Source organism: Pseudomonas sp. B21-053 (assembly GCF_026016365.1).
Classification (GTDB): Bacteria; Pseudomonadota; Gammaproteobacteria; order Pseudomonadales; family Pseudomonadaceae; genus Aquipseudomonas; species Aquipseudomonas nunensis.
Genome location: NZ_CP087205.1, coordinates 4,132,350 through 4,244,916, shown reverse-complemented (window position 1 = coordinate 4,244,916; position 112,567 = coordinate 4,132,350). Strand labels below are relative to the sequence as shown.

General features: G+C 60.2%; 112 protein-coding genes and 1 pseudogene (2 of these 113 only partly in view). 55 read left to right on the top strand and 58 right to left on the bottom strand.

What is annotated here, in order from left to right:
* Both LOY68_RS18920 and LOY68_RS18915 read right to left on the bottom strand, forming a co-directional pair.
* Nucleotides 1–256, bottom strand: partial view of a response regulator gene (locus LOY68_RS18920; RefSeq protein WP_265039075.1) — the 5' portion only. It extends 398 nt beyond the left edge of the window; only the first 256 of its 654 coding nucleotides appear in the window; it begins with the start codon at nt 254–256; the stop codon falls past the left edge of the window.
* Nucleotides 253–1,437 carry a sensor histidine kinase gene (locus LOY68_RS18915; protein WP_265039074.1) on the bottom strand — a complete coding sequence of 395 codons (1,185 nt, stop codon included), beginning with the start codon at nt 1,435–1,437 and terminating at the stop codon, nt 253–255. Before LOY68_RS18915 ends, LOY68_RS18920 begins: the two co-directional genes overlap by 4 nt.
* Nucleotides 1,438–1,610: 173 nt before the next feature.
* Here LOY68_RS18915 and LOY68_RS18910 point away from each other — a divergent pair, with 173 nt between their 5' ends.
* The gene (locus LOY68_RS18910) at nt 1,611–2,129 is read left to right on the top strand and encodes an SgcJ/EcaC family oxidoreductase (RefSeq protein ID WP_265039073.1); all 519 of its coding nucleotides are present in this window, start codon (nt 1,611–1,613) and stop codon (nt 2,127–2,129) included.
* A 52-nt stretch (nt 2,130–2,181) separates the two neighbouring features.
* Here the strand turns inward: LOY68_RS18910 and chrA are convergent, their stop codons facing one another.
* A complete protein-coding gene (chrA, locus tag LOY68_RS18905) occupies nt 2,182–3,516 on the bottom strand; it encodes a chromate efflux transporter (protein WP_265039071.1) in 1,335 nt (444 codons plus the stop codon).
* Nucleotides 3,517–3,737: 221 nt separating this feature from the next.
* On the bottom strand, nt 3,738–4,631 hold the full coding sequence (locus tag LOY68_RS18900) for a LysR family transcriptional regulator (RefSeq protein WP_265039069.1): 894 nt from the start codon (nt 4,629–4,631) through the stop codon (nt 3,738–3,740).
* A gap of 100 nt (nt 4,632–4,731) precedes the next feature.
* Between LOY68_RS18900 and LOY68_RS18895 the strand changes: the two genes are divergently transcribed.
* The gene (locus LOY68_RS18895; protein ID WP_265039067.1) at nt 4,732–5,136 is read left to right on the top strand and encodes a cupin domain-containing protein; all 405 of its coding nucleotides are present in this window, start codon (nt 4,732–4,734) and stop codon (nt 5,134–5,136) included.
* Nucleotides 5,137–5,141: 5 nt separating this feature from the next.
* Here LOY68_RS18895 and paoC read toward each other — a convergent pair whose 3' ends face one another.
* The 4 genes from paoC to LOY68_RS18875 form a co-directional block, all read right to left on the bottom strand.
* Nucleotides 5,142–7,337: an aldehyde oxidoreductase molybdenum-binding subunit PaoC gene (gene paoC, locus LOY68_RS18890; RefSeq protein WP_265039065.1), complete on the bottom strand. Its 2,196-nt coding sequence runs from the start codon at nt 7,335–7,337 to the stop codon at nt 5,142–5,144.
* Nucleotides 7,334–8,290: an FAD binding domain-containing protein gene (locus LOY68_RS18885; RefSeq protein ID WP_265039063.1), complete on the bottom strand. Its 957-nt coding sequence runs from the start codon at nt 8,288–8,290 to the stop codon at nt 7,334–7,336. The genes paoC and LOY68_RS18885 overlap by 4 nt, the downstream gene beginning before the upstream one ends.
* Entirely contained in the window at nt 8,287–8,928 is a 642-nt protein-coding gene (gene paoA / locus LOY68_RS18880; RefSeq protein ID WP_265039062.1) for an aldehyde dehydrogenase iron-sulfur subunit PaoA, read from the bottom strand. The genes LOY68_RS18885 and paoA overlap by 4 nt, the downstream gene beginning before the upstream one ends.
* 312 nt (nt 8,929–9,240) lie before the next feature.
* A complete protein-coding gene (locus LOY68_RS18875; RefSeq protein ID WP_054050399.1) occupies nt 9,241–10,092 on the bottom strand; it encodes a CAP domain-containing protein in 852 nt (283 codons plus the stop codon).
* A gap of 153 nt (nt 10,093–10,245) precedes the next feature.
* Here LOY68_RS18875 and LOY68_RS18870 point away from each other — a divergent pair, with 153 nt between their 5' ends.
* Complete coding sequence (locus tag LOY68_RS18870) at nt 10,246–10,869, top strand: cell wall hydrolase (RefSeq protein WP_265039061.1); 624 nt, start codon at nt 10,246–10,248, stop codon at nt 10,867–10,869.
* A gap of 313 nt (nt 10,870–11,182) precedes the next feature.
* Here the strand turns inward: LOY68_RS18870 and LOY68_RS32320 are convergent, their stop codons facing one another.
* The 4 genes from LOY68_RS32320 to LOY68_RS18855 form a co-directional block, all read right to left on the bottom strand.
* Nucleotides 11,183–11,251: a hypothetical protein gene (locus LOY68_RS32320; RefSeq protein WP_413787200.1), complete on the bottom strand. Its 69-nt coding sequence runs from the start codon at nt 11,249–11,251 to the stop codon at nt 11,183–11,185.
* 96 nt (nt 11,252–11,347) lie between these two features.
* Nucleotides 11,348–12,631, bottom strand: a complete 1,284-nt coding sequence (locus tag LOY68_RS18865) for a hypothetical protein (protein WP_265039059.1) — start codon at nt 12,629–12,631, stop codon at nt 11,348–11,350.
* 336 nt (nt 12,632–12,967) lie between these two features.
* Nucleotides 12,968–13,180, bottom strand: coding sequence for a YXWGXW repeat-containing protein (locus tag LOY68_RS18860; protein WP_163914307.1), 213 nt, complete (start codon nt 13,178–13,180; stop codon nt 12,968–12,970).
* A gap of 67 nt (nt 13,181–13,247) precedes the next feature.
* Nucleotides 13,248–13,568 carry a YXWGXW repeat-containing protein gene (locus tag LOY68_RS18855; protein ID WP_265039056.1) on the bottom strand — a complete coding sequence of 107 codons (321 nt, stop codon included), beginning with the start codon at nt 13,566–13,568 and terminating at the stop codon, nt 13,248–13,250.
* Nucleotides 13,569–13,740: 172 nt separating this feature from the next.
* On the opposite strand from LOY68_RS18855, the gene LOY68_RS18850 reads away from it, so the two are divergent.
* Nucleotides 13,741–14,673, top strand: a complete 933-nt coding sequence (locus LOY68_RS18850; protein WP_265039055.1) for a GlxA family transcriptional regulator — start codon at nt 13,741–13,743, stop codon at nt 14,671–14,673.
* 95 nt (nt 14,674–14,768) lie between these two features.
* Nucleotides 14,769–15,722: a nitrilase-related carbon-nitrogen hydrolase gene (locus tag LOY68_RS18845; protein ID WP_265039053.1), complete on the top strand. Its 954-nt coding sequence runs from the start codon at nt 14,769–14,771 to the stop codon at nt 15,720–15,722.
* A 137-nt stretch (nt 15,723–15,859) separates the two neighbouring features.
* On the opposite strand, the gene LOY68_RS18840 is transcribed toward LOY68_RS18845, so the two are convergent.
* The 4 genes from LOY68_RS18840 to LOY68_RS18825 form a co-directional block, all read right to left on the bottom strand.
* Complete coding sequence (locus tag LOY68_RS18840) at nt 15,860–16,558, bottom strand: dienelactone hydrolase family protein (protein ID WP_265039051.1); 699 nt, start codon at nt 16,556–16,558, stop codon at nt 15,860–15,862.
* Between the two features lie 33 nt (nt 16,559–16,591).
* Nucleotides 16,592–17,212: a glutathione S-transferase family protein gene (locus LOY68_RS18835; RefSeq protein ID WP_054050387.1), complete on the bottom strand. Its 621-nt coding sequence runs from the start codon at nt 17,210–17,212 to the stop codon at nt 16,592–16,594.
* 51 nt (nt 17,213–17,263) lie between these two features.
* Nucleotides 17,264–17,779 (bottom strand): DoxX family protein, encoded by a 516-nt coding sequence (locus LOY68_RS18830; RefSeq protein WP_265039049.1) that lies wholly within the window; start codon nt 17,777–17,779, stop codon nt 17,264–17,266.
* A gap of 286 nt (nt 17,780–18,065) precedes the next feature.
* Nucleotides 18,066–18,689 (bottom strand): ferric reductase-like transmembrane domain-containing protein, encoded by a 624-nt coding sequence (locus LOY68_RS18825; RefSeq protein WP_265039047.1) that lies wholly within the window; start codon nt 18,687–18,689, stop codon nt 18,066–18,068.
* A 208-nt stretch (nt 18,690–18,897) separates the two neighbouring features.
* Here LOY68_RS18825 and glsB point away from each other — a divergent pair, with 208 nt between their 5' ends.
* From glsB to LOY68_RS18810, 3 genes are all read left to right on the top strand, one after another.
* On the top strand, nt 18,898–19,806 hold the full coding sequence (gene glsB / locus LOY68_RS18820) for a glutaminase B (RefSeq protein WP_265039046.1): 909 nt from the start codon (nt 18,898–18,900) through the stop codon (nt 19,804–19,806).
* A gap of 88 nt (nt 19,807–19,894) precedes the next feature.
* A complete protein-coding gene (locus tag LOY68_RS18815) occupies nt 19,895–21,397 on the top strand; it encodes an aldehyde dehydrogenase family protein (protein WP_265039044.1) in 1,503 nt (500 codons plus the stop codon).
* Nucleotides 21,398–21,457: 60 nt separating this feature from the next.
* Nucleotides 21,458–21,748, top strand: coding sequence for a BON domain-containing protein (locus tag LOY68_RS18810; protein WP_265039042.1), 291 nt, complete (start codon nt 21,458–21,460; stop codon nt 21,746–21,748).
* An 8-nt stretch (nt 21,749–21,756) separates the two neighbouring features.
* Here the strand turns inward: LOY68_RS18810 and LOY68_RS18805 are convergent, their stop codons facing one another.
* A complete protein-coding gene (locus tag LOY68_RS18805) occupies nt 21,757–22,653 on the bottom strand; it encodes a DMT family transporter (protein WP_265039040.1) in 897 nt (298 codons plus the stop codon).
* Between the two features lie 87 nt (nt 22,654–22,740).
* On the opposite strand from LOY68_RS18805, the gene LOY68_RS18800 reads away from it, so the two are divergent.
* Complete coding sequence (locus LOY68_RS18800; protein ID WP_265039038.1) at nt 22,741–24,072, top strand: PLP-dependent aminotransferase family protein; 1,332 nt, start codon at nt 22,741–22,743, stop codon at nt 24,070–24,072.
* Between the two features lie 3 nt (nt 24,073–24,075).
* On the opposite strand, the gene LOY68_RS18795 is transcribed toward LOY68_RS18800, so the two are convergent.
* The 3 genes from LOY68_RS18795 to cynS all read right to left on the bottom strand — a co-directional run bounded on the left by LOY68_RS18795 (nt 24,076) and on the right by cynS (nt 25,549).
* Nucleotides 24,076–24,735 (bottom strand): carbonic anhydrase, encoded by a 660-nt coding sequence (locus tag LOY68_RS18795; RefSeq protein WP_054614365.1) that lies wholly within the window; start codon nt 24,733–24,735, stop codon nt 24,076–24,078.
* A gap of 34 nt (nt 24,736–24,769) precedes the next feature.
* Nucleotides 24,770–25,006, bottom strand: a complete 237-nt coding sequence (locus LOY68_RS18790) for a DUF2790 domain-containing protein (protein WP_054050368.1) — start codon at nt 25,004–25,006, stop codon at nt 24,770–24,772.
* Nucleotides 25,007–25,081: 75 nt separating this feature from the next.
* Nucleotides 25,082–25,549, bottom strand: a complete 468-nt coding sequence (gene cynS / locus LOY68_RS18785) for a cyanase (protein WP_054050366.1) — start codon at nt 25,547–25,549, stop codon at nt 25,082–25,084.
* A 124-nt stretch (nt 25,550–25,673) separates the two neighbouring features.
* Between cynS and cynR the strand changes: the two genes are divergently transcribed.
* Nucleotides 25,674–26,555 (top strand): transcriptional regulator CynR, encoded by an 882-nt coding sequence (gene cynR, locus LOY68_RS18780; RefSeq protein ID WP_265039035.1) that lies wholly within the window; start codon nt 25,674–25,676, stop codon nt 26,553–26,555.
* 197 nt (nt 26,556–26,752) lie between these two features.
* Here cynR and LOY68_RS18775 read toward each other — a convergent pair whose 3' ends face one another.
* From LOY68_RS18775 to LOY68_RS18755, 5 genes are all read right to left on the bottom strand, one after another.
* Nucleotides 26,753–27,082 (bottom strand): hypothetical protein, encoded by a 330-nt coding sequence (locus tag LOY68_RS18775; protein WP_054050362.1) that lies wholly within the window; start codon nt 27,080–27,082, stop codon nt 26,753–26,755.
* Nucleotides 27,083–27,576: 494 nt separating this feature from the next.
* Nucleotides 27,577–28,095, bottom strand: a complete 519-nt coding sequence (locus tag LOY68_RS18770; protein ID WP_265039034.1) for a GNAT family N-acetyltransferase — start codon at nt 28,093–28,095, stop codon at nt 27,577–27,579.
* Between the two features lie 201 nt (nt 28,096–28,296).
* Nucleotides 28,297–28,926 carry a glutathione S-transferase family protein gene (locus tag LOY68_RS18765; protein ID WP_163914337.1) on the bottom strand — a complete coding sequence of 210 codons (630 nt, stop codon included), beginning with the start codon at nt 28,924–28,926 and terminating at the stop codon, nt 28,297–28,299.
* A 78-nt stretch (nt 28,927–29,004) separates the two neighbouring features.
* Nucleotides 29,005–30,954: a DNA topoisomerase III gene (locus tag LOY68_RS18760; RefSeq protein WP_265039032.1), complete on the bottom strand. Its 1,950-nt coding sequence runs from the start codon at nt 30,952–30,954 to the stop codon at nt 29,005–29,007.
* Between the two features lie 418 nt (nt 30,955–31,372).
* Nucleotides 31,373–32,272: an AraC family transcriptional regulator gene (locus LOY68_RS18755; RefSeq protein WP_265045807.1), complete on the bottom strand. Its 900-nt coding sequence runs from the start codon at nt 32,270–32,272 to the stop codon at nt 31,373–31,375.
* Nucleotides 32,273–32,478: 206 nt separating this feature from the next.
* On the opposite strand from LOY68_RS18755, the gene LOY68_RS18750 reads away from it, so the two are divergent.
* The 3 genes from LOY68_RS18750 (at nt 32,479) to LOY68_RS18740 (ending at nt 35,506) form a co-directional block, all read left to right on the top strand.
* Complete coding sequence (locus tag LOY68_RS18750; protein WP_265039031.1) at nt 32,479–33,312, top strand: oxidoreductase; 834 nt, start codon at nt 32,479–32,481, stop codon at nt 33,310–33,312.
* A gap of 149 nt (nt 33,313–33,461) precedes the next feature.
* Nucleotides 33,462–34,871, top strand: coding sequence for a serralysin family metalloprotease (locus tag LOY68_RS18745; RefSeq protein WP_265039029.1), 1,410 nt, complete (start codon nt 33,462–33,464; stop codon nt 34,869–34,871).
* Nucleotides 34,872–35,137: 266 nt separating this feature from the next.
* Complete coding sequence (locus LOY68_RS18740; RefSeq protein WP_054052884.1) at nt 35,138–35,506, top strand: DUF427 domain-containing protein; 369 nt, start codon at nt 35,138–35,140, stop codon at nt 35,504–35,506.
* A 55-nt stretch (nt 35,507–35,561) separates the two neighbouring features.
* Here LOY68_RS18740 and lldD read toward each other — a convergent pair whose 3' ends face one another.
* The 3 genes from lldD to LOY68_RS18725 form a co-directional block, all read right to left on the bottom strand.
* The gene (gene lldD, locus LOY68_RS18735) at nt 35,562–36,704 is read right to left on the bottom strand and encodes an FMN-dependent L-lactate dehydrogenase LldD (protein ID WP_265039027.1); all 1,143 of its coding nucleotides are present in this window, start codon (nt 36,702–36,704) and stop codon (nt 35,562–35,564) included.
* A 228-nt stretch (nt 36,705–36,932) separates the two neighbouring features.
* The gene (locus LOY68_RS18730; protein ID WP_163914347.1) at nt 36,933–38,555 is read right to left on the bottom strand and encodes an MFS transporter; all 1,623 of its coding nucleotides are present in this window, start codon (nt 38,553–38,555) and stop codon (nt 36,933–36,935) included.
* Nucleotides 38,556–38,712: 157 nt separating this feature from the next.
* The gene (locus LOY68_RS18725) at nt 38,713–40,362 is read right to left on the bottom strand and encodes a GMC family oxidoreductase (RefSeq protein ID WP_265039025.1); all 1,650 of its coding nucleotides are present in this window, start codon (nt 40,360–40,362) and stop codon (nt 38,713–38,715) included.
* 121 nt (nt 40,363–40,483) lie between these two features.
* On the opposite strand from LOY68_RS18725, the gene LOY68_RS18720 reads away from it, so the two are divergent.
* The 3 genes from LOY68_RS18720 (at nt 40,484) to LOY68_RS18710 (ending at nt 42,848) form a co-directional block, all read left to right on the top strand.
* Nucleotides 40,484–41,374, top strand: coding sequence for a LysR family transcriptional regulator (locus tag LOY68_RS18720; RefSeq protein WP_265039024.1), 891 nt, complete (start codon nt 40,484–40,486; stop codon nt 41,372–41,374).
* A 249-nt stretch (nt 41,375–41,623) separates the two neighbouring features.
* Complete coding sequence (locus LOY68_RS18715) at nt 41,624–41,839, top strand: DUF4287 domain-containing protein (RefSeq protein WP_163914353.1); 216 nt, start codon at nt 41,624–41,626, stop codon at nt 41,837–41,839.
* 640 nt (nt 41,840–42,479) lie between these two features.
* Nucleotides 42,480–42,848, top strand: coding sequence for a DUF6124 family protein (locus tag LOY68_RS18710; protein WP_265039022.1), 369 nt, complete (start codon nt 42,480–42,482; stop codon nt 42,846–42,848).
* Between the two features lie 193 nt (nt 42,849–43,041).
* Here the strand turns inward: LOY68_RS18710 and LOY68_RS18705 are convergent, their stop codons facing one another.
* The 3 genes from LOY68_RS18705 to LOY68_RS18695 all read right to left on the bottom strand — a co-directional run bounded on the left by LOY68_RS18705 (nt 43,042) and on the right by LOY68_RS18695 (nt 45,778).
* The gene (locus LOY68_RS18705) at nt 43,042–44,145 is read right to left on the bottom strand and encodes a DNA alkylation repair protein (RefSeq protein WP_265039020.1); all 1,104 of its coding nucleotides are present in this window, start codon (nt 44,143–44,145) and stop codon (nt 43,042–43,044) included.
* 25 nt (nt 44,146–44,170) lie between these two features.
* Entirely contained in the window at nt 44,171–44,782 is a 612-nt protein-coding gene (locus LOY68_RS18700; protein WP_265039018.1) for a glutathione S-transferase, read from the bottom strand.
* Between the two features lie 75 nt (nt 44,783–44,857).
* Nucleotides 44,858–45,778, bottom strand: a complete 921-nt coding sequence (locus tag LOY68_RS18695) for a MurR/RpiR family transcriptional regulator (RefSeq protein ID WP_054052853.1) — start codon at nt 45,776–45,778, stop codon at nt 44,858–44,860.
* Nucleotides 45,779–46,088: 310 nt separating this feature from the next.
* On the opposite strand from LOY68_RS18695, the gene LOY68_RS18690 reads away from it, so the two are divergent.
* The 14 genes from LOY68_RS18690 (at nt 46,089) to LOY68_RS18625 (ending at nt 64,174) form a co-directional block, all read left to right on the top strand.
* Nucleotides 46,089–48,026 (top strand): bifunctional 5-dehydro-2-deoxygluconokinase/5-dehydro-2-deoxyphosphogluconate aldolase, encoded by a 1,938-nt coding sequence (locus tag LOY68_RS18690; RefSeq protein ID WP_054614391.1) that lies wholly within the window; start codon nt 46,089–46,091, stop codon nt 48,024–48,026.
* A 161-nt stretch (nt 48,027–48,187) separates the two neighbouring features.
* Nucleotides 48,188–49,078 (top strand): myo-inosose-2 dehydratase, encoded by an 891-nt coding sequence (iolE, locus tag LOY68_RS18685; protein WP_054614392.1) that lies wholly within the window; start codon nt 48,188–48,190, stop codon nt 49,076–49,078.
* Nucleotides 49,078–49,887, top strand: coding sequence for a 5-deoxy-glucuronate isomerase (gene iolB / locus LOY68_RS18680; RefSeq protein WP_054052847.1), 810 nt, complete (start codon nt 49,078–49,080; stop codon nt 49,885–49,887). Before iolE ends, iolB begins: the two co-directional genes overlap by 1 nt.
* A gap of 44 nt (nt 49,888–49,931) precedes the next feature.
* Nucleotides 49,932–51,434 (top strand): CoA-acylating methylmalonate-semialdehyde dehydrogenase, encoded by a 1,503-nt coding sequence (locus LOY68_RS18675; protein WP_265039015.1) that lies wholly within the window; start codon nt 49,932–49,934, stop codon nt 51,432–51,434.
* A 23-nt stretch (nt 51,435–51,457) separates the two neighbouring features.
* A complete protein-coding gene (locus tag LOY68_RS18670; protein ID WP_265039014.1) occupies nt 51,458–52,279 on the top strand; it encodes a TIM barrel protein in 822 nt (273 codons plus the stop codon).
* Nucleotides 52,280–52,410: 131 nt separating this feature from the next.
* The gene (gene iolD / locus LOY68_RS18665; protein WP_265039012.1) at nt 52,411–54,342 is read left to right on the top strand and encodes a 3D-(3,5/4)-trihydroxycyclohexane-1,2-dione acylhydrolase (decyclizing); all 1,932 of its coding nucleotides are present in this window, start codon (nt 52,411–52,413) and stop codon (nt 54,340–54,342) included.
* Between the two features lie 42 nt (nt 54,343–54,384).
* Entirely contained in the window at nt 54,385–55,395 is a 1,011-nt protein-coding gene (locus LOY68_RS18660) for a Gfo/Idh/MocA family protein (protein WP_054052840.1), read from the top strand.
* 141 nt (nt 55,396–55,536) lie between these two features.
* Nucleotides 55,537–56,397 carry a sugar phosphate isomerase/epimerase family protein gene (locus LOY68_RS18655; RefSeq protein ID WP_163914373.1) on the top strand — a complete coding sequence of 287 codons (861 nt, stop codon included), beginning with the start codon at nt 55,537–55,539 and terminating at the stop codon, nt 56,395–56,397.
* A gap of 171 nt (nt 56,398–56,568) precedes the next feature.
* A complete protein-coding gene (locus LOY68_RS18650) occupies nt 56,569–57,639 on the top strand; it encodes a Gfo/Idh/MocA family protein (RefSeq protein WP_265039009.1) in 1,071 nt (356 codons plus the stop codon).
* A gap of 349 nt (nt 57,640–57,988) precedes the next feature.
* The gene (locus tag LOY68_RS18645) at nt 57,989–58,915 is read left to right on the top strand and encodes a sugar ABC transporter substrate-binding protein (protein ID WP_054614400.1); all 927 of its coding nucleotides are present in this window, start codon (nt 57,989–57,991) and stop codon (nt 58,913–58,915) included.
* Between the two features lie 70 nt (nt 58,916–58,985).
* Nucleotides 58,986–60,551, top strand: a complete 1,566-nt coding sequence (locus LOY68_RS18640; protein ID WP_265039007.1) for a sugar ABC transporter ATP-binding protein — start codon at nt 58,986–58,988, stop codon at nt 60,549–60,551.
* 57 nt (nt 60,552–60,608) lie between these two features.
* Nucleotides 60,609–61,631 carry an ABC transporter permease gene (locus LOY68_RS18635; RefSeq protein WP_054052830.1) on the top strand — a complete coding sequence of 341 codons (1,023 nt, stop codon included), beginning with the start codon at nt 60,609–60,611 and terminating at the stop codon, nt 61,629–61,631.
* Between the two features lie 326 nt (nt 61,632–61,957).
* A complete protein-coding gene (locus LOY68_RS18630) occupies nt 61,958–62,362 on the top strand; it encodes a TraR/DksA family transcriptional regulator (protein WP_010459637.1) in 405 nt (134 codons plus the stop codon).
* A gap of 207 nt (nt 62,363–62,569) precedes the next feature.
* Entirely contained in the window at nt 62,570–64,174 is a 1,605-nt protein-coding gene (locus LOY68_RS18625; protein WP_265038999.1) for a methyl-accepting chemotaxis protein, read from the top strand.
* 242 nt (nt 64,175–64,416) lie between these two features.
* Here LOY68_RS18625 and LOY68_RS18620 read toward each other — a convergent pair whose 3' ends face one another.
* The 3 genes from LOY68_RS18620 to LOY68_RS18610 form a co-directional block, all read right to left on the bottom strand.
* Nucleotides 64,417–64,656 (bottom strand): DUF2789 domain-containing protein, encoded by a 240-nt coding sequence (locus LOY68_RS18620; RefSeq protein WP_054052826.1) that lies wholly within the window; start codon nt 64,654–64,656, stop codon nt 64,417–64,419.
* A 130-nt stretch (nt 64,657–64,786) separates the two neighbouring features.
* Nucleotides 64,787–65,017 (bottom strand): hypothetical protein, encoded by a 231-nt coding sequence (locus LOY68_RS18615; protein ID WP_054052825.1) that lies wholly within the window; start codon nt 65,015–65,017, stop codon nt 64,787–64,789.
* A gap of 160 nt (nt 65,018–65,177) precedes the next feature.
* Nucleotides 65,178–65,426, bottom strand: coding sequence for a hypothetical protein (locus LOY68_RS18610; protein ID WP_265038996.1), 249 nt, complete (start codon nt 65,424–65,426; stop codon nt 65,178–65,180).
* Nucleotides 65,427–65,834: 408 nt separating this feature from the next.
* Here LOY68_RS18610 and LOY68_RS18605 point away from each other — a divergent pair, with 408 nt between their 5' ends.
* The 3 genes from LOY68_RS18605 (at nt 65,835) to LOY68_RS18595 (ending at nt 67,654) form a co-directional block, all read left to right on the top strand.
* Entirely contained in the window at nt 65,835–66,305 is a 471-nt protein-coding gene (locus tag LOY68_RS18605) for a hypothetical protein (RefSeq protein ID WP_054052821.1), read from the top strand.
* Complete coding sequence (locus LOY68_RS18600) at nt 66,305–66,508, top strand: hypothetical protein (protein WP_265038994.1); 204 nt, start codon at nt 66,305–66,307, stop codon at nt 66,506–66,508. Before LOY68_RS18605 ends, LOY68_RS18600 begins: the two co-directional genes overlap by 1 nt.
* A gap of 129 nt (nt 66,509–66,637) precedes the next feature.
* Nucleotides 66,638–67,654, top strand: a complete 1,017-nt coding sequence (locus LOY68_RS18595) for an ABC transporter substrate-binding protein (RefSeq protein WP_163914387.1) — start codon at nt 66,638–66,640, stop codon at nt 67,652–67,654.
* A 146-nt stretch (nt 67,655–67,800) separates the two neighbouring features.
* Here LOY68_RS18595 and LOY68_RS18590 read toward each other — a convergent pair whose 3' ends face one another.
* Entirely contained in the window at nt 67,801–69,933 is a 2,133-nt protein-coding gene (locus tag LOY68_RS18590; protein WP_265038993.1) for a TonB-dependent receptor, read from the bottom strand.
* Nucleotides 69,934–70,021: 88 nt separating this feature from the next.
* The gene (locus tag LOY68_RS18585; protein ID WP_163914391.1) at nt 70,022–70,408 is read right to left on the bottom strand and encodes a DUF2946 domain-containing protein; all 387 of its coding nucleotides are present in this window, start codon (nt 70,406–70,408) and stop codon (nt 70,022–70,024) included.
* 95 nt (nt 70,409–70,503) lie between these two features.
* Here LOY68_RS18585 and LOY68_RS18580 point away from each other — a divergent pair, with 95 nt between their 5' ends.
* Nucleotides 70,504–70,941 carry a DUF3995 domain-containing protein gene (locus tag LOY68_RS18580; protein ID WP_265038991.1) on the top strand — a complete coding sequence of 146 codons (438 nt, stop codon included), beginning with the start codon at nt 70,504–70,506 and terminating at the stop codon, nt 70,939–70,941.
* A 100-nt stretch (nt 70,942–71,041) separates the two neighbouring features.
* Here LOY68_RS18580 and LOY68_RS18575 read toward each other — a convergent pair whose 3' ends face one another.
* The 7 genes and pseudogenes from LOY68_RS18575 to LOY68_RS18545 all read right to left on the bottom strand — a co-directional run bounded on the left by LOY68_RS18575 (nt 71,042) and on the right by LOY68_RS18545 (nt 78,397).
* On the bottom strand, nt 71,042–71,404 hold the full coding sequence (locus LOY68_RS18575) for a Na+/H+ antiporter subunit G (protein WP_163914393.1): 363 nt from the start codon (nt 71,402–71,404) through the stop codon (nt 71,042–71,044).
* Nucleotides 71,401–71,679, bottom strand: coding sequence for a K+/H+ antiporter subunit F (locus LOY68_RS18570; protein ID WP_054052807.1), 279 nt, complete (start codon nt 71,677–71,679; stop codon nt 71,401–71,403). The genes LOY68_RS18575 and LOY68_RS18570 overlap by 4 nt, the downstream gene beginning before the upstream one ends.
* Entirely contained in the window at nt 71,676–72,164 is a 489-nt protein-coding gene (locus LOY68_RS18565; protein ID WP_265038989.1) for a Na+/H+ antiporter subunit E, read from the bottom strand. The genes LOY68_RS18570 and LOY68_RS18565 overlap by 4 nt, the downstream gene beginning before the upstream one ends.
* Nucleotides 72,161–73,846, bottom strand: a complete 1,686-nt coding sequence (locus tag LOY68_RS18560) for a monovalent cation/H+ antiporter subunit D (protein ID WP_265038987.1) — start codon at nt 73,844–73,846, stop codon at nt 72,161–72,163. The genes LOY68_RS18565 and LOY68_RS18560 overlap by 4 nt, the downstream gene beginning before the upstream one ends.
* The gene (locus LOY68_RS18555) at nt 73,843–74,187 is read right to left on the bottom strand and encodes a Na+/H+ antiporter subunit C (RefSeq protein ID WP_054052801.1); all 345 of its coding nucleotides are present in this window, start codon (nt 74,185–74,187) and stop codon (nt 73,843–73,845) included. Before LOY68_RS18555 ends, LOY68_RS18560 begins: the two co-directional genes overlap by 4 nt.
* Nucleotides 74,187–77,123, bottom strand: coding sequence for a monovalent cation/H+ antiporter subunit A (locus LOY68_RS18550; protein WP_265038985.1), 2,937 nt, complete (start codon nt 77,121–77,123; stop codon nt 74,187–74,189). The genes LOY68_RS18555 and LOY68_RS18550 overlap by 1 nt, the downstream gene beginning before the upstream one ends.
* A gap of 244 nt (nt 77,124–77,367) precedes the next feature.
* Nucleotides 77,368–78,397, bottom strand: a pseudogene (locus LOY68_RS18545) (DMT family transporter).
* On the opposite strand from LOY68_RS18545, the gene LOY68_RS18540 reads away from it, so the two are divergent.
* The 11 genes from LOY68_RS18540 (at nt 78,392) to LOY68_RS18490 (ending at nt 89,762) form a co-directional block, all read left to right on the top strand.
* Nucleotides 78,392–78,955: a helix-turn-helix domain-containing protein gene (locus tag LOY68_RS18540; RefSeq protein ID WP_163914401.1), complete on the top strand. Its 564-nt coding sequence runs from the start codon at nt 78,392–78,394 to the stop codon at nt 78,953–78,955. The pseudogene LOY68_RS18545 and the gene LOY68_RS18540 sit on opposite strands and share 6 nt — an antisense overlap.
* Before the next feature lie 156 nt (nt 78,956–79,111).
* On the top strand, nt 79,112–80,305 hold the full coding sequence (locus tag LOY68_RS18535; RefSeq protein WP_265038983.1) for an SfnB family sulfur acquisition oxidoreductase: 1,194 nt from the start codon (nt 79,112–79,114) through the stop codon (nt 80,303–80,305).
* Between the two features lie 10 nt (nt 80,306–80,315).
* Complete coding sequence (locus LOY68_RS18530; protein ID WP_265038981.1) at nt 80,316–80,753, top strand: acyl-CoA dehydrogenase; 438 nt, start codon at nt 80,316–80,318, stop codon at nt 80,751–80,753.
* On the top strand, nt 80,753–82,156 hold the full coding sequence (locus LOY68_RS18525) for an LLM class flavin-dependent oxidoreductase (RefSeq protein WP_054614411.1): 1,404 nt from the start codon (nt 80,753–80,755) through the stop codon (nt 82,154–82,156). The genes LOY68_RS18530 and LOY68_RS18525 overlap by 1 nt, the downstream gene beginning before the upstream one ends.
* Before the next feature lie 369 nt (nt 82,157–82,525).
* Nucleotides 82,526–83,431, top strand: a complete 906-nt coding sequence (locus tag LOY68_RS18520; protein ID WP_265038979.1) for an acyl-CoA synthetase — start codon at nt 82,526–82,528, stop codon at nt 83,429–83,431.
* Entirely contained in the window at nt 83,428–84,204 is a 777-nt protein-coding gene (locus LOY68_RS18515) for an ABC transporter ATP-binding protein (RefSeq protein WP_163914411.1), read from the top strand. Before LOY68_RS18520 ends, LOY68_RS18515 begins: the two co-directional genes overlap by 4 nt.
* Complete coding sequence (locus tag LOY68_RS18510) at nt 84,204–85,085, top strand: branched-chain amino acid ABC transporter permease (protein WP_054052782.1); 882 nt, start codon at nt 84,204–84,206, stop codon at nt 85,083–85,085. Before LOY68_RS18515 ends, LOY68_RS18510 begins: the two co-directional genes overlap by 1 nt.
* 4 nt (nt 85,086–85,089) lie before the next feature.
* Nucleotides 85,090–86,139 carry a branched-chain amino acid ABC transporter permease gene (locus tag LOY68_RS18505; protein ID WP_265038976.1) on the top strand — a complete coding sequence of 350 codons (1,050 nt, stop codon included), beginning with the start codon at nt 85,090–85,092 and terminating at the stop codon, nt 86,137–86,139.
* A 25-nt stretch (nt 86,140–86,164) separates the two neighbouring features.
* On the top strand, nt 86,165–87,505 hold the full coding sequence (locus LOY68_RS18500; RefSeq protein ID WP_265038974.1) for an ABC transporter substrate-binding protein: 1,341 nt from the start codon (nt 86,165–86,167) through the stop codon (nt 87,503–87,505).
* 3 nt (nt 87,506–87,508) lie between these two features.
* On the top strand, nt 87,509–88,276 hold the full coding sequence (locus LOY68_RS18495) for an ABC transporter ATP-binding protein (protein WP_265038973.1): 768 nt from the start codon (nt 87,509–87,511) through the stop codon (nt 88,274–88,276).
* A gap of 13 nt (nt 88,277–88,289) precedes the next feature.
* The gene (locus tag LOY68_RS18490; protein ID WP_265038971.1) at nt 88,290–89,762 is read left to right on the top strand and encodes an FAD/NAD(P)-binding protein; all 1,473 of its coding nucleotides are present in this window, start codon (nt 88,290–88,292) and stop codon (nt 89,760–89,762) included.
* Nucleotides 89,763–89,940: 178 nt separating this feature from the next.
* Here LOY68_RS18490 and LOY68_RS18485 read toward each other — a convergent pair whose 3' ends face one another.
* From LOY68_RS18485 to LOY68_RS18475, 3 genes are all read right to left on the bottom strand, one after another.
* Nucleotides 89,941–90,186, bottom strand: coding sequence for a hypothetical protein (locus LOY68_RS18485; RefSeq protein ID WP_054053488.1), 246 nt, complete (start codon nt 90,184–90,186; stop codon nt 89,941–89,943).
* A 249-nt stretch (nt 90,187–90,435) separates the two neighbouring features.
* Complete coding sequence (locus LOY68_RS18480) at nt 90,436–90,816, bottom strand: hypothetical protein (protein WP_265038970.1); 381 nt, start codon at nt 90,814–90,816, stop codon at nt 90,436–90,438.
* A gap of 173 nt (nt 90,817–90,989) precedes the next feature.
* Nucleotides 90,990–91,730: a response regulator gene (locus LOY68_RS18475; protein WP_163914421.1), complete on the bottom strand. Its 741-nt coding sequence runs from the start codon at nt 91,728–91,730 to the stop codon at nt 90,990–90,992.
* Nucleotides 91,731–91,934: 204 nt separating this feature from the next.
* Here LOY68_RS18475 and LOY68_RS18470 point away from each other — a divergent pair, with 204 nt between their 5' ends.
* Complete coding sequence (locus LOY68_RS18470; protein WP_163914423.1) at nt 91,935–92,957, top strand: alpha/beta fold hydrolase; 1,023 nt, start codon at nt 91,935–91,937, stop codon at nt 92,955–92,957.
* A gap of 167 nt (nt 92,958–93,124) precedes the next feature.
* Here the strand turns inward: LOY68_RS18470 and LOY68_RS18465 are convergent, their stop codons facing one another.
* Entirely contained in the window at nt 93,125–94,666 is a 1,542-nt protein-coding gene (locus tag LOY68_RS18465) for an MFS transporter (RefSeq protein ID WP_265038969.1), read from the bottom strand.
* Nucleotides 94,667–94,784: 118 nt separating this feature from the next.
* Between LOY68_RS18465 and LOY68_RS18460 the strand changes: the two genes are divergently transcribed.
* Nucleotides 94,785–95,687 (top strand): LysR family transcriptional regulator, encoded by a 903-nt coding sequence (locus LOY68_RS18460; protein WP_265038967.1) that lies wholly within the window; start codon nt 94,785–94,787, stop codon nt 95,685–95,687.
* Between the two features lie 130 nt (nt 95,688–95,817).
* On the opposite strand, the gene ppnN is transcribed toward LOY68_RS18460, so the two are convergent.
* Entirely contained in the window at nt 95,818–97,191 is a 1,374-nt protein-coding gene (gene ppnN, locus LOY68_RS18455; protein ID WP_054053494.1) for a nucleotide 5'-monophosphate nucleosidase PpnN, read from the bottom strand.
* 229 nt (nt 97,192–97,420) lie between these two features.
* Between ppnN and LOY68_RS18450 the strand changes: the two genes are divergently transcribed.
* Nucleotides 97,421–97,948, top strand: coding sequence for a DUF3087 domain-containing protein (locus LOY68_RS18450; RefSeq protein WP_265038966.1), 528 nt, complete (start codon nt 97,421–97,423; stop codon nt 97,946–97,948).
* Between the two features lie 199 nt (nt 97,949–98,147).
* Nucleotides 98,148–99,725: a sensor domain-containing diguanylate cyclase gene (locus LOY68_RS18445; RefSeq protein ID WP_265038964.1), complete on the top strand. Its 1,578-nt coding sequence runs from the start codon at nt 98,148–98,150 to the stop codon at nt 99,723–99,725.
* Nucleotides 99,726–99,727: 2 nt separating this feature from the next.
* Here LOY68_RS18445 and LOY68_RS18440 read toward each other — a convergent pair whose 3' ends face one another.
* The 3 genes from LOY68_RS18440 to LOY68_RS18430 all read right to left on the bottom strand — a co-directional run bounded on the left by LOY68_RS18440 (nt 99,728) and on the right by LOY68_RS18430 (nt 102,132).
* Complete coding sequence (locus LOY68_RS18440) at nt 99,728–100,645, bottom strand: LysR family transcriptional regulator (RefSeq protein WP_265038963.1); 918 nt, start codon at nt 100,643–100,645, stop codon at nt 99,728–99,730.
* 104 nt (nt 100,646–100,749) lie between these two features.
* Nucleotides 100,750–101,124, bottom strand: coding sequence for a DUF2784 domain-containing protein (locus tag LOY68_RS18435; protein ID WP_265038961.1), 375 nt, complete (start codon nt 101,122–101,124; stop codon nt 100,750–100,752).
* Nucleotides 101,125–101,196: 72 nt separating this feature from the next.
* A complete protein-coding gene (locus tag LOY68_RS18430) occupies nt 101,197–102,132 on the bottom strand; it encodes a GGDEF domain-containing protein (protein WP_265038960.1) in 936 nt (311 codons plus the stop codon).
* A gap of 179 nt (nt 102,133–102,311) precedes the next feature.
* On the opposite strand from LOY68_RS18430, the gene LOY68_RS18425 reads away from it, so the two are divergent.
* From LOY68_RS18425 to LOY68_RS18415, 3 genes are all read left to right on the top strand, one after another.
* Nucleotides 102,312–103,010 carry an AzlC family ABC transporter permease gene (locus tag LOY68_RS18425; RefSeq protein ID WP_054053503.1) on the top strand — a complete coding sequence of 233 codons (699 nt, stop codon included), beginning with the start codon at nt 102,312–102,314 and terminating at the stop codon, nt 103,008–103,010.
* Nucleotides 103,010–103,321, top strand: coding sequence for an AzlD domain-containing protein (locus LOY68_RS18420; protein ID WP_162830874.1), 312 nt, complete (start codon nt 103,010–103,012; stop codon nt 103,319–103,321). The genes LOY68_RS18425 and LOY68_RS18420 overlap by 1 nt, the downstream gene beginning before the upstream one ends.
* Nucleotides 103,322–103,387: 66 nt before the next feature.
* Nucleotides 103,388–103,546, top strand: a complete 159-nt coding sequence (locus LOY68_RS18415) for a hypothetical protein (protein ID WP_177332744.1) — start codon at nt 103,388–103,390, stop codon at nt 103,544–103,546.
* Nucleotides 103,547–103,628: 82 nt separating this feature from the next.
* Here LOY68_RS18415 and LOY68_RS18410 read toward each other — a convergent pair whose 3' ends face one another.
* From LOY68_RS18410 to LOY68_RS18385, 6 genes are all read right to left on the bottom strand, one after another.
* Nucleotides 103,629–103,856, bottom strand: coding sequence for a hypothetical protein (locus LOY68_RS18410; protein ID WP_265038956.1), 228 nt, complete (start codon nt 103,854–103,856; stop codon nt 103,629–103,631).
* A 194-nt stretch (nt 103,857–104,050) separates the two neighbouring features.
* Nucleotides 104,051–104,323: a hypothetical protein gene (locus LOY68_RS18405; RefSeq protein ID WP_054053511.1), complete on the bottom strand. Its 273-nt coding sequence runs from the start codon at nt 104,321–104,323 to the stop codon at nt 104,051–104,053.
* Nucleotides 104,324–104,599: 276 nt separating this feature from the next.
* Nucleotides 104,600–105,280 (bottom strand): SOS response-associated peptidase family protein, encoded by a 681-nt coding sequence (locus LOY68_RS18400; protein WP_265038953.1) that lies wholly within the window; start codon nt 105,278–105,280, stop codon nt 104,600–104,602.
* A 29-nt stretch (nt 105,281–105,309) separates the two neighbouring features.
* On the bottom strand, nt 105,310–106,023 hold the full coding sequence (locus LOY68_RS18395) for an ABC transporter ATP-binding protein (protein ID WP_265038951.1): 714 nt from the start codon (nt 106,021–106,023) through the stop codon (nt 105,310–105,312).
* Between the two features lie 3 nt (nt 106,024–106,026).
* On the bottom strand, nt 106,027–106,863 hold the full coding sequence (locus tag LOY68_RS18390; RefSeq protein ID WP_265038950.1) for an ABC transporter permease: 837 nt from the start codon (nt 106,861–106,863) through the stop codon (nt 106,027–106,029).
* Between the two features lie 126 nt (nt 106,864–106,989).
* Nucleotides 106,990–107,976, bottom strand: coding sequence for an aliphatic sulfonate ABC transporter substrate-binding protein (locus LOY68_RS18385; RefSeq protein ID WP_265038949.1), 987 nt, complete (start codon nt 107,974–107,976; stop codon nt 106,990–106,992).
* A gap of 299 nt (nt 107,977–108,275) precedes the next feature.
* Between LOY68_RS18385 and LOY68_RS18380 the strand changes: the two genes are divergently transcribed.
* Entirely contained in the window at nt 108,276–109,223 is a 948-nt protein-coding gene (locus tag LOY68_RS18380; RefSeq protein ID WP_163914452.1) for an ABC transporter substrate-binding protein, read from the top strand.
* On the opposite strand, the gene LOY68_RS18375 is transcribed toward LOY68_RS18380, so the two are convergent.
* Nucleotides 109,197–110,099 (bottom strand): LysR family transcriptional regulator, encoded by a 903-nt coding sequence (locus tag LOY68_RS18375; protein ID WP_265038947.1) that lies wholly within the window; start codon nt 110,097–110,099, stop codon nt 109,197–109,199. The genes LOY68_RS18380 and LOY68_RS18375 overlap by 27 nt on opposite strands.
* A gap of 131 nt (nt 110,100–110,230) precedes the next feature.
* Here LOY68_RS18375 and LOY68_RS18370 point away from each other — a divergent pair, with 131 nt between their 5' ends.
* Both LOY68_RS18370 and LOY68_RS18365 read left to right on the top strand, forming a co-directional pair.
* Complete coding sequence (locus LOY68_RS18370) at nt 110,231–111,523, top strand: CitMHS family transporter (protein WP_123409572.1); 1,293 nt, start codon at nt 110,231–110,233, stop codon at nt 111,521–111,523.
* A protein-coding gene (locus LOY68_RS18365) for an acyclic terpene utilization AtuA family protein (RefSeq protein WP_265038944.1) crosses the window boundary here: on the top strand, nt 111,523–112,567 show its 5' portion. 320 nt of this gene lie beyond the right edge of the window; only the first 1,045 of its 1,365 coding nucleotides appear in the window; its start codon is at nt 111,523–111,525; the stop codon falls past the right edge of the window. Before LOY68_RS18370 ends, LOY68_RS18365 begins: the two co-directional genes overlap by 1 nt.

Genomic DNA, 112,567 nt, shown 5'->3' with positions numbered 1-112,567 from the left:
TGGTGAAGATCACGACTTTCAAGGCCGGCAGACGTTGTTGAAGCAGGCGTGCCGCGCCCAGACCGTTGAGCACCGGCATGCGAATGTCGAGGATCACAATGTCCGGCAGCAGCCGTTCGCACAGCTCGACGGCCTCCTGGCCATCGCGGGCCTGGCCGACCACTTCGAATTGCGGATGACCGGCCAGCAGCGCAACGAAACCGGTGCGCGTGACTTCATGATCGTCCGCCAGCACCAGACGTAAAACGTGGGTCATTGTGGTGTTCCATTCAAGTGGGCCGGCACGCGGGCGTGCAGTTGGGTACCGCAGTTGAGCGCGCTGACGCAGGTGAGACTGCCCCCCAGCAGGCTGGCGCGTTCTCGCATGGTCGCGAGGCCCAGGTGCCGAGCGTCTGCGTTGTCGAGCTTCTGCTCGAGGGCAAAACCTCTGCCGTTATCGTCAACTCGCAGCGAGGCGTGGTCTTCGTGCACGTCCAGCGTCAGTTGGACCCGGCTGGCCTGCGCATGCTTGAGGATATTGTTGATCGCTTCCTGGGCAATCCTGAACAACGCGATCTCCACCTGGCTGGGCAAACGTGCGTCGCAACGTGCGATCCAGTGCACACCGATTCCGGCGTCGCGCAGGCGATCGGCCTCTTTATCGACGGCTTTGAGCAAACCGAAATCGTCGAGCACCGTCGGACGCAGGCCTGCGATCAGTTGTCGGCCTTCACCCACGCAATGCTGGGCCAGCGAAAGAATGGCCTGCAAGTCGGCATCGAGTGTGTCTGGCAGAGTCGGGCAGCGGCCGGCAAAACCTTGCAGGCGCTGATGCAAACCAGCGAGGGTTTGCGCCAGGCCATCGTGCAGGTCGTAGGCCACGCGTTTGCGTTCGTCCTCTTGCGCGCGGAGCAGCCGATTGACCAGGTCAGACAAGGTGCGATCCCGGGACTTGAGCGTTGTCAGCAGGCGATCATTTTCAAGGTGCGCGGCCAGCAGGGTAGCGAGCAGTTGCAGGGATTCCGTGTCTTCATTATCCGGCGCCCGCAGGCCGACGCTGTTGGCCAGCACCAGGACGCCAAAGGCATCGCCGTCGCCGCCGCGCAGTGGCACCCGCAACACACTCGGCAGGGCTTCCCCCGGACGGTCTTGCCAGAATGGCGTGCGCATGCTGCGGTCGACGACGGCGTCGAGGCTGTCCAGTCGATCACGGCTGCCATGTCGGGCGCTAGCGTTCACGCGCCCGTCGGCGTCCCACTCCAGCAGCAAGCCATGGTCCATTGCGAGGAAGGCGCACGCCCGCGCCAACACACGTTCGCGCATGGCGTGCGGGGCCAGTCGGGTCAACTCTTGGCCGGTATCCACCAACAACCGCAGGCGCGCCGCGCGACTTTCGGATTGTCGATAGTGAGTGCGGATGGCCAAGGCACTACCGGGATCGTGAGGCGGGTTTTGCATGTTTCGCTCCGGCGTTGAGACGGACCCGCGGGCGCAGGGGGAGCTCATTAAACCTTGTTAACAGGGCCGGGCGCTATCTGCCAAATGGCATAGGCAAATGACTCCGAGTGGCCGATGTCGGGCGGCTGGCGGATTGGCAAAGTGGACTCAACGACCACCCCAGGAGTATCGCAATGAAAATGAAGATTCCGGCCATCGCTCTGTTTTTTGCTTTGAGCGCTCCGTTTGCCCAAGCCGCTGAGACGGCCCCGTACGTTTATCGCACCGTGGCCAAGGCGCCAACCAATGTGAAGGATCGGGAAATTGCCGGCTTGTTTGACCGCTGGAACAGCGCCTTGCAGACCGGCAACGCGCAAATGGTAGTTGACCTTTATGCACCGGGCGCGGTGTTGCAGCCGACGGTGTCCAACCAGGTGCGGACCACGCCGGATCAGATCAAGGACTACTTCGATCACTTCCTGGCGCTCAAGCCGGTAGGCCAGATCAACTACCGCGAAATCCGCCAACTGGGCAGCAACGTGGCCATGGACAGCGGCGTCTACACCTTCACCCTGACCGAGGCGACCGGCAAGACCCGTCAGGTGCAGGCGCGCTACACCTTCGTCTACGAACAGGTCGGCGGTCAGTGGAAGATCCTCAACCACCACTCTTCGGCGATGCCTGAAGCGCAGGTGCAACACGCGACCAAATGACCGTGCCCCACCGGCGTCCACATCCTTGAGGTGTGGGCGCTTTTGGCCGTTGTTAACGCAACAGATGCACCGCCAGCCCAACCAACGCACAGCCAATCAACACTTGGATCACCCCGCGTTTGAAACGAAACAAGGCTATCGCCGCTGCAATGGCAATCAGCGCCGAAGGCCAGTCGAGGTGAGCACTGAAGCCGTTGGGCCAGAGCACGTGGTAGCCGAAGAAACACGCGAGGTTGAGGATCACTCCGACCACTGCAGCGGTAATCACGGTCAGCGGTGCGGTGAATTTCAGTTCGTTGTGCGTCGATTCCACCAGCGGCCCGCCGGCGAGGATGAACAGAAACGAGGGGAGGAAGGTGAACCAGGTCACCAGCATGGCGGCGACGGCTCCGGCGAGGAACACGTGATCGGCGCCGAACACCTGCTGGACATAACCGCCGACAAACGCGACGAAGGCCACCACCATGATCAGCGGTCCGGGCGTGGTTTCGCCCAGTGCCAGGCCATCGATCATCTGCGTCGGCGTCAGCCAGCCATAGTGGCCGACCGCGCCTTGATACACATAGGGCAGCACGGCGTAGGCGCCACCGAAGGTCAGCAACGCGGCTTTGGTGAAGAACCAACTCATCTGCGTCAGCGTGCCGTTCCAGCCGAACAGCAGCGTGAGCAGTCCCATCGGCAACGCCCACAACACGGCGCCGATCAGCGCCAGACGCAGCAGCTTCACGGCACTGAAACGCGCATGCTCAGGCGTCGGGGTGTCGTCGTCGATCAGCGCCGGGCCGTAGGTTTTTTTCGTCGCGCTGTGGCCGCCATTGCTAAATTTCTCCGGCGCCCAACGTCCGCCGACATAACCGATCACCGCTGCACCCAACACAATCAGCGGAAACGGCACATTGAACGCGAAAATGGCGGTGAACGATGCCGCCGCGATCCCCCACAGCCAATTGTTCTTCAGCGCTCGTGAGCCGATGCGATGGGCGGCCTGCAGCACAATCGCGGTGACTGCCGGCTTGATCCCATAAAACAACCCGGCCACCACCGGCACGTCGCCAAACGCGATGTACATCCACGACAACCCGATCAGGATGAACAGCGACGGCAACACAAACAGCCCGCCGGCAATCACGCCGCCCCAGGTCCGGTGCATCAGCCAGCCGATGTACGTCGCCAGTTGCTGCGCCTCGGGGCCGGGCAGCAACATGCAATAGTTGAGCGCGTGCAGAAAACGCCGCTCCGAAATCCAGCGCCGGCGCTCAACCAATTCCTGGTGCATGATCGAAATCTGTCCGGCCGGACCACCGAAACTGATGAAGCCGAGCTTGAGCCAGAACAGGAAAGCTTCGCGCAGGGAAATGGCTTGGGGTTTGGCGAGTGCGTCACTCAAGAGTTGAGCCTTTTTCAGAGACCGGCGGGTTGCTTACAGTAGCGGGGAAGGGCGGGGTTCGGATAGATGGCAAGGGACAAACCCTGCTCCCGCTGGGGCGCGAAGCGGCCCCCGGCTTACTTCAGTCATATCGTGCAAGTAGGTTCTGCGACTGCTTCGCAGCCGAGCGGGAGCAAGCGCCCTCGCCACAGGAGATGTGTTGCGGGCGCAGATCGGGGGATTCAGCCCTTGTAGCGCAACGCATCCAATAACAGCGCAAACGCTGGCGAAGCCTGGCGACGGCTCGGGTAATAGAGGTGAAAACCGGCAAACGGCGCGCACCAATCCTCAAGCACTTGCACCAACCGCCCGGCCGCGAGGTGCGGTGCGACCAGGTCTTCGGGGATGTAGCTCAAGCCGAATCCATCCAGTGCCGCGTTCAGCAGTTGATAAACACCATTGAACGTCACCTGCCCGGACACTCGCACATTCAGGCGTTCCTCAGCCTTCTTAAACTCCCAGACGTACAGGCCGCCATTGGTGGGCAGGCGCAGGTTATTGCATTGCTGCTCCGTCAGGTCGCGCGGAGTCCTGGGTATCGAGCGTTCGGCAAAGTAGGCCGGTGAACCCACCACCGCCATGCGCATGTCCGGCCCGATGCGGGTGGCGATCATGCCTTGGGCCACATCTTCACCCAGACGCACGCCGGCATCGAAACCCTGGGCGGCGATGTCGACAAAACTGTAATCGCAGCACACCTCGACCGAGATGTCCGGGTACTTCGCCAGGAACGGTTTCAACACCGGCCACAGGATATGTTCCAGCGCGTGGTCCATCGCGTTGATGCGGATATTGCCGGCCGGTGTGTCGCGCAGGTCGCTCAACGCCGCCAACTCGATCTCGATTTCTTCGAAATGCGGGCCGATGGTTTCCATCAGGCGCTGGCCGGCTTCGGTCGGCGAAACGCTGCGGGTGGTGCGGGTCAGCAGACGCAAGCCCAATCGCGCTTCCAGGCCACGAATCGTATGGCTCAGCGCCGATTGGGAAACCCCCAGTTTGGCCGCAGCCTTGGTGAAACTGCGTTCTCTGGCAACCGCCAGAAAGGCGAGCAGGTCATTGGCGTTTTCCCGCAGCATCCATGAGTCTCCCTCATAAGTCTTTTCGAATTGTAGCGGCTAATCCGGGGAATACGCAGCTGATAAATTGGACGCACTTTTCAAGGCTCAGGAGAATCCGATGCTGACTGTCACCCCGAACGGCTCCCAACCCTCCGCCAAAGGCCCGGCTGATTATTTCACGGGCACCGTGCGAGTCGATGCCCCGTTCAAAGGCACCGAGGCGGCGCGGGTCAGTGGCGCCACGGTCACGTTCGAACCCGGCGCGCGCACAGCCTGGCATACGCATCCACTGGGGCAGACATTGATCGTCACCGCGGGCATGGGCTGGGTGCAGGAGCAGGACAAACCCGTGCAACAGATCAAACCCGGCGACACCGTGTGGATTCCACCGCACGTCAAACATTGGCATGGCGCCACGGCGACCACCGCCATGACCCACATCGCGATTGCCGAAGTACAGGATGGCAACGTGGTGGAGTGGATGGAGCAGGTCAGCGACGGGCAATATCCCGCCGCTCAGTAATCGGCTCAGATCATCGCTGGCAATTTATCCAGAATCTTGTCCAGCGTGATCGGGTACTCCCGAACCCGCGCGCCGGTGGCGTTGTAGACCGCGTTGGCGATGGCTGCACTGACGCCGCACAAGCCCAATTCCCCGACCCCTTTGGCCTTCATCGGCGATGAATAGGGGTCGGTTTCCTCCAGGAAAATCACCTCTTGATGCGGGATGTCGGCGTGCACCGGCACCTCGTACCCGGCGAGGTCATGATTGACGAAAAAGCCCTGGCGCTTGTCCACCGCCAGTTCTTCCATCAACGCCGCGCCCACGCCCATGGTCATCGCACCGATCACCTGGCTGCGTGCCGAGGTCGGGTTGAGGATCCGTCCGGCCGCGCACACGGCCAACATGCGGCGCACGCGGATTTCCCCGGTGGCGCTGTCCACCGCGACTTCGACAAAGTGCGCGCCGAAGGTCGATTGCTGGAACTGCTTGGCCAGGTCGCCAAACTCGATCGAGTCCTCGGCGACCAGTTCTCCAGCCTTGGCCGCATCGCGCAGTGGCAAGCTTTTATCGCCGGCGCGCACTTGGCCGTCGGTGAACACAGCTTGTTCGGCACTCACGCCCAACTTTTGCGCGACCGCTTCGCGCAGTTTGACGCAGGCCGCGTACACGCCCGCCGTCGAGCAGTTGGCACCGAACTGGCCGCCAGAACCGGACGACACCGGAAAGCTCGAATCCCCCAGGCGTACCACCACGCTATCCAGCGTCACGCCCATCATTTCCGCTGCGGTCTGGGCGATGATTGTGTAGCTGCCGGTGCCGATATCGGTCATGTCGGTTTCCACGGTCACGATGCCTTTGTCATCGAGCCGAACCCGCGCCCCGGACTTCACCAGGTTGTTATTGCGAAACGCCACGCCGATGCCCATGCCGATCAGCCAGCGGCCGTCCCGTTGCGTGCCGGGCTGCGGGTGACGCTGGTTCCAGCCAAAGCGCTCGGCCCCGGTGCGCAGGCATTCGGACAGCTGCCGTTGCGAGTAACGGCGCTCGGGATTGGTCGGGTCGACTTGGGTGTCGTTGAGGATGCGGAATTCGATGGGGTCGAGGTTGAGCTTCTCGGCCATCTCGTCCATGGCGATTTCCAGCGCCATCAACCCCGGGGTTTCACCCGGCGCGCGCATCGCATTGCCCTCCGGCAAATCAAGGGTGGCGAGGCGCATCGAGATCAAGCGGTTGGCCCCGGCGTACAACAGTTTGCTCGGTTGCGCGGCCCGTTCGACTTTGCCGCCGGGCAAGTCGCCGGAGCAGCCTTCGTGAGCGATGGCGCTGATCTTGCCGTCGCTGCTGGTGCCGATGCGAATCCGTTGAATGGTCGCCGGACGATGCGTGGAGTTGTTGAACATCATCGGCCGGGTCAACGCGACTTTCACCGGCCTGCCGGCCATGCGCGAGCCGAGGGCGGCCAGCACCGCGTCGGCCCTGACAAACAGTTTGCCGCCGAAGCCGCCGCCAATGTAAGGCGAGATCAGCCGCAGGTTTTTCTTCGGGATGCCCAGGGTGGTGGCCACGTCGCTGGCGGCCCAGTCGATCATTTGATTGGAGGTCCACACCGTCAGTTGATCGCCGCTCCAGGTGGCCATCGAGGCGAAGGGCTCCATCATCGCGTGAGCCTGGTCGGGGGTGGTGTAGGTCGCGTCCAGTTGCACCGGCGCGGCGGCGAATGCACTGGCGAAATCGCCGTGGCTGACGTCCGGCATCTCTTTGGGCACGACGCCGGAATCCCGCAGACTGGCGAGATCAAACGCTCCGTCGACGCGAGCATAGGTGATGTCGAGCAACTGACCAGCAGACCGCGCCTGTTCGAAGGTTTCAGCCACCACCAGCGCGACGGCCTGGTGATAGTGCTCGATCTCGGGTCCGGCGAGCAGCTTCGCGGTGTTGTATTTGCCTTTGCCGAGCTTGCCCGCGTTGGCGGCGGTGACAATCGCGATCACCCCCGGCGCTGACTTCGCCGCTTCAAGGTTCATCGAGGTAATGCGGCCCTTGGCGATGGCCGCGCCGACCACAAATCCATAGGCCGGGTTCGTCACTGCGTCGTGGTGTTCGTAGGCGTACGGGGCGCGCCCGGTGGTTTTCAGATGGCCCTCGATACGACTCGTGGGCTTGCCGACCACTTTCATCTGATCGATTGGGTTGGTGCCGGCCGGGGTCTCGAATTTCATGCGTGGTCCCTCGCTTGCGTCATTACCGAGGCGAGCGTGCGCTCGGCCAGCGTCAGCTTGAATGCGTTTTGATCGGTGGGCGTCGCGTCGGCGAGCAACTGTGCGGTGACGGCTTTCGCTCCTTGGGACATCGCCGATTCGGCGGCCTCGACACGCCACGGCTTGTGCGCCACGCCGCCCAGGGCAACGCGCCCGGAGCCGTCGTTTTGAATTACCGCCGCCACCGAGATCAGGGCGAAGGCATAGGACGCGCGGTCGCGGACCTTCTGGTAAATGTGCGTGCCGCCGAGGGGCGCCGGCAGCGTGACGGCGGTGATCAACTCGTGCGCGCCCAGGGTGGTTTCGATGTTGGGCGTATTACCCGGCAGTCGATGCAAGTCGGCGATTGGAATCAGGCGGGTGGTGCCGTCGGGGCGCACCGTCTCGACCTGCGCATCGAGGACGCGCATGGCCACCGCCATGTCGCTGGGATGCGTGGCGATGCAGGCATCGCTTACGCCGATGATCCCGAGCGAGCGATTGATCCCGCCAATGGCCGCGCAGCCACTGCCCGGCTGGCGTTTATTGCAGGCCTGGTTGGTGTCGTAGAAATAAGGACAACGTGTGCGTTGCAGCAGGTTGCCGGCGGTGGTCGCGACATTGCGCAACTGGCCGGATGCGCCGGCAAGGAGGGCGCGGGACAGCACGGCGTAATCCTTTCTGATCCGTGGGTCGGCGGCGAGGTCGGTATTACGGACCAGCGCGCCGATTCTCAGGCCGCCCTGATCCGTGGCCTGGATCTGGTCCAGGGCCAAACCGTTGACATCGATCAGGTGGGCCGGCGTCTCGATGTCCAGCTTCATCAGGTCCAGCAGGTTGGTACCGCCGGCGATAAACCGTGAGCCATCGATTTGCGCCGCCAACGCAGCAGCCTCGGCCGGGGATTTGGCGCGGGAGTAGGTGAAAGGTCTCATGCGCTGGCCTCCGCGACGTCGGTGATCGCCTCGATGATGTTGGAGTACGCACCGCAGCGGCAGATATTGCCGCTCATGCGTTCTTGCAATTCACGGGCGATCAACCGGGGTGGTTCAGTCAGGCTGGCGCTGACGTGACTGGGAATACCTTGGCGGATTTCCTCGAGCACGGCCACGGCGGAGCAGATCTGCCCCGGTGTGCAATACCCGCATTGATAGCCGTCGTGCTTGATGAACGCGGCTTGCATGGGGTGCAGTTTTTCAGGATTGCCGAGACCCTCGATGGTGGTGATCGAGGAGCCTTCGTGCATTACCGCCAACGTCAGGCAGGAGTTGATCCGTCGGCCATCGGCAATCACCGTGCACGCACCGCACTGGCCATGGTCGCAGCCTTTCTTGGTGCCGCTCAGGTGCAAGTGTTCGCGCAAGGCATCGAGCAGAGTGGTGCGGGTGTCGAGGTCCATGGTGTGGGCTTCGCCGTTGACCTGGATGGACACCTTGGCTTGCACCGGTCGGGCGAGGTTGGCAGCGGATGCCTGGGCGCAGATGAAGGGCGGCAGCGCGATGGCGGTCGCGGTCACCGCGCCGACAATCAGAAAGGTGCGTCGGGAAATCGTCTTCCGGTGAAGGTCATCCATTGGTTCGATTCCTGTGCAGTGTTTTCTTTCGCGCAGCAGAAGCCCTGCGCCCTGGCGATACTCATCAAAGAGTGACATGCGCGGGGGCGAAACGTTTTTGCGTTATTTGGGTATAGAGTTATGCGTGGGGTTCATGAATCAAGGCATCGGTAGTGACAAGCTGCACATGCCTTGTCCTATGCGGATGTACTCGACCCCTGTAGGAGCTGCCGAAGGCTGCGATCTTTTGACGTTGATCCTGTCGATCCAGAAGCGGCCGAAGAGCAAGATCAAAAGATCGCAGCCTTCGGCAGCTCCTACGGGGGAGAGTGTTTACTGGGTGCCGAACATCGCCGTCCAGTAAATCCCTGCGTCGCTCTTCGGGTCCACCGCGTACGCCGCGCCGAGTTCGCGGAACTGTGGGTTCATCAAGTTGGCGCAGTGCCCCGGACTGTTGAGCCAGCCATCCACGACTTTGCGCGTGGTGTCTTGCCCGGCGGCGATATTTTCGCCGATCTGCTGGGCGATGTAGCCGCCCAGTTCCGCGCGGTCACCCGGCGTGCCGCCCGAGCGGTCCTTGTGGTCGAAGTAATTGTTGTTGGCCATGTCCCGGCTGTGGGCTTCGGCGGCGGCGCCCAACGTGGCATTCCAGGCCAGCGGCGTGGTGGCGGCAAACGGTTGGCCGCCGCACTGGCGCGGTTGGGTGCGGGCGGCGTTGAGCAGTTCCAGAAGTTTTTGCCCTTCGGCCTGCGCGTCGCCCAAACGCCCGCTCAACAGCGGACGCGCGAGCACGATGCGCCACTCGCGGCCCTCACGGCTGACACCGACATCAATGAATTGCGGGTTCAGCACCACCTGACAAAAGCTTTCCTGCACGGCCTGCATCGCCGACTGAGCATCACGCGGGCCGGACAGGGTGATCGCCTGCACATTGACCATCGGATAACCCGCCCGCGCCATCGCCTGTTGCAGGTCGACATTCTGAGTGGCGGACAGCACCAGGCGTGGATCGGTCGCCAGCGGCGGCAACTCCGGTGATGCCTGACCACCGCAACGTTGCACCTGGCTGCGGTAGGTGTTGATCGACTGAACCAGTTGCGTCTCGTCGGTGGCCAGGGCCGTGGTGGCGAACACCAGGCCCGACGACAACGCCGCAACACGCAAAACGGATGATAGGACGCGCATGAAAATCCCCCTTGAACGGACTGCGCCCATGATGCGCGATTTCGTCCCGTTCAGGGCAATGGCTTTTTGCTGTTTGTTCGCGGTTTTATCCAGTGATTTGCGGACTACAATGAAGCGAAGTCGCCTGCCGACGCCCTAAAGAGCCTGCTCATCATGCGCTTCCCGTTGATTGCAACCTGCCTCGCACTCACCCTGTTCGCCGGCCAGGGCATGGCAGACGACCAGGAACAAAAAAAGGAAGTGGCAGTGGACAAGGCTCAAGTCCTGGAAGAAAAAGCCGCCGATAAAGGCAGCACTGCCCCGACGCCGAAAAAGGCCGAGACCATCACCCAATCCGAAGTCCAGGCGGTCGACCCGGCTGGCACTGCGCCGCTGGACGAAGCCATCACCTGCATGGCCCGCAGCATTTATTGGGAAGCCAAAGGCAAGGACTCTGCCGACATGGAAGCCGTCGCCAACGTGGTGATGAATCGCCTCGGCCACGAGGGCTTTCCGGACACGGTGTGCGGGATCGTCAAGCAGGGCTCGGAGAGGCATGCCTGCCAGTTTTCGTGGTGGTGTGACGGCAAGCCGGACACGGCTCAGGAGGAAGCGCCTTACGCGATCGCCAAGGAAATCGCGCGCAAGGCGTTGAACAAACAACTACCGGATCGCACCCACGGCGCGATGTATTTCCATGACCGGACGGTGAAACCGGACTGGGCGCATGAGTACATCAAGACTGCCCAGATTGGCCTGTTCACGTTCTACAAACCCCATGACGGCGACGCGAAATAGCGCGGTCAGGCGTGACCCAGTGCAATGGCAAAGGACACTACGATGACGCAGGCAATCGCCAGATTGAAATTCATGAGGAGTTCGTCCGATCTGTTTTAGGTGGTGCCATGGTGAACAGGTCGGAGGGAAATGAAAAATTCGCTTTTGTGATTTGTATGATCGAGAGAAATGATGGGTCGGCAGTTTGAGGATTTGCGCTGACTGTCAGGCCGCCTTCGCGAGCAAGCCCGCTCCCACATTGGATCTGTGTCGTTCACAAATCTCCTGTGGGAGCGGGCTTGCTCGCGAAGGGGCTATCAGCCTCCACTCAAACTCAATATCCTTTCCAATGCCCCGGCACCCACACCCACTCGTTATGAGACCAACGATACTGCCCGGCCACCCTTTACGATCCGGCATCAGTAACCCCTCCAATGCCACTGAACCCACATCCAATGGTTTTCCCCTGAATGGAAGAGAGGCATATTCATTTAATTATTTAAAGATCTTCCTGTTGGTCCGGGCGGTGTTTATTGCTTCTGGCGAGTCTGGCGTTGCTGGCAATCTCCACAAGAATTTTTTCCTGAATGCAAAGTATACGTTCCAGTTCATCGGCTGAAAGGTTATAGGCTCTTCTGGCTTCCGACTTCGATATGGTCATTTCATTTGCTACTTGCGGGGATATACAGGAATTGAGTTTTATTTGAAATGCCTGTTCTCCAGTTCCTGCACTGTGCATTCTCTTCAGTCTGTCGTCCATTAGCAGGATTTGAATTTGATTTTGTTTTAGTATTTCTGAAAACTTATCATCGAACGATACAAAAAAAGGAATGAAGAAGGATCCGTGGTTTGATGCTGTGGACATTGTCTCCAGTGTTCGCATATGGCTTATGTCCCATGCCATTCCTCGAAGGGCTTTGGGAAGATCTTTGGCTATACCGTTCAGTGGTCCAAAGAAACGTATTTTGTTAGGGTTGCTAAGAAATGACCATGCAAACATAAGTTCGTACTTTGGCATTTTTTTTAGTTGTAGTACGCAAAAATCGATTAGTGTTCTGAATGTTGCTTCAGGGCTAGCGGAGCCTTTCAGCCAGATGATTGCCAGTTCAAAAAGAATTACTTGCGTAAATAACGCTTTGTATTCCCGATTTCGGAGTTCCTTCTCATTTATCAAGTCGTCATGGGTCTTTCTGGCTTCTTCAATTAGACGGTCTTCATCGCACTGGAAGATTGGTTTCAGCGGATCTTTCTCAAAAGCGTTCCAGTCCAGATAATCCAGCTTTTTAAAGGCGACTATCGTGTTTAGAGGGCGTTCATTATTCTTGTTGGTTCTCGCAAGCCTAAGGTTTTCAAATAGGAAGGGGATAAGATCTGTTTGAAGTGCATACTCTTTCTTGAGTTTTAGTAGTGTTATTACGCAATTGCGATCTGTTTCGTTAATGTTTTCATGGTTTACATATGCTCTGACTTTTTCCGCTACATTGGAGTCGAAAGAAAATGACCAGTCGATTAGTACGTTGGATTTTCCACCTGTCATTGAATTTTGTACTGTTGTGGAGGCGGAGTTTAAATAAAGTCGAGGGCCGAGGAAGAGAGGTGTTATCCATGGTGCCCGATCTGTAATATCTTTCAGGTTGATTGCAAGTCCAGCTCCTCCGATATTATTAGTTGAAATTACAGATCTAATGTGGATCGCATCCTCTGGTCTTGAGATATTCTCTAGTTTGTCATATTCACCTCTGATTATTAAATCAAACATCTCGTCAATAACTGGTTTTTTCATAGCTGGCGAGTATCCTTGTTATATTTGCGAATTGGCTACTGTTTTGTGCGCAGCGTACAATGATGTTTAGAGTATCGCGACTCGATGCCCCAAACAACCAACAGAATAAGCGTGACAGGCTTGAGACGAGTGTAGAAAAAGCGAACGGACTTATTTAGTTGACGATTGTGATTTTGACGATCGAAGTGATGACTGAGCAGTCGGTATGCAATTTCGGCGTTGATTGTCAGGTCGCCTTCGCGAGCAGGCTCGCTCCCACAAGGGGATTTGTGATCGACACAGATTCCCTGTGGGAGCGGGCTTGCTCGCGAAGGGGCCATCAGCCTCTACTCAAACTCAATATCCTTTCCAATGCCCCGGCACCCAAACCCACTCGTTATGAGCCCAACGATACTGCCCGGCCACCCAGTGATAACCCGGCGCGGGCATCACCGGGACCATTTCAACCCTCGGTGGCGGTCGGTGTGGACGTGCAGGCTCGATGACGCAGCCTGACAGGGTGATCGCCATGAGGCCGGCAATCACTGTGGTCTTGAATAGTCGGGACATTATTTGATTCCTTGATTGATACGAACCGGCGCCCGGATGGCGAGCCGGTAGATCCAGCGTTCAGGACTCAACGCACCCAGCGCCCTTCGATCCAGTACCAGTTCGGCCCGCGCGCCTCCCAGTGCCCTGGCATCCAGCGCCCGCCGTGGTGCATCCGCTGCCAGTGACCGGGCGCCCACACATAACCGCGACCGTCCCAGCGCCAGTGGCCGTTGTCCCAGGCATAACCGGGACGTGCTATGGGCTCTTGCTCCATGCGCACGGGCGGTGGCGCCTCGCGGATGATGATCTCGGGCTGAGCAAACACCGGCGTGCTCGCCAGCGCGGCCAGCGCCAGAGGGACGAGCAAGACATGCCGCAACTTGATCAGGGGGCGCACAACGTTCATGACAACTCCTCGAGGCCGGCATCCTGAAAGTGGATGCTGCTGATGAATTGGACGCTGTATCGGGAAAAGATTGGTCCCGGAGAAAATGAAATTTTCTTCAGGTTGGCGGTGGGCGTACAGTGCAAACAGGTTGGCCTGAAAATCCATCAGGCCACTTTTAAGGTCATGACAGATGCACACCCTCGGACTCATCGTTTACCCCGGTTTCCAGGTGTTGGGCCTGGCCATGTGCGCCACCTTCGAGATGGCCAACAGCGTCGCGGATGAGCCGGTCTACAGCATTGCATTGCTTTCGGAGCAGGGCGGCACGGTGCAGACATCGGCCGGGTTCGGCGTGGAAACCACGGCGTTCGACCAGCGCACCTTCGACACTTTGCTGGTGATGGGTGACAACCTCGTCCGACCCGTATCGCCGGGTATGGTCGCGTTCTTGCGCCATGCCAGCCAGACCACCCGGCGTCTGGGCTCGATCTGTACCGGCGCCATCGCCTTGGCCGAAGCCGGTTTGCTCGATGGTCGGCGCGCGACCACGCACTGGTGCCACGCTCGCGCCTTGCAGCAGGCTTATCCAAAGGTGATCGTCGAAGAGGACCGCATCTTCATCAACGATGGCAACGTCTGGACCGCGGCGGGCATGAGCGCGTGTGTCGATCTGGCGCTGGCCCTGGTGGAAAAGGATCTCGGTGCCGAAGTCGCGCGGCGGGTCGCCCGGCAACTGGTGGTGTATCACCGGCGTGCGGGTGGCCAATCGCAGTTTTCCGTGATGCTCGAACTTGAGCCCCGCACCGACCGCATCCAGGCCGCGCTGACCTACGCCAAGCACAACCTCAAGTCCGCGCTGTCGGTCGAAGAACTGGCCAGCGCGGCCAATCTCAGCCCGCGTCAGTTCAGTCGCGTGTTCCATGCCGAAACCGGTCAATCACCGGCCAAAGCCGTGGAAAACCTGCGGGTGGAAGCGGCGCGGCTGATGATGGAAACCGGGCGGCATTCCATCGACGTGGTGGCCACCGACACTGGTTTCGGTGATCGCGAACGCATGCGCCGGGCGTTTATTCGCGCGTTCGGGCAACCGCCCCAAGTGATCCAGCGAGCCAATCGCGGCTGATGTCCTAAAAGGTGGTGTATTCGGCATTTGAGACAAAATATGATTGCCGTAATCTGGATCTCGTTGAAGCCCACTCCCTCAATGAGATCGCCGCCATGTCCATCGTCAAAGCCGCCGCCGTGCAGATCAGTCCGGTCCTTTACAGCCGTGAAGGCACCGTCAATAAAGTCGTGCAGAAGATTCTCGAACTCGGTGAACAGGGCGTGCAGTTCGCCGTGTTCCCGGAAACCATCGTGCCGTACTACCCGTACTTTTCCTTCGTGCAGTCACCGTTTGAAATGGGCGCCGAGCATTACAAATTGCTCGACCAGGCCGTAACGGTGCCTTCCGCTGCAACCGAGGCCATCGGTGCCGCAGCGAAGCAGGCCAATATGGTCGTGTCCATCGGCGTCAACGAACGTGACGGCGGCACGCTGTACAACGCGCAGTTGTTGTTCGACGCCGACGGCACGCTGATCCAGCACCGCCGCAAGATTTCCCCGACTTATCACGAACGCATGGTCTGGGGCATGGGCGACGGCTCCGGCCTGCGGGCCACCGACAGTGCCGTGGGGCGCATCGGCCAACTGGCGTGCTGGGAACATTACAACCCGCTGGCCCGCTATGCGTTGATGGCCGACGGCGAACAGATCCACGCCTCGATGTACCCCGGCTCGTTTGCCGGCCCGTTGTTCACCTCGCAAATGGAAGTCAACATTCGCCAGCACGCCCTCGAATCGGCCTGCTTCGTGGTCAACTCCACGGCGTGGCTGGACCCGGAACAGCAGGCACAAATCATGGCCGACACCGGTTGCCCGATCGGCCCTATCTCGGGTGGTTGCTTCACCGCGATCATCAGCCCGGATGGCGTGGTACTGGGTTCGTTGCAGGAAGGCGAGGGGGAAGTGATCGTCGATCTGGATATGTTCCTGATCGACAAGCGCAAACGCATGATGGATTCACGCGGTCACTACAGCCGTCCGGAACTGCTGAGCCTGCTGATCGACCGCACGCCGACCGCGCATGTGCATGAGCGCGGTGTGCAACCTCAACAAGTGGAAGAAGTGTGATTCCGATGATCAACTAAGGACTACAACCTGTGGGAGCGAGCCTGCTCGCGAAGACGGTGTGTCAGGCGACATAGATATCAACTGATACATCGCCTTCGCGGGCAAGCCTCGCTCCTACAAGGGTTTTGCGTTGGGCTTTAGAGTTCCATGCCCAGGAAAATCAGGGTATTGCCATGGGCTTCAACCGAGGCGCGCTGGTTGTAGCTGTCGCGGTGGGAGCAGTTGAAACCATGCTCGGCTTCCGGGTACACCACGATTTCCACGTTGTCGTTGTTGTCGAAACGCTCGGCGATTTTCTCCACGGCTTCCAGTGGAATGTGGCTGTCCGCTTCACCGAAGTGCATCAGCAACGGCACTTCGATTTCATCGGCGCGGTCGAGTTGGTTCTGGATACCGCCGCCGTAATAGGCGATGGCCACGTCCACGAAACCGTTGGCGGCGGTGTGATACGACAGCAAGCCGCCGAAGCAGTAACCGATCGATGCGATGCCGCCATCCAGGCCCGGTTGGGCTTGCAGGGCATCGATGGCCAGTTTGATGTCGGCCTGGGCCTTCGTCACGTCGGTGGCGTTCATCAACTCGACGGCTTTTTTCCAGCCGGCCTCGTCGTAGGTCAATTCGATGCGCGGACCGCTGCGCCAGAACAGGTCCGGTGCGATCACCAGGTAACCGTCGGCGGCGTATTGCTCGGCGACCGAGCGGATGTGTTCGTTGACGCCGAAGATCTCCTGGATCAACACAATCCCCGGACCCTTCTGGGTATGGGGAATCGCCAGGTAAGCGCCGAATTTACCTTCGGGGCTGTCGATCTCGATCCATTGGGTGGTCACGCTCATGGTGGCTCCTGTCTTCAGTGAGGGTTGAGTTTATTACGGTGCGGTGGCCTGGAAACTGGGCAAGGCCTGCAGACGTTTCCACCACTCGGCGAAACCGTCAACGGCAAATACTTGCCCTGCATCCGGCGTCATGGCGATGTAGGCGCAGCCCGGAGCCAGGTAGAAGTCACCGAAGCTGGGGGCGAGGCCGGCGATATACGGATCATCGCCTTTTATTTTCATCAGTTCACGCAAAACGCGCTTGGAGTTTTCAATGCCTTTGCGTCGTGAGTCTTCATTCTTGCCGCCAATAAAGTCTGGAAACAGGTGATAACCGAACACCGAGACCAGCGAACCATAGCCATAGGAATCATAAATCCCCATGGCCATGTGCGTGCGCGCACGGTCGTGGGCGTTGTCCGGGGTCAGCGACGGGCCGGGCAGGACTTCATCCAGATAGGCCATGATCGCCGCGGTTTCGATGATTCGGAAACCGTCGTGATCGATCACCGGCACCTTGCCGAATGGGTGGCGTGCCAGGTGTTCCGGCAGGTGCGGCTCGCCCTTGATGACGTTGACCTGCACCTGATCGAAATCCGCGCCTTTTTCCTCCAGTAGCATCTTCACCGTGCGTACATAACTGCTGCCGTCAAAACCATAGAGTGTGAGGCTCATGACGATCGCTCCGTTTTAGAGAGTGTGGGACGTTTTCGAGACACTGACGTTTCAGTGGTTGTGACGACGCCAGAAGAATCGAGCCAGCAAGGCATCCAGACTGAGCTTGCCTGCGCCGGAGAGCAACAGCGGCATCAGGGCGGCGAGGTAGATCAGCGGCAGTTTGAAGTTGCCGTGTCCTTTGTTACTGATGGCGTAGCCTTGCGCGAGTTCACTCAATGTAGACCAATCGGCCGGCCAGTGAACAGCCGCGGTAGCGACCACGGTGACCACGATCAGAACGACTGTCGAGATCCGTGTGCCGAGGCCGACCAGCAAGGCGAGGGCGCAGATCAGCTCGGCCCACATCGACAGTTCCCAGTTCAGCGTGGCGGGTACGTGGTTGAACGGAAACGGAAAGGCATCCTGGATATCGGCGAACCAGTTCTCGCCGTTCCATTTCTCCAGGCCCGACTCGAAAAACTCCCAGGCCAGGAAAATGCGCAGGGTCAACGGCGCGATCCAGCTGCCAGCACGGTCGAGGTTCAGGTGCAGGCCTTTGACGGCCGAAGAAAGTGAAGTGTTCATGGGCTTGATCTCCGTTGAGGACTTTGATCGGCTGGGCCAATCGACCGGGTCATTTGATCAAGCAGGTGTATCTGCGGTGTGTCGCGGGGGTAGGGTTTTGAAGCGTTGGTGTGTCTGGGGCAGGGCTGTACACACTCCGATACATAGCCGAACTCACATATTTCAGGCACCACAAAACAACTGTGGGAGCGAGCCTGCTCGCGAAGGGGACCTGTCAGTCGAAGTTGATGTAACTGACAGTCCGCTTTCGCGAGCAGGCTCGCTCCCACAGGGGATTTGGGTGGATTCAGGAATACGCAACCCGCTGACTACGCTTGTTCTTCACCGCCCACTTACCCACCAACCGCACCGCAATCGCCGCGCACATCATCCCGAACGGCAGCACATACCACGCACTCATCGGGATCCGCTTGAAGTTGGAATAGGTAAACACCGCCGCAATCACCCACATGCCGGTCACGTGCAGGGCTTTCCAGGCTTTGGCGCCGATCAGCCGCGTGGTGGTTTTGAACGAAGTCAGCGCCATCAGCAAAATGAACAGATATCCCACCGAGCCGGGGATGTTCCCCACCGTAGTACGCCCCGGCCAGAACTCGGGATTCAACTGCCCATAGCTATAGATCAGCACCGCATGCACCAGATGCGAAAAGGCAAACGCCAAACCGATAAACCGGCGCTCACGCACCAGGGATTTAGTGAACGGCGAGGGCACCAGCACCGCGAAGGCCGACGCCAGGAACGCCGCGAGAAACAGTGCAAACGAAGTCCGGGCCGTGGCGCGGATGGCGCTGCGGGTGGCTTCCACCAGATAGGGGTTGAGCACCAGGATCAGGCCGGTCATCAGCAGCACCAGCAAGGACAACAGGCCGAACAGCGACCAGCCGTGATAACGAGGAATTGAAGTATTCATGACAACGCTCCGGAACAAGGGCCGACCAGGGTCAGCAGACAACCCAAGTGTTTCAGCGCGGTGTGTTGGCGATATGTCCTGAAAGCCTCTTCATGTATCAGGGCGGGCGCCAGATACATTCCTCTACAAAACTGTGATCCGTCCCGGACCAGCGGCGTCTAGCGACTGTGTCCCCGCAAACCCATGGGGCGAGACTTCGGAACCCGGCATGCAAGCGCTGTTGAACGAGATCCTTGACGCAGTTCGTCCCCTGATCGGCCAGGGCAAGGTGGCTGACTACATTCCCGCACTCGGCACCGTGCCGGCCAACCAGTTGGGCATCGCCGTGTATGGCAATGACGGCGAGTTGTATTGCGCCGGCGACGCGGAGACGCTGTTCTCGGTACAGAGTATTTCCAAGGTGTTCAGCCTGGTGCAGGCCATCGACCACTCCGGCGAAGCGATCTGGGAACGCCTGGGCCACGAGCCGTCCGGCCAGCCGTTCAACTCGTTGGTGCAGCTGGAATTCGAACGCGGCCGCCCGCGCAATCCGTTCATCAACGCCGGGGCGCTGGTGATCTGCGACATCAACCAGTCGCGCTTTGCCGCGCCGGCTCTGTCGATGCGCGATTTTGTCCGGCGCCTGTCCGGCAACCCGAAAGTAATGGTGGACGGCAAAGTCGCCGAATCCGAATACCAGCACCGCGCACGCAACGCCGCCATGGCGTATCTGATGCAATCCTTCGGCAACTTCCATAACGACGTCGAAGCGGTGCTGCGCAGCTATTTCAGCCACTGCGCCCTGCGCATGAGTTGCATCGATCTGGCGCGCGCCTTCTGCTTCCTGGCCAACGACGGCTTCTGCAAACACAGCGGTGAACAAATCCTCACCGCCCGCCAGACCCAGCAAGTCAACTCGATCATGGCCACCAGCGGGCTCTACGACGAGGCCGGCAACTTCGCTTACCGCGTCGGCCTGCCGGGCAAGAGCGGCGTCGGCGGCGGGATTGTCGCGGTGGTTCCGGGGCAGTTTACGGTGTGCGTGTGGTCGCCTGAATTGAATGCGGCCGGCAACTCGCTGGCAGGCATGGCGGCACTGGAGTTGTTGAGTCAGCGGATTGGTTGGTCGGTGTTCTAAAGGTGTACAGGCGGGGCGTTGGTAATGACGGTTCGGGAAAATTGCTATACATTTTTCCGCCCGCCCCTCTGCATGGTGAAACCGCTTCATGTCCCTGATGCTCGAACGTCTCGTCGCTGGCACTCCGATCCCTTTCGCTGGTAACCGCGTCACTGTGGTCAGCCCCGAACTGGCGGCGCGCTTCCAGCCCGGTGACCACCTGCTGGTGGAGCAGGTCAGCGGCGAGTTGTTGTTGATTCCGGTGGTGGATCAGCAAGCGGCAGCCGTGGCGATCGAGCGCGCGCAAGCGGCATTCACTGCGATGTCGGCGGTGTCCGATGCGGCCATCAGCGAGTTTTTCGACGTGTTCGCCCAGCGTCTGGAAACCGCCGAAACCTGGGCCTTGATCGAGGCCGCCAACCTGGCCGACATCGAGCGCGCCAAGGCCCGTGGGCGTTCCACCACGCGGTTGCTGGCCGATGAGCGCATGCGCCGCGACATGATCGCCGGCCTGCGAGCCTGGCGTGATGCGCCGGCCACTCGCGGCAAAGTGATCAGCTGCGTCGAGCATGACGGCTGGAAAGTCGAGCAAGTGGTGTCGCCGCTGGGCATCGTCGCTTTCGTCTTCGAAGGTCGGCCGAATGTGTTTGCCGACGCCGCAGGTGTATTGCGCACCGGCAACACCGCCGTGTTGCGGATTGGCAGCGATGCGTTGGGCACCGCGCAAGCCATCGTCAAACATGCCTTGAATCCGGCGCTGGCCGATGCCGGGTTGCCGACTGGCGCGGTGTCGCTGGTAGAGAGCGTCAATCACGCCGCCGGTTGGGCGATGTTCGCTGATCGGCGTCTGTCGCTGGCCGTGGCGCGGGGTTCGGGTCGCGCGGTCAGTCAATTGGGCAGCATCGCCCAACAGGCCGGCACCGCCGTCAGCCTGCACGGCACCGGCGGTGCCTGGTTGATCGCTGATAAAGACGCCGACGCCACGCGATTTGCCGCCGTGGTGCGCAATTCCCTGGACCGCAAAGTCTGCAACACCCTGAACGTCTGCCTGATCCAGCGCGACCGCGCCGCTGAACTGGTGCCGCTGTTTCTCGAGGCCTTGCAACAGGCCGGCACCGCACGCGGCCAGGGCTGCAAATTGCACATTGTCGAAGGCAGCGAATCGTACTTGCCGAGCGAGTGTCAGGGCGCCACGGTCGAGGTCTATCGCGCCGAAGGCTATGTCACCGAAGCCTTGGCAGAACCACTGGCGGAAGCTCAATTGGGCCGCGAGTGGGAATGGGAAGAAACCCCGGAAGTCAGCCTGAAAATCGTCGACGACCTGGATCAGGCGATTGCCCTGTTCAATCGCTACAGCCCGCAGTTCACCGTGTCGCTGATCAGCGAAGAAGCGCTAGCGCATGAACGTTTCTACAACGCGGTGAATGCGCCCTTTGTCGGCAACGGCATCACCCGTTGGGTCGATGGCCAGTACGCGCTGAACAAGCCGGAACTGGGACTTTCGAACTGGGAAAGCGGTCGCCTGTTCGCCCGCAGCGCGATTCTCTCGGGCGACGGCGTATTCACCGTTCGCAGCCGCATGACCCAGGTCGATTTGTCGGTCAAACGCTGAGCCCCCGCGACCGCACTATACTTATCGGGTGTCTGTGTTTGCGTAATGGAGGTTTGCACCATGAAACTTCATTCCTTTGAGCATTACTCCCATGACCTGGCCCTGGCCGCTCGCGACTCGTGGACGACCGCGAGGGTGAAGTCGGCCCTGACCCGGGCCGACCCCAACTTTGGCCTGCACATCCATGTCAAAACCCATGGCGGCGCGGTGGCACTGAGCGGCATGGTCGATACCCATCGCCAATGTGACCAGGCGATTGAAGTGACCCGGTCGGTCCAGGGTGTCGTCGATGTCGAGGCGAGTGCCTTGCGCACTCATGTGTTCAAGCCCGGTAACTTTGACGATCAATGATCTGGCGATCAGCGAGAAAACTTTCGCGCCCCGGCCACACACAGGATCACCGCAACGGTGACCCCCAGCATCCGCAAGCTGACCTGCTCGTGCAGCAGGGTGGCCGCCAGCGCCAGGCCAAAGAACGGTTGCAGCAACTGAAGCTGGCCCACGGCGGCAATCCCGCCTTGGGCCAGTCCGCGATACCAGAACACAAAACCGATCAGCATGCTGAACAGCGACACATACGCCAGGCTCAGCCAGGCCGGGGTGGTGACCGTCGAAAATGAGTTGGGCAACCGATACCAGGTCAGCGCCGCCATTACCGGCAGCGACACCAGCAGTGCCCAGCAAATCACCTGCCAGCCGCCCAGCGTCCGGGACAGTTTCGCCCCTTCGGCATAACCGAGCCCGCAGACCACCACCGCCAGCAGCATCAGCAGATCACCGGTGGGCGAAGCGGTCAGTCCCTGTGAAATGGCAAATCCAATCACCAGCAAACTGCCGAGAATCGAGAACAACCAGAACGCCGGTTTAGGCCGCTCGCCACCGCGTAGCACGCCGAACACGGCGGTCGCCAACGGCAGCAGACCGATGAAGACAATCGAGTGCGCGGACGTCACGTATTGCAGGGCCAGTGCGGTCAGCAGCGGGAACCCGACAACCACGCCCAACGCGACAACGATCAGCGGTACCAGCTGATGCCGGGCAGGGCGTTTTTCCTTGAACAGCCATAGCAGGCACAGCGCGAGAATCCCGGCGATGGTCGCGCGGGCCACGGTCAGGAAAACCGGTTCGAATTCGAGCACCGCTACTCGTGTGGCGGGCAACGAGCCGCTGAAGATCACCACGCCGATCAGTCCATTGATCCAGCCACGGGTGCTGGTTTCCAGCGGCGGGTTATTCAGCTTCGAGGTACGTTCCATGGCGGGTCTCGTCGGGTCGGGTTGCTTTAATCGCATGCTATGACCGAAGATCAAGACAATCAAAAAATTGTCATGGATACATTTCCGATGCCGCGCTCCCGGTACAAGTCGTTGGTCGACACGTTTGCCGCCGATATCCGTTCAGGGCGCTTGCCGCCCGGCACGCGTTTGCCGACGCATCGGCAGTTGGCAACCACGGAAGGTCTGGCGCTGGTCACGGCCAGTCGGGTCTATGCCGAGCTGGAAGCCATGGGCCTGGTCAGTGGCGAAACCGGGCGCGGCACTTTTGTCCGCGAGACTTCACTGCCGCCCAGCCTGGGCGTGCACCAGCCCAGTGTGGTCGCGGGGATGCGCGATCTGAATTTCAACTATCCGGCGTTGCCGGGGCAGGCCGATCTGTTGCGCATGGCCTTGCGTCAGTTGGCGTTGTCCGGGGATCTGGAATCCCATTTGCGCTACCAACCCCACGCCGGGCGTCTGCACGAGCGGGCTTCGGTGGCGCGGCATCTGCTGACACGCGGGCTGAGCGTGACGGCGGAACAAGTGGTGATTGTCAGCGGCGCCCAGCATGGTTTGGCGGTGACGATGATGGCGCTGCTGCAACCCGGCGACGTGATCGCCGCTGATGCGTTGACCTATCCGGGGTTCAAGGTGTTGGCCGAGACGCTACACCTTGAAGTGGTGCCGATTCCCGTGACGGAGACCGGGCCTGATCTCGCAGCGCTGGAAAAACTCTGCCGAAGCCGATCCGTGCGCGCCGTCTACAGCATGCCGACCCTGCATAACCCGTTGGGCTGGGTAATGGCCGCCGATCAGCGCGAGCAACTGGTATCGATTGCGCGAAAACATGATTTGCTGATCATCGAGGACGCGGCCTACGCCTTCCTGGCAGAAGCGCCGCCACCACCGCTGGCGGAATGGGCGCCCGAAAGAACGGTCTACGTTTCCGGATTATCCAAGAGCATCGCCACTGGATTGCGCGTCGGCTTTGTTGCCGCGCCCTTGTCGATGGTGCCGGCGCTGGAGCGCACGATCAGGGCCACCACCTGGAACACTCCTGGCGTGATGACGGCGATTGCCACCGCCTGGCTCGACGATGGCATCGTCACTCTGCTGGAAGCGCAAAAACGCGCGGATGCCCAGGCCCGGCAGGCAGTGGTCGACGAGGTGTTGGCGGGCTTGCACTACGTGCGTCATCCAGCCTCCTACTTTGTCTGGCTGCCGTTGTCGGAAGAAGCCCGGGCGGATCAGATTGCCGTGGCGTTGCTGCATGAGCAGGTGTCGGTGTCGACCGCCGAGCCGTTTGCCACCTCGGTCCATGTCCCCCATGCGATCCGGTTGGCGCTGGGCTCGGTGGACATGGACGCGCTTCGCCAGGCGTTGCGGACAGTGAAGCAGGTGGTCGGGGCTTACTTTTAGCTGTCAGGCGACTTGCGCAGCCTTGGCGTACACCGCGCAGGTGGTCGGGTGCTCGACCAAGGACACGAAGCTGCGGCTGTCCGCATCCAGCGCGTCGATCGAACCGGTCTCGATGTCGTACACCCAGCCGTGCAGGTTTAACTGACCTTTTTCCTGGGCCAGGCGCACGCTTGGGTGAGTCTGGATATTCGCCAGTTGCGCGATCACGTTCTCGCGCACCATCGAACTGACCTTGGCCGCTTCACTGGCGTGAGGCCGCGATTCGTTGATCACTTTGGCCGACTCGGCGTGTTGCAACCAGCCGCTGACGGCGGGCAGGTGATCCATGCATTTACACTTGGCCACGGCGGTCATCGCGCCGCAATCCGAGTGGCCGCAGATCACGATGTCGGTGACGCCCAACACGGCGACCGCATATTCGACCGTGGCCGAGACACCGCCCGGGTGCGGGCTGTAGGAAGGCACGATATTGCCGGCGTTACGGATCACAAACAGTTCACCGGGCTCTTGTTGGGTCAGCAATTCCGGCACGACGCGGCTGTCGGAACAGGTGATGAACAACGTGCCGGGGTGCTGGGTGGTGGCCAAGTGTTTGAACAGGTCGGTGCGTTGTGGAAAGGCTTCTTTCTGGAACTTCAAAAAACCGTCGATGAGCGCTTTCATGGTTGCTTCCTCATAAGTGATGAACGGTGGCGACTCAGTTCGAGCAGCCGGTGCCGAATTCGCTGTACTGCAAAATGTGCGTTACGCCTTTGGAGTCGAGGTAGGTCATCTCCACCGGCGCCGGACCGCAGACATCGGCGACCGGGGTGATATTCACGACCTGAGCGATGTCCAGATCCATGCCGTATTGGTAGGCGACGGCGCTGTCCTGGGCTTGTGCCTGGGTCGCCAGGCCGGCAATCAACGACAGTGCGAACAGAATTTTTTGCATGGGACGTCCTCCAGTCGAAAGTGGTGACCTGTGGAATTTGGGGGAGGCCCGCCGGTTAAGCGGGCCTGTCCTGGTTTAGAAAGGACGCAGTGGCAGGAACTTGCCGTCCAGGGTGATCACGGCGCGGGAGCCGCCTTCCGGGTCTTCGACTTTCTTCATGTCCAGCTTGAAGTTGATCGCGCTGATGATGCCGTCGCCAAATTGCTCATGAACCAGGGCTTTGAGCGTGGTGCCGTAGATCTGGATCATTTCGTGGAAGCGGTAGATGGTCGGGTCGGTCGGCACACCGGCCAGGCTGCCGCGCAGCGGGATGATTTGCAGACGGGCGATGCTGTCGGCGTCCAGCTCCAGCTTGTCGCCGACCACTTTGGCGGCGGCTTCCGGCAGCGGATGCTGGCCGAGCAGGGCGGCGGTGACGTAGGCCAGGCTCAGGCCGGTGCCATCGCTCAGGTCCTGCCAGGACAGGTTTTTGCGCGCCTTGGCATCGAGAATCGAAGTGGTCAGGGCCAGACTCTGATCGTTGTAAGCGTGGGACTGTTGCATGGTGTGACTCCTTTATCGGATTGGGTTGTTGCTGTGTGTGGAGCAATCTTCTGCCGATTGATCCATAGCGTCCAAGACCGATATACAATGCCGAGCATAAGCACAGCCTATAGATGGTGTTCCGATGCTGCTCCGACATCTGCGTTACCTGATCGCCGTCGCCGACCACGGCGGCTTCACCCGCGCCGCCGAAGCGCTGCACGTCTCCCAGCCGACCCTGTCCCAGCAGATCCGCCAACTGGAGGAAACCCTCGGCGTGAGCCTGTTCGACCGCACCTCACGCACGGTCAAACCCACCGATGCCGGCGAGGCCTACATCGAGTGCGCCCGTCGGGTATTGGTGGAACTGGAAGCGGGCAAGCGTGCGTTGCATGACGTGAAGGACTTGTCCCGCGGCACCTTGCGCCTGGCTATGACGCCGACGTTCATGGCGTACCTGGTGGGGCCGCTGGTGCGCGACTATGTGGCGCGCTTTCCGAATATCCACCTGGAGATTTTCGAGTTGTCCATGGACGACATCGAGGCCGGGTTGGCGGACGACTCATTGGACATCGCCATCGCTTTTACGCCGGTGCGAAACCCCGAGATCGAGTGCATCCCGGCGTTCGTCGAGACGCTGGGGGTGATGGTCGGGCGTGATCATCCGTTGTATGAAAGCCAGGGCGCGCTGGCGCCGAGCGAGGTGGCGCAATTGGAGTTCGCGTTGCTGGCGCCGGAGTTCATTACCCGGTCGTCCATTGACGAATATTTCCGCCAGCAAGGCATCACGCCCAAAGTGGTGATCGAAGTGAACTCGGTGAGCACGCTGCTGGAGGTTATTCGGCACACGGCGGTCGCGACCATTTTGCCGGAGGCGATTGCGACGCAAGATCGCGCGTTGCGCAAGATTGCGGTGACGGGGGAGGCGCCGCAGCGCGGGGCGGCGTTGTTGCGTCGGCGGAATAACTACCACAGCGCGGCGGCGTTGGCGTTTGTGGAGTTGGTGTTGGGCAGCGATTTGTCTTAGTCACCACAAGTCCCATGTGGGAGCGGGCTTGCTCGCGAAGGCGGTGTGTCAGTCGACATAAATGCTGACTGGCACGACGCCTTCGCGAGCAAGCCCGCTCCCACAGGGATCTGGAGTGTTTATTCGTCTTGTGTGAAAACCCAGGCATAAAAAAGGGCCTGCTTCTTGATGGAAGCAGGCCCTTTTTTCAATGTTGCTTAGTAGAACCGATCAATCACCCGAACTTCGTTCTGGTTCTGCATCGATGCCCACGCCTGTTTCAGAGTTTGCAGAACATTACCGATGAAGTCCTTGTCGGCGGCGGCTTTCTTGCCGACATAACCCTGGCCGCGACGGTACATCTTCAGGCGGGCCAGCAGGTTCTGGTTGTTCTTGTCGAACTCTTCTTCGTGAGCATGCGGCGACAGGCAGTCCATGTGCACCTGGCCCGACTTGCTGATCCAGAGGATATGGCTGTCGTGGCTGTCTTTTTGCGCAGCGAACATACGAGCCAGTTCATCGATAGTGGTTTGATTGTTCAGATTCATATTAAGCCCCTTGACCATTTGGTGATCTTTCAAAGTTGATTCGCTAATACAGGTAGCCCATCGGTTAGTTGATCCCTGGCACCGAAACCAGGACGTCAGCGGTCAGCCGTCAAATTGACGGGGTCTCGCGTCTGCTGCATGTAGTCGTGTTGAATAACTGCTACGCAATAGCGTCACAACGAAGAGAAGCGGCGAAAACCTGGAGGCCACTGCCGACGTTTTCAGGGTCGGCCACAAGCTTCATGAGAACATTTCGCCAGCGCTTCTCGTCTTTGTACTGGACGTTCGGGCCAGGTCAGCTTCTTCAATCTGCCTTGTGGGCAGCGTGTATCCGGGAAAAACAGCTCGGCGGTCAGACGAGCTTGCTCAAACATGTTGCCTGTACTCCCGATCGGGGAGACGTCTGCATCATGCAAGGGCAAATCGACGGCGTCAACGGTTATGTAGTGATTAATTTTAGTCACTACATATTGTCGGACAAAGTGCTTTTGGAATTAGGAAGGGTCGCCCGGAGGGCTGTGGCGGGGGCTTGTGAAGCAGTAGGACGTGCACGGATAGCCGTCCACCTCGAGTTGATGCGTTGTGAATTCTCCCAGGGTAAGAACCGGGATCACATGCGCCCAGAACCGCTGTGCAGGCTGGTTCGCATCGATGTGGAAAATTTGCCACTGACCGGGCAATCGGCTCAAGAGGGCAGAGACGACAAACTTCGCGACACCTTGGCCACGAAAGCGTCGGCTGACAAAAAAGTAGCCGATGTTGTGCTCGGCGCCGGCAACGTGGATGTCACCGTCGACGGTCACAAACCCGGCCAGTTCGCCATCGACCTTGATCAAGAACGGTCGCGTGGCCGGTTGCTGCCAGTAGTCCGGTTTAGGCTGGATGTTGAATAAACCCTGCTCGCCCAGTTTCAACGGCAACCATTCGCTGAAGTCGTACACGTAGAACTGCATCAGGTTTTCAATGGTTTCCAGCTCATCGCGATGGGCGGCATGCAATTCGATTCGAGACATGGCGGGAGCGCTCTGGTAGGCCTGATAGTTGTAGCAGCTGCCGAGGCACGAGGCTGCGTTCGGCTGCGAAGCAGTCGTAAAACCTGAGCTCGTGGTCTTCCTCAAGCTCCGCGTCGGCTGATTACACGACTGCTGCGCAGCCGAACGCAGCCTCGTGCCTCGGCAGCTGCTACAGAGCCGGGCGCAGGCGGCTACAGATTCTCAGTGGGGCGCGAAGTCGTACTTGCCGCCTGTTTTCAAAGCGGCGGCGTAGGCTGGGCGCGCCTGGAAGCGTTCAACCCAGGCGGCGATATGAGGATAGTCACGCAACTTGCCCTGAGCCCTGGCGATCTCGCCGATAAAGCTCATCTGGATATCAGCGGCGCTGAATTCATCGCCCAGCAGGTAATCGGACTGGCTGAGTGCGGTGTCGAGGTAGCTCAGGTAATTGGCCACTTCCGAGTTGATTCGCGGATGCAGCGGCGCACCGGCTTCACCGAGCTTGCCCACATACAGATTCAACATCAGCGGCAGCATCGCCGAGCCTTCGGCGAAGTGCAGCCACTGCACGTATTGATCGTAGGCGGCGGTGGATGGATCAGGTTGCAGGCGACCCTGGCCGTGACGACGAATCAGGTAGTCGATGATCGCGGCGGACTCGATCAGCTTCTGCGCACCATCCTCGATCACCGGCGACTTGCCCAAGGCGTCGATGGCTTTCAATTCCGGTGGCGCGAGGTTGGTTTTCGGGTCGCGCTGATAGAGCTTCAGTTCGTAGGGGATGGCCAGTTCTTCCAGCAGCCAGAGAATGCGCTGGGAGCGGGAGTTGTTCAGGTGATGGACGATGATCATGGTCGGGGCCTTTTCAGAAAGTGGGGCGATCGCCGGGCTTGAGCAACACTAGACCATTCGGGACTTCATGAAGTGCCATCAAGCTTTACTCGCCGGTTTGGCGGCGCGTTTAGTGCCGGTCGCGGGCTTGCGCGGGGCGGACTTGCGTTTTTTCTTCCACGGTGTGGCGCCGCGACCGGCCGGGCTCGCCGGTCCACTGATGGTCATGCTCAGGCCCGCACAACGGGCGACTTGCTTGCTCATCCACGCGGCTTGTTTGGTGACGAATTCTTCCAGGCTCATTTCGCCGCTTTGCACCATGTCCAACGCCTGTTCCCAGATTGCGGTGGTGCCGGGGTCGGCGATGGCTCGCGGCACGGCATCGATAAGGCTGAACGCGGCCGGCGTCGCGGCGAGGGCCTTGCCATTCTTCACCAGATAACCCCGGTCGAGCAGGCCCTGGATGATCGAGGCGCGGGTCGCTTCGGTGCCGATCCCGGTGGTGTCCTTGAGCTTTTGCTTGAGCAGCGGGTCTTCCACCAGTTTGGCGACGTTCTTCATTGCCTTGATCAGATCGCCTTCGGTGAACGGCTTGGGCGGTTGGGTCCAGAGGTCCTTGAGCTTGACGTCGGCCACCGCGCAATCGCGTCCTTCGGCCAGCGCCGGCAAGGTTTGTGGCGCTGGCGCTTCACGTCCCTTGGCCGGTGCCAACGCTTCGGGCAGGGCACGCTTCCAGCCGGGTTCGACAATCTGCTTGCCCACCGCGCGCAAGGCTTCACCGGCGCAGTCGAAGTCGGCCTGGGTACGGTCGTATTCATGGTTGGGCAGGAACTGCGCCAGATAACGCGCACGAATCAGGGTATAGACCGCCCGTTGTTTGCCCACCAGCCGCTCGAGGTTTTTTGCTGCTGCGGTGGGGATGATGCCGTGGTGAGCGCTGACCTTGGCATCGTTCCAGGCCCGTGAGCGCCGCTGCGGCTCCAGGTGCTCGTTCAAGGCGTTCAGACTTAGGTCGGCCTGACGTAGCGCTGCGAGAATGCCCGGGGCTTCGCTGTGCTGGCTCAGGGGCAGGTAGCCGCAATCGCTGCGCGGGTAGGTGATGACTTTGTGGGTTTCGTAGAGGGCCTGGGCGATATCGAGGGTTTCCTGGGCGCCGAGCCCGAGTTTCTTCGAACAGACTTCCTGCAAGGTACCCAGGTCGAACGGCAGCGGCGCGATTTCACGCATGCGTTCGGTGCGCAGCTTGATCACCCGGGCGCTCGTCGCACTGCTCATTGCCGCCGCCGCTTGTTGCGCCAGGGCCTGATTCAAACAGCGATCCTGATCATCACAAACATCGGACGCGGCGCGCCACTGGGCGGTGAACGCCGTGCCATCGTGCAGCAGTTGCACATCGATAGCCCAATAGGCGACCGGGACGAAATCGGCAATGCTGCGATCCCGATCCACCACCAGTCGCAAGGTCGGTGTTTGCACGCGCCCCACCGGCAACACCCCTTGGTAACCGGACTGGCGCCCAAGCAAGGTGAACAACCGGCTCATGTTCATCCCGATCAGCCAGTCGGCTCGCGAGCGGCCCAGCGCCGAATGGTAGAGGCTGAACGTCTCGGCTCCCGGCTTGAGCGCCGCCAGAGCCTTGCGGATCGAGGCATCGTCCAGCGCCGACAACCACAACCGCCGGATCGGTCCGCGATAACGGCAATGCTCCACCAGTTCCCGGGCGATCATCTCGCCTTCGCGGTCGGCATCGGTGGCGATCACCAGTTCAGTGGCCTCGCCGAGCAAGCGCTTCACCGCTTTGTATTGGCTGGCGGTGCGCGGCTTGACGGTCATCTTCCATTTGTCGGGAATGATCGGAAGATCTGCCAGCACCCAGCGCTTGTAACGCGCGTCGTAGGCATCCGGCGGAGCGGTTTCCAGCAGATGGCCGATGCACCAGGTCACCGTGACGTTCGTTCCCAACCAGCAACCGTCGCCCCGGCGCTTGGCGCCGAGCACTGCCGCGATGTCTTTGGCCTGGGAAGGTTTTTCACAGAGGTACAGCTGCATAACCACCATCGTTCAAGTCGGTTTGAAGAAGGTGAACAGAATGCGCAGGGATTTTGATTGGAGCAACCTTTATCTGTATGGATATACAGATAAAAGGTTGCGGATGATGACTGACGATCAGGCCCGGTCCGCTGCTTTTCCTTCTTCCAGTAGCGTCAGCAGCCTAAACAGACTGCTTGCTCATTTTAGATAGCCACATGGTTTGAGGCTGTTGGAGTTCGGCTGTCTTCTGATCGGTCTTCAAAATGCAAGACATCAAGACAGTTGCTCCCACAAGGGAATTGTGGCGGTTCACAAATCCCTGATTCACCCCAGGACAACTGTGGGAGCGGGCTTGCTCGCGAAAGCGGTATGCATGGCGAATCTGATGTTGAATGTGCCGGCCTCTCCGCGAGCAGGCTCGCTCCCACAATGAATCTCAATGCGACGACACAAACACCGAATCCTGCACCGGCGGCGGCAGCGCAAACGCGCCTTTCATCCGCGCCACTTCGTCGGTCGGCGTCCGGCCAAATAACCTTTTGAACTCGCGACTGAACTGCGAGCCGCTTTCATAACCGACTTCGGAGGCCGCCAGCGCCACGCTGTAACCGTTGCGCGCCATCAACAGCCGGGCCTGGTGCAGGCGGGTGGATTTCAGATACTGCATCGGCGAGGTGTGGGTGATGGCTTTGAAGTGCGCGTGAAAGGTCGGCACGCTCATGTTCGCCTCCGAGGCCAGTTGTTCGACGTCGAGTCGTTCGCCAAGGCTGCCGTGGATTTTTCGCAAGGCCAGGGAGATCCGGCCGAAGCGGCCTCGGGCGGTGAGGGCGGCGCGCATCGAGCCGCCTTGGGCGCCGGTGAGGATTCGGTAATAGATTTCCCGCACCAGCGACGGCCCGAGAATGCGGCCATCCAGCGGCGAGTCGAGGGCTTCCAGCAGACGCAACACCGATTGGCTCAAACACGCTTCCATCGGCGAGGCGTACATGCCCTTGGGCTTGGCAGTGGGCTGGTCGTCGAGTTGCAGCATCAGGTCGGCGGCGAGGTTGAAGTCCAGATGGAAATAGATCGCCAGCAATGGCTCCTCGGCGCTGGCGTCGGTTTCCATGGTGAACGGCACGGGCACGGCAACCGCCAGATAATGCTGGGCATCGTAGAGGTAAGTCGCATCGCCCCAATACCCGCGTTTGCTGCCCTGACAGACGATGACGATGCCCGGATCGTAGAGCACCGGCGTACGTGCCAGCGGACGGTTGCAGCGCAACAAGCGGACATCCGGCAGTGCCGTCAGGTTGTAACCCTCGTCCGGGGCGAGCTTCGTCAGCAACGTGATCATTCGTTGCTGGTCATCGTTTTGATCAACCTTTGCCGCGCTCACATTTATTCCTCGTGCGATATCACTGGCTCGAATGTGAACCGCCGTACGCGGTAAATCAATCAGATCATAGGATTAGGCAAAACACCCACAGTAATCGGCGTTCAGCCATCAAGGCGGCCTCCCTATCATGGCTACAACTTCACAATCCACGGCGGAACACGACCATGACGACAACCAAAACGCTTTTCATCACCGGCGTCAGCAGTGGCTTTGGCCAGGCCCTGGCCAACGAAGCCCTGGCCGCAGGACACCGGGTAATCGGCACCGTGCGCAGCGAAACGTCCCGTGTCGAGTTTGAACAGCACCTCTCGAAAAACGCCTTCGGCCGCTGCCTGGACGTCACCGACTTCAGCGCCATCGACGCCGTCGTCGCCGAGGTCGAAAGCACCCTCGGGCCGGTGGATGTATTGGTCAACAACGCCGGTTACGGCCATGAAGGAATTTTCGAGGAATCGTCGCTGGAAGAGATGCGCCAGCAGTTCGACGTCAACGTGTTCGGCGCGGTGGCCGTGACCAAGGCGTTCGTGCCGTTCTTCCGCCAGCGCCGGGCCGGGCACATCATCAACATCACCTCCATGGGCGGCTTTATCACCATGCCCGGCATCGCCTATTACTGCGGCAGCAAATTTGCCCTGGAAGGCATTTCCGACACCTTGAGCAAGGAACTCAAACCGTTCGGCATCGCGGTCACGGCGGTGGCGCCGGGCTCGTTTCGCACTGACTGGGCCGGGCGCTCAATGCGCCGCTCCGAACGCAGCATCGCCGACTATGACGCCACCTTCGACCCGATCCGCAGCGCACGCCAGAACAAGAGCGGCAAGCAATTGGGCGACCCGGTGAAAGCTGCACGCGCCATGCTGACCTTGATCGCCAGCGACGCACCGCCCGCACATTTGTTGCTGGGCAGCGATGCGCTGCAACTGGTGCGCGAACGGTTGGCGGCCATGACGCAAGAGATCGAGGCGTGGGAGGCAGTGTCGCGATCCACCGATGGTTGAACCGCAGCGCTATCGAGAAATTGATTAGCGCCACGTTTCAAGCTGTGTCAGTTTCCCCTCGCCTTTATTGGGGCGAGTGACAGGACGATCTCGCCAAGGGATCGTCGTGGTCTGTCGGAAACTGACTACTTTGAACAAGGACGTAAGCAATGTCTCAAGCAAAATCCCGGGCCAGTGACGCCTACTCGACAGTCGACACCTTCAGCCACTTGTACGACCGTGGCGGCAGCGTTTTGGTGAACGGCAAGCCATCCTTCACCGCTGATCAGGCGGCGGATCAGATCCTGCGCAAGGGCGCGTCCTGGCACGACCAGAATGCCGACGGCAAGATCGACCTCAGCTACACCTTCCTCACCTCGAAACCGGCGAACTACGACCGCGCCCTCGGCACGTTCAGCGAATTCAGCGCCCAGCAAAAATCCCAGGCCGTATTGTCGATGCAATCCTGGTCGGACGTGGCCAACGTCACCTTCCGCGAAGGTGCTGGCGGCGACGGTCACATGACCTTCGGCAACTACAGCAACAACACCGGCGGCGCGGCGTTCGCCTACCTGCCTCAGGGCAGTCAGTACGACGGCCAGTCCTGGTACATGATCAACGATCAATACCAGGTCAATAAAACCCCGGACACCAACAACTACGGGCGCCAGACCCTGACCCACGAGATCGGCCACACTCTGGGTCTGTCGCACCCTGGCGTGTACAACGCCGGCAACGGCAACCCGACCTACAACGACGTGACCTACGCCCAGGACACCCGTGGCTACAGCCTCATGAGCTACTGGAGCGAAAGCAACACGCACCAGAATTTCAGCAAGGACGGCAGCGGTGCCTATGCTTCGGCCCCGTTGCTGGACGACATCGTTGCGGTGCAGAAACTCTACGGCGCCAACCTGGACACCCGCGCCAGTGACACGGTCTACGGCTTCAACGCCAACGCCGAACGCGACTTCTACAGCGCTACTTCGGCGGCGTCGAAAGTGGTGTTTTCGGTGTGGGACGGCGGTGGCAACGACACCCTGGACTTCTCCGGTTTCAGCCAGAACCAGAAGATCAACCTCAACGCAGGTTCGTTCTCCGACGTTGGCGGTCTTGTGGGCAACGTCTCCATCGCGCACGGCGTGACCGTGGAAAACGCGGTTGGCGGTTCGGGCAATGACCTGCTGATCGGCAACGCGGTGGCGAACAGTCTGGAAGGCGGGGCCGGTAACGACATCCTCTACGGCGCCGGTGGCGGTGATTCGTTGTGGGGCGGGGCGGGTGCGGACACTTTTGTGTTTGGCGCGGCCAGCGATTCGACCATGACTGCGCCGGACTGGATCATGGATTTCACCAGCGGCCAGGACAAGATTGACCTGTCGGGGATTGCTGAGTTTGCTTCGGGCGCGGCGACGTTGAATTTCGTGGGCGATTTTACCGGGCATGCGGGCGATGCGATCCTGACGTACTTCGCGCAGACCAATCAGACCAGTTTGATGGTGGATTTGACCGGGCATGGCGCGGTGGATTTTGCGGTGGGGACGGTGGGGCAGGCGGCGGTGACGGATATCGTGGCTTGATGTAAGCAAGATCAAAGAAAGATCAAAAGATCGCAGCCTTCGGCAGCTCCTACAGGGTCACGCGTACACCTGTAGGAGCTGGCGAAGCCTGCGATCTTTTGATTTTGTAGTTCCGTTCGGCTGCGAAGCAGTCGCGTCAGCCAAACATGCGTTATACCTGACAGTCGTGGTCACAGATTTTTGAGGGCTGCCGCGCACCGCGTTTTCGTTCATCGCGAGCAAGCTTTGCTCCTACTGGTCCATCACCGTCATGAGGAACGTATTCCATGAAAAGCTCCGGTCCCAGTCCTGTCATCACCATCGCCGAGCAACCCGGTTGCCTGCTGGTGAAGTTCCACGGTATCCAGGTGGCCGCCTCCGCCCGGTCGCTGGTGCTGCTTGAGGCCAACTACCCTCCGGTGTATTACGTCCCGCGCGAAGACATCGACGAAAAGTATTTCGCCCGCACCGATCACACCAGCTATTGCCCCTACAAGGGCGATGCCAGTTATTTCAGTTTGCAGATTCCGGGGCATGAAGGCGCCAACGCGGTATGGAGTTATGAAAACCCCAAGGTGTCTGTGGAGCAGATTCGTAACTATGTAGCGTTCTATCCCGATCAGGTGAAGTTCGAGATCATCGAAAACTTTGAGTGATTGCGGTGCTGAGCTGTGGCGAGGGAGCTCGCCACAGGGTCAGTGTCGAAGCTCGTTACCGGGTAGCAGCCACCAACGTCGACTCATCAATCTGCCCAATCGACGTCACCCCGGTCAACGTCATGGCCACGCGCATTTCCTTGGCGAAAATATCCAGCATGTTTTCCACCCCACGCTGACCATCGGCCGCCAGCGCATAAGCCATGGACCGCCCCAACAGCACGCCTTTCGCCCCCAGCGCCAGCATCCGCACCACATCCAGCCCCGAGCGAATCCCCGAGTCCACCAGCACCGTCAGGTCATTGCCCACGGCCTGCATGATCGGCGGCAACGCCTTGGTCGTCGACAGCACGCCATCCAGCTGCCGCCCACCGTGGTTCGACACCACGATGCCATCCGCACCGAAGCTCACCGCATCCTTGGCATCCTGCGGATCAAGAATGCCTTTGATGATCATCGGGCCTTTCCAGAACTCACGAATCCACTCCAGATCGCTCCAGCTGATCGACGGGTCGAAGTTATTGGCCAGCCAGCCCATGTAGTCTTCGAGGGTGACGGCTTTGCCCAGGTACTTCGAGATATTGCCCAGATCGTGCGGGCGTCCCATTAAGCCGACGTTGAACGCCCAATCGGGTTTGGTCATGGCCTGGAGCATGCGCCGCGACGAAGCGAACGGGCCGGACATGCCCGAATGCGCGTCCCGGTAACGCGCGCCAGGGGTGGGCATGTCCACGGTAAACACCAGGTTTTTCACCCCGGCAGCTTTGGCCCGCTCCAGGGCGTTTTTCATGAAGCCCCGGTCTTTCAACACGTACAGCTGAAACCAGATCGATTGCTGGCTGTGGGCCGTGACTTCCTCGATCGAGCATACCGACACCGTGGACAGGCACAGCGGAATGCCTTTGTTCTCCGCTGCTTTCACTGCCTGCACTTCACCACGCCGGGCGAACATGCCCGTCAGGCCGACCGGCGCCAGAATGATCGGCATGGAAAGCGGTTGATCGAAGAGGGTGGTTTCGAGGCTCAGGGTTTCGACGTTTTTCAGAATGCGCTGACGCAGGCTGATGCCGGTCAGGTCGGCACTGTTGGCCCGCAACGTATGCTCGGCGTAAGCGCCGCCATCAATGTAATCGAACAGAAATCGGGGAAGTTTGCGACGTGCCGCCTCGCGATAGTCGGATGCAGATGAAATGATCATGGTGCCTCGGTCTGTGGAGTGGCGGGGCTGAAGTGTTCATCGAGCTTAACGAAATACCAGGGGTTACGGGAAATGCCGATCAGGCACAAAACTTGTGGGAGCGAGCTTGCTCGCGATAGCGGACTGGCAGGCGCCACACCTGCTGAGTGTTGAACCGCTATCGCGAGCAAGCTCGCTCCCACAGGATTGTGGAAACCCGCATTACCGGGTAATTTTTGCCACGGATATTCAGTTTTTATCGAGATCCACGTTCTTCGTTTCGCGCAAGCAGATCAACCCCACAATCAGACTCACCCCGGTAATCACCACCGGGTACCACAGCCCATAAAAAATGTCCCCGGTGTACACCACCAACGCAAACGACACCGTCGGCAGGAACCCGCCGAACCAGCCGTTGCCGATGTGGTAGGGCAGGGACATCGAGGTGTAGCGGATGCGCGTCGGGAACAGTTCGACCATCAGCGCGGCCAGCGGGCCGTAGCACATGGCGGAAATGATGATCAGCGCCACGATCAGCGCAACGATCATTGGTTTGTTGATCAACTGGGTATCGGCCTGGGACGGATAACCCGCCAAAGTGATCGCGCCGCGCAGGGCGGATTCGTCGTAGCCATCGATTTTCACGTCACCGACGCTGACCTGCACAGCCGCGCCTGCCGGGGCTGCGGCGCTGGTGTAAGGCAGGCCTTGTTTGACCAGGAAGGTCTTGACCTTGTCGCACGGGCTATCAAATTTCGCCTTGCCCACCGGGTCGAACTGGAAGGTGCAGGTGGCCGGGTCGGCCAGGACGGTGATCGGCGCCTGTTGGCTGGCCTGGTCCACGGCCGGGTTGGCGTAGTGAGCCAGGCTCTTGAAGATCGGGAAGTACAGCGCGGTGGCCAGCAGCAGGCCGATCATCAACACCGGTTTGCGCCCGACCTTGTCCGACAGCCAGCCGAAAAAGATGAAGAACGGCGCACCAATAATCACGCTGACAATCAGCAAACTATTCGCCAGGGCCGGGTCCATTTTCAGGAACTGTGTGAGGAAGAACAGCACGTAGAACTGCGCGGCGTAGAACGTCACCGCTTGCCCGGCGTTGATGCTGAACAGGGCGATCAACACGACTTTGAGGTTTTCCCATTTGCCGAAGGAATCGCGCAGCGGTTGCTTGCACAGCTTGCCTTCCTCTTTCATTTTCACGAAGGCCGGCGACTCGTGCAGGCTCAAGCGAATCCAGGTCGAAATGCCCAGCAGCACGATGGAAAACAGAAACGGAATGCGCCAGCCCCAGACTTCAAACTGGTCGCCGGTGAAGTAGCGGCAACCGAGCACCACCAGCAACGACAGCAGCAACCCGAGGGTCGCGGTGGATTGAATCCAGCTGGTGTGGAAACCGCGTTTGCCCATCGGCGCGTGCTCTGCCACGTAGGTTGCGGCGCCGCCGTACTCGCCACCGAGGGCCAGGCCCTGGAGCATGCGCAACACCACGAGAATGATCGGCGCGGCGATGCCGATGGTGGCGTAGGTCGGCAGCAACCCGACACAGAACGTCGCGAGACCCATCAGGACAATGGTCGCGAGGAACGTGTATTTACGCCCGATCATGTCCCCCAACCGACCGAACACCAGCGCACCGAACGGCCGCACGATGAAGCCTGCGGCAAATGCCATGAGCGCGAAGATAAACGCGGTCGTGTCGTTGACCCCGGCGAAGAACTGCTTGCTGATCACCGCCGCGAGGGCGCCGTAGAGGAAAAAGTCATACCACTCGAACACCGTCCCCAGGGACGAAGCGAAGATGACTTTCTTGGTGCCGCTGCTGACGCCCGCGCTGCGCGTGGCTTCCAGGGGCTGAACGTGTTCTGACATATCGGTATCCCTCACAGTGATTGTTTTTGTTGTTCCACTGTCGGCACCGGCCTTGTGGGCGGATGCCGCGTTTATCCATAAAGCGGGGTGTACTTCGATCTTGTGGGAGCGAGCTTGCTCGCGATAGCGGTGGGTCAGCCAACATTGATTTTGTATGTCACACCGTCATCGCGAGCAAGCTCGCTCCCACAGGGTTAGTGGCAACAGTCGGGTTGAGCATCAACTGCGCAGCCTTCTCGGCAATCATCAGCGTAGGCGAACACGTGTTGCCCGAGGTAATACGCGGCATGATCGACGCATCGGCAATGCGCAGCCCCGGAATGCCATGCACGTTAAGCTGCGCATCCACCACCGCGTCCGCATCATTGCCCATCCGGCAAGTACCCACCGGATGGAAAATCGTCGTGCCAATCCGCGCAGCCGCTTCGTGCAATTCTTCTTCACTCTGCAAACTGTCACCCGGCAAATACTCGACCGGTTTAAACGCTGCCAGTGCCGGCGCAGCAACAATGCGCCGGGTCAGGCGAATGGCGTCCGCCGCCACCCGCAAATCCTCGGGATGGCTCAAATAGTTAGGCTGAATAAACGGCGCTTCCTGCGGATCGGCACTGCGAATTTCAATGCGCCCACGGCTCTGCGGCCGCAGATCACACACCGACGCCGTGAACGCAGGGAAGGGGTGCAACGGCTCGCCAAAACGCTCCAGCGACAGCGGCTGCACATGGTATTCAAGATTCGCCGAAGCCTGCTCCGGCCCCGACCGCGCAAACGCGCCCAACTGACTCGGCGCCATGGACAGCGGGCCGCTGCGGTCATACAGATAGCGCAGGCCCATGCCCATCTTGCCCCACACCGTGCCGGCGATTTGATTGAGTGTGCGGGCGTTTTCCAGTTTGTAGATCAGCCGCAATTGCAGGTGATCCTGCAGATTGCCGCCCACCCCCAGCAGCTCATGCACCACGCCAATCCCCAAGCGTTGCAGCAGTGGACGCGGGCCGATTCCGGAGCGTTGCAGGATGCTCGGCGAACCCACCGAGCCGGCGCACAGTACGATTTCCTTGCGGGCCTTGAAGGTTTTCGCCTGGCCTTGCCAACGGGTGAGGACCGCAGAGGCGCGGCCGTTTTCCAGCAACACACGGTCCACTTCAACTTCAGTCAACACCGTGAGATTGGCGCGATGACGGATTGGTTTGAGAAACGCCTTGGCTGCATTCCAGCGAATCCCGGCCTTCTGATTCACCTGAAAGTAGCCGCAACCTTCGTTGTCGCCCTGGTTGAAGTCGTCAATGCTGGCGATACCGCTTTGTTCGGCGGCGCTGCGAAACGCATCCAGAATCGGCCAAGACAACCGCTGACGCTCGACCCGCCATTCTCCAGCGGCGCCGTGAAATTCCGAGTCGCCGGCAAAATGGTTTTCGCTTTGTTTGAATAACGGAAACACGTCTTTCCAGGACCAGCCCGGATTGCCGTCCGCCGCCCAGCCGTCGTAGTCGCCGGCCTGGCCGCGCATGTAGATCATGCCGTTGATCGAGGAACAGCCGCCGAGCACTTTGCCCCGTGGGTAGCTCAGCGTTCGGCCTTGCAGACCGGTTTGCGCTTCGGTCTTGAAGCACCAGTCGGTGCGCGGGTTACCGATGCAGAACAGGTAACCCACGGGAATATGAATCCAGGGGTAATTATCGCGGCCGCCGGCTTCGAGCAGCAGCACCCGGTGTTGCGGGTTGGCCGACAATCGATTGGCCAGCAAACACCCGGCTGGCCCGGCGCCGACCACGATGTAATCGAATTCATCCAGGGAGGTCTGCATCCCTTACCTCGTATTGTTTTTGTTGTTGGGCTTCATCCTAGTTGTTAGCTTTCGTATAAAGAATGTTAGTTTTTGCGCAGCCGCTGTGCGTTTTCAGACAGCTTAGCCCTAAGGAAGCCTGATGTTCGATTGGAATGACCTGCGGTTTTTTCTCGAATTGCAACGCAGCGGCCGCTTGCTCACCGCCGCCCGGCGCTTGAACACCACCCACGCCACGGTGGCCCGGCACATCGAGGCCATCGAAAAGAGCCTCGGCACCGCGTTGTTCGTCCAGCACGCCCAAGGCTACCAACTGACCCCGGCCGGCGAGGCGCTGCTCAAACACGCTGAAGCCATGGAAAACGTCGCGCTGCTGGCCCAGGAAGAAATCACCCAATCCACCGCGCCTCTGGGCAAAATCCGCGTCGGCGTCACCGAAGGCCTGGGCATCATGTTCCTCGCCAGCCGCATGAACGGCCTCTTCGAACGCTACCCCGGCCTCGAAGTGGAACTGGTCGCCGTGCCGCGCTTCGTCAGCATCCTCAACCGCGAAGCCGAAATCAGCATCCACCTCGAACGCCCGGCCGCCGACATGCTGGTCACGCGCAAACTCACCGACTATCGCCTGGCGCTCTACGCCAGCCAGGCTTACCTCGACAAGGCACCACCGCTCAACAGCCGCGAAGACCTCGGCCGCCACGCCTGGATCGGCTACGTCGACGACTTGCTGTTCAGCCAGGAACTGATGTTCCTCAACAGCTTCTGCCGCAACCCCCAAGTCGTGTTCCACAGCACCAGCGTCATCGCCCAGCAACAGGCCGCGCGCTCGGGGCTGGGGATCGCGGTGCTGCCGTGTTACATGGCTGCTGATGATCCGCAACTAGTGCCGTTGTTGCCGGAGGAGAGCATTCAGCGCAGCTACTGGATCAGCACGCGGCGGGAGTTGCACAAGTCGGTGCGGCTGCGGGTGTTGTGGGATTACGTGGTGGAGTTGTGTGAGCGCGAGCAGGATTTGCTGCTGGGCCCAACCTGACCGGCGCACCAATCCCCTGTAGGAGCTGTCGAGTGAAACGAGGCTGCGATCTTTTGATCCTGATCCCGCGGCATCATCACAGACACCAAAAGATCGCAGCCTTCGGCAGCTCCTACAGGGGATCGCGTTTCAATCCGGGAGCGTGAGGACATAGCAGGGATTTGCCGGAACCACACTTGGCGTCCACTCTATTTCATGCCGACAAGGAGCGTTATCCGACACTCCGTCGCGATAAAGGGAGCTTGCAGCATGACCGAAGATACAAAAGTGAAAGGCCCGGCGTCGTACTTCCCCTCCATTGAAAAAAAGTACGGCCAGCCCATCTCTCACTGGCTGGGGTTGCTCGAAACAGTGAGCGGGAAGAAGCATATGGAAATGGTGGCGTGGCTGAAAGATGAGCATGGGATGGGGCATGGCCATGCGAATGCGTTGGTGGCGCATTATTTGGCGAGTGCTAAAAAGTGAGGCTACTTTAGGCGGTATACCGTTACATGGATGTTGTCTCTGCCGACGTCTTCGCGAGCAGGCTCGCTCCCACATTTTTGTCTGGTGTTGTTCGCAGGATTTGTGGCCGACACAGACCCCTGTAGGAGCAAAGCTTGCTCGCGAAGGTGCCGGTACAGCCGACGCATCTTCGGTAGCTGAAATACCGCTTTCGCGAGCAAGCTCGCTCCCACATTGGTTCGGTGTTGTTTGCAGGATTTGTGGCCGCCACATATCCCCTGTGGGAGCGGGCTTGCTCGCGAAGGCGTCAGCTCTGGCACCGCTTAAACATGTTTAATGGCGAGTGTTTAAAGACACCCGGTGTTACGTCATAAACGGCTACAACGCCTTGCGCCGTTGCCTACGCGTACGCCAGAATCGGCCGGCTTGTGCGGCTATGGGGTGGGCTATATCGTTTCCGGGTCACTGCAAAACGGTGATCGGGTTTGGTAGCCCGCCTCGTTATCAGCCGCATGGCGACACCTTATGGTGGTCATGCGTGGGGCTCCTTTGTGAGCGCCGGGTTCTGGTACGACCGGTCTACCAACCCACGTATGGCCGCCACCTTCGTTTGGTAGCAAGGGTGACGGCTCCTTTAACATTCGTGCCAGAGGTTCCATCCATGTTCAAACCAACACCCAATCCCCCGAATACTGATCCAGTACCCTACGACGCCTCTTTTGATCTTGACCCCAATAAAATGAAAGTGGCGGCCGACCGCGCGCTCAAGATCTACCTCAATCCCGGGGCGACGAAAGCGCAGATACCGCCCCGCAGACCCGGCACCATTTTCACCATCGACGCAGCGGTGGATGACGAAGCGTTGCTGGTTGAGGTCTATGAGTCGCTTTCAACCGCCTGCAAGATGGTCAACGATCTCGTCGAGTTGGAGGAAGGCCCGCGACGCCATACGTTGTTGGTGTTGCATAGGTCGCTGCTGATGGGAGAGGCGGCGGCCAATCGCGTACTGGATAACCACAAGCCTTTGTAGGAGCGAAGCTTGCTCGCGAAGGCGTCGGGCCTGACACACCGCGTCATCGTTCTTCGCGGGCAAGCCTCGCTCCTACATTTGCGGCGTACGCTGCCACTGTAGGAGCTGCCGAAGGCTGCGATCTTTTGATCTTGTTTTTAAAAGGCAAAGTCAAAAGATCGCAGCCTTCGGCAGCTCCTACGGGGATTGTGTTTCAGGGAAGGATTTCGAAAGAGGTGCTGGCCATCAACTCACCATTCACCATGATGTGCACGGCATGCGCACCCGCGTAATGCCTACGCGTGGTCAGTTCTTTGATTTGCTGCCCACGGCTGACCATTTCAACAGCATGACCGGGCAGGGTCAGGGCCTTCAGCTTGAACACCTTCGCCGAAGTCCCGCCATTGGCCTTCACATAATCAATCGCATAATCAATCACCAACCGCTGACTCTCAGCCACTGTGGATTTCACGCTAAACGAAAGCGTGATTTTCTCCCCCAGCCGAATCACCGCCGGCTCAACCTTCACCCCGACAATCTCAACCTCAGGCTTCCCACCAGCCCCAATCACCGCCAACGCTCGCTGATTCCCCTGTTTGATCAAACTGCGCAGTGCATGCTTGGCAATCCACGCGGTGTGTTTGTTCTCCAGCGACCAACCCTCAATCAAATCCAGCACCCACTCCGGGTGATCCTTGGTGATGTCATTGAGGTGATTGGCGACAGATTTGCGCACATACAGGCTTTCATCCGCCTTGAGGTTATCGAGTATCGCCGCCGCCAGCGTCGGGTCAGCCTGAATCGGTTCCAGCCGAAACGACCACGGCAATCGCGGCCGACTGCCTTCGCTGGCCAGCCTGCGTACATGTTCGTTTTCATCCCTCGACCACACCTGCATCAACGCCAACGAGCGCTCAAGATCACTGCGCAGAAAATGCCGGATCGCAAACTCGGATGAACCGAACGAGGTGAAAAACTTCAGCGCTTCCATCGACTGTTCAAAGTCATGCGCGCCGTACATCGCGACGTAATGCGGCAGGGAGATGCTGACAAACCCACTGTTCAGCCGAGGGGCGAGGGCGCGCAGCACTTCAAGAGACTCTTCATACCCCAGCGGCAACACCGCGTGCAGGCACTCGCTGACCCGCGCCATGCGCTGCATGATCGACAGGTCAGCCAGGCCTTCATTGGCCATTTTCAGGAAGGCCTTCGCGTTGAACGCCGGGTAAACCGCCGACATTTCGGTCGCGATGTGCTTGAGGCGCTCGGCGTTGAAGATTTCCTTCAGCGCCGGGGCAGGGGTTTCAGCGGCGGTCATGAGCGAATCCGTGGAGAAGGGCGGCTCAGATTATCGGGGTAGCGATGAACGCCTCAAGCTTTTCCGCCTGCGCGGTGAACTCGGCGATCTGCGGGAAGCGCGAGGCATCGACTTGATCTGGCACCACGAGGTTGGTGAAGCTCCACGCGACCGCCACGGTAATCCCGTCCTGCGCAATCGCGGAACCACCCGGCAATGGTTGCTTCGAAAGCTCCCGCTCCAGCGCCGAATAGGCCGCAGCGAGTTGCCCTTCAACCCGCTCGACCCACGGCTGATACTGAATGTCCGCCGGCCGCAGGTTACGTTCGTAGTAAAGCTGCACCGATTTCTCGCACGCCGCCAGTGCCAACCCGATCACCCGCAACGACCGCAGGCGTTGCTTCAAATCGCTCGGCATCAAGCTTTTAGAAGGCCCGGCCAGCGCTTCGAGGTAATCAATGATCAGCGTCGAATCGACCAACACTTCACCGTCATCGAGTATCAGCGTCGGCGCCTTGACCACCGGATTGATCTGCTGGAACTGCTCGAAATGCCGGAACACCGACACCGAGTCGTGCTCCAGCGCAATGCCCAGGTGTTGGGCAGAAATGGCCACGCGGCGGACATAGGGCGAATCCAGCATGCCGATCAGCTTCATAAACCTCTCCTTCAGATGTCCATTTCGGGATGGACTACCTTAGCCGAGGTTCAGAACACTGCAAATATCCCGGCGCTAATCCTCAAACCCAACCTGCTCATGAATCTCATCCACCTTCAATTCCAACCGATACGCCACTGCAATAAACAACGCCTGACACAAACACAACGTCGCACTCAACGAGCGAAACGCAAACGAACTCCCTTCATTCACCAGCAACACCGTGCTCGCACGCTTGGCCAGCGGCGAAAGGTTGCTGTCGGTGATGATCAGGGTTTTCGCCTGATGATGCTGGGCGATGCGCAGGCAGTGTTGGGTTTCCTTGCCGTAGGGCGTGAAGCTGATGGCGATCACCAGGTCGTTGGCGCGCACGCTGCGCATCTGCTCGCGGTAGCTGCCGCCGAGGCCGGACACCAGGTGAATGCGCTTGTTGGTGTGTTGCAGGTTGTAGACCAGGTAATCGGCCACGGCGAACGAGCGGCGCACGCCAACCACGTAGATGTTGTCGGCATTCACTACGAGATCCACGGCTTTGTCGAAGGCGACGTCGTCGAGTTCCATGCCCAGGCGTTCGATGCCCGACAGTGTGGCGTTGACGCATTCGCGCGCAAGGTCGCCGCCGCTGGCCTTCTGCGACTTGTTGGCGATCATGCTGCGGATGCGTTGCTGGTAGTTCTGCACCGGCGTGGTCTTGTGCGTGTACGCCTCGCGGAACAGCGCCTGCATCTCGCTGAAACCGCTGAAACCGAAGCGCTGGGAAAACCGCACGATGGCCGAGGGGTGCACTTCGCATTCACGGGCGATGTCGCTGATGCGGTCGACCATGATCCGGTCGCTTTGCTGGCTCATGTAGCTGGCGATGCGTTTGAGCTGGCGCGGCAGGCTTTCGTATTCGTTGGTGATCAGCTGCAGCAATCGCTCGGCATTGATCGGTGGGCTCTGGAGGTCGCTCTCGGGCGTGCTCTCGGTCGTAGCCGGCTGATCGGTGCGGGACATAGGAAATCCTTCTGGCTTGTTCTTATAGGAATGACGAATCGGTCATCCCCTGACAATAGGTTGGCTGTGCGCAGTCTACAGGGTAGGCCGGAATAAAATCTTGAGCTTGCCGACGGCAAGCGGCCTGCTGAAACGATGAACCACGTCTGGAACGCTCGTACCGGAGTTTATTGGAAAAAATATTCCACTTAAAAAATATATAGAATAAATATTGATTGTTCGGTCCCGGTCGTTTTAGTCTGCATCCACCAAGAGTGTTCGGCACGTCCATCGTCCCGAACGCAGGCTGATAAAAATAACAGGAGCCAGCATGGGCCAGACTCGTTTTGCCAGTGGGCGTCAATTGGATCTGATTTGCCTGGGGCGCCTTGGCGTCGACCTCTATGCGCAGCAAGTCGGGGCGCGGTTGGAAGATGTTTCAAGCTTCGCCAAATACCTCGGTGGATCCTCCGCCAACATCGCCTTCGGCACCGCACGCCTGGGCCTCAAGTCGGCGATGCTGAGCCGGGTAGGCGACGACCACATGGGCCGCTTCCTCCTCGAATCCCTGGCCCGCGAAGGCTGTGATGTCAGCGGCATCAAGGTCGATCCGGAACGCCTGACCGCCATGGTCCTGCTGGGCCTCAAGGACCGCGAAACCTTCCCGTTGGTGTTCTACCGCGAAAACTGCGCCGACATGGCGCTGCGGGCCGAAGACATCAGCGAAGCCTTTATTGCCTCCAGCAAAGCCTTGCTGATCACTGGCACTCATTTCTCCACCGACGGCGTGTACAAGGCGAGCATCCAGGCGCTGGATTACGCCGAGAAGCACAACGTCAAACGCATTCTCGACATCGACTACCGCCCGGTACTCTGGGGCCTGGCCGGCAAGGCGGACGGTGAAACCCGTTTCGTCGCTGACCAGAACGTCAGCCAGCACGTGCAGAAAATCCTGCCGCGTTTTGACTTGATCGTCGGCACCGAAGAAGAGTTTTTGATTGCCGGCGGTTCCGAGGATTTGCTCACCGCGTTGCGCAACGTGCGGCGTTTGAGTGACGCGACCTTGGTGGTCAAGCTCGGCCCGCAAGGTTGCACGGTGATTCACGGAGTGATTCCGGTGCGTCTTGAAGACGGCGCGATCTACCCTGGTGTGCGCGTCGAAGTGCTCAACGTGTTGGGTGCCGGCGATGCCTTCATGTCGGGTTTCCTCGCCGGTTGGCTGGAAGACGCCAGCGACGAGCGTTGCTGCCAATTGGCCAATGCCTGCGGTGGGCTGGTGGTGTCGCGCCACGCCTGCGCCCCGGCAATGCCGACCCGCGCCGAACTCGACTATCTGTTCAACAGCCCGGTGCCGATCACCCGGCCGGATCAGGACGCTACCCTGCAACGCCTGCATCAGGTCAGCGTGCCGCGCAAACAGTGGAAGCAACTGTTCATCTTCGCCTTCGACCATCGCGGGCAACTGGTGGAACTGGCGCACAAGGGCGGTCGCGACCTCAATGCGATTGGCGAACTCAAGCAACTGTTTATCAAAGCCGTGGAACGGGTCGAAGCTGATTTACGCACTCAAGGCATCGAAGCTGATGTCGGGTTGCTGGCGGATCAACGTTTCGGCCAGGACTCGCTGAACGCCGCCACCGGTCGTGGCTGGTGGGTGGCGCGGCCGGTGGAAGTCCAGGGTTCGCGGCCTCTGGCTTTCGAGCACGGGCGCTCCATCGGCAGCAACCTGATTGCCTGGCCGCAGGAACAAATCATCAAGTGCCTGGTGCAATTTCATCCCGACGATGAGCCGCTGTTGCGTCTGGAACAGGAAGCGCAGATCAAGGGTTTGTACCAGGCGTCCCAGGTCAGCGGGCATGAACTGCTGCTGGAAATCATCCCGCCCAAGGATCATCCATCGGCTCATCCGGACGTGCTGTATCGCGCGCTGAAACGCCTCTACAACCTGGGTATTTACCCGGCGTGGTGGAAGATCGAAGCGCAGAGTGCCGAGGAATGGAAACAGCTCGATGAGTTGATTCAGGAGCGTGACCCGTATTGCCGTGGGGTTGTGCTGTTGGGCCTGAATGCCCCGGCGGCGGCGTTGGCCGAAGGCTTTCAACAGGCCAGCCAGAGCCAGACCTGCCGCGGGTTTGCCGTGGGCCGCACGATTTTCCAGGAGCCGAGCCGGGCGTGGATGGCGGGGGAAATCGACGATGAAACGTTGATCCGCCAGGTGCAGGGCACGTTTGTCGAATTGATCGATGCCTGGCGCACGGCCCGCGCCTGACCAAACACCGCAAAACCCAATGTGGGAGCGGGCTTGCTCGCGAAGAGGCCGGCACATTCAACATTAATGTCGCCTGACACACCGCCTTCGCGAGCAAGCCCGCTCCCACAGGGGATCAGCGTCGGTCTTACAGATTTGTAAAAACAATAAAAGGTGCAGCCATGCCCGCTATCCGAATTGGCATCAACCCGATCTCCTGGAGCAACGACGACTTGCCGTCCCTCGGTGGCGAGACGCCGCTGAGCACTGCGTTGAGCGAAGGCAAGGAAATCGGCTACGAAGGTTTCGAACTCAACGGTAAATTCCCCAAGGATGCCAAAGGCGTCGGTGACGTGCTGCGGCCTTACGATCTGGCGCTGGTGTCCGGCTGGTATTCCAGCCGGTTAGCCCGCCGTTCGGTGGCCGAGGAAATCGACGCCATCGGCAGCCATGTCGAGCTGCTGGCAAAGAATGGCGCCACGGTGCTGGTCTACGGCGAAGTCGCTGACTCGATCCAGGGCCAGCACATTCCACTGGTCGAGCGCCCGCGTTTCCACACCGAACAGGCGTGGCAGGAATACGCCGACAAGCTCACCGAACTGGCGCGTTTCACTCTGTCCCAAGGCGTGCGCCTGGCGTACCACCACCACATGGGCGCTTACGTCGAATCCCCGGCGGACATCGACAAGTTGATGGCGCTGACTGGCAGCGAAGTCGGCCTGCTGTTCGATTCGGGCCACTGCTACATGGGCGGCGGCGAACCGTTGCAGGTGCTGCGCAAACACATCGAACGCATCTGCCACGTGCATTTCAAGGACGTGCGCAAACCGGTGGTGCAACTGGCGCGCAACCACTTGTGGAGCTTCCCGGACTGCATCATCAACGGCACTTTCACTGTGCCGGGGGATGGCGACATCGATTTCGGCGCTTTGCTCGATGTGTTGCTGGCCGCCGATTACCACGGCTGGCTGGTGGTCGAAGCCGAACAGGATCCAGCGGTCGCACCGAGTTATGTCTACGCCAAGAAAGGCTTCGACACCTTGCGCGCACTGCTCGACGAGAGGATTAAGTGATGAGCCTGCTGGTTAAAAGCAATGCCCGTGGCCGGACCATGGTCGAGCTGGGCAAAGGTGAGTTGGAGTACGTCGGTTTCGCGGCCTATCGCTTGAGCCTCGGCGAAACCTTGCCGGTGTCGGCGGGTGATAAAGAACTGTGCCTGGTGCTGCTCAGTGGTCGAGTCAGTATCAAGGGCGAAGCACCGGGGCAGGGCGCGTTCGACTGGGACAACCTCGGTGATCGCCAATCGGTGTTCGAAGAAAAATCCCCGTTTGCCGCGTACTTGCCGCCCGGCAGTCAGGCGCAAGTGGTGGCGCTCAGCGATGTGCAAATCGCCGTGTGCGCGGCTCCCGGCTCAACCGCCAACAACCTCGGGCCACGCCTGATCAGACCCGAAAGCATGAAGCGCAGCGTGCGCGGCAAGGGCGCCAACACCCGTTACGTCTGCGACATCCTGCCGGACACCGAGCCCGCCCATTCGCTGCTGGTGGTGGAAGTGCGTACGCCGTCCGGGCACTCGTCGAGCTACCCGCCGCACAAGCACGACACCGACGATCTGCCGCACCAGAGCTTTCTCGAAGAAACCTATTACCACCAGATCAACCCACCCCAGGGCTTTGTGTTCCAGCGGGTCTACACCGACGACCGCAGCATCGATCAGGCCATGGCCGTGGAAAACAGCGATCTGGTCGTGGTGCCCAAGGGTTACCACCCGGTCAGCGTGCCGTACGGCTACGAGTCGTATTACCTGAACGTGATGGCCGGGCCGAAACGTGTCTGGCAGTTCCATAACGATCCGCAGCACAGCTGGCTGCTCGATCTTTGAACTGAACAGCCTGAATTCCAACATTTGCACGGAGAACAAGAATAATGAGCAACGCCCCGGTTTTAGGCCATTACATCAACGGCCAGGTGCAAGACAGCGGCAGCGAACGCTTCAGCAACGTATTCAACCCGGCCACCGGCGCGGTACAGGCGCGGGTCGGATTGGCGAGCGAGAAGACCGTGGACGAAGCGGTTGCTTCGGCCCTGCAAGCCTTCCCTGCGTGGTCCGAACAATCGTCGCTGCGTCGTTCCCGGGTGATGTTCAAGTTCAAGGAACTGCTCGACCGCCACCACAACGAACTGGCGGAAATCATCAGCCGTGAACACGGCAAAGTACTGTCGGACGCCAAGGGTGAAGTCACTCGCGGCATCGAAATCGTCGAATACGCCTGCGGTGCGCCGAACCTGCTGAAAACCGATTTCAGCGACAACATCGGTGGCGGCATCGACAACTGGAACCTGCGCCAGCCCCTGGGCGTTTGCGCCGGGGTTACGCCGTTCAATTTCCCGGTGATGGTGCCGCTGTGGATGATCCCGCTGGCGCTGGTCACCGGTAACTGCTTCATCCTCAAACCGTCCGAGCGCGATCCGTCGGCCAGCCTGCTGATGGCGCGTTTGCTGACTGAAGCCGGGTTGCCGGACGGTGTGTTCAACGTGGTCCAGGGCGACAAAGTCGCGGTGGACGCGTTGCTGCAACACCCGGACGTCGAGGCGATTTCCTTTGTCGGCTCGACGCCGATTGCCGAATACATCCACCAGCAAGCCACGTCTCGCGGCAAACGCGTGCAGGCGCTGGGCGGCGCGAAGAACCACATGATCGTCATGCCAGACGCGGATCTCGATCAAGCTGCCGACGCCTTGATCGGCGCCGCTTATGGATCGGCTGGCGAGCGCTGCATGGCGATCTCGATTGCCGTGGCAGTGGGCGATGTCGGCGACCAGTTGATTGCCAAGTTGCTGCCGCGCATTGATCAGCTCAAGGTCGGCAACGGCATGCTCGGCGACAGCGACATGGGGCCGTTAGTGACCGCCGAGCACAAGGCCAAGGTCGAAGGCTTTATCGGCGAAGGCGTGGCCCAGGGCGCGCAGTTGATCGTCGACGGACGCAACTTCAAGGTGCCCGGCGCGGAGAACGGTTTCTTCGTTGGCGCGACGCTGTTCGATAACGTCACGCCCGAGATGAGCATCTACCAGCAAGAGATTTTCGGCCCGGTGCTGGGCATCGTCCGCGTGCCGGACTTCGCCAGCGCCGTGGCGTTGATCAACGCCCACGAATTCGGCAACGGTGTGTCGTGCTTCACCAGCGACGGCGGCATTGCCCGCGCGTTTGCCCGCACGATCAAGGTCGGCATGGTCGGCATCAACGTGCCGATCCCGGTGCCGATGGCCTGGCACTCGTTCGGCGGCTGGAAACGCTCGCTGTTCGGCGATCACCACGCGTATGGCGAAGAAGGCATCCGTTTCTACAGCCGCTACAAAAGCGTGATGCAGCGCTGGCCCGACAGCATCGCCAAAGGTCCTGAATTCAGCATGCCAACCGCCAAATAATTCACCTGCGGAGAACAACAATAATGAGCAAGCCCCTGCGTTTCGCCCTGAACCGTATGGTCGCCCCGCGTTTGTCCCTGCCGGCGTTCATCGACCTGGCGGTGACCCTCAAGGCCGACGCCATCGAGATCCGCAACGACCTCAAAGGCATCGAGATCGAAGACGGCACCGCGCCTCAAACCGTGCGTGAACTGTGCGCGGCCAAAGGCATCACCGTGCTGTCGATCAACGCGCTGTACCCGTTTGATGTGTGGAATGACGAGCGCCGTGCCCAGGCGTTGAAGCTGGCGGCGTATGCCCGGGATTGCGGTGCGCAGGGGCTGGTGATGTGCCCGTTGAATGATCGCGCCGATAGGCGCAACGAAGCCGAACGCGCTTCGGGTTTGCGCACGGCGCTGACTGAACTGGCGCCGATCCTGCGCGATCACGGGATTCTCGGGTTTATCGAGCCGTTGGGGTTTGAAGAGTGTTCGCTGCGGCGCAAACGGCCGGCGGTGGATGCGATCAAGGCGATTGGCGGGCTGGATGTGTTCCGACTGGTCCACGACACCTTTCACCATCACCTGGCCAGTGAGCAGGAGTTTTTTCCTGAGCTGACGGGGTTGGTGCATATCTCTGGCGTCGAGGATGCCGAAGCGCCGCTGAACAGCATTCGCGATGGCCATCGGGTGTTGGTGGGCGAGGGCGACATCCTCGGCAATGCCGCGCAGATCGAAACCTTGCTGGGCAGCGGTTACAGCGGCTACCTGTCGTTCGAGCCGTTTGCCGACAGCGTGCATGGCCTGGTGGACATCGAACAGGCGATCGGCGCAAGCATGAACCACCTGCAAAACTCTCAAGGCTAATGAAGATTCCCTGTGGGAGCGAGCCTGCTCGCGAAGACGGCGGCACATCCAACATCTATGTTGCCTGACACACCGCTTTCGCGAGCAGGCTCGCTCCCACATGGGTTTCTTCGTGTATTGAAGGATCGGACATGACCACTACAAGACTGACCATGGCCCAGGCCCTGGTGAAATTCCTCGATAACCAGTACATCGAGGTCGATGGCGTCCAGAGCAAATTCGTCGCCGGGGTCTTTACCATTTTTGGCCACGGCAACGTGCTCGGCCTCGGCCAAGCCCTGGAGCAGGACAGCGGCGACTTGATCGTGCATCAGGGCCGCAACGAGCAAGGCATGGCCCACGCCGCCATCGGTTTTGCCAAGCAACACCTGCGGCGCAAGATCTACGCCTGCTCCTCATCGGTCGGGCCCGGCGCGGCCAATATGTTGACCGCTGCGGCCACGGCCACCGCCAACCGTATTCCGTTGTTGCTGCTGCCCGGCGATGTCTACGCCTGTCGCCAGCCGGACCCGGTGCTGCAACAGATCGAACAGTTCCACGACCTGAGCATCAGCACCAACGATGCCTTTAAAGCCGTAAGCAAATACTGGGATCGCATCAACCGTCCCGAGCAACTGATGACCGCGGCGATCCACGCCATGCGCGTGCTCACCGACCCCGCCGAAACCGGCGCCGTGACCCTGGCATTGCCGCAAGACGTGCAAGCCGAGGCCTACGACTACCCCGATTATTTCCTGCAAAAACGCGTGCACCGCATCGAACGGCGCCCGGCCACTGAAGCGATGCTCGGCGATGCGCTGGCTCTGTTCAAAGGCAAGCGCAAGCCGCTGATTATTTGTGGTGGCGGGGTGCGCTACTCAGGCGCCAATGCGGCGTTGCTGTCGTTTGCCGAGCGTTTCGATATTCCGTTCGCTGAAACCCAGGCCGGCAAGAGCGCGGTGGTGTCGAGGCATCCGCTGAACGTCGGCGGCATCGGCGAAACCGGTTGCCTGGCGGCGAATCTGCTGGCGAAAGACGCTGACCTGATCATCGGCATTGGCACTCGCTACAGCGATTTCACCACCGCATCGAAGTCCTTGTTCCAACATCCCGAGGTGCAATTTCTCAACCTGAATATCAGCCCCTGCGATGCGCTGAAACTCGATGGCGTGCAACTGCTGGCGGACGCCAAGTCCGGTCTGCTGGCATTGGCCGATGCACTGGGCGATTACCGTTCGAGCTGGGGCGATCAACCGCGCCAGGCCAAGGCGCAACTGGATGAGGAAGTCGATCGGATCTATCAGGTCGAATACCAGGCCAAGGATTTCGTCCCGGAAATCAACGACCACATGGACCCGGCCGTGCTGCGCGAATTTATCGAGCTCACCGGTTCCTGCCTGACCCAGAGCCGCGTGCTCGGCGTGCTCAACGAAACCCTGGCTGACGACGCGGTGATTGTCGCCGCCGCCGGCAGCCTGCCCGGCGACTTGCAGCGCAGCTGGCGCAGCAAAGGCGTGAACACTTACCACGTCGAGTACGGTTATTCGTGCATGGGCTACGAAGTCAACGCCGCGCTGGGGGTGAAGCTTGCCGAGCCGGATCGCGAGGTCTATGCGTTGGTCGGTGACGGCTCCTACATGATGCTGCACTCGGAACTGGCGACCTCGATTCAGGAGCGGCGCAAGATCAACGTGGTGCTGCTGGACAACATGACCTTCGGCTGTATCAACAACCTGCAAATGGAACACGGCATGGACAGCTTCGGCACCGAGTTCCGCTTCCGCAACCCGGAAACCGGCAAGCTCGATGGCGGTTTCGTGCCGGTGGATTTCGCCATGAGTGCAGCGGCCTACGGCTGCAAGACTTACAAAGTGAACACCGTTGAAGAGCTGCAAGCGGCGCTGGCGGATGCGCGGTTGCAGACGGTCTCGACGCTGATCGATATCAAGGTTTTGCCCAAGACGATGATTCACAAATACCTGTCGTGGTGGCGGGTCGGCGTGGCGCAGGTTTCCACCAGCGCCCGCACCGACGCGGTGGCCAAGACCCTGAACGAACGACTGGCCAAGGCCCGTCAGTACTGATTGCCCCTGAAACCAATAACAAGTCCTCACAGGAGAGTTTTCATGTCTTTAAAGATCGGCGTCATCGGCACCGGGGCCATCGGCCAGGACCATATCCGTCGTTGCAGCCAGACCTTGCTCAATAGCCAGGTCGTCGCGGTCACCGACATCAATTTGCAGCAAGCCGCGAAAGTGGTGTCCGACCTGAAGCTGACCGCCGAGGTGTATCCCGACGGCCACGCGCTGATCAAGGCGCCAGAAGTCGAGGCGATCCTCGTCACCTCCTGGGGCCCGAGCCACGAAGAATTCGTATTGGCAGCGATTGCCGCCGGCAAACCGGTGTTCTGCGAGAAACCCCTGGCCGTCACCGCTGAAGGCTGCCGCAAGATCGTCGAGGCCGAAGTCGCCCACGGCAAGCGCCTGGTGCAGGTCGGTTTCATGCGCCCGTACGATGAAGGGTATCGCGCCCTCAAAGCGGTGATCGACAGCGGCCAGATCGGCGAACCGCTGATGCTGCACTGCGCGCACCGCAACCCGAGCGTGGGCGAGAACTACAAGACCGACATGGCGATCACCGACACGTTGATCCATGAACTGGATGTGCTGCGCTGGTTGCTTGATGACGACTACGTTTCGGTGCAAGTGGTGTTCCCACGCAAATCCAGCAAAGCCCTCGCGCACCTGAAAGACCCGCAAATCGTCCTGCTCGAAACCGCCAAGGGCACGCGCATCGACGTCGAAGTGTTCGTCAATTGCCAGTACGGCTATGACATCCAGTGCGAAGTGGTGGGGGAGACCGGCATCGCCAAGTTGCCGGAACCGCAACAGGTGCAACTGCGCAGTGGCGCGAAACTGTCGAATGCGATTCTGATGGACTGGAAGGATCGGTTTATCGCGGCGTATGACGTGGAGTTGCAGGCGTTTATTGATGGTGTGCGTGCGGGCCAGGTCGGCGGACCTTCGGCATGGGACGGCTTCGCGGCGGCGGTGGCCGCAGACAAGTGCATCGAAGCGCAAAACAGCGGCCAGATCGTCAAAGTCGGCCTGCCAGAGCGCCCACACTTTTACGGCTAACGATGATCTCCTGTAGGAGCGAGGCTTGCCCGCGAAAGCGGTGTGTCAGGCGACATCAATGTTGACTGTGCCGCCGTCTTCGCGGGCAAGCCTCGCTCCTACAGGGGGAGGTGTCGATTTCGGGTGAAGGAGAACAATAAAATGCGCATCGCACTAGACCCTTACATGTACCGCACCCTGTCCTTGGGCAAGATGGTCGATAAAGTCGCCGAGCTCGGCTACGAACACATCGAACTGTCGCCCCGCGAAGACTTCCTGCCGTTCTACAAAGCCCCCCGCGTCGACAAGGCGCGGATCAAGGAATTTCGCAAAGCCCTGAGCGACACCGGGGTCAAACTCTCTTCTTTATTACCGATGTACCACTGGGCCGCTGCCGACGAAGGCCTGCGGGTCGCCGCCGTGCGCAACTGGAAACGCGCGATCCAGATTGCCGTGGAAATGGACTGCGAACTGGTCAACACCGAATTCACCGGCCAGTCGGACAACCCGCTGGTGTGCGAGAACCAGTTCATGCGTTCCATGGACGAGTTGATCCCCGAGTTCGAACGCGAAGGCATCAAGCTCGATATCCAGGCGCATCCGTATGATTTCTGCGAGCGCAACAACGAGTCGGTGGACATCATTCGCGGCCTCGATCGCGACTGGATCAACTACCTCTACGCCGCGCCGCACACGTTTTTCTATGACGACGGCGTCGGGGATATCGCCTCGATGCTCAAGTACGCCGGCGCCAAGCTGAGTCACTTGATCATCGCCGACACCTACAACCACAAGGCTTCTTCGGGATTGCGCTACATCGTCAACCCGCCGGGCGTGGTGGCCACCGTGCACCAGCATCTGGACATCGGCCAGGGCGAGGTGAACTGGGAGGCGTTTTTCAGCACGTTGCGCGAGATTCAGTTCGACGGCATCGCGACGGTGTCGGTGTTCGCCTGGGAAGACCGGCCGGATGAGTCCAACCGGATGATGCTGGAGCGGGTCAAAAGCGAGCTCTGCCGCTAAGCCCACACAAATCCCCTGTAGGAGCTGACGAGTGAAACGAGGCTGCGATCTTTTGATCTTGTTTTTAAGAATCAAAGTCAAAAGATCGCAGCCTCGTTTCACTCGACAGCTCCTACAAGGGCCGGTGTGGATCCAGCCAGCGGCTATCTAACAATAAGAAGGAATGCACACATGCGTATCGGACTTGTCGGTTACGGCCATGGCGGCCGGTTTTTCCATGCTCCGCTGCTCAGCAGCCTGCCGGGCGCCACGTTTGTTGGCGTGGTCACCCGTTCCCCGGAGCGCCGACAGTTGCTCGCTGCCGAGCATCCCAATGTGCCGGCCTTCGACAGCATCGGCCAACTGGTGGAGGCCGGGATCGACGTGCTGGTGGTGTCGACGCCGCTCAAGGGCCGTCCGGCGCTGGTGCTCGACGGCATCGAGCACGGGGTGGCGGTGGTCAGCGACAAACCGTTCGCCGCCGATGCGCAACAGGCGCAAACCCTGATCACCATGGCCGAGCGCCAGGGCGTGCGGCTCAGCGTCTATCAGAACCGGCGCTGGGATTCGGACTTCCTCACTGTGCGCAAACTCATCGAGTCCGGCGCGCTGGGCCAGATCACTCGTTTCGAATCGAGGATCGAACGCTACTCGCCGCAAGCAGTGAACAACCCCAGCGGTGGCGGATTCCTGCGGGATCTGGGCAGCCATCTGGTGGATCAGGCGCTACTGTTATTCGGCCCGGTCACCCAGGTGTACGCCGAACTCGAATACCTCGAAAAAGGCCAGGCCTACGATAACGGCTTCTTTATGTCCCTGACCCACGCCAGCGGCGTCACTTCGCACCTGGGCGGCAGTTGCCTGCAAAACACCCCCGGACCACGCTTTCGGGTCACCGGTACTCAGGGCTGCTACAGCGTCGATGGGTTGGACGGGCAGGAAGCCTCGGCGCTGGCCGGGCTCTCGCCAAAATCCGAAGGCGAACGCTGGGGCGTCGAAGAACACCGGAACTGGGGCTGGTTCGAACAAGGCGAGGTGCGTGAGCGCGTTCCCTCCGAACGCGGCTGCTGGAATCAGTTCTATTTACAGCTACAAACCGCGTTGCAGAGCGGTGGCCCACTGCCGGTCGAGGCGCGTGATGCACTGGCGACCACCCGTGTTCTGGACGCTGCGCGACTGAGTGCCGAGCGCCATCAAGTGGTGGAATTGGGCCAGTTCGATGCCCGTGGAATAAAATCAGAATTAAATTCTAAAATGAGTTGATATAGAAATTATTTTCCAATAAAGTCATTTCCAGGTTGCCGACTATCAACGTCCAATCTCGCTCAGGCCAAGCCTGAACGGGTGCAGGACGAACCAAAAACAAGAAACAAAAGCCAGGTACCGTCGATGAAAACCTTTAACGCTGCTTTGCATGTTTTACGTTCCGCTTCACACCTCTTTCGCGACCTGCCTCGCGCCTCGTTCCATTCCTTTTCCCGTTTGCTGTGCGTTGAACGCAACGGCGCCCTGGTCTGCTGCATTCCAGGCGCACCGATTGTCCGCTTGCCCCGTCACTGAAATCGTCACGCCTTATCCATAAAACCAACAAGAATGTGGAGAAAGACTTTTCATGAAGACCCCGATCCGTTTCACCGCACTTGCCTTGTCCTTGATGTTCGCCAGCGGCGCTGCTCTGGCTGATATGAAGATCGGCGTGAGCATGTCCCAGTTCGATGACACCTGGCTGACTTACCTGCGCGAGTCCATGGACAAGAAAGCCAAGACCTACCCAGACGGCGTGCAACTGCAATTCGAAGATGCCCGCAGCGATGTGGTCAAGCAGCTGAGCCAGGTGGAAAACTTCATCAGCCAGAAGGTCGATGCCATCGTGGTCAACCCGGTGGACACCGCAGCCACCCGTAAAATCACAGACGCCGCGGTCAAGGCCGGCATTCCGCTGGTCTACGTCAACCGCCGCCCGGATGACCTGAAACTGCCCAAAGGTGTGGTCACCGTCGCTTCCAACGACCTGGAGGCCGGTGAAATGCAGATGCAATACCTGGCCGACAAGATGGGCGGCAAAGGCGACATCGTGATTCTGCTGGGCGATCTGGCCAACAACTCCACGACCAACCGCACCAAAGGCGTGAAAGAGGTGCTGGCCAAATACCCGAACATCAAGATTGAGCAAGAGCAGACCGGCACCTGGCTGCGCGATAAAGGCATGACCCTGGTCAACGACTGGCTGACCCAGGGCCGCAAGTTTGACGCGGTGGTGGCCAACAACGACGAAATGGCGATTGGCGCTGCGATGGCCCTGAGTCAGGCCGGCGTCGACAAGGGCTCGGTGCTGATTGCCGGGGTCGACGGTACGCCGGACGGCTTGAACGCGATCAAGAAAGGCAATATGGCGGTTTCGGTGTTCCAGGACGCCAAGGGTCAGGCGGACGGCTCCATCGACACAGCGGTGAAAATGGCCAAGAACGAGCCGGTTGAACAGAACGTCTGGGTGCCATACCGCTTGATCACCCCGCAAAACGTCGACACGTTCAAATAGCCTGTCCGTTCAATAACAACAATAAGCACGCAAGGTTGCCACCGCGACCTTGCTGATGGAGTACCTGATCATGTTCGCTTCAGCGACTGCTTCGAGCACCCCGTTGGTGGGTATCCAGCCAACCGCAACACCTGTCGATGAGCCGTACCTGCTGGAGATCATCAACGTCAGCAAGGGTTTTCCCGGTGTGGTGGCCTTGTCCGATGTGCAGCTGCGGGTGCGCCCCGGTTCGGTGCTGGCCCTGATGGGCGAGAACGGCGCGGGCAAATCGACCCTGATGAAAATCATCGCCGGCATCTACCAGCCGGACGCCGGCGAGATTCGCCTGCGGGGCAAACCGGTGGTGTTCGAAACACCGCTGTCGGCCCTGCAATCCGGGATCGCGATGATCCACCAGGAACTCAACCTGATGCCGCACATGAGCATCGCCGAAAACATCTGGATCGGCCGCGAGCAGCTCAATGGCCTGCACATGATCGATCACCGCGAAATGCACCGCTGCACCGCGAAACTGCTGGAGCGTCTGCGCATCAACCTCGACCCGGAAGAGCAGGTCGGCAACTTGAGCATCGCCGAACGGCAGATGGTCGAGATCGCCAAAGCCGTGTCCTACGACTCCGATGTGCTGATCATGGACGAACCGACTTCGGCCATCACCGACAAGGAAGTGGCCCATCTGTTCTCGATCATTGCCGACCTCAAGAGTCAGGGCAAAGGCATCATCTATATCACCCACAAAATGAACGAAGTGTTCGCCATCGCCGATGAGGTGGCGGTGTTCCGCGACGGTGCTTACATCGGCCTGCAACGGGCCGACAGCATGGACGGCGACAGCCTGATTTCGATGATGGTCGGCCGCGAGCTGAGCCAATTGTTCCCGGTGCGCGAGAAGCCGATTGGCGATCTGCTGCTGTCGGTGCGCGACCTCAAGCTCGACGGGATTTTCAAAGGCGTGTCCTTTGACCTGCATGCCGGGGAGATTCTCGGGCTTGCTGGCTTGATGGGCTCCGGGCGGACCAACGTCGCCGAAGCGATTTTCGGCATCACCCCCAGCGACGGCGGTGAGATTCGCCTTGACGGCGAGGTGGTGCGCATCAGCGATCCGCACATGGCGATCGAGAAGGGCTTCGCGCTGCTGACCGAGGATCGCAAGCTCAGTGGCCTGTTTCCGTGCCTGTCGGTGCTGGAAAACATGGAAATGGCCGTGCTGCCGCATTACGCCGGTCACGGTTTTATCCAGCAGAAAGCCTTGCGGGTGTTGTGCGAAGACATGTGCAAGAAGCTGCGGGTCAAGACTCCGTCGCTGGAGCAGTGCATCGACACGCTGTCCGGCGGTAATCAGCAGAAAGCCCTGCTGGCGCGCTGGCTGATGACCAATCCACGGATCCTGATCCTCGACGAGCCGACCCGTGGCATCGATGTCGGCGCCAAGGCCGAGATCTATCGGCTGATCTCCTACCTCGCCAGCGAAGGCATGGCGGTGATCATGATTTCCTCGGAACTGCCGGAAGTGCTCGGCATGAGCGACCGGGTGATGGTCATGCACGAGGGCGACCTGATGGGCACCCTCGACCGCAGCGAAGCGACCCAGGAACGGGTGATGCAACTGGCCTCGGGCATGTCCGCGGTTCACTAATTGATGTTGGCGGTGGCTGCGGCCAGCGCTGGCGACGCGATAAAAGGGTGAGTGGTTATGAACGCGATACTGGAAAACAAGCCAGCAACGGCACCGACCAAGAGTCGTCGGCGCTTTCCGACGGAGTTGAGCATCTTCCTGGTGCTGATTGGCATCGGCCTGGTCTTTGAAGTGTTCGGCTGGATCGTGCGCGACCAGAGTTTCCTGATGAACTCCCAGCGCCTGGTGCTGATGATCCTGCAAGTGTCGATCATCGGTCTGCTGGCAATCGGCGTGACCCAGGTGATCATCACCACCGGTATCGATTTGTCCTCCGGTTCGGTGCTGGCGCTGTCGGCAATGATTGCCGCCAGCCTGGCCCAGACCTCTGACTTCGCCCGGGCGGTGTTTCCGTCGCTGACTGACTTGCCGGTGTGGATACCGGTGATTGCCGGGCTTGGGGTCGGACTGCTGGCGGGGGCGATCAACGGCAGCATCATCGCCGTCACCGGGATCCCGCCGTTCATCGCCACCCTCGGCATGATGGTCTCGGCCCGTGGTTTGGCGCGCTATTACACCGAAGGCCAACCGGTGAGCATGTTGTCCGATTCCTACACCGCCATCGGCCACGGCGCCATGCCGGTGATCATCTTCCTGGTGGTGGCGGTGATCTTCCACATCGCCCTGCGCTACACCAAGTACGGCAAATACACCTACGCCATCGGCGGCAACATGCAGGCGGCGCGGACCTCCGGGATCAACGTCAAACGGCATCTGGTGATCGTCTACAGCATCGCCGGGTTGCTTGCAGGTCTGGCTGGCGTGGTGGCCTCGGCCCGGGCGGCGACCGGGCAAGCCGGGATGGGCATGTCCTATGAACTGGATGCGATTGCTGCGGCAGTGATTGGCGGCACCAGCCTGGCGGGCGGCGTAGGGCGCATCACCGGCACCGTGATCGGCGCGTTGATTCTCGGGGTGATGGCCAGCGGCTTTACCTTTGTCGGGGTCGATGCGTATATTCAGGACATCATCAAGGGGCTGATCATTGTGGTGGCGGTGGTCATCGACCAGTACCGCAACAAGCGCAAACTCAAACGCTGAAACTGCAATAAACAGCAAAATGCGCCACGCCTGACCCGCGTGGCGCAGCCGTTTGTCTTCTATATACAGCCGCTGGACTGAATTTCTTGCTATAAACGCACTCCGATAACCACCACAACGGCTGCCATAGAGCACTTTCCGGGTGTTGTCGGACAAATTCGCTGTCTTTTCAGTTGCTGAGGCCTCAAGTCGGCCTTAGACTGCCGCCCCTCGTAAATTGAGTGCCGGGTGGCGCTTGGAATACATGGCGCCTTTCCGACGGCCGACGAGGTCCGACGGAACGCTCCCTAATTCGCCTTAATGCACGTTTTTTTATAGAGATATCAATGACAAAGGACAAGTTGCTGGCCATGCCGGCGGATGACTACATGAATGCCGAGCAACATGCTTTTTTCTATGAGCTGTTGCAGAACATGAAAGTCGAAACCCACGAGCGCATCGAACAGAACCGCATCGCCATCGAAAGCCTGGACACCCCGGCTGACCCGGCCGACGCTGCTTCCGTTGAAGAAGAGCGCACCTGGCTGGTCAACGCGATCGATCGCGACCAACGCATGCTGCCTCAGTTGGAACAGGCTCTGGAACGCATCAAAGAAGACAGCTTCGGCTGGTGCGACGACAGCGGCGAGGCCATTGGCCTGAAACGCCTGCTGATCAGCCCGACCACCAAGTACTGCATCGAAGCTCAAGAGCGCCACGAGCAAATCGACAAGCACCAGCGTCAGGCTTGATTCGGTAACGCCCACTTCGCGGGCAAGCCTCGCTCCTACACACATCCTGTAGGAGCGAGGCTTGCCCGCGAAGCTTTTTGCCGTCTGAAAATCCCCAGTACTTCTATTGATCTGCTGCAGCATCCACTACTAACGGACCATAGATAATGGCCCATTAGTGGCGTTTAATGCAGTCACAACAAATAGAAAACGCATGGGGTGACGAAGATGACGAGAGACGGATCTCTGGTTGGGCATGTGCCTGCACCAGTGCTTGCGCCGAAAAACCTGTGGCTGACGCCGACCTTGCAAAGCATCGCCCTGGTGCTGTTGCTCTGTGGCATGACCTTGGGTGGCGCTTCGCTTTATATCGGCCTGCCCGTGGCCGTGCTGATCATCTGGCTGCCGCGCCTGCGTTCGCGCGCGATCCCCGATTTAATTCCCGTCGACAGCTCAAGCGCGATCGCCGAGCTGACCCGCGACCTTTCCTACACCACCAGTCATAACGCGTTGTCCGCTGCGGGCGTGGCGTTTTCGGTCAAGCAACTGGCCGAGAAGGTGCAATCGCAACTCGATGCGGCCAAGCGGATCGTCAGCAACGCCGAGGTGATGATTTCCACCGAGCAAGCCACATCGACGCTCAGCCGAGAAGCCTTGACCGCTGCCAGTGAGGCCCACGAGAGCAGTGCTGCCGGGCGCACCGAACTGATCGAATCGATCTCGCGCATGCATCAGCTCAGCCAGCGCGCCAGTGCCAGTCGTGAACTGATCGAAGCCCTGAGCCTGCGCAGCGATGACATTCAGCGGGTTACCCTGGTGATCCAGTCCATCGCCAGCCAGACCAATTTGCTGGCGCTGAACGCGGCCATTGAAGCGGCACGCGCCGGGGAGCACGGTCGCGGGTTTGCGGTGGTGGCGGATGAGGTTCGCGGTCTGGCCGCACGCACGGCGACAGCCACCGGCGAAGTCGGGGAGATGGTCGCCGACATCCAGCAACGTACCGCGCAAGTGGTGGAGCAGATCCGCCAGCTCTCCAGCGACCTCGACGTCGGCGTCAAGCAGGTGGAGCACACCGGTCAGCATCTGGAAAACATCGCGCGCCTGGCCGCCGGTGTCGAACATCAGGTCGGGGAAATCGCCCGCGGCGCCGACACCAACCGCGAACAACTCGACAGCCTGTTTCATGCCATCGAACAGATGCGCAGCGATTTGGCGATCAGCGATCAGCAAACCCAGCACCTGGCCAAGGCTGCGGTGCAGATGGAAGGGCAGGCCGAAACCATCAGCGAGCGTTTGGCTGAAGTAGGGCTGGACGACTATCACCAACGGATTTATGACTTGGCTCGGGAAGGTGCGAGCCAGATTGCCGCGCGGTTTGAGGCGGATATCGATCAGGGGCGGGTCAGTCTTGATGACCTGTTCGATCGCAATTACCAGGCGATTCCCAACACCAGCCCGGCCAAGTTCCAGACGCGCTTCGACCGGTACACCGATCAGGTGCTGCCGGCGATCCAGGAACCGTTGCTACCGCGTCATGAAGGTTTGGTCTTTGCCATCGCTTGTACGCAGCAGGGTTACGTGCCGACCCATAACACGGTGTTCAGCCAGCCGCTGACGGGGGATGTGCAGGTGGACACTCTGCAGAACCGCACCAAGCGCAAGTTTGCCGACCGCACAGGGATTCGTTGTTGCAGTCATCAGCAACCGGTGCTGTTGCAGACCTACACTCGCGATACCGGCGAGCTGATGCACGATTTGTCGGTGCCGATCATGCTCAAGGGAAGGCATTGGGGTGGGTTGCGGTTGGGGTATAAACCGGAACAACCACGCTAGGTGCGTGGTCCTGTATCGCCGCCAGCTTGTAGCAGCTGCCGAGGTACGAGGCTGCGTTCGGCTGCGCAGCAGTCGTAAAACCTGAGCATGCGGTCTTCCTGAAACACCGCGTAGCCTGATTTCACGACCGCTTCGCAGCCGAACGCAGCTTCGTACCTCGGCAGTTGCTACGAGCGAATGCAGGCTTGTACTTCGGCAGTTGCTACGAGCGAATGCCAGTTGCTACAAAGTGGGTGTTTCGCTTAGTGAACCTGATGCATCCGCAGGTTCAAATCATCAACCACTCGCGCCCAGTCTGCGTCTTCACGCAGTTGTTCTTTCAGGAACCCGGCTTGTTGCGGCGTCCAGAATTCGGCGTCGATCAGTTTTTTGTCGTCGGGAAGCGGTGAGTGGCTGGCGATGAAATCGTCGATGGCCTTCTCGCTGGAGTCCAGGCCGAGCTGGTCGAACAAACCTTTCAAGTCGTGTGTCGGTGAATCCATGTTCATCTCCTTGCGGGTCGCGTCGAGTGCGAGATCTGAGGGGCGGCTTCACTGCATCTGAGGGAGCCGCGCGTCAGGAGTTCGATTGCGATGGTCGAAAGCAGGAGAGAGCATAGACGGCAAAGCAGGATCAGGCTTTCAATGCACCTTCATCGACCGCCAGCTTCAGGGCCTTGGCGGCTTCCAGGGCGGCGATCAACGCAACGTCCGAGGTCTTGAACCAGCGATCTTTCTCGACCTGGTGATAGGTCACGGTGGTCAAGGGTGGTTTGGCGCGCATCACAATGACAGCCTGGAATTCGCCTTCGACTTCTCTGGCTTCGCCCCGGATAAAAAATTCACCGATATCAAATTCCGTCACGTAGCAGCCTTCCCTTGGAAATATTATGTTGTATTGAAAGCCGTCCGCCGAGGGGCCGGAATTCATGGGTTGTGCAGTATGGCAGTAGTTGCCGGCCGACGGCTGAGTTAAGTCGTCGGTGTGACGAAACGTCATTCGGGATAAAGACAAGGGTGGGGCGTCAGTTGCGTGTCGCCAATGAGCGGGCGAGAGTGCAGGCGTCGTTATGATTAGTGCGGAAACCTCTTACACGTCCGGTGGCAGTTTCCTTGATGTGGAAGAACGACTTGCCGGCCGGTATCACCTGAAAACGCGGCATGACAAGCGTTTGCGAGGCCAGGGCATAAGCTTGCAACACCACGGGATGCGGGTTCGCAGGGTGGTTTGTCGAGGCGGTAGAGTGTTTCGCAAAGTGAGTCATGGTGCACATAAGAAGTCCTTTTCATGTTTTTACCGACGTGTGTTCGTCGTTTTGAGTAGTCTCGATGAGCGTCGCTGCTCTAGAATCGCCATCACTGTTGGCGATTGGCGTCCATCTAAAGCAATTTTTTACGGGCGATATGTCGGAAAAGTGCTTTTCTTGAAGGGTTTTTTCCCTAAAGTTAGTAGTCCGCTTTTTCTGGCCGCCAGAAGGGCGTTTTCCTTCAAGGTTTGGCGAACGTCAGGGAGGACGGCGCAGGTGACAATCCAGTAATCTCACTGACCTCGCGATAGATGAGCGCTCTGCTCAGTTCAGGATTTTGACCCGGCTCATTCGGCAACACATTCGCCATGGCCGCTTTTTCTGCTGTGCGTTTTTCCTGCGTGCAGCATCATTTTCAGATGTGGGGATGTTTCCTTGGCAGTAAGTAATCTTGATATGCACGCGTTGTTCGTCCTGGGCGATTTGCGTGCAAAGTTGGTTAAGCAGTTCCAGTCCCGTTTTGTCTATGTCACCGAACAGAACGCCGAAGGCATCTACATTGCCGAAATCGATACCGAAGAAGCGCTGGTGGTGGACGACAAGCCTGGCCTGAAACTCAAGGTCGGCGATCATTTCAGCGCCTCGGTGTTGCCGAGTCGCGAAGGCGGAAAACTGGACATCAAGTTCCGTGAAATCAAACTGACGGTGTATGGCCTGGGCGATTACGCGTTTGTCACTACTGCTGACGGTCACGGGATTGTGTTCAAGGAAGGCCATAGCGTGGTGATGGTGTTCGCCGCTCACCAACAGTTGCAGGAAGGCCTGACCAAGACCCTCAAAGCCGTGACGGCCAAGGCCGCCAAGTGGCGCAAGGGTGAACTGGTGACCTTCAAGGCCAGCGAGTAATGCCCTTGGCCCGCGCCGATTTCCACCTGCAGAACCTTGCCAGTGCACAGGCCGAGGCCCAGCGCCTGTTCGACCAGAAGGCCATTCTGCAAGGCGGTTGGCTGACTTGGGTGGCGTCACAGATCTACACCCTGCGCCCGGCGGAATACGCCAGCATGGTGCGAAGGGAACTGGTGCGATTGCAGCAACCTTCTGAAAAGTAATCCTCGTACCTCGTGATCCCTAAAAAGCGGGAACCTCTACTACAGTCAATGGACTGAGTATTCAGAGGCTTGCGGTCTTGTCTGTCAGGCCATCCTGCTATTGCTGTGAACAGCACGAGGTGCAAAAGCATGAAAGGACTTCGACGGTTGCTGGCCGCTACCCTGGCCACCTTTGGTTTACTGGCTTCACCGGTGCCGGTGTTCGCGGCCCAGGCGCCGATCCACTTCGCCGACCTGAACTGGGAAAGCGGCAGCCTGATCACCGATATCTTGCGGATCATCGTCGAGAAGGGTTACGGCCTGCCGACCGATACATTGCCGGGAACCACCATCACGCTTGAGACCGCCCTGGCCAACAATGACATCCAGGTCATTGGCGAGGAGTGGGCGGGGCGCAGTCCGGTGTGGGTCAAGGCCGAGGCCGAAGGCAAGGTCGTGAGCCTGGGCGATACGGTCAAGGGCGCCACCGAAGGCTGGTGGGTGCCGGAATACGTGATAAAGGGCGACCCGGCCAAAGGCATCAAGCCGCTGGCGCCGGACCTGCGCAGTGTCAGCGATTTGCCGCGCTACAAGGATGTGTTCAGCGACCCGGAAAGTCCGGGCAAGGGACGCTTCCTCAACAGCCCGATCGGCTGGACTTCGGAAGTGGTCAACAAACAAAAGCTTACGGCCTATGGGTTGAACGACAGCTATGTGAATTTCCGCAGTGGTTCCGGCGCAGCGCTGGACGCGGAGATCGCCTCGTCGATTCGCCGTGGCAAACCGGTGTTGTTCTATTACTGGTCACCGACGCCGTTGCTCGGGCGCTTCAAGTTGATCCAACTGGAAGAACCGCCGTTTGACGCCGAAGCCTGGAAAACCCTGACTGACGCCGACAACCCGAATCCGAAACCGACCCGTTCGCTGGCCTCGAAACTGTCGATCGGGGTGTCCACGCCGTTCCAGAAGCAGCATCCGGAAATTGCCGAGTTCTTCAGCAAGGTTGATTTGCCGATCGAGCCGTTGAACAAGGCTCTGGCGCAGATGAGCGAGAAACACACCGCCCCGCGTCAGGCGGCCGAGGCGTTCATGAAGGCGCATCCGGACGTTTGGAAGGCCTGGGTGCCGAAGGATGTGGCGGATAAGGTGAGTGCCAGTCTGAACTGACCGGATGCCCCCGTAGGAGCTGCCGAAGGCTGCGATCTTTTGATCTTGTTCTTAAAAAGCAAGATCAAAAGATCGCAGCCTTCGGCAGCTCCTACAGGGGAACGCATTCCAATGTGGGAGCGGGCTTGCTCGCGAAGCTTGTGCTCTTAGAACCGCGTCTGCACCGCCAACTCGAAGGTCCGCGGTGTCCCGAGGTAATACGCCGGCGACACATGTGCAAACTCGGCATACACCTCGTTGGTCAGGTTGCGCACCCGGCCGGTGACGGTGGTGTGCTGGTCGACCTTGTAGCTCAGGAAACTCCCGAACAGCGTGTACGACGGCACGGTCATGGTGTTGGCGTTGTCGGCAAACACTGAATCCACGTACCGCGCATCGACACCTCCCTGCCATTGCGGCGCGAAGTCGTAGGTCAGCCACAGGTTGCCGACCCGATCCGGCACGTTGGTCGGTGTGTTGCCTTTACGTGAAACCACCACACCCGCCGCGTTCTTCTCGTTGAACTCGTCGTATTGCGCATCGACCCAGGCGAAGTTACCTTCGGCCAACAGCTTGTCGGTGATCCTGAAAGACGTGGCCAGCTCGATGCCTTTCGATGTTTGCTGACCCACCGGAATACTTTGCGTCGTGTCCAGCGGATCAGTCACCGCGAAATCCTTGCGCTCGATCGTATACGCCGCCACCGTCGCCGAGCCGCGACCGCCCAGATAATCAAACTTGCTACCGACTTCCCATTGCTTGCCGGTGGACACGTCGAAATCCTGCGTGCCGTTGGGCTGTTCGGCGGCGGTGCTGTATTGCACGTAGACGCTGGCCGAGGGGATGAACTGGTAAGTCAGGCCGACGCGGCCGGTGACCGGTTCCCAACTGCGCTTGAGGTGTCGGGGATTGCTGGCGGTCACTGCGCGGTGATTGGTCACGTCCAGGTCGATGTCGTCGTAGCGCAGGCCGGTGAGCAGCGCCAGTTTGTCGGTCAACGCCAGACGGTTTTCGACGAACAGTGCCTGGGTGGTCACCTCGTTGGTCTTGTCGCTGATCAGTTTCGGATTGGTGCCCGGAATGTCGTAGAAGTGCCCCGGCTGGAAGTTGTTCGGGTCAACGGTGCTGGCGCCTTTGACGTTCAGCGGCGAGTTGGTGGTCTGGTTGACCTTGTACTCGAAACCGCCGGACCAGGTGGTGTCCAGACCGAACAAGGTGTTGTCGTGGCGCAGCTCGAACTGGTTGCCATTCTGTTCACCCTGATGCCGCACCTGATACGCCGTCGAGCGGTTCACCGCGCTGTTGTCGGCGTTGTATTGGTAGGTTTCCAGGTTGCGATAGTCGCGCTGACTGTCGAGGTGGTACAGGGTGTTGCGCAGGGTGGTGTTGTCGTTGATCCGGTAGTCGATGATCGAGCGCACCCAGACCGTGCGTTGCTCGTAGCGGCCATCTTCGACGTTGTAGTTATTGAAACGGTTATGTCTGTCGATCTTCAATTCGCCGGCCTTGGGATTGAGCACCGGCGTGCCCCAGTAAGGGCTGTCCTCGTGTTCGTCCTGATATTCCAGGGCCAGGGTGTGGGACAGGTTCGGCGTCAGGTCGCTGAGCAGCGAGAACGCCACGCTCCAGGCGTCGCGCTCCTGACGGTCGATGTAGCCGTTGCTGGTGTTGTGGCTGACGTCGAGTCGCGCGTAGTGCTGAACGTCCGCCCCGGCTTCGCTGAGGGCGTGGTTGAGGCCGAATGCGGTTTCGGTGGTGTCGTAGCTGCCGTAACTGATCCTGCCTTCCGCGGCTTGCTCTTCACGGGTCGCCAGTTTGGTCACGTAGTTCAGCGAGCCGCCTACGGAGCCGGCGCCATTGATCAGCGACGACGGGCCGCCCACCAGTTCTACCCGATCATAAATCCACGCGTCCACTGGGCGGGCGAGGCCGCCGGAGACATTGATGCCGTTGAACATCTGGGTGATCTGGCTGCTGGTGAAACCGCGATAGGACACGAAACCGCCGAAACCCGGCGGCGCGCTGGCGTTCACGCCGGGCAAGGTGTTGGCGGCGTCCTGGAAGTTCTGTGCACCGTGGCGCTCGATGTCATTGCGGTTGGCGATAGCCACCGAGGCCGGGGTGTCCCGCACGCTCAAGCCCAGGCGCGAGGCCATGCCGCTGGATTGATCAAGGCTCAGGCCCGGTTCGGTACCGTCCTCGCCATCAATGGTGATCGGCGCCAGATCGACAGTGGATTGCGCCCAGGTGTTAACGGACAGGCAGCCGAACAGGCTGGCCAGAAGAGGAAGATGTTTCATCGATGAATCCTGAATACTTGGCTAGGAAACAGCGCACAGGCAAACGCCACGCGTTAGCGAAGTGAGCTGATCAGAAAGGCGAAGTTGTTCAGGCGAACGGCGGGGCGCGCGGGTTGGCTGACGGCCAGGTGTAGCGGGCGGGGAGGTCAATGTCGGCAACGACAGCCAGCGGCGGGCTGTGTTGTTGCGGAAGGATCGCCAGGGTCAGGCTGGAATTGAACGCCGGGCCCATGCCGCCGGTTGAGCACAGCGGGCAGCCAAACGCCTTGGACAGGGTTGGCAGCTTTTCTTCGGAGGTGTTTGAAGCGACGGGTGCCTGGGTTGCCGGGTCCACGGCACAGAACTGGCCACCGAGACCGTTGAGCTGCATTCCGACCATTTGCCCGTGACCGATACTGCAGGCGAACACGTTGAACAGGACGCAGCAATAAAGCATCCAGGCCATCAATGTGCGATCAGTTCGGGCAAATTTCATGGGGCAGCACTTTACCACCGCAGATGACATTTACCCTTACAAAAATGCTCGATGAAGTTCATCCTGCTGCGACATTTCACGCTGGAAGTCTGAATATGAGCCTAATGGTCGCGCAATGGATTGCTGCAATCTTCCTGTTGATCAGCCTGATTCATGTGTATTGGGCGGCAGGTGGCAAGTTGGGAAGCGAGGCGGCGGTGCCGCGAGTGCCTGGGGAGGGTGGCGGAGAATCAAGGCCAGCGTTCAAGCCTTCGGGTTTTGCCACGTTGCTGGTCGCGGTGGGGTTGCTGCTGATCGCGATGCTGGTGTGCTTGCGGGTCGGGCTGTACTTGCCGACGGTGCAGCACTGGTCGCTGCAATGGGTGATCAGCGCCATTGCGATGCTGATGTTCGCCCGGGCGATCGGGGATTCGAATCTGGTGGGGTTCTTCAAGCAGGTCAAGGATTCGAAGTTTGCCCGGCTCGATACTTGGGCTTATTCGCCGTTGTGCGTGGTGTTGGGGGCCGGGTTGTTGGCGGTTGCCTGGATTTGATCCAGGGGTAAAGCAAGATCAAAAGATCGCAGCCTTCGGCAGCTCCTACGGGTGTACACATTCCCCTGTAGGAGCTGCCGAAGGCTGCGATCTTTTGCTTTTAGCTATCGCTTTCTGTGTGCCGACTACTCACCTCAGCCGGCACATCATCCCCGGCCATACGTTTGCGGAACAACGCCGCGCGCGCCAGCAGCAACGTGGTCACCGGCACCGTGATTGCCAACAGAATCGGAATCAGCCACGCGTGCAATATCGGCGCGGACTTCAGTGCCGAAAAGTAAATGATCGACGCCAACGCCACACACCACGCACCCAACGTCGAGGCCAGCGCTGGCGGGTGCATGCGCTGGAAGTAATCCTTCATCCGCAACAACCCGGCCGCGCCAATCAGCGCAAACAGACTGCTGAGCACCAGCAGTATCGCCACCGGGATCTCGACCCACAACGACAATTCGCCATTCATTCGATCACCTCGCCACGCAGCAGGAATTTGGCCAGGGCAAACGAGCCGACGAAACCGAACAGGGCGATCAGCAGCGCCGCCTCGAAGTAGGTGTCACTGGCATAACGAATACCCAGGGTCAGCATCATCAGCATGGCGATGATGTACAGGTAGTCCAGCGCCAGAACCCGGTCCTGGGCCGAAGGGCCCTTGAACAGGCGGATCAGCGTCAGGATCATCGCCAGGGAAAAGATGAACAGGCTCAGCAGGATCGCGTTCGACAGCAAGGCGCTCATTCGAAGATCTCCATCAAGGGCCGCTCGTAGGTGGTCTTGAAGTGCTCGATAAACGACGCTTCGTCATCCAGGTCGAACACGTGCAACAACAGAATGCTGCGGTCCAGCGACAGTTCCGACCAGACGGTGCCGGGCACCACGGTGCAGATCATCGACAGCGCCGCGAGGCCGTTGGCGTCGTGCAAATCCAGCGGCACTTTGATAAACGCCGAGCGCGGTGGACGGCGACCGGCGTTGAGCACGCCCCAGGCCACCGCGAGGTTAGACGTGACTACGTCGCGCCCGACCAGGAAAAACAGCCGCACAATCACATCGGGCCGCCGAATACGGATGGGCAACGGCCGCAATTTGCGCATCATCAACGGCGCACAGAATCCGAGCATCGCACCCAGCAGCAGATTGCCGGGGCTCAACGACAGGTTCAGCAGCAGCCATAACAGCCATAGCGCCAGGGACAACCACGGTGCAGGAAACAGGCGCTTCATGGTTGCACCTCTGCCATCGCAGTCTTGGCTTCGGGGCTCGGAACCGCGCGGGTACCGAGCACCGCCATCACGTATTGCTGCGGATTGTTCAAGGCATCCGCCGCAGCCTGGGTGTAGCGCAACAGCGGTTCGGCCTTGAAGGTCAGCGCAATGCTCAGCCCCAGCAACGCGATGATCGGCAAGCATTCAAAACGTCGCAGCAGTGGCGATGGTCGCTCTTCAGGCGTCCAGAACCGCTGGATGCCCAGGCGCGAGAAAGCAATCAGCGAAGCCAGCCCGGACAGGACCAGCAATGCCAGTAAGCCCCACGCCGCGTTCGATACCGGCACCTCAGCGCTATGGCCCAGACCCAACGGGTTGAGCAGGGCGCTGAGCAGGCCGAGCTTGCCGATGAACCCGGAAAGGGGCGGCATGCCGATGATCAGCAGCGAGCAGGCAATGAAACTCAGACCGAGGAACGCCATGGTCCAGGGGATCACCTGGCCGACCACGGCTTTTTGTTCGTCGTCGAGGTTGATGCCTTTGGGCGGTTGCAGGGATTCCATCGGCCGTGGCAGCAAGTCGCCGTCATCGTACAGCGGCATCTCATTGACCGAACGCGAACGCTCAATCAACTCGGCCAGCAGGAACAGCGCGCTCAATGCCAGCGTCGAGCTGACCAGATAGAACAGCGCCGCGCCAATCAGGTTCGGCTGGGCGAAACCGATGGCCGACAGCAAGATCCCCGCCGACACCAGAATGCTCAGGCTGGCCAGGCGTTCCAGGCGTTGCGCGGCCAGGATTGCCACGCCGGCGCAGACGATGGTCGCCATGCCGCCGTAGATCAGCCAGTCGCCGCCAAAGTAGGCGGATGCCCCGGCCTGGCCGGAGAACAGCAGCGTCCACAGGCGCAGCAAGGTGTAGATGCCGACCTTGGTCATGATCGCGAACATCGCCGCCACTGGAGCGCTGGCGGCGGAGTAGGCCGGCACCAGCCAGAAGTTCAGCGGCCACATCCCGGCCTTCGCCAGGAACGCTACCGCCAGAATCGCCGCGCCAGCATGCAGCAGGCCCCGATCAGCCTCAGGCACCAGCGGGATTTTCATCGCCAGGTCGGCCATGTTCAGCGTGCCGGTGACGCCATAGATCAGCGCCGCGCCAATCAGAAATAACGACGAGGCCAGCAGGTTGATCGAAATGTAATGCAGCCCCGACGACACCCGCGCCCGGCCCGAGCCGTGCAGCATCAGGCCGTAGGACGCGGCCAACAGCACTTCGAAGAACACGAACAGGTTGAACAGGTCAGCGGTCAGGAAGGCGCCGTACAGGCCCATCATTTGAATCTGGAACAGCGCGTGGAAGCTTGAGCCGGCGCCGTCCCAGCGAGCCATGGCGAACAACAGGGCACTGACGCCGATGATCCCGGTCAGCACCAGCATCAACGCCGAGAGGCGATCCACCACCAGCACCAGGCCGAACGGCACTTGCCAGTTGCCCGGCAGGTACACGCCGATGGAGCCGGGCACGCCAGTGGTTTGCGTCCATTGCAGCAGCAACACGGAAATGCCCAGGCCGACCAGGCTGGAGAACAGGTTGATCTTGGCTTTCAACGGACGATGTTTTTCGCCAAGCATCAGCATGATCGCGGCGGTCAGCAGCGGCAGCAGAATCGGTGCGGCGATCAGGTGCGTCATCGCATTCATTCTTTAGGCTCCCGGCCATCCACATGGTCGGTGCCGGTCAGGCCCCGAGAGGCCAGCAGCACCACCAGGAACAGCGCGGTCATGGCAAAGCTGATGACGATGGCGGTCAATACCAGCGCTTGTGGCAGCGGGTCGGTGTAATGCAGCAAATCCTGGGGCACGCCGTCCTTGATGATCGGCTCCTTGCCAATAAACAGACTGCCCATGCTGAAGATGAACAGGTTGACGCCGTAGGACAGCAGGCACAGGCCCATGACCACCTGGAACGTCCGTGGCCGCAGGATCAGCCAGACGCCGGACGCGGCCAGAATGCCGATGGCGATTGCGATGACTTCTTCCATCAGACGGCTCCTTTGGCGGCAACGGATCGGGGCAGGGCGGCGGATTTAGGTTGTGCCGCCGTTTTGTGACCCCGTACCGATTGGTGGGCGAGGGCGGTGAGGATCAGCAGCGTCGAACCGACCACCACGGCGTACACGCCGATGTCGAAGAACAGCGCGCTGGCGACATGAATGTCGCCTAGCACTGGCAAGTTGAAATGCCAGGTGTGGGTGGTCAGGAACGGGTAGCCGACCACCATCGCACCCAGACCGGTAGCTGTGGCGAACAACAGCCCGGTGCCCATCCAGCGCAGCGGCCGCAGGCTCATTTGCGCCTCGACCCACTGCGTCCCGGCGACCATGTATTGCAGGATAAAGGCGACGGACATCACCAGCCCGGCAACAAAACCGCCACCCGGTTGGTTGTGGCCACGCATGAACAGATAGAACGAGACCACCATGGCAATCGGCAGCAACAGGCGCACCAGCACTGCCGGCACCATCATGAAACCGAGGGCGGTGTCGCTGGCCTGACGCGGGTTGACCAGGTCAGTAACCACGTCGGGTGCGAGCAAACGCTGCTGGGCCGGCAATTGCAGGCTTTCTTTTGGTGGGCGGAAGCGGCGCAGCAGGGCAAACACAGTCAGCGCCACGGCCACCAGCACGGTGATTTCACCGAGGGTGTCGAAGCCACGGAAGTCCACCAGCATCACGTTGACCACGTTGCTGCCGCCGCCTTCAGGCAGGGCGCGACTGAGGTAGAACGAGGAAATATCGTTCGGCGTCTGGCGGGTCAGCATCGCGTAGGACAGCAACGCCATGCCGCCACCGACCAGGGCCGACAGCAGCAAGTCACGGATACGCCGGATGCGCGCCTTGCGCAGAGTGCTTGGCAGCGGCGACACCTCTTCGATCCGGCGTGGCAGCCAGCGCAGGCCCAGCAGGATCAGGACGGTGGTCACCACTTCGACCACCAACTGCGTCAGGGCCAGGTCCGGTGCCGAGAACCAGACGAAGGTTACGCAGGTCATCAACCCGCAAACACTGACCATGGTCAGGGCCGCGAGACGGTGATACTTGGCCTGCCACGCGGCGCCGAGGGCACAGGCAATCGCCAGCAGCCAGAGGATCACGAACACAATCGAACCCGGAATCTTCGGTCGGTCGCCCCAGCTCAGGCTGCTGTGCAGCATCGGGATCAACCCGGCCAGTACGGCGGCGAGCACCATCAGGAACAACTGGGTTTGCAAGCGTTTGGTGCTGATCCGCCGCTCAAGGCGTCGGGCCAGGCGCATCATGACCACCAGGCTGCGCTCGAACTGGCGCTTGCCATTGAGGCGGCCAATCAGCGGCGGGTACTTGAAGCGTCCGCGCTTGAGCTGATTGCGCAGCAGCAGGTAGAGCACGATGCCGCCGGACATGGCGATCAGGCTCATGATCATCGGTGCGTTCCAGCCGTGCCAGATCGCCAGGCTGTATTCAGGCAGGGTGCCGCCGACCACAGGCAGGGCCGCTGCAGCGAGCAACGGGCCGACCACTTGTGCCGGGAAAATCCCGACGATCAGGCAGGTGAACACCAACAACTCCACCGGCGCACGCATCCAGCGTGGCGGTTCGTGCGGGATGTGGGGCAGGTCGGTGGCGGGCGGGCCGAAGAACACGTCGACGGTAAAGCGCAGGGAGTAGGCGACGCTGAAGGTGCCGGCGATGGTCGCGACGATAGGCAACGCCATCTCGACCCAGGCCGTGGCGTTGATGAACACGGTTTCGGCGAAGAACATCTCTTTGGAGAGGAAACCGTTGAGCAACGGCACGCCGGCCATCGAGGCGCTGGCGACCATCGCCAGGGTGGCGGTGAACGGGATCAGCTTGATCAGGCCGCTGAGCTTGCGAATGTCCCGGGTGCCACTTTCGTGGTCGATGATCCCGGCGGCCATGAACAGCGAAGCCTTGAAGGTGGCGTGGTTGAGAATGTGGAATACGGCGGCCACGGCGGCCAGCGGACTGTTCAGGCCCAGCAGCAGGGTGATCAGGCCCAGGTGGCTGATAGTCGAGTAGGCCAGCAGGCCCTTGAGGTCATTCTGGAACATCGCGCAATACGCGCCGAGCAACAGGGTGCAGGCCCCGGCCCCGCTGACGATGTAGAACCATTCTTCACTGCCGGACAGCGACGGCCACAACCGTGCGAGCAGGAAGACCCCGGCCTTGACCATGGTTGCCGAGTGCAGATAAGCCGAAACCGGGGTGGGCGCCGCCATTGCGTGGGGCAGCCAGAAGTGGAAGGGGAATTGCGCGCTTTTGCTCAAGGCGCCGATCAGGATCAGGGGCAGCAGGATAGGGTAGAGGGCATGTGCGCGAATCAGGTCGCCGGCGGCCAGGACCTTGTCCAGGTCATAGCTGCCGACCACATGGCCGAGTAAAACAACCCCCGCCAACAGGCACAAGCCCCCGGCACCGGTGACCATCAGCGCCATATAGGCGCCGCGGCGGGCATCCGCGCGATGGTGCCAGTAACCGATCAACAGGAACGAGAAGAGACTGGTCAGCTCCCAGAAAAACACGATCTGGATCAGATTGCCGGAGATCACCAGCCCGAGCATGGCGCCCATGAACGCCAGGAAAAACGCGAAGAACCGTGGCACCGGATCGTCCGGTGACATGTAGTAGCGGGCGTACAGCGACACCAGCGTGCCGATGCCCAGCACCAGCAGCGAGAACAGCCAGGCAAACCCGTCCATGCGCAGGACGAAGTTCAAGCCCAGGCTGGGCAGCCAGAAAAATTCTTCGCGGATGACGCCGCCATGGGCGATTTGCGGGTACAGGAGGGCGACCTGGATGGTGCCAATCAAGGCAACCAGGCCAGCCAACAGCGATTCGGTGTTGCGCGCGTTGTGTGGCAGCAAGGCCGCGACACAGCTGCCGATAAAAGGCAGAAGCAGTAGAACTATCAGGGACATAGGCTTCTAATCTGCGGAAGTTTGTGAAGCATCATACGTGCCAGATCCTGGATCGCAAAACGCCAACTTGTGGCAGGATCCTACAAGGTAGGCGAGATAGGCTGGTTTTTCAGGGTTTGCGCAGGATTGATTACAACAGTTCCGGCCTCTTCGCGAGCAAGCCCGCTCCCACAATGGTTTGGCGTACACCAGACACCTGTGGGAGCGGGCTTGCTCGCGAAGAGGCCCTGACAACCAGCATCAATTAATCGGCTGTCTCGCTTTCCAGCGCCTCCTCGACCTGATCGCGATTCTTACCCTTGGTCTTCAACTCACTCACAATCACCGCCGCCACAATCAACCCCGCACCCACCAACGCAATCCCTGGCAGTCGTTCCCCCGCGATCCGCCCGACAATCCCGGCCCACACCGGCTCACCGGCATAAATCAACGTAGCCCGGGTTGGCGAAACACTCTTCTGCGCCCAGTTCATCGCCACCTGAATCGCCGCACTCGCCGCACCCAGCCCCAGCGCGCTGCACAACAGCAGCCAGGAGAAATGCGGAATCACTTCCTGAGTCGGTACCACCATCAGAAACGCCAGCATCGACGTCACCGCCAATTGCACCACCGTCACCCGACGAACATCGACCTGGCCCGCATAGGTGCTGATCAGAATGATTTCGGCGGCAATCGCCACGGTGCTGATCAGCGTGGCGATTTCGCCGGGGCTGAAGTTCAGCGAGGCACCGGATGGCCCGGACAGCAGCATCAACCCGGTGAAGGCCAGCATGATGCCAATGCTCGGCATCAAACCCGGACGCTTGCCGAAGACCAGCCATTGCAGCAACGGCACGAACGGAACATAGAGGGCGGTAATGAATGCCGACTGACTGCTGGGAATCGTCTGCAAACCCACAGTCTGCAAGCCGTAGCCGAGCATGATCGCCACGCCGATAAAGGATCCGGCCTTGAGTTCCAACAGCGTCAACGCCCGCAGGCTGCGCCAGGAAAACAGCGAGACAATGCACGCCGCCGCTGCAAAGCGCAGACCCACGAAAAACATCGGCCCGCTGACGGTCATTGCGTGCTGCACCAGCAAAAAGGTTCCGCCCCAGATCATCGTGATCAGCACCAGCACGCACTCGGCCTTGCTGAACCGCGAGAAACGGGAAGAAGCCTGAGGGGAGTTCACTGACGTCATGACCTTGCGCGCTACCTGAGGCGGACGCACAATGCGTCCGAATGTTGCGCAGTATACTGCCCAACCCCACCGAGTGAGCAATATAGTGCACAAAGATTCTTCCCCGCGGGCTTCGGTCCTCCAGCACGTCAGCCAGAACGTCCGGCGTCTGCGCCACGCCGCCGATATGAGCCAGACCGCGCTCGCGGAAAAGTCCGGGGTCAGCCGACGCATGCTGGTAGCAATCGAGGCAGGCGAAAAAAACGTCAGCCTGACCACCCTCGACCGCGTGGCCGAAGCGCTGGACGTGGCATTCAGCGACTTGATCCAGGCGCCAGACGTCCGCGATCCGAGCCGCATCAATGAACTGGCCTGGGCCGGGACGATTCCTGGCAGCAAAGCGGTGCTGTTGTCCAAAGCCACCGCCACCCGCGAAGTGGAACAGTGGGAATGGTGCCTGCAACCGGGGGAAATCTACCCATCGGAGCCGGATGCCGATGGCTGGAGCGAACAGATCTACGTGTTCGAAGGCTGCCTGACCCTGATGCTCGGCGACACCCCGCAAAGAATCTCCGCCGGTGAGTTCTTCATGTTCGCCAGCAACCAGCCGCATTCCTATCGCAATGAAGGGGATGTGGCGGCGCGATTTGTGCGTAATGTGGTGATCTGACTGTTTACAGGCCAACAGTAGATGAACACTTTGCTGTTTTTAAGCTGCAGGTTTTTCTAGGATAGTTCTGCAACCTACTGTAAATAAACGATATTAAATTCAGGCACGACTCCTGCAGAAGCTCTGGGTATTCACCCGGAACCAAGGAGTCGGCCCATGACAACTTCACCTCCCACTGCCCATTTGATCCGCTCGGACGCCGAGGCCATCGCTGTCGCGCACAGGCTCGCCGCACGCTTCGCCGTCGAAGCCAGCGTCCGTGATCGCGACCGACGCCTGCCGGTGACCGAGCTCGACGAGTTTTCCGCCAGTGGCCTGTGGGGCATCACCGTTCCCAAGGAATACGGCGGCGCCGGGGTGTCCTACGTGACGGTCGCTGAAGTGATCAAGATCATTTCCGCTGCCGATTCGTCCCTCGGCCAGATCCCGCAAAATCACCTCGGCGTGCTCGACATCTTGTTGCACACCGCCACCGAAGAGCAGAAGCGCTACTACTTCGGCAAAGTCCTGCAGGGTTACCGTTTCGGCAATGCCTTCTCCGAATCCAAAAGCAAAAACGCTGGGGCGTTTGAAACCCGTATTCGTTTCGATCAGGACTTCGCGCAAATCGACGGTGAGAAGTTCTACTGCACCGGTGCATTGTTCGCGCACATCGTGCCGGCGGTGGCGGTCAACGAACAGAATCAAGCGTTCATCGCCTTCATCGAGCGGGACAATCCCGGTCTGACGGTGATCGACAGCTGGGACGGTTTCGGTCAGCGCACCACAGCCAGCGGTGGCGTGACCCTCAACGCGGTGAAAGTGCCGTTGAACGCGGTGATCCCAGCGCACAAGGCCTTTGACGAACCCACCGCTGACGGCCCGATTTCGCAAATCATCCAGGCCGCCGTGGACACCGGTATCGCCGTCGGTGCGCTGGAAGAAACCAAGCGCTACGCCCGCGAATCCCGCCCGTGGATCGACAGCGGTAACGATCACGGCTGGCAGGACCCGTTCAGCATCGCCGCCATCGGTGACCTCGAATGGCGCGTCCACGGTACCGAAGCGATCCTGAAGAAGGCCGGTTTGGCCATCGACGCGGCGTTGCTCAATTCCAACGAAGACACGGTCGCCCACGCTTCGGTAGTGGTGGCCCAGGCCAAAGTCCTGTCCGCCGAGATTGCCTTGCTCGCCAGCAGCAAACTCTTCGAACTCGCCGGCACTCGCTCGGTGCTCGGCAAGTACAACCTCGACCGCCACTGGCGCAATGCCCGGACCCACACCTTGCACGACCCGGCGCGCTGGAAATACCACTTGATCGGCAACTACCTGCTCAACGGCGTGAAGCCCGCGCGCCACGCCTGGAACTGAGGAGCCCACCATGAATGCCTTGACCCAACCGATTAGTGCTGAGCAGCCCCTGGCCAAAAGTCAGCACGACTTGCACAACGCTCGCAGCCTGCTGGATGCGACCCTGCGGTTTGTCCGTCAACAGACGCAAACCACGGCTGATCCTTACGTCATCAGCCGCTTCGGCGATTTGCACATTCGTATCGAGGTCGCCGCCGCGCTGCTGGAACGTGCCGAAGCCTTCCTCAATAGCCACGAAGACGACACCGAAATCAGCGTCGCCATCGCCGAATCTCATCTGGCCAGCGCCGACGCGTTGAATGCCGTGAGCAACGCCGAATTCGAACTCACCGGCCAACGCACTTCGTTGCACGGTTCCCTGCACGATCCGCTGCGCTGGAAACTCCACCTCATCGGCAACTTCCGCCTCAACGGCATCCATCCCCCCAGCTTCAGGAGCGCCGTTTGATGGCCCGTGAAATTCGTCTTAATGCTTTCGACATGAACTGCGTCGGCCATCAGTCGCCGGGGTTGTGGGCGCATCCGCGGGATCGCTCCTGGCAGTACAAGGACCTCGAATACTGGACCGATCTGGCGAAAATCCTTGAACGCGGCAAGTTCGACGGCTTGTTCATTGCCGACGTGCTCGGTATCTACGACGTCTACAACGGCAACGGTGACGCGGCGATCCGGCAGGCGGCGCAAGTGCCGGTCAACGATCCGCTGCAACTGATCCCGCCGATGGCGCTGGTCACCGAGCACCTGGGTTTTGGCCTCACTGCGTCGCTGTCCTTCGAACACCCGTATCCATTCGCCCGGCGCCTGTCGACCCTCGATCACCTGACCAAGGGCCGCGCCGGCTGGAACATTGTCACTTCGTATCTGGAAAGCGGCGCGAAGAACCTCGGCCAGAAAAACCAGACCGAACACGACGCTCGTTACGACTTCGCCGAAGAGTATCTGGAGGTTTGCTACAAGCTGTGGGAAGGCAGTTGGGAGGAGGGCGCGATCCTGCGCGATCGCGAACGGCGGATCTTCAGTGATCCGAGCAAAATCCATGAAATCCAGCACGTTGGCAAACACTTCCAGGTGCCGGGTATTCACCTCTGCGAGCCTTCGCCGCAACGTACGCCCGTGTTGTATCAGGCAGGCGCGTCGAGTCGCGGCAAGCAGTTCGCGGCTGAACATGCCGAGTGCGTGTTTGTCGCGGCGCCATCGAAAGTGCTGCTGAAGAAGACAGTCGCGGACATCCGCCGGCGTGCCGCTGAAGCGGGGCGCGATCCGAAGAAGATTCTTATTTTCAACCTGCAAACCGTGATCCTTGGCGAGACCGATGCCAAGGCCAAGGCCAAGTTCGAGGAATACAAAACCTGGGTCAGTTATGAGGGCGCCATGGCGCTGATTTCGGGCTGGACCGGGATCGATTTCAGTCAGTTCAAACCGGACGAACCGCTCAAGCATGTGCACACCAATGCGATTCAGTCGGCGGTGGAAGCGTTCTCCACGGCGGACCCGAACAAGGTCTGGACCCCGAATGAATTGGCGGATTGGGTCGGGATTGGCGGGTTTGGGCCGTTGTTTGTCGGCAGCCCGGAGACGGTGGCGGATCTGTTGCAGGAATGGGTTGAAGAAACGGATGTGGACGGCTTCAACCTGGCGTATGCGCTGACCCACGAAACCTTTATCGACGCCGTGGAATTGCTCGTGCCGGAGTTGCAAAAGCGCGGCGTGTACAAGACCGAATATGCGCCAGGGACCCTGCGCGAGAAGCTGTTTGGCGAAGGGCCGAGGTTGCCCGAAATCCATCCGGGAGCGGGGTATCGGGATTTGGCGGGGTTGCGGCAGCAGGAGAAGAAAGTGGTGTCGGCGTAGACGTCTTCGCGGGCAAGCCTCGCTCCTACAGGTGACCGAGTCGCCCGGGGAAAATGCGATCCCCCTGTAGGAGCGAGGCTTGCCCGCGAAGAGGCCGGCACATCCAACATCAGTGTCACCAGACAGACCGATTTCGCGAGCAGGCTCGCTCCCACAGGTGACCGAGTCGTACACAAATGCCCGATCCAACAAAGATCCCCCTGTAGGAGCGAGGCTTGCCCGCGAAGAGGCCGGCACATCCAACATCAGTGTCGCCAGACAGACCGCTTTCGCGAGCAAGCCCGCTCCCACAATTGGATCGTGGTCGTTTTACAGATTTCAGCCCAGCGGACCACCGCACGCTTTTGCCCATGACATAGAGGTCAATCCATGAGCGTGCATGAACTCAAGCGTCCGCCCAGCGCGGACGCTGCCGAATGGCAGGTCAAGGCGCCCCAGGCTTTGGAGCAGTTGCGCCATTGGGGGCAAGTCAGTCCATTGCAAACGGCGTTGCGCCACAAGCGCCACGGCCAGTGGTTTGTCTGGCGCTGGATCGATGCCTTGCGCGATGTCGAGCGTCTGGCCGATGGCTTGCGCCAGCAAGGGTTTACCGAAGACTCGCGGCTGGCCCTGAGCGGTGCCTTCGAACCGAATCTGTTGCTGCTGGCCCTGGCCGCCCGGCATGTCGGCGGCGAAGTGCTGACCTTGCCCGACACCCTCGATGCCGAGGCTCTGCACAAAGCACTGTGGCGCAGCCGTCCGACCCACGCCTTTATCCAGGGCCGGCAAACCCGCCAGCTATGGCTCCACCACGGCCAAACGCTGCTGGACTTCAATGAACTGCTGGGCCCTGTAGAACCGCCGCAACGCCAACGCCTCGGTGCCCACGGCGCGCAACTCTGGAGCGAAGAGGGCACGCAATGGCAGGACGGCCTCAGCGTTCTGCTGGAGCAATGGCTGGTCAGCGGCCAATCGCTGGCGTTCCCGGAAAGCCCCGGCAGCGCCAGCCGTGATCGTCGGGAAGTCGCGCCGTCCGGGCTGCTGCTGTCCGCCGAACGCCTGCAACGCCTGGCCGACGAAATCGACAGCCGTCTCGCCCCCCAAGGCACCTGGCGCCGACGCCTGTGCGACTGGGCCATCGCCCACCCGGAAAAACCCCTGCAACGCCTGATCAAGAATCGCGTCCGCCGACTGCTGGGCTTTCACAACCTGCATTTCATCTGGCAAGCCACCCGCACGCCAGGTGCCCAACCTGCGCCGACCTGGCTCGCCGAATTCAAACGGGACATCGCATGAGCTCGACCGACTCCATCTTGCAAGTCAGCGGCATTTCCCTGTCGTTCAAAGGCGTGAAAGCGATCAACGACTTGTCCTTCGACGTGCGCCGAGGCGAGATCTGCGCGCTGATCGGCCCCAATGGGGCGGGCAAAAGTTCGCTGCTCAACGTGCTGAACGGCGTGTACCGCTTCGATGCCGGTTCGATCGTGTTCGAGCAGCAACCGTTCAAACGCATCGACCCGCTGAGCGCCGCGCGCCGGGGCATTGGTCGTACGTTCCAGAACAACGCGCTGTTCAAGAAAATGAGCGTGATCGACAACATCCTCACCGGCCTGTCCCGGCACCTGCGCAGCAGCTTCATCGAACAAGCCCTCAACCTGCCGCGCGCCCGACGTGAAGCTGCGGACTTCCGCCAACAAGCACAGGGCATTCTCGAATTCCTCGAACTGCAAGCCCACCGCGATGTGCCGGTGGGCAATCTGTCCTACGGCCTGCAAAAACGCGTAGAGCTGGGCCGCGCCTTGATTGCCGGCCCGCGCTTGTTACTGCTCGACGAGCCAATGGCCGGGATGAACGCTGAAGAGAAACAGGAAATGGCGCGTTTCATTGCGGACATCAACCGCGACCTCGGCACCACGGTGGTCCTGATCGAACACGACATGAGCGTGGTCATGGGTCTGTCCGACCACGTCGTCGTGTTGGATTACGGACGCAAAGTCGGTGACGGCACGCCCGCCGAAGTGCAGGCCGATCCGGAAGTGATCGCGGCTTATCTGGGAGTGGTGCACTGATGACCTTCTTCTTCGAAACCCTGCTCGGCGGCTTGCTCGCCGGCACCATGTATTCGCTGGTCGCGATTGGCTTCGTGTTGATCTACAAGGCCAGCGGCGTGTTCAATTTCGCCCAGGGCTCGATGCTGCTGTTCGCCGCGCTGACCTTCGTCAGCCTGCACGACCAAGGCGTGCCGTTTGCGTTGGCGTTGTTGCTCACCGTAGTGGTGATGATCATCGGCGCGCTGTTGATCGAACGGTTGGTGCTGCGGCCCTTGGTCAATCGTTCGCAGATCACTCTGTTCATGGCGACGCTCGGGCTGTCGTTCATCATCGAAGGCCTGGCTCAAGGGCTGATGGGCTCGCAAGTGCGGGCGCTGGATCTGGGTATCGATGACGTGCCGATTTTCATTGGCGGGATGATGGTCAGCCAGTTCGACCTGATCGCCGCCGCAGCCGCCATCGTGCTGGTGACGGTGCTGGCGCTGTTGTTCAACAAAACCCGGATCGGCGTGTCCTTGCGTGCGGTGGCGGATGACACCACCGCCGCGCTATCGATTGGCATCAACCTCAACCGTATCTGGCAGATCGTCTGGGCGGTGGCCGGGATTGTCGGACTGGTCGCCGGTTTGCTCTGGGGCGCGCGCCAAGGCGTGCAGTTTTCCCTGTCGCTGGTGGTGCTCAAGGCTTTGCCGGTGTTGATCATCGGCGGCTTCACCTCGATTGGCGGGGCGATTGTCGGCGGGCTGATTGTCGGTGCGGCGGAGAACCTCGCCGAGGTCTACATCGGCCCGCTGATCGGCGGCGGCATCACGCCGTGGTTCGCTTACGTCCTGGCTTTGGCCTTCCTGTATATCCGTCCCGCCGGCCTGTTCGGCGAGCGCGCCATCGAGCGAGTCTGAACCCATGTCGATTTCCCTTACCCGCGAAACCGCGCCATCGGTGTTGATCCAGCGTCGTGTGCCGTTTGGCCTGCTCGGCTTGTTGTTGATCGCCTTCGTTATCGTGCCGCTGACCGGCAATGACTATTGGCTGAACGCGATCCTGATCCCGTTTTTGGTGCTTTCGCTAGCCGGGCTCGGCCTGAATCTGCTGACCGGTTACACCGGCCAGACATCGGTCGGCGCGGCGGGATTCATGGCCGTCGGAGCGTTTGCCACGTATGGATTTTTGCTGCGCTTGCCAGAGCTGGGCTTGCCGGTGGCACTGCTCGGCGGCGGATTGATCAGCGCCGTGGTCGGTTTCGTCTTTGGCCTGCCGAGTTCGCGGATCAAGGGTTTCTACCTGATGGTCACCACGCTGGCCGCGCAATTTTTCCTCGAATGGCTGTTCGTCAAATTCCCCTGGTTCTACAACTACGGTTCATCCGGGACCATTTCCGCGCCGAAACTGGCGCTGTTCGGTCATGATCTGAACACGCCGGTCGGCCGCTATTTGCTGACGCTGACCACGGTGCTGCTGTTGACCTGGGTCGCCATCAACCTGGTGAAAAGTCAGATCGGCCGCAATTGGATGGCGATCCGCGACATGGACACTGCCGCCGCCGTGATCGGCATCCCGGTGGTGCGCTACAAACACCTGGCGTTCGCCGTCAGCTCGTTCTACCTCGGCATCGCCGGGGCGCTGTGGGCCTTCGCTTACCTGGGCACTGCCAGCGCCAGCAGCTTCGATATCAATCGATCGTTCCAGATCCTCTTCATCATCATTATCGGTGGCATGGGCAGCATCGCCGGCAACTTTGTCGGCGCGGCGTTTATCAGCCTGCTGCCGATCCTGCTCAGCCACGCCGGGCAAGCCTTTTTCGGCGGCGCGGTGGACGCGGGGCAATTGCAGAACCTGCAAAAAATCATCTTCGGCGTGTTGATCATCCTGTTCCTGATCAAGGAACCGGAAGGGCTGATTCGCCTGCTGGGCAACCTTCGTGAACGGCTGAGTCACTGGCCGCTGCGCTTCTGAATTCCTGACCTATTAGAGAGACAACATGCGTGCATCCTTGAAACGTTCCTTGCTTGGCGCCGCGCTGACGCTGGCGGTTTTCGGCACTGCGGTGCCCGTGGTCCAGGCCTCGCCGGACCAGCAATTCTTCCCGTTGGCCACCTATCGCGTGGGTGCCTACGCCTCCAGCGGCGTGCAGGTGTGGGCCGGCATGCTCGATTACCTGAACTACATCAACGAGGTGGAGGGCGGGATCAATGGGGTGAAACTGGTCTGGCAGGAATGCGAGACCGAGTGGACGGCGGAGAAGGGCATCGAGTGCTATGAGCGCTTCAAGAAAGGCCTGGACGGCGCGCCGGTGGCGATCTATTCCCCCAACGGTGCGCCGGCAGCGTATGCGCTGAGCGAGCGCGCCGAGGTCGATAAAATCCCGCTGATTACCCTCGGCTACGGCCGCACGGAAGCCACCGACGGCACGGTGTTCCCGTACAACTTTCCGGTGATGCTGACCTTCTACAGCGAGGCGTCGAGCCTGATCAACTACATCGCCCAACGCGAGGGCGGCTTCGACAAACTCAAGGGCAAGAAGATCGCCACGGTCTATCACGACTCGGCGTACGGTCGCGAAACCCTTGGCCCGTTGAAGCTGTTGGCGGAGAAGTACGGCTTCGAAAACATCCAGATTCCCGTGGCCGATCCAGGCAACGAACAGTCGTCGCAATGGCGGCAGATTCGCCAGCTCAACCCGGACTGGGTATTCCTGCGCACCTGGGGCGTGTCGACCCCGGTGGCAGTCAAGACTGCTGCGCGTTTCGGCTTCCCGGTGGACCATATCGTCGGCGACATCTGGGCCAGTTCCAGCGAAGACGTGTTGCCCGCAGGCGCCGCCGCCAAAGGCTATCTGGCGCTGACGCCATACCCGGCCGGCACCGATTTCGAGATCCACAAACGCCTCAAGCAATACATCCTCGACAAGGGCAAAAGCGACCTCAAGGACCTGAAGAACTTCGGCAGCGTCTACTACAACTCCGGGCTGGTGAATGCGGCGGTGATGGTCGAAGCGATTCGCACTGCCCAGGGCAAATTCGGCAAACGTCCGTTGAATGGCGAAGAGGGGCGTTGGGGCCTGGAGCACTTGAATATCGATGACGCACGGCTCAAGGACATGGGCTATTTCGGGCTGATGCAGAACCTCAAGCTGTCCTGCAAGGATCACGAGGGCGGTGGTTCGGCGCGGGTGCAGCAATGGGACGGCGCGAACTGGACGCTGATCAGCGACTGGATCCCGGCGGATCGCGCCTTGCTGCGGCCGTTGATCGATGAAAAATCCGCGGCGTTCGCCAAGGAAAAAGGTCTGACGCCACGCACCTGCACCGGGGATGAATAAGCCATGAGCCAAGCCGCCACGGATAACGCCGCGCAGCAGTTGTTGCAGGTCAAGGACATCGAAGTGATCTACGACGGCGCGATTCTGGCCGTGGCTGGGGTGTCGCTGACGGTGCCCAAGGGCGGCATCGTTGCGTTGCTGGGGGCCAACGGCGCGGGCAAAAGCACCACGCTCAAGGCGATTTCAGGGCTGGTGCGGGCCGAGCGCGCGGAGGTCAGTCGCGGCAGCATCGAGTTTCTCGGGCGTGATACGGCCGGTGTCGATCCGAGCGTGCGGGTGCGCCAGGGCATGGTGCATGTGCTCGAAGGCCGGCACGTGTTCCCGCAATTGACGGTGGAGGACAACCTGCGCAGCGGCGGGTTTGTCCGGGGCTTGAGTCGCCAGGATCTGGCCCGTGATCTGGAGCGGATCTACGCCTGGTTCCCCCGCCTGAAAACCAAGCGCAAGACCCAGGCTGGGCTGACGTCCGGTGGCGAGCAGCAGATGGTCGCCATCGGCCGGGCGTTGATGACACGTCCTACTTTGGTACTGCTTGATGAACCGTCCATGGGTTTGGCGCCTATTATCGTCCAGGAGATTTTCGAGATCGTCGCCCAGCTCAATCGCGACGAGCAGGTGAGCTTCCTGATTGCCGAGCAAAACATTAATGTGGCGCTCAAGTATGCGTCCCAGGCCTATGTGCTCGACACCGGGCGCGTGGTGTTGTCCGGAACAGCCGAAGAGCTGCTGGCCCGAGGCGATTTGCACGACTTTTATCTAGGCAAATACTGACCGTGAGAACGCCATGAACCAAACCTCCAGCGGACAGGCGACCGACGCCATCCGCCATGCAGACATCCTGATCATCGGCGGCGGCCTCAGCGGCGCGATGCTGGCGGCGCAATTGTTGCGTTTGCCCGGCCAGCGTTCGCTGCTGGTGATCGAACCCCGCGCCGAACTCGGCCGGGGCGAGGCGTACAGCGCAGTCGAGTTGGGCCATACGCTGAACGGCAATGCGGCGCGGATGAGCGTTGACCCGGACAATGCCGATGACCTGACGCAATGGTTGACTGAATACATCGCGGCGGGTGGCTGGCCGGAGTCTGACGAGCAACATGTGCCGGTCAGCGAATTGTTCCCGCCGAGGGGGATTTTCGGGCTGTACGTGCAGCAGCGTTTGGCGGAGGCCCAAGCGGTGGGTGTGTTGAACGGTTCCACTGTCGAGCATGTGCGGGCCGAGGTGGTTGACCTGCAAACGCTCGATGATTCGGTGCGGTTAAGTTTGAGTGACGGACAACAGTTACAGGGCGCTTTTGCGGTGCTGGCCACCGGGATGTTCCCCGCCGCGCGCACGCCACAGACCGAATCCAGCGGATTGAACGCAGCGGCGCTGGATCCGTGGGACGTCACCGCCATGCAGCAACTCGATCCGCAATCCACGGTGTTGATCATCGGCTCGGGCCTGACCATGGTCGATGCTGTGGTGTCGCTGGAGCAGGCCGGGCATCGCGGGCCGATCAAAGTGTTTTCCCGGCACGGGTTGTTGCCGCATGTCCGACGCCAGCCGCCGGCCTGGGTGGACTTTCTGGCCGAGGATCACAGCATTCGCACACCACGGCAGTTGCTGCGCGAATTGCGTCGGCATTGCCGGGACGCTATCGCCCAAGGCATCGATTGGCAATCGCCGCTCGACACGGTACGGGCGCATATTGGCCGGTTGTGGAATCAGGCGACGGACGTGCAGCGCAGGCAGTTTGTGCGGCATGTGCGGCCCTGGTGGGAAAGTCATCACCACCGTTCGCCGCCGTTGAGTGCGGAGTTGGTGGCGCGGCTGCACGGGGAAGGTCGGTTGCGGATTCAGGCGGCGTCGTTCAAAGGCCTGGCGCCCTCCGTAAACGGTGAAGTGAGCATTCGAATCCGGCGTCGCGGCGAGGCGGAAACGCTGATTGTCAGCGGTGCGGCGTTGATCAACTCCAGCGGCATCGAATACGACTGGCGCCGAGTCGCCCGACCGCTGCCACAGCAGTTGCTGGCGCGCGGACTGATCAAGCCGGGCCCATTGGCGCTGGGGATTGCGGCGGCGGTGGATGGCGCGGTGCTGGACGCCGACGGACAAGTTGCCCAACGCTTATTCGCCATGGGCCCGCCATTGCGTGGCATGTGGTGGGAAAGTACGGCAGTGACGGACGTGGCGAGCCAGGCCAAGGCGTTGGCAGCACGGTTAGCCGTAGCAGCTGCCGAGCCCGCGAGGCTGCGTTCGGCGGCGAAGCCGTCGTGAAATCAGCAACTGCGTTGTTTCAGGATGACCGTGCATAGCGGGTTTACGACGGCTGCGCCGCCGAACGCAGCCTCGCGCAGCTCGGCAGCTGCTACCACGGGTATCGGTGGCTGTTAAAACGGAGAAACCCCGGGTAGAGCGGATCTACCCGGGGTTTCTTGTTTGAAGCGGCGCAAACTTACGAATCGATACGCTGATATTTCGAACCGAACTCAGGGCGGTTTTCAGCCACGTAGAGTTTGGCTTGTTCAGCGTTCTGCTGCAGGTTGACGCTGCCTTTGCGTTCAGTGTCGATGCTGACGCTGTTGACGTTCTGGGTCGCTGGCTGGCCGACTTTCACCGCAGCGATGGATTGTGTTGCAGCCATGGCCGAGGTAGCGCCAAGGACGGTAAGGGCGAAGGTAAGACCGATGATGCTTTTCATGATGTTGCTCCAGAGAGTGGGAAGAAGATGTGGCCACTCTAGTGCTGGAGCGCGGAGATGAGAAAACACCCTGACGCATAGTTGATATCGAGAGCGTTGATTCATTCAGTTGACAGGTGTTGATCGCATTTTCTGTGTCTGGCCCAAAACCATTGTGGGAGCGAGCTTGCTCGCGATGAGGCCGGCACATTCAACATCAAAATTGTCTGTCAGGCCGCCATCGCGAGCAAGCTCGCTCCCACAGTTGGATCAGTAGCGCTGATATTTCGAGCCGAACTCAGGGCGGTTTTCTGCAACCACTACTCCGGCGTTCACGGCGTTAGCTGGGCTGAACAGCGCGACACGTTCGCGCAGTTTTTGCAGGCGATCGGCGCCGCCTTCGGCCACACGATTCTGGATCAAGCGATCCGAACCGCCTTCGGCAACACGATTCTTTTGCAGATTTTCAGAGCCATATTCCGCGACGCGATTCTGTTGCAGCCGATCCGAACCACCTTCCACCAGCAGTTGCTGGACCGGGCTGTGAGCGGCAGCGCTCGCGGTGTTGGCCGAGGCCAGGTTCGACAGGCCGAGGCCGCCAATCAGTGCCAGACCGAGTGCCAGGGACGAAACTTTCGAGAAGTTGAACATGGTGATTCTCCGTGCGCTTAATGATTGAGTGAGTCAGCAGCACCGGTTAGGTCGGTGCTGTCTGGTGTTCACAGTTAAACGCTCGGGTGTATCGGTGATGTGTGCGGGAACGCCGCGAAGTCGGGTGTTGCGTATCTAGCGCGGGGTTTTATACAGACGGATACAAATCCCCCTCATGACGGTGCACCCAACATCTCCACCGGGTAGGAGAACACGTAGCCTTCATTGCGCACGGTCTTGATATAGGTCGATTCCCGGGAGTCATCCATCAAGCGTTGGCGCAATCGGCTCACCAGCAAATCGATGGAACGGTCGAACAGATCGGCGTCGCGGCCCTGGGTCAGGTTGAGCAACTGATCGCGGCTGAGCACCCGTTGCGGGTGGTCGAGGAACACCCGCAGCAGGCGATACTCGGCGCCGCTGAGGGCGACCAGGGTGTCGTCTTCGTCGAGCAGGTGGCGGGCGGTGGTGTCCAGGCGCCAGCGGCCGAAACCCAGCAGCCGGCCGCTTTCAGTGATCAGCAGGTTCGGCGGCAGCATGCGGGTGCGGCGCAGCACGGCGTTGATCCGCGCCAGTAGCTCGCGGGCGGCGAAGGGTTTGGTCAGGTAATCGTCGGCGCCCATTTCCAGGCCGAGGATGCGATCGGTTTCATCGTTGCGTGCAGTCAGCATCAGGATCGGCGTGGCTTTGTGTTTGCCTGCGCGCAACTCGCGGCACAGCAGCAAGCCGTCGTCGCCGGGCATCATGATGTCGAGCACGATCAGGTCCACCTGATTCGCTTCCAGGAAGCTGCGCATCTGCCGGCCATCGGCGACCACGGTGGTACGCAAACCGTTCTTCTTCAGGTAATTGCCGACCAACTCGCGGATCTCGCGATCGTCGTCGACAATCAGAATGTGGTCCACATGTTCCATCGCTCAGCCCTCTTGTTATTAGTACACAGCCAGGTCCCACACCTGTTTGTATCGCACTGTATCTCAGGCGCTGTTGGACACGTTATGCCTTATTAGCAGTGGTTTACGACACATGGCAGATACCTCGGGACGATTGAATGGATCCATTGAGGCAAGCCGACTTGCCTGGCAACCACTGGTCATCGCACCCCTGAGGAAATCACCATGAACTGGAACAAACTCGCTGCAGCCAGCTTCTTCGCGGTCCTGAACGTTGCTGCGTTTGCAGCGCATGCCGATGTCAAAACCACGGCGCCTGTGGCAGCCAGTGCCAGCACCCTCAAGGCTGACCCGTTCGGTGCCCTGAAGCACGTCAACGCCGGGTTGCTGAATGTAGCGTACGCCGAGGTCGGCCCGGCGGATGGGCCGGTGGTGATTCTGCTGCACGGCTGGCCCTACGACATTCACAGCTACAGCGAAGTGGCACCGTTGCTGGCGGCCAAAGGTTATCGGGTGCTGATCCCGTACGCACGTGGCTATGGCGATACGCATTTTCTGTCCGAGAAAACCCTGCGCAACGGCCAGCCCGCCGCGCTGGCCAGTGATGTCATCGATTTCATGGATGCCCTGAAGATCAAAAAAGCCGTGCTCGGCGGCTACGATTGGGGCGCACGTTCGGCGGACATCGTCGCGGCGCTGTGGCCGGAGCGGGTAGAAGCGCTGGTCGCCGTGAGCGGTTACCTGATCGGTAACCAGGCCGCAGGCAAGAATCCGTTGCCACCCAAGGCTGAATTGCAATGGTGGTACCAGTTCTACTTTGCGACAGACCGTGGCGAGGCCGGTTACGAAAAAAATCGCCACGACTTCGCCAAGCTGATCTGGCAAACCGCATCGCCGAAATGGACCTTCGACGACGCCACCTTCGACCGCAGTGCTGCGGCGCTGGACAACCCGGATCACGTCGCGATCACGGTGTTCAACTACCGCTGGCGCCTGGGTATCGTCCAGGGCGAACCGCAATATGAAGCGCTCGAACAGCGACTGGCCAAGGCACCGAACATCACCGTGCCGACCATCACGATGGAAGGTGACGCCAATGGCGCGCCGCACCCGGCTGCCGAAGATTACGCCAAGCGCTTTACCGGCAAGTATGAGTATCGGCTGATCAATGGCGGCATCGGCCACAACCTGCCGCAGGAAGATCCGCAGGCGTTTGCCAAAGCAGTTATAGACGCTGATCACTTGTAACCTCACACCGAACTACTGTGGGAGCGGGCTTGCTCGCGAAGACGGAGTGTCAGGCGATATCGATGTTGAATGTGCCGGCCCCTTCGCGAGCAAGCCCGCTCCCACAGGAAACCTGATCGTTCAACTCAATCAGGATTCGCCGCTCATGAAAGCACTGATCTCTGGCGTCACCGGCATGGTCGGCCAGGGCGTACTGCGCGAAGGACCGGCGCGGCTTCGTCACTCTGCTCATCGCCCCGATCAAGGAACAGAAAAACCACGCCCGCCGCCACCACAGTGATCGTGGTCAACACCAGCAGCAATGTGCTGAAACCGGCGCTATAGCCATCGATCAGCGCGGCACGACTGGTGCCGGCCAATAGCGTGGACGCCCCTGCGACATCGCCGGTGACCAGGTGCTGTGCAGCCTCTGCAGTGTTGGGCGAGACGCTCAGATGACTGGCCGTCAGCGCCGAGAGCAGGGCGGTGACTACCGCGACCGCGACCCCTTCACCGGCGACTCGCGTGGTGCTGAAAATGCCGGTGGCCATGCCGGCCCGTTCTTTGGGAACGACGCTGACCGCCAGCCCATCCATCAAACCCCAAGGCAGGCTGATGCCGATGCCAATCACTGACATCGGCAATGCCAACACCCAAGGCACGCTGCCGGTGGGCACATGACTGAGCCAGAACAGACCCGCTGCCGACACGAGCAAACCCACGCCGCAGATCGTCGATGGGGACAACCAGCGAGTCAGGTAGCCCGCCACGATCGGCAGAAACAACAGCGGCGCCGAGAGCGCAATCATCAGCCGGCCGGCGTCTATTTCGCTCATGCCGTCGATCCCGACAAAACGCACCGGCAGCAACAGCAGCAACACCACAAAGGCGTAGGCCGGGGCGGCAGCGAGCAGTTGTACGCCGACGAAACGCGGGTAACGGAACAGGCTGAGGTCAAGCATCGGCTGGGTAACCCGTTGCTCGATCACCACAAAGGCAATGAATGAGAGTAAGGCCACCGCGAACAGACCGAGCACAAATGGATCGCTCCAACCGCTTTGCGGCACCTTGAGCACGCCATAGGTGAAGATCCCCAAGGCCCAGGTGAAGCAGATTGCACCGGGCCAATCGATGCCGCCAGCATCCGGATTGCGCGATTCGTCCATGTACCGCGCTGCCAGAATGAAAGCGATCGAGGCCAGCAGCGTAATCAGCAGGAAAATCGTCGGCCAGCCAAACGCTTCAATCATGACACCCGCCGCAATCGGTCCGAATGCCAGACCGATACCAAAACTGCTGCCGACAAAACTGAATGCACGGGTCCGCGCCGGGCCATCGAACACTTGCGCCAGGGCCGACATACCGCCTGAAAAAGCCGCCGCCGCGGCGACCCCTTGTGCCGCGCGCAACAGATCGAAGGTGGTCAGATCGGCAGCGAACGTCAGGGCTGCCGACAGCACCGCGAACGACGCTACGCCGGCGATGAAGACTTTCTTGCGCCCGAAACTGTCGGCCAGTGCACCTGCCACCATCAGGCAACTGCCGAAGGTCAACATGAAAGCGTTGGTCACCCAATTGAGTTGCATGGGGCTGCCATCGAAGGCCCGGCCAATCGCCGGCAGCGCGACAGCGGCGGCGGTGAAGTTGAATGGCATGGTGATGGCCGCGATACACACCGCCAGCAACACCAGGTTTTTTTGCGTTGTACGCGAAGCCGCCGAGTTTTCCATCGGGAGAATCCTTTGCTGAAGTTTGAACATGCAAGGATGATAGAGCGGCGGTAATCGTGTTAAAAACGGCAAATATTCCGCTTATATCGGAATAAAACGCTCGAATAGGAGGTGGGTGATGGATCGGCTCAGTGGGCTCATGCCCTTCATACGAACGGCTGAACTGGGCAGTTTTGTCGCGGCGGGCAGGGCGCTCGGATTGTCTGCTTCGGCGGTTGGCAAAGGCGTGACGCGGCTTGAACAGCAGGTCGGTGTGCGACTGTTTCAGCGCTCGACCCGCAGCATCAGCCTCACCGATGAAGGCCGGATGTTTCAGGAGCGTTGCCGGCGCATTCTCGATGACCTCGACGATGCCCAGGCGGCACTGTCACGCTCCACAGAAACCCCGCGCGGACGCTTGCGGCTGAGCTTGCCGATCGCCAGTTATCATTTGTTCCAGTCAGCATTTCTCGAATTTATGGCCCAGTACCCGGACATCGAACTGGACATCGATTTCAGTGACCAGATGGTCGACCTCGTCGAGGAGGGCATCGATATTGCGATTCGCGGCGGCGAGTTGCCGGACTCTCGCTTGATGAAGCGCGCTTTACCGCCGGTGCAGTTGATCATCTGCGCATCGCCTGATTACCTGGCGCGTCATGGCACACCAAAAACGCCCAGAGACCTGGACAGTCATCAGGGCGTTCGTTTCCGGTTTTTCAAAAGTGGCAAGCTACAGGAGTGGCCGCTGAAGCTTCGCGCAGGCGAGGCTGAAATTCGCACGCGTACCGTCCTGACCTGCAACAACATGGACATGGTGTGCAGCGCTATTATCAGCGGTTTCGGTGTGGGGATTCTTCCGGACTTCCTGGCGCGCGAACCCTTGGCCGATGGCTCGTTGCACAGGGTTTTGGGCGATCATTCGATCGGTCCTAATCCCTTGAGCCTGGTCTGGCCATCAAGCCGTCAGCTCTCGCAAAAAATCAGGGTGTTTGTCGATTTCATCAGTGCGCATCTGGAAGGTCAGATGGGTGATCTGTAGGAGCGAGGCTTGCCCGCGAACAGGCATGACGCGGTGCAATGGATGACCGCGGCGCTCCCTGTTCGCGGGCAAGCCTCGCTCCTACAAAGGGCTGCTGCGTAGCCCCGTGAGATCATTCACTTTAGGTTTTTTACGCAACCACTTGATAACACGGAACATATGCCGCGCCACCCGGCAGTTTCATCCGATGCTGGGCCACAAACGCCTTGAGCAACTGATCCAGCGGTTGCATCACCGCCGCGTCGCCTCGGATCTGGTACGGGCCGTGTTCTTCGATCAGGCGGATGCCCTTGTCCTTGACGTTGCCGGCGACGATGCCGGAGAACGCCCGACGCAGGTTGGCTGCCAGTTCGTGGGCCGGTAGCTTGCGGCTCAGTTGCAGGCTGGCCATGTTTTCGTGGGTCGGGTCGAACGGGCGCTGGAAGCCTTCGTCGATCTTCAGCAGCCAGTTGAAATGGAACGCATCGTTGCGCTCGCGGCGGAACTGTTTGACCTCTTTGAGCCCTGCAGTCATATGCCGCGCCACTTCCGCCGGGTCGTCGATGATGATCGTGTAGTGCTGCTTCGCCGCGTCACCCAGGGTGGCGCCGACGAACGCGTCCAGTTGCTCCAGATACGGCGCCGCGTGTTTCGGCCCGGTCAGCACGACCGGGAAGGGCAGGCCCGCGTTATCCGGGTGCATCAGGATGCCCAGCAGGTACAGGAATTCTTCCGCCGTACCGGCACCGCCCGGGAAGATGATGATGCCGTGGCCGACGCGGACGAAGGCTTCCAGGCGTTTTTCGATGTCCGGCAGAATCACCAGTTCGTTGACGATCGGGTTAGGCGCTTCGGCGGCGATAATGCCCGGCTCGGTCAGCCCCAGGTAACGCCCGCCGTGGATGCGCTGTTTGGCGTGGGCGATGGTCGCGCCTTTCATCGGGCCTTTCATCACGCCGGGACCGCACCCGGTGCAGATGTCGAGGCTGCGCAGGCCCAGTTCGTGGCCGACTTTCTTGGTGTATTTGTATTCTTCGGTATTGATCGAGTGGCCGCCCCAGCACACCACGATCTTCGGCTCGACGCCTGGGCGCAGGGTGCGCGCGTTTCGCAGCAGGTGGAAGACGTAGTCGCTGATGCCTTGCGAGGTGCTGAGATCGATGCGCTGGGCGTCGAGTTCGTTTTCGGTGTAGACGATGTCGCGCAGGGCGCTGAACAGCATTTCCCGGGTGCTGGCGATCATTTCGCCGTCAACGAAGGCGTCGGCCGGGGCGTTCAGCAGTTCCAGGCGCACGCCGCGGTCCTGCTGGTGAATACGGATTTCGAAGTCCTTGTAGGCTTCGAGGATGGTCTTGGCGTTATCAACGTGGGCGCCGGTGTTGAGGATGGCCAGGGCGCACTGGCGGAAGAGGGTGTAGGTGCTGCCGGAACCGGCTTCGCTCAGTTGCTGGACTTCACGCTGGGACAGGGTTTCCAGGCTGCCTTTAGGGCTGACAGAGGCGTTGATTACTTGGCGTTGGGACATTCAATGATCCTTAAAACGATGCCAGTCATAGAGGAGGAGCGATTGGCATCCGAATAAAATGTATCCATGAAAGAAGATGGCACGAAGTACGCTGTCTCGCCACGTTCTCCTTTGACGATGAAAAGATGAAAAGGAGCCCCAGCATAGCTAAATCCCCCGCAGAGGCGATAATGCCCCGCACTCTTTTTGCTCACAGAGCCTTTCCATTGATGCAGGGAACCCCGCCAAGATGTTCGAAATCCAGCCAATGAATGCTGAAGTTTTCCGAAGCCAGACCCGGCGCAGTACGGTGATCATCGCCCTGATTTTCCTGGCGCTGGCCATGGTGCTCTCGACGACGGCTGTGGCGTTGTTCGGCGAACCGGGCGGCGACAACCTGCGGTTCAACGTCGGCGGTGTGTTTGTCGCGGTGTTGCTGATGGTGGCGCTGATGCGTGGCCGGTTCTGGAACCAGCAATGGATGGCCCCGGCGGTCTACGGCTGGCGCCTCAAACGCAGCCTGATGAGCGTCACCAATGTCATGCATCAGGTGACGGCGGCCGTGGCGAAGGATGATCCGGACGCCATGAAGCTGCTGCGTTTCTATCACCTGGGGTTGCACCAGATGCATGAACTGGACGGCAACTCCAGCGATCACAGCCAGTTGATCCGCGAAATGGATCAGCACAAGGCGCGGATGGAAGCGTTGGGGATCGATACCGAACAGACCCGATTGAACCCGGCATGGCTTGAAGCGGTGAAGCAGACGCCGCGTTAAACCTGTAGTGCAGGCGAAATCCGCACTCCTGTTTCACTTGCAGTGACGCTGCCCTCGATCTTCGCGATTTTGCTGACGTTGTGGGCATTCAAGGCACGCATCGCCTAATCTGCTCGATGCTCAGGCATAGTAATGCGCTCGACAGGTCAAAGACGCGATCAGGAAGCATCGCCTCTTCAACGCAATTTCAAGGAATGTCATGGGACAGCCGTCCGTAAAAGTCCGTATCGAAGCCCTGCAACCCACGCAGTCGTTGCTGGCCGAGCAGGTCCAGGCGAAGCTCAAGGTTCGTTACGCCGTGGTGTTGCTGGTTGCGGTGTGCCTGTCCATGGCGGCCATTGCGATCTGGGAGGCCTGGAACTCGCGGCATTACCACTTGCATGACAAGGAAGTGGCGATGTCCAACCTGGCGCAGACCCTGGCATCCCAGGCGCAAGCCTCGATCAAACAGGCAGATACGCTGTTGTTTTCGCTGGTGGACCGCCTCGAAAACGAGGGCATGGGGCCAGCGCAGATGCCGCGCCTGCAGCGATTGCTCGGTGCCCAGCGCAGCGAATTGCCGCAGCTCCATGGCTTGTTCATTTTCGGTGAAGACGGGCGCTGGCTGGCCAACTCCAATGGCGCCAATGTGCCGGACGCCAATAACTCTGACCGTGAATACTTCATCTTCCACCGCGATCACTCTGACCGTGGCCCGCATATCGGTCCGTCGATCAAGAGTCGTTCGACCGGTGAATGGATCATGACCGTGTCGAGAAGGATCAATCATCCCGACGGCAGCTTCGCCGGTGTGGCGTTGGCAACCCTATATCTCAGCCATTTCCTCGATTTGTACAACAGCATCGACATGGGCCAGAACGGCGTCATCAACCTGATCGCCGACAACGCCACCATCGTCGTGCGCCGGCCGTTCAAAGACGCCGAAGTGGGCACCAGCGTGGCGAAGGGGCCGCTGTTCACCCAATTGCTGCCCTTGGGCAATTCCGGCACGGCAATGGTCAAATCGTACCTAGATGGCGTTGAGCGGGTCGTGGGGTTTCGCCGGGTCGAGGGCTATCCGCTGATTGTGTTTGCGGCCCTCAACAAGGAAGAAGTGCTGACCGGCTGGCGCCAGGAGTCCCTGAACAGTGCCGCCATCGTCGCCTTGCTGCTGGCGTTCCTGGGCACGCTCGGCTATCGGCTGATCCGGGTCATGAAGCAGCAGAATCACATTCAAAGCGTATTGCTCGATGCCCAGGAAAAACTTATGGAGGTCAATCGCAGCCTGGAACTGCTGGCCTTGGAAGATGCGCTGACCGGGCTGGCCAACCGGCGTCAGTTCGATCTGTTCATGGTTGCGGAGATGGGGCGTGCCCGACGCAGCCAGACCAGCCTGGCGATGCTGATGCTCGATGTCGATCACTTCAAGTTGTTCAACGATCACTATGGGCATGTGGCCGGTGATGTGTGTCTGCGCAAAATCAGCGCGATCATCACGCAAAACATCAATCGTCCCGGTGACCTGGCCGTTCGTTACGGTGGTGAGGAATTTGCGGTGGTACTGCCCGGCACCGACTATGTCGGGGCCTTTCTGGTGGCGGAAAAAATCCGTCGAGCGGTGCAGTTGGCGGGTATGGAGCATACGGACGGTATTGAAGGCGTGGTGACGGTCAGCCTGGGTGTCTGCGCCTACGATCCGGCCTCGCAAGCCGGGGCTGACGATCTGGTCAGCGCGGCGGACAAAGCGTTGTACGTGGCCAAGGCCAGTGGCCGGAACATGAGCGTCATCGCTAACTGAGTTCAGACAAAGCGGCCACTGCCCTGGACCAGTTTGGTGGCGAGCCAGGGTTGCTTGAGCTGTTCCAGCCACCAGCCCAAGGCGCGACCGTCATGGTCGCCACGCCAACCGGCGTAGAGGATGTTCGGCTCGCGCGGGTCGGCCATCTGTTTTTCAACCAGCGTGCCGTTGTTCAGCAAGGTACCGACCCGGTGTCGCGGCAACCAACCGACGCCCAGGCCGTTGCACTGGGCGAGGATTTTGGCGCGCATGGTCGGCACGGCGAGGACCGGTTGCCCGCCGGAAACGCCGTAGGTACTGCCTTCGGTGGCCCGGGATGAGTCGGCCACGACAATCGCCCGATGCTGGGTGACCATGGCCCGGTTGATCGGTTCTTTGGCCTTGGCCAGCGGGTGTTTGGGCGAGACGGCGAACACCCATTCCATTTCCCCCAGTTGCATCCAGCGCAATGACGGGATGGCCGGCGGTTCGTTGGTGGCGCCGATGATCAGGTCCGCGCGACCTTCACGCAGGGCTTCCCACACCCCTTTGAGCACTTCCTGCGTAATGCGCAGCGGCACGCCGGATTCCAGCGCGTCGAACTCGTGAATCACCGGGATCAGGGTGTCGAACTCCAGCAATTCATCAGTGACGATCCACAACCGGCTCTCCCAGCCGTTGGCCACTTGCTGGACGCGTTGGGTCAGCCGGGAGACGTCCTGCATCAGCCGCGCCGCTTCGTTGACCAGCAATTCGCCGGCCGCCGTGAGCTGCAAACGGTAGCGACGGCGGTCGAACAGCAGGGCGTCGAAGCGTTCTTCCAGTTGGCGGGCGGCGTAGGAGACGGTGGAGGGCGCCTTGCCCAGGTGGGCGGCGGCGCGGGACAGGCTGCCGGTTGCGCGGATGGCCTCAAGCAGGGCCAGGTCTTCAATCGACAGCATGTTCAAGGTCCTCGAAGATCAAAAGATCGCAGCCTTCGGCAGCTCCTACATGGATTGCATATCACCTGTAGGAGCTGCCGAAGGCTGCGATCTTTTAGCGGTATTCACGCGGCCCGACGCAACTTCCACAACCGGATCAACCGCACATACACCAGCAGGTTGACCGCCAGCACCACGCTGCCAAGCCCCAGTTGAATCGTCGGTGTCAGCCCGGCCGGGTAAATGATCGGCAACACGTAATGCTCGATGAAACCGCCGCCATACACGGTCTGCCCAGCCGCTTCGCGCATCAGGTTTTCCCAATAGGTCAGCGGGCAGGTCAGGTGAAAGACTTCGACGATTACGCCCCACGCAGCGGCGGGCAGGTGCCACCAGATCAGGTGGCGCCATTTGAGCACCAGCAGCCCGCCGAACAGCACGAACAGAATGAACAACAGGTGGAACAGTACCAGCCCGTCGGCGGCGATTCGGTAAAGCATGTCGATTCCCTGACTCTTCGATTGAATGGCTCCATGTTACGCGGGCAGCGGACTGCGCTCCATGCCTCGTTTTCAATCACGAAAATCAGTGAATTCCGCACGCATCCGCCCGTTGTGCTTGGCCCGATACAGCAACTTGTCGACCTGCTCGACGAAGTCCACGGCACTGGCGTCCTGGCCGGCGACGGTGGTGCCGACGCCGAGGCTCAGGGTCACCAGTGGCGAAACCGGCGAAAACACATGGGCGATATGCTGCTGGCGAATCAAGTGCAGGCATCTGCGCGCCACAAGCCGGGCTGACTCGGCATCGGTTTCCGGCAGCAGCCAGACGAATTCTTCGCCGCCGATCCGGGCAATGAAATCCCGTGGCCGGTTGGCTGCCAGAGACAAGGTCTGCGCCACGCGCCGCAGGCATTCGTCACCCTTGATGTGGCCGTAATGATCGTTGTATTGCTTGAAGTAATCGATATCCAGAATCAGCAGCGACAGTGGCTGCCCGGTGCGCTGGGCGTTGCTCCATTCGCGTTCCAGCACCGTGTCGAACATGCGCCGGTTGGCGATGCCGGTCAGGCCGTCCTGGAACGAATATTCTTCGAGTTGCTTCTGCAGGCGAATCAGGTGCTCTTCGGTTTTCTTGCGCTCGCTGATGTCGAACATGAAGCCCACCAGCGCCTCGACTTCGCCGTCCTTGCGCACTACGTGCACCGCATCGCGAATCCACACGTAGTCGCCGTCGCGGGTCAGCGCACGGTAGTCGGCCTCGTGATCGACACCGGCGCGGGACTGCGATACGCAGAATTCCACCACGTAGTCGCGGTCGTCCGGGTGCATGCGCTCAACCCAGTCATTGACCGTGACCCAACTGTCCTGCTGCCAGCCCAGCAAACTTTCGATCTGCGGGCCAATGTAGCTGAACGTCATGGTTTGCCAGTCGATCCGCCAGGGAATCGCCTTGGTCGACTCAAGCAGGGTTTTGTAGACAGCGCTGTCGGTGTCGACGGAACTCATAAAGGGCCGGCCTCATGGAAAAGTGCATGGCCATCATGTTGATACTATCGTCGCGAATCAAGCGGGCAGCCGATGAAAGGCAGCGCCACAAAGGTTTGCGCGAAGTGCGCAAGATTGTTCAAGCCTTCGCCGGCATCTGCTGGCACAGTCGGTGGTCTTTCCACGGGTTGTAGAGTGTTATGTCGAATTCACACATGCCGCGCAGCGCTTTCCTGCGCGGCGCGGCGGCGATCATGCCGCTGTCCCTGGCCACCGCGCCGTGGGGGTTGTTGGCCGGCTCCATGGCCATCGAGGCCAACCTCACGCCGCTGCAAGGTCAGGGCCTGTCGAGCATCGTGTTTGCCGGCGCCGCACAATTAGTGGCGATCGGCATGCTCAAGGGCGGGGCCGGGATCTTTTCGATTCTGCTGACCACGTTGCTGCTGACGTCCCAGCATTTGCTCTACGGGATGAGCATGCGTTCGGTGATTTCGCCGTTGCCGGGGCGCTGGCGGGTGGGGCTGGGCTTTTTGCTCACCGATGAGCTGTTCGCCCTGACCAGCCAGCATGACAAACAGCAGTTCAACCGCTGGTACGCCTTGGGCGTGGGGCTAACGTTCTATATCGCCTGGAACCTGTTCACCCTGGCCGGCATTGTGTTGGGCAGCAGTATTCCGGGCCTTGAACACCTGGGCCTGGACTTCTCCATCGCGGCGACGTTCATCGCCCTGATCACCCCGGTGGTGCGCAATGTGCCGACGGTGGTCTGCGTGGCAGTGTCGCTGTTCTGTTCGGTGCTGTTCAGCTATTGGCAATGGGGCTCGGCCCTGGTGCTGTCGGGGCTGGCGGGCATGACTGCCGGGTTTATCTGCAACAAGCTGTATCTGGAGCGCACATGATTGTTTGGGCAGTGATTATCGGCATGGGCGTGTTGGTGTTCTTGAACCGCTACGTGTTCCTCGAACCACGACTGCCGGTGCGCCTGAGCAGCAATGCGCGGCAGTTTCTCGGGTTTGCCGTGCCGGGCATGTTGACGGCGATCTGCGGGCCAATCGTGTTTATGCCGGACAAGCAGCTGAACCTGCAGTGGGACAATCCGTACCTGATCAGTTCGCTGGTGGCCGTGGGGCTGGTGCTCTACACCCGCAACACGCTGCTCAGCATGTTGTTGAGCATGGGCTTCTTCTTTTTGCTGCGCTGGTGGCTTTGAGCCGGGCGAGGGGAAATGTTCTACGCTTAAAGTTGATATCTGATCCCTTCAGGAAGAGAGGTGGACATGGCAACTGAACCCAAGCAGCCGGACCTGGATGAAGACACGGACGAGCCGAGCGAAGAAGAGATCCAGCGGCAAAGGCGCTCGACGCCGGACTGGAAACATCCGGACGACGGCAAGGAACTGTCCGACCGTGACATAGAGATACCGCTGAGACCCTAAGATCAAAAGATCGCAGCCTTCGGCAGCTCCTACATTCGATTCCTGTAGGAGCTGCCGAAGGCTGCGATCTTTTGCGGCAGAATCATATCGCCTCATTCCACCGAATGTGCGTAATTCCCAATTCTTGAGCCTTGTCGCGCGCCATTTCGAGACTCGCGTGTGGCGCAATCTTTTGTCCGGATTCGGGATAGGCATGCGCCGAGGCCGACTGGATGGCTTCCACATCGGAAAACCCCACCGCCAATTTGAAAAAGTGTTGTCGCACACCATCGAGCAGGTAATACACGGCATAAGGGACAAGTTCGCTCATATAATTCCATTTGGAGCCAGCCATTACTTCGGCTTAGTCGTTGAGCGGGGAATTCAGAGAGATCTGCGGTACCAGTGTCATGCAGAAATAGGGTCGCCTGAAAAAACAAGAGGCCAATCCGGCCTCGTTCTTCAGAGTGTTCACAAGGCCGGTTCGTTCAGTTCTTGCGCTGACGTGACCTGTGGAGCGTTATTTCAAGCGTCTTCCAACTGTGGGAAGTCGGGGTGGGCCGCCCGATAACCGAGCGTCTTGTCGATCCAGGCGTTGAGCTCATTGACCATCACCGGCGGCTTGCCCGGATAGCTTTGCAGCGTGGAGCGCAGAAGGCTGCCGATATCCGCGACGGAGCGCAGGTTTCGAGTCTTGATGTAATTGCCGATAAAGCAGTCGAGTTGCAAGTGTTCTGTCATCGAAAGATAGACACACGCCGGCTCACCGACTTGTTTGAGTGCAAAATCGTCGCGCAACTTATTTCTCTGCAAGGTGTGTAAAAGTTGTAGGGATTTCCTTGGGTTGTTGACTCTTTGGTCAACTGGGCATGCTTATGGAAATGCGGCGCGCATGCTATCTGTAGTCCTGTTAAATGTATGTATGACGGTTGAAATGTCAGACCAATGGTTGTGCGTCAAACAGCCGCATATATATAAGTGTCTCGCGCATGAAACACTGAATGTAACGTTTGAGTGTCCTGTTTATATAGGCAAGTTTTTTGTAAGGGTACTTTTGCCAATGCCGGCTTAACTTCAAGGCATTTCATCAATAAGGGCAGGGCTTTGGTTTCGGACATTGCCCACCGCTTTGCCAACCCGGTACCACTGGAACCTTTCGCTGGTTTCACCTTGCATCAGCAGCATGTCTTCGGCGCGTTCCCTAGGTGTGGCCGGGTCGAGCCATTCCCGCGCGAGTTCGGCCGACAACACCACCGGCCGCCGGTCGTGAATGTCGAGCAGTCCGCCGGCGCTGTCGGCGGTGATGATCACAAAGCCGTCATCTGCTCCGGGCTCAGTATCGCCGGCAGGAAACTGACCAATCGCCGCACAGAAAATCGGCGTCCCGTCGCGATGACGGATTAGCCAGGGCTGGCGCTTGGAATCCCCTTCATCGACCCATTCGAACCAGTTGTCGACCGGACAAATCGCCCGGTGCGGCCAGATCGAGCGGAAGAACGGCCCGTGCGCAACTTTCTCGACCCGGGCATTAATCGGCGCCGCGCGGTCCTTCGCCCAGTGCGGCCGCCAGCCCCAGCGCACGTTGTCAGCGTGCAGGCCGTCGCTTTCCTGATGGAACAGCGCCAATTGCGTGGTCGGCGCGGCGTTATAGCGGGCCAGCGGTTGATCGTCGACGTGGTTGATCAACGCGTCGGGGATGCTCAACACCGCCACGAAATCGTGAATGCCCCGGTACTGCGACAGGCGTCCGCACATCAGCGAAATCTCCCATGGGAGATTTCAGCTTAGATGACATGCGCCAGTTGCAACTCGGTCAACGACAACGCCTTGAGCCGCGCCAGCAACGGATCGCGCCGATCTCGCGGATGGGCAAGTTCTACCGCCAGTTCCTGACGAATGCGGCTCGGCCGATGGTCCATCACCAACACCCGGTCGCTCAGGTACAGCGCTTCATCGACATCGTGGGTCACCAGCAGCAGGGCAATCGCGTGACGCTCGGCCAGTTGCAACAGCAAGTCCTGGAGTTTCATTCGAGTGAAGGCATCCACGGCGCTGAAGGGTTCGTCGAGCAACAGTACCTGCGGCCGCGAATACAGGCCGCGAGCGATGGCCACCCGTTGCGCCATGCCGCCGGACAAGGCTTTGGGCAAGGCCTGGGCAAAACCGCCGAGGCCGACTTCTTCGATCAACTGCGCCACCCAGGCTTTGTCGTAGTGGTTGTCGGCGCTGAAACCGATGTTTTGCTCCACCGTCAGCCACGGCATCAAGCGCGGTTCTTGAAACACGAATGCGACTTCACCGGCGTTGTTTTTCAGTTCGCCCTGAAAGTCCTTTTCCAGCCCGGCAACGATCCGCAGCAAGGTGCTTTTGCCGCAACCGCTGGGGCCCAGCAGGCTGACGGTTTCCCGAGGTTTGAGTTGCAGATGGATATTGTTGAGCACGGTGGTGGCGGCGAAGGTTTTGCGCTCCACTCGGATGTCCAGCAAGTGTTCGGTCATGCCTCAATCCTCTGCGCTTTGGCCGTTGAAGGTGTCGCGCCAGGCCAGGAAGCGTTTTTCCAGGCTGGCGAGAATTCCGTCGCTGAGTTTGCCCAGCACCGCCAATACGATAATCGCCGCGAGCACGATGTCCGGGCGTGAAGTTTCGCGACCGTCGCTGAGCAGATAGCCGAGGCCTTTGGTCGCGGCGATCAGTTCGGCAGCCACCAGAAACATCCAGGCCAGGCTCATGCCGCTGCGCAAACCGGTGAACAGGCCGGGCAGGGCGGCGGGCAGCAAAATACGGCGTACCAACCGGGCGCGACTGAAACCGTACATCTGCCCGACCTCCACCAGTTTGCGGTCGATGTCGCGGATCGCCGCGACGCCGTTGAGGTACACCGGGAAGAAGGCGCCGATGGCGATCAGGACGATTTTCGACGTCTCGTCGATGCCCAGCCACAGCAGCAACAGCGGCACCCAGGCCAGGCTCGGAATTGAACGCAGGCCGGCGAACGTCGGTTCCAGATAGGCCTCGGCTTCGCGGCTCAAACCGACCCACGCGGCAAACACCAAGGCCAGGCTGGCGCCGATGGCGAAGCCCAGCAACACCCGCAACAGACTGGCGCTGATGTGTTTCCACAGCGCGCCTTCGGCCAGATCGCCGAGGGTCATCGCCACTTCGCTGGGCGCAGGCATCTGGTAGGACGGCAGCCAGCCGATGCGTACGACAAATTCCAGAATGAGGATGATCAGCACCGGCAGGGCCAGGCCTTTGAGACGCAGTTGCCAAGCGTGGCTGAGGCGGCGGGGGGCGGGCAATGCCACGGGTGTGTGGAGGGTTTTGCTCTTACTGGTCATCGGTTTCTCCGAAAAATCGCAGCCCCCTGTAGGAGCGAGGCTTGCCCGCGAAGGGGCCTTTGAAAGCGCCAACATCTTCGCGGGCAAGCCTCGCTCCTACAAAAGGGAGGGCGGCGATCTTTTGCTTTATTGACGGGCCACGGCTTCTTTGAAACCGGTGTCGATCAACTGATCGATGACTTGGTCGACGTTAACCCCTTTGCGAACCAATTCCTCGGACACCAGAATCGGCGCCGCAGCCTTGGGAGCGACTACGTCCTTGGCCGTCAATTGCGGGCTGCTCAGGTCAGTACGCGACAGTTGCAGCTTGGCCACTTCCAGCGGCAAACCTGATTCGCTGGCGAGCAACTTCGCCAGTTCTTCCGGGTTTTTCACCGCCCATTCCCGCGCCTGTTCATAGGCGTTGAGCACGGTTTCGATGGTTTTCGGGTGTTCCTTGGCGTAGCTGTCGGTGACGCTGACCACGCCGTAGCTGTTGAAATTAGTGTTGCGATACAGCAAGCGCGATCCGGCCTGAACCTGGCTCGCGGCCATGTGCGGATCGAGTCCGGCCCAGGCGTCGACGTCACCTTTCTCCAAAGCGGTGCGACCGTCCGGGTGTTGCAAGTGCACCAGTTCCACGTCGTCCTTGTTCAGGCCGGCCTGTTGCAGGCTGCGCAAGGTGAACAGGTACGGATCGGTGCCTTTGGTAGCGGCGATTTTCTTGCCTTTCAGATCGGCGACAGTCTTGTAGGGCGAATCCTTGCGTACCACCAGCGCGGTCCATTCGGCGCGGCTGTAAACGTACACTGACTTGATCGGGCTGCCATTCGCCCGGCTCAACACCGCCGCGAGGCTGGCGGAAGAGGCGAAATCGACGCCGCCGCTGTTGAGGTATTCCAACGAGCGGTTGCTGCCTTGGCTCAACACCCAGCCGACCTTGGTCTGGGGCAGGGCTTTTTCCAGGAAACCAAAGTGCTTGAGCACCAGGCTGACGGGCGAGTAATAGGCGTAATCCAGATGCACTTCGGCCGGGGCGGTTTCGGCGGCCTGGGCCAACGGTTGCAGGCTCAGGGCGATGGCGACGGCGCTGATCAGGTGCCTGGCTTTGGCAAAACGGAAGAGGCGATTCATGGGGGTGAAACTCCGGCAAGGCAACGGGATTCTTATGTCCTGATGATTGGTAATAACGGATGCATCCTGCATAAAAGGAATATTGCAGGCTCTGTGCCATGTTCTCGGTTTCATCGGTTTTCGGGGCGCTGGCGGGGGGCAAGTTGGCAAAGCGATGTCTCTAGCAGAACAGTCTGTTGCGGCGCTGTTGCTGGGCCAACACTGTTGCTTGGCAGTCATGAGCTTATGCATAAATCGAATTTAAAAAGCTTGCGGTAAGAGCGTTATGGTCTATCGGAATAACACCCCCGGAGCCTCCGATGAACCCGTCACGATTCCTACGCAGCTTGCTGATCAGCGCGCTATTCGCCGCACCTTTTGCCTACGCCAGTGACCCCGTCGTCCTGCACGTCGGCGACCAGAACTACTACAACGTTCGCGCCTCGGTGGAGGCCTCGGGTGTATTGGAAGGGGCGCCGTACACTGTCGACTGGAAACACTTCCAGGCCGCCGCGCCATTGGCGGAAGCGCTGAACACTGGCGCACTGGACCTGGGCTTTCTCGGCGATTCAGGCTTTCTGTTCCTCGCCGCGAAACAGGCGCCGGTGAAGCTGATCGGCGTGTCGCGGCAGAACCCGGACACCATCGCGTTGCTGGTGCCCAAGGATTCTCCGGTCAAGACCATCGCCGACCTCAAGGGCAAGAAAGTTGCGTATTGGCCCGGCGCCTGGAGCCAGCAACTGACCTTGCGCGCGCTGGAGAAAGCCGACCTGCCGGAAGACTACGTGGACTTCATCAAACTGATGCCGATTGACGCGGCGGCAGCCTTGCCCCAAGGCAGCATCGACGCGTTCCCGGTGTGGGAACCGTACATCTCGCAACAGATTCTGTTCTCCGGCGCCCGGCCGATTCTCACCGCCAAAAGCCTGATGCCCGGCCTCAGCGCGATTGCTGCCTCGACACCGTCGATCGACAGCAAGCGCGAAGCCATCGCCGACTTCCTCGGGCGCCTGAAAAAGGCTCGGGCCTGGGTCGATAACCACACCGACGAATACGCCGATCTGTGGGCGAAGAAGGCCAACCTCGATCAGGACGTTTCGCGCCATTGGTTGCGTCAGGCCCACATGACTGTTGGGCCGGTGGATCAGCAAGCGGCGGCGGATTTGCAGAGCACGGCGGACTTCCTGTTCAAGGTCAAGGCACTGCCGGCAGCCTTCGCGACAGCGCCGATCATCGACAACTCATTCCAGAAGTCCTTCGCCGAGTAAACAGTCACCCTGCAGCATCTCGATAAAGCGCTGCGCTGCCGGCGCCATGGCCTGACCCGTGCGGGTGATCAGACCAATCTGGCGGGTGACGCCAGGATGATCCACGGGCACTTTGACCAGATCATCCCGGCCGTCATCGGCTGATTCGGGCAGCAGGCTCACGCCCAAGCCCTGGCGCACCAGTGCCAGTACCGTCGACATGTAATTGGCTTCCAGCCCCGGCGACAACGGCAACTGTGCGTCGGCGAACAGTTGCTCCACCAACTCCCGCACGCTGCTGTCGCGCCCGGTCAAGATGATCGGTTGATCCGTCAGTTCATCGAGTTTGACCGAGCGTCGTTCGGCCAAAGGGTGATCGACAGGGATAAACAGGCACAGCCGATCTTCCAGCACCGTCTGAAACTCCAGCCCATGGCTCATCCGCGCCCGCACGCCCAGCCCGAAGTCCACCTCGCCATCGCGCACCAGCGTGTCGATGCGTTGCGCTACGACGTCGCGCAACCGCACTTCGACCCCCGGAAACTGCTCGCGAAATTGCTTCAACAACGGCGGCAGGGCGGCGGCGCACAGCGATGGCAGGGCCGCGATGGTGACAACGCCCCGACGCAGCGACGCCAAGTCCCGCGAAGCGCTGACGATGTTGTCCAGGTCCAGCAGCAGCTTCTCCATGGGCAACAGCGCACTTTGCCCGGCACTGGTCAGCGCCACATGTCGCGGGCTGCGTTCCAACAGGGCGACGCCGAGCCAGTCTTCCAGTTGTTGAATCTGCACGGTCAGGGCCGACGGCGAGAGATTGAGCGCCACCGCCGCCCTCGAAAAACTGCCGGTTTGCGCTACGACCAAGAAGGCGCGGATGTGCTGGATCGAGTTCTTCATTTTGTTTTTCCGAATGCAGGCAGCCGAACATTTCAATTTACAAAGATTACCTGCAATTCCAATACTCAGTGAAAACAACAACAGCGCATTTCATCGCCGCCGCGAGCAGAAATGCCGAACAGGACCTGCCCATGCTTGCCACACTCGGTGTCATCACCATTCTCTGTTTGCTCGTCGCAGTGATGAGCAAACGCCTGTCGCCGCTGGTGGCGCTGATCGCCTTGCCGATCATTGCCGCGCTGCTCGGTGGTTTCGGCCTGCAAACCAGCGCCTTCATCATTACCGGCATCAAGAACGTCGCCCCGGTGGTCGGGATGTTTGTGTTCGCGATTCTGTTCTTCGGCGTGATGACCGACGCCGGAATGCTCGACCCGATCATTGACCGCATCCTCAAACGCGTCGGCACCCGTCCGACCCGCATTGTCATGGGCACCGCGCTGTTAGCGCTGCTGGTGCATCTGGACGGTTCGGGGGCGGTGACCTTTCTGGTGACCATCCCGGCGATGCTGCCGCTGTACACGCGACTCGGCATGGACAAACGCATTCTGGCTTGCGTTACCGCGATGGCGGCCGGGGTCAATTTCCTGCCGTGGACCGGTCCGGTGCTGCGTTCCTCGGCAGCGTTGCATGTACCGGTGGCCGACCTGTTTCAGCCGTTGATTCCAGTGCAGATTGTCGGCCTGATCTTCGTCTTCACTTGCGCCTGGTTCCTCGGTCGTCGCGAAGAAAAACGCCTGGGCCTGGGCGCTGGCGCAGTGGTGGACGTGATGCCGCAACGGGTCTTGACCGAGGCCGAAGTCGCCCTGCGCAAGCCGCGCTTGTTCTGGCTCAACCTGGTGCTGACGGTGGTGGTGATGGGCGTGATGATTGCCGGGGTTGTCGACCCGGTGGTGATGTTCATGCTCGGCACCGTGCTCGCCTTGTGCATCAACTACCCGAACGTCGATGCGCAACGCGCACGCATCGATGCGCATGCGAAAACCGCGCTGACCATGGCAAGTATTCTGCTGGCCGCCGGGGTGTTCACCGGGATCATGCAGGGCAGCGGCATGCTCAAGGCCATGGCCGAGGTCGCGGTGGCGCAGATTCCCGCCGGGCACGGCAAGCTGATTCCGATGGTGGTGGGCTTTATCTCGATGCCGTTGAGCCTGCTGTTCGATCCGGATTCCTTCTACTTCGGCATTATGCCGGTGGTGGCCGAAGTCGGCCGCGCCCTCGGTGTCGATCCGCTGCAAGTGGCCCAGGCCTCGCTGCTCGGCGTGCACACCACCGGGTTCCCGGTCAGCCCGTTGACCCCGGCGACTTTCCTCTTGGTGGGCCTGTGCAAGATTGAACTGGCGGATCACCAGCGTTTCACCATCCCGTTTCTGTTCGCGGCCTCGGTGCTGATGACCCTGACCGCGCTGCTCTTTGGAGTCTTCTGATGAAAACCTTACGCATCGGCTCCGGTGCCGGTTACTCCGGCGACCGCATTGAACCGGCGATCGAACTGGCCGAGCACGGCGATCTGGATTACCTGGTGTTCGAATGCCTGGCCGAGCGCACCATTGCCCTGGCGCAACAGGCGCGGTTGCTCGATCCGCAGGCCGGTTTCGACCCGCTGTTGGGCGAGCGCATTCGCCGGGTGCTGCCCTTTGTCGGGCGCGGTGTCGAGGGTCAGCGCCGGCGCTTGCGGGTGATCACCAACATGGGCGCGGCCAACCCGCTGGCGGCGGCGCAGGAAGTGCGGCGCATCGCCGGGGAATTGGGCTTGTCGGGCCTGAAAGTGGTCGCGCTGACCGGTGACGATGTACTGGCGACTCTGTTGGGTGATCCGTCGCAGATGCTGGATAACGGCAAGACTCTGGCGTCCCTGGGCGAGCGCCTGATTTCGGCCAATGCCTATTTGGGCGTGGACGGCATTATCGAGGCGTTGCGCGCCGATGCCGACGTGGTGATCACCGGTCGCGTGGCCGACCCTTCGCTGTTTTTAGCGCCGCAGATGTTCGAATTCGGCTGGACGGCGGACGATTGGTCGTTGCTGGGTCGCGGCACCTTGGTCGGGCATTTGCTCGAATGTGCCGGGCAGATCAGTGGCGGCTATTTTGCCGATCCGGGGTTCAAGGATGTGCCGGATCTGGCGCGCCTTGGGTTTCCTCTGGCTGAAGTGGATGCCACTGGCAGGGCGGTGATCAGCAAGGTCGCCGGGTCCGGCGGGCGCATCGATACCGCGACCTGCACCGAGCAGATGATCTACGAAGTGCATGACCCGGCGGCGTATCTCACGCCGGATGTCAGCGCTGATTTTTCTGGCGTGTCCTTTAGCGTACAAGGGCCGGACCGGGTGCTGGCGTCAGGCGCTGATGGGCGGGCGCGACCGCAGTCGCTGAAGGTTTCGGTGGGCTATCTCGATGGCTGGATTGGCGAGGGACAGATGTCCTATGGCGGCCCCGGCGCGCTGGCCCGGGGGCGACTGGCGCGAGAAGTGG

Coding starts and splice junctions, on each gene's coding strand:
- LOY68_RS18915 (WP_265039074.1), bottom strand. CDS start 1,437: ATGCAAAACCCGCCTCACGATCCCGGTAGTGCCTTGGCCATCCGCACT.
- LOY68_RS18910 (WP_265039073.1), top strand. CDS start 1,611: ATGAAAATGAAGATTCCGGCCATCGCTCTGTTTTTTGCTTTGAGCGCT.
- LOY68_RS18900 (WP_265039069.1), bottom strand. CDS start 4,631: ATGCTGCGGGAAAACGCCAATGACCTGCTCGCCTTTCTGGCGGTTGCC.
- LOY68_RS18895 (WP_265039067.1), top strand. CDS start 4,732: ATGCTGACTGTCACCCCGAACGGCTCCCAACCCTCCGCCAAAGGCCCG.
- paoC (WP_265039065.1), bottom strand. CDS start 7,337: ATGAAATTCGAGACCCCGGCCGGCACCAACCCAATCGATCAGATGAAA.
- LOY68_RS18885 (WP_265039063.1), bottom strand. CDS start 8,290: ATGAGACCTTTCACCTACTCCCGCGCCAAATCCCCGGCCGAGGCTGCT.
- paoA (WP_265039062.1), bottom strand. CDS start 8,928: ATGGATGACCTTCACCGGAAGACGATTTCCCGACGCACCTTTCTGATT.
- LOY68_RS18875 (WP_054050399.1), bottom strand. CDS start 10,092: ATGCGCGTCCTATCATCCGTTTTGCGTGTTGCGGCGTTGTCGTCGGGC.
- LOY68_RS18870 (WP_265039061.1), top strand. CDS start 10,246: ATGCGCTTCCCGTTGATTGCAACCTGCCTCGCACTCACCCTGTTCGCC.
- LOY68_RS18865 (WP_265039059.1), bottom strand. CDS start 12,631: ATGAAAAAACCAGTTATTGACGAGATGTTTGATTTAATAATCAGAGGT.
- LOY68_RS18860 (WP_163914307.1), bottom strand. CDS start 13,180: ATGTCCCGACTATTCAAGACCACAGTGATTGCCGGCCTCATGGCGATC.
- LOY68_RS18855 (WP_265039056.1), bottom strand. CDS start 13,568: ATGAACGTTGTGCGCCCCCTGATCAAGTTGCGGCATGTCTTGCTCGTC.
- LOY68_RS18850 (WP_265039055.1), top strand. CDS start 13,741: ATGCACACCCTCGGACTCATCGTTTACCCCGGTTTCCAGGTGTTGGGC.
- LOY68_RS18845 (WP_265039053.1), top strand. CDS start 14,769: ATGTCCATCGTCAAAGCCGCCGCCGTGCAGATCAGTCCGGTCCTTTAC.
- LOY68_RS18840 (WP_265039051.1), bottom strand. CDS start 16,558: ATGAGCGTGACCACCCAATGGATCGAGATCGACAGCCCCGAAGGTAAA.
- LOY68_RS18835 (WP_054050387.1), bottom strand. CDS start 17,212: ATGAGCCTCACACTCTATGGTTTTGACGGCAGCAGTTATGTACGCACG.
- LOY68_RS18830 (WP_265039049.1), bottom strand. CDS start 17,779: ATGAACACTTCACTTTCTTCGGCCGTCAAAGGCCTGCACCTGAACCTC.
- LOY68_RS18825 (WP_265039047.1), bottom strand. CDS start 18,689: ATGAATACTTCAATTCCTCGTTATCACGGCTGGTCGCTGTTCGGCCTG.
- glsB (WP_265039046.1), top strand. CDS start 18,898: ATGCAAGCGCTGTTGAACGAGATCCTTGACGCAGTTCGTCCCCTGATC.
- LOY68_RS18815 (WP_265039044.1), top strand. CDS start 19,895: ATGTCCCTGATGCTCGAACGTCTCGTCGCTGGCACTCCGATCCCTTTC.
- LOY68_RS18810 (WP_265039042.1), top strand. CDS start 21,458: ATGAAACTTCATTCCTTTGAGCATTACTCCCATGACCTGGCCCTGGCC.
- LOY68_RS18805 (WP_265039040.1), bottom strand. CDS start 22,653: ATGGAACGTACCTCGAAGCTGAATAACCCGCCGCTGGAAACCAGCACC.
- LOY68_RS18800 (WP_265039038.1), top strand. CDS start 22,741: ATGCCGCGCTCCCGGTACAAGTCGTTGGTCGACACGTTTGCCGCCGAT.
- LOY68_RS18795 (WP_054614365.1), bottom strand. CDS start 24,735: ATGAAAGCGCTCATCGACGGTTTTTTGAAGTTCCAGAAAGAAGCCTTT.
- LOY68_RS18790 (WP_054050368.1), bottom strand. CDS start 25,006: ATGCAAAAAATTCTGTTCGCACTGTCGTTGATTGCCGGCCTGGCGACC.
- cynS (WP_054050366.1), bottom strand. CDS start 25,549: ATGCAACAGTCCCACGCTTACAACGATCAGAGTCTGGCCCTGACCACT.
- cynR (WP_265039035.1), top strand. CDS start 25,674: ATGCTGCTCCGACATCTGCGTTACCTGATCGCCGTCGCCGACCACGGC.
- LOY68_RS18775 (WP_054050362.1), bottom strand. CDS start 27,082: ATGAATCTGAACAATCAAACCACTATCGATGAACTGGCTCGTATGTTC.
- LOY68_RS18770 (WP_265039034.1), bottom strand. CDS start 28,095: ATGTCTCGAATCGAATTGCATGCCGCCCATCGCGATGAGCTGGAAACC.
- LOY68_RS18765 (WP_163914337.1), bottom strand. CDS start 28,926: ATGATCATCGTCCATCACCTGAACAACTCCCGCTCCCAGCGCATTCTC.
- LOY68_RS18760 (WP_265039032.1), bottom strand. CDS start 30,954: ATGCAGCTGTACCTCTGTGAAAAACCTTCCCAGGCCAAAGACATCGCG.
- LOY68_RS18755 (WP_265045807.1), bottom strand. CDS start 32,272: ATGATCACGTTGCTGACGAAGCTCGCCCCGGACGAGGGTTACAACCTG.
- LOY68_RS18750 (WP_265039031.1), top strand. CDS start 32,479: ATGACGACAACCAAAACGCTTTTCATCACCGGCGTCAGCAGTGGCTTT.
- LOY68_RS18745 (WP_265039029.1), top strand. CDS start 33,462: ATGTCTCAAGCAAAATCCCGGGCCAGTGACGCCTACTCGACAGTCGAC.
- LOY68_RS18740 (WP_054052884.1), top strand. CDS start 35,138: ATGAAAAGCTCCGGTCCCAGTCCTGTCATCACCATCGCCGAGCAACCC.
- lldD (WP_265039027.1), bottom strand. CDS start 36,704: ATGATCATTTCATCTGCATCCGACTATCGCGAGGCGGCACGTCGCAAA.
- LOY68_RS18730 (WP_163914347.1), bottom strand. CDS start 38,555: ATGTCAGAACACGTTCAGCCCCTGGAAGCCACGCGCAGCGCGGGCGTC.
- LOY68_RS18725 (WP_265039025.1), bottom strand. CDS start 40,362: ATGCAGACCTCCCTGGATGAATTCGATTACATCGTGGTCGGCGCCGGG.
- LOY68_RS18720 (WP_265039024.1), top strand. CDS start 40,484: ATGTTCGATTGGAATGACCTGCGGTTTTTTCTCGAATTGCAACGCAGC.
- LOY68_RS18715 (WP_163914353.1), top strand. CDS start 41,624: ATGACCGAAGATACAAAAGTGAAAGGCCCGGCGTCGTACTTCCCCTCC.
- LOY68_RS18710 (WP_265039022.1), top strand. CDS start 42,480: ATGTTCAAACCAACACCCAATCCCCCGAATACTGATCCAGTACCCTAC.
- LOY68_RS18705 (WP_265039020.1), bottom strand. CDS start 44,145: ATGACCGCCGCTGAAACCCCTGCCCCGGCGCTGAAGGAAATCTTCAAC.
- LOY68_RS18700 (WP_265039018.1), bottom strand. CDS start 44,782: ATGAAGCTGATCGGCATGCTGGATTCGCCCTATGTCCGCCGCGTGGCC.
- LOY68_RS18695 (WP_054052853.1), bottom strand. CDS start 45,778: ATGTCCCGCACCGATCAGCCGGCTACGACCGAGAGCACGCCCGAGAGC.
- LOY68_RS18690 (WP_054614391.1), top strand. CDS start 46,089: ATGGGCCAGACTCGTTTTGCCAGTGGGCGTCAATTGGATCTGATTTGC.
- iolE (WP_054614392.1), top strand. CDS start 48,188: ATGCCCGCTATCCGAATTGGCATCAACCCGATCTCCTGGAGCAACGAC.
- iolB (WP_054052847.1), top strand. CDS start 49,078: ATGAGCCTGCTGGTTAAAAGCAATGCCCGTGGCCGGACCATGGTCGAG.
- LOY68_RS18675 (WP_265039015.1), top strand. CDS start 49,932: ATGAGCAACGCCCCGGTTTTAGGCCATTACATCAACGGCCAGGTGCAA.
- LOY68_RS18670 (WP_265039014.1), top strand. CDS start 51,458: ATGAGCAAGCCCCTGCGTTTCGCCCTGAACCGTATGGTCGCCCCGCGT.
- iolD (WP_265039012.1), top strand. CDS start 52,411: ATGACCACTACAAGACTGACCATGGCCCAGGCCCTGGTGAAATTCCTC.
- LOY68_RS18660 (WP_054052840.1), top strand. CDS start 54,385: ATGTCTTTAAAGATCGGCGTCATCGGCACCGGGGCCATCGGCCAGGAC.
- LOY68_RS18655 (WP_163914373.1), top strand. CDS start 55,537: ATGCGCATCGCACTAGACCCTTACATGTACCGCACCCTGTCCTTGGGC.
- LOY68_RS18650 (WP_265039009.1), top strand. CDS start 56,569: ATGCGTATCGGACTTGTCGGTTACGGCCATGGCGGCCGGTTTTTCCAT.
- LOY68_RS18645 (WP_054614400.1), top strand. CDS start 57,989: ATGAAGACCCCGATCCGTTTCACCGCACTTGCCTTGTCCTTGATGTTC.
- LOY68_RS18640 (WP_265039007.1), top strand. CDS start 58,986: ATGTTCGCTTCAGCGACTGCTTCGAGCACCCCGTTGGTGGGTATCCAG.
- LOY68_RS18635 (WP_054052830.1), top strand. CDS start 60,609: ATGAACGCGATACTGGAAAACAAGCCAGCAACGGCACCGACCAAGAGT.
- LOY68_RS18630 (WP_010459637.1), top strand. CDS start 61,958: ATGACAAAGGACAAGTTGCTGGCCATGCCGGCGGATGACTACATGAAT.
- LOY68_RS18625 (WP_265038999.1), top strand. CDS start 62,570: ATGACGAGAGACGGATCTCTGGTTGGGCATGTGCCTGCACCAGTGCTT.
- LOY68_RS18620 (WP_054052826.1), bottom strand. CDS start 64,656: ATGGATTCACCGACACACGACTTGAAAGGTTTGTTCGACCAGCTCGGC.
- LOY68_RS18610 (WP_265038996.1), bottom strand. CDS start 65,426: ATGTGCACCATGACTCACTTTGCGAAACACTCTACCGCCTCGACAAAC.
- LOY68_RS18600 (WP_265038994.1), top strand. CDS start 66,305: ATGCCCTTGGCCCGCGCCGATTTCCACCTGCAGAACCTTGCCAGTGCA.
- LOY68_RS18595 (WP_163914387.1), top strand. CDS start 66,638: ATGAAAGGACTTCGACGGTTGCTGGCCGCTACCCTGGCCACCTTTGGT.
- LOY68_RS18590 (WP_265038993.1), bottom strand. CDS start 69,933: ATGAAACATCTTCCTCTTCTGGCCAGCCTGTTCGGCTGCCTGTCCGTT.
- LOY68_RS18585 (WP_163914391.1), bottom strand. CDS start 70,408: ATGAAATTTGCCCGAACTGATCGCACATTGATGGCCTGGATGCTTTAT.
- LOY68_RS18580 (WP_265038991.1), top strand. CDS start 70,504: ATGAGCCTAATGGTCGCGCAATGGATTGCTGCAATCTTCCTGTTGATC.
- LOY68_RS18575 (WP_163914393.1), bottom strand. CDS start 71,404: ATGAATGGCGAATTGTCGTTGTGGGTCGAGATCCCGGTGGCGATACTG.
- LOY68_RS18570 (WP_054052807.1), bottom strand. CDS start 71,679: ATGAGCGCCTTGCTGTCGAACGCGATCCTGCTGAGCCTGTTCATCTTT.
- LOY68_RS18565 (WP_265038989.1), bottom strand. CDS start 72,164: ATGAAGCGCCTGTTTCCTGCACCGTGGTTGTCCCTGGCGCTATGGCTG.
- LOY68_RS18560 (WP_265038987.1), bottom strand. CDS start 73,846: ATGAATGCGATGACGCACCTGATCGCCGCACCGATTCTGCTGCCGCTG.
- LOY68_RS18555 (WP_054052801.1), bottom strand. CDS start 74,187: ATGGAAGAAGTCATCGCAATCGCCATCGGCATTCTGGCCGCGTCCGGC.
- LOY68_RS18550 (WP_265038985.1), bottom strand. CDS start 77,123: ATGTCCCTGATAGTTCTACTGCTTCTGCCTTTTATCGGCAGCTGTGTC.
- LOY68_RS18535 (WP_265038983.1), top strand. CDS start 79,112: ATGACAACTTCACCTCCCACTGCCCATTTGATCCGCTCGGACGCCGAG.
- LOY68_RS18530 (WP_265038981.1), top strand. CDS start 80,316: ATGAATGCCTTGACCCAACCGATTAGTGCTGAGCAGCCCCTGGCCAAA.
- LOY68_RS18525 (WP_054614411.1), top strand. CDS start 80,753: ATGGCCCGTGAAATTCGTCTTAATGCTTTCGACATGAACTGCGTCGGC.
- LOY68_RS18520 (WP_265038979.1), top strand. CDS start 82,526: ATGAGCGTGCATGAACTCAAGCGTCCGCCCAGCGCGGACGCTGCCGAA.
- LOY68_RS18515 (WP_163914411.1), top strand. CDS start 83,428: ATGAGCTCGACCGACTCCATCTTGCAAGTCAGCGGCATTTCCCTGTCG.
- LOY68_RS18510 (WP_054052782.1), top strand. CDS start 84,204: ATGACCTTCTTCTTCGAAACCCTGCTCGGCGGCTTGCTCGCCGGCACC.
- LOY68_RS18505 (WP_265038976.1), top strand. CDS start 85,090: ATGTCGATTTCCCTTACCCGCGAAACCGCGCCATCGGTGTTGATCCAG.
- LOY68_RS18500 (WP_265038974.1), top strand. CDS start 86,165: ATGCGTGCATCCTTGAAACGTTCCTTGCTTGGCGCCGCGCTGACGCTG.
- LOY68_RS18495 (WP_265038973.1), top strand. CDS start 87,509: ATGAGCCAAGCCGCCACGGATAACGCCGCGCAGCAGTTGTTGCAGGTC.
- LOY68_RS18490 (WP_265038971.1), top strand. CDS start 88,290: ATGAACCAAACCTCCAGCGGACAGGCGACCGACGCCATCCGCCATGCA.
- LOY68_RS18485 (WP_054053488.1), bottom strand. CDS start 90,186: ATGAAAAGCATCATCGGTCTTACCTTCGCCCTTACCGTCCTTGGCGCT.
- LOY68_RS18480 (WP_265038970.1), bottom strand. CDS start 90,816: ATGTTCAACTTCTCGAAAGTTTCGTCCCTGGCACTCGGTCTGGCACTG.
- LOY68_RS18475 (WP_163914421.1), bottom strand. CDS start 91,730: ATGGAACATGTGGACCACATTCTGATTGTCGACGACGATCGCGAGATC.
- LOY68_RS18470 (WP_163914423.1), top strand. CDS start 91,935: ATGAACTGGAACAAACTCGCTGCAGCCAGCTTCTTCGCGGTCCTGAAC.
- LOY68_RS18465 (WP_265038969.1), bottom strand. CDS start 94,666: ATGGAAAACTCGGCGGCTTCGCGTACAACGCAAAAAAACCTGGTGTTG.
- LOY68_RS18460 (WP_265038967.1), top strand. CDS start 94,785: ATGGATCGGCTCAGTGGGCTCATGCCCTTCATACGAACGGCTGAACTG.
- ppnN (WP_054053494.1), bottom strand. CDS start 97,191: ATGTCCCAACGCCAAGTAATCAACGCCTCTGTCAGCCCTAAAGGCAGC.
- LOY68_RS18450 (WP_265038966.1), top strand. CDS start 97,421: ATGTTCGAAATCCAGCCAATGAATGCTGAAGTTTTCCGAAGCCAGACC.
- LOY68_RS18445 (WP_265038964.1), top strand. CDS start 98,148: ATGGGACAGCCGTCCGTAAAAGTCCGTATCGAAGCCCTGCAACCCACG.
- LOY68_RS18440 (WP_265038963.1), bottom strand. CDS start 100,645: ATGCTGTCGATTGAAGACCTGGCCCTGCTTGAGGCCATCCGCGCAACC.
- LOY68_RS18435 (WP_265038961.1), bottom strand. CDS start 101,124: ATGCTTTACCGAATCGCCGCCGACGGGCTGGTACTGTTCCACCTGTTG.
- LOY68_RS18430 (WP_265038960.1), bottom strand. CDS start 102,132: ATGAGTTCCGTCGACACCGACAGCGCTGTCTACAAAACCCTGCTTGAG.
- LOY68_RS18425 (WP_054053503.1), top strand. CDS start 102,312: ATGTCGAATTCACACATGCCGCGCAGCGCTTTCCTGCGCGGCGCGGCG.
- LOY68_RS18415 (WP_177332744.1), top strand. CDS start 103,388: ATGGCAACTGAACCCAAGCAGCCGGACCTGGATGAAGACACGGACGAG.
- LOY68_RS18410 (WP_265038956.1), bottom strand. CDS start 103,856: ATGAGCGAACTTGTCCCTTATGCCGTGTATTACCTGCTCGATGGTGTG.
- LOY68_RS18400 (WP_265038953.1), bottom strand. CDS start 105,280: ATGTGCGGACGCCTGTCGCAGTACCGGGGCATTCACGATTTCGTGGCG.
- LOY68_RS18395 (WP_265038951.1), bottom strand. CDS start 106,023: ATGACCGAACACTTGCTGGACATCCGAGTGGAGCGCAAAACCTTCGCC.
- LOY68_RS18390 (WP_265038950.1), bottom strand. CDS start 106,863: ATGACCAGTAAGAGCAAAACCCTCCACACACCCGTGGCATTGCCCGCC.
- LOY68_RS18385 (WP_265038949.1), bottom strand. CDS start 107,976: ATGAATCGCCTCTTCCGTTTTGCCAAAGCCAGGCACCTGATCAGCGCC.
- LOY68_RS18380 (WP_163914452.1), top strand. CDS start 108,276: ATGAACCCGTCACGATTCCTACGCAGCTTGCTGATCAGCGCGCTATTC.
- LOY68_RS18375 (WP_265038947.1), bottom strand. CDS start 110,099: ATGAAGAACTCGATCCAGCACATCCGCGCCTTCTTGGTCGTAGCGCAA.
- LOY68_RS18370 (WP_123409572.1), top strand. CDS start 110,231: ATGCTTGCCACACTCGGTGTCATCACCATTCTCTGTTTGCTCGTCGCA.